The following is a 115,343-nucleotide window of genomic DNA, read 5'->3' on the forward strand; positions in this document are numbered from 1 at the left end:
GCTGACGACCCAGCTCGGATGTGATCGAGCCGAACAGCTCGGGATCACGGTCAGACAGGGACTGGGTGAAAAATCCGTGCGTACGGTGAGGGGCGTTCAATTTGTAATCTCCTGAAGTTGTCAACCGGTCCAGCCAAGGCCGGCGGAAATGGCGTTCATGGATTGCAGCAGAGCGACCGGAACCGTTCCGGCCTGCTGTTCACTGCGGGTCTGGCGTAGTAGGTCGACTTGCAGAGTGTGAATGCGGGCAAGTTCATCTCGCTTGCGTTCGACGCGCTCACACAGTCGTGGGAAACGCTGTCCAATGCTTTGCCCGCCGTTCAAAAACTTCACAGCGTCGCAAGCCTTGCAGTATTCCGAGGTGATTGCCCGAAGAATGCGTTGGCGTGTGTTGGCGTCGCAGACCAGTTCGCTGTATTTCGCCGCGATTGTCATATCGGTCTGGTACAGAGACTTTTCCATTTCATCGACCGCAAGGCGGAACAACCGGGACTGCCGAAACATATCTCGAAGTACCTCATCACCCCGTGCGCCGCGGAACTTCCTAAAATTGACCATGGCGGCGCCGAACCCGTACCAGCCAGTAATCAGGTGGCGGTTTTGCGACCACGCAAACACCCATGGAATGGCACGCAGATCATCAAGGCTGGCTGCGCCGAACCGACGGGCGGGGCGCGATCCGATTTTAAGGCGGGCTAGTTCTTCAACCGGGCTGGCCTGTTGGAAATACTCAAGAAACCCCGGCGTTTGCAGCAGCGAAACATAAGCCATCTGAGAAAGCTCGGACAATGCATCTTGCGCGTCATCGAATTCCGGGCGGTCCGGCGCTTTGGTGTGACTGGCCGTGTGGCGTAGCGTGCTGGACAAAAGCAATTCCAGATGCGCTGCGGCTGTCCCGCGGTTGGCATATTTGGCAGACACTACTTCGCCCTGTTCCGTTACGCGCAACCGCCTGGCAATTGTGCCACTGGGCTGCGCGGCTATTGCCCGGCCTGTGGGGGCACCACCCCGGCTGACAGAACCACCACGTCCGTGAAAAAACGCGGCACTAAATCCCTGCGACGCAAGTGCTGTAACGATCCGGCGCTGCGCGCGGTCCAGTTCCCAAGTCGAACAGAAATATCCGCCATCTTTACCGCTGTCGGAGTATCCCAACATCACCTCGATCACATTGCCACCTGACTTAAGGCTGCGGCGGGCAAGCGGAACATCCAAAACATCCAGCAGAATTGCTGAGGCGTTGCGCAGATCACCGATCGTCTCGAACAGCGGCACCACAGAAATATCCAGTGTCTCTGATCCGAACCCGGCATAGCGGGCGAGAAGATAGACACCCAGAATATCGTCTGCCGAGCGTGTCATCGACAAGATGAATGGTCCGACAGCTTTGGGATCCGGCCCTGTTCGAACAGCGTGCATAAGGGCTAGTAAGGCTAGTAATTCCTGCGCCTGATCACTCAACCCGTCACGCTGAGGATACTGCAGGTTCTGGTCTGCCAACTCGGTGCGCAGACGGGTCGACCATTCGGGTGTTCCGTATTTGGGCGCAGGTTCGAATGCAGACCAGATTTCTGCCAGAACGCTAGTCGTCACAGTCGAATTCTGCCGTATGTCCAAGGTTGTGGTACGCAACCCGAATACGGTTGCCGCCCGGCGAAGAGGTCGGATATGCCGCCTTGACAGAATTTCGGCGTTTACTGCACAAAGCGCCTCATCAAGCGCGTCGAGATCACACTCGAACTGCGAGATATGCTGATAACCGGCACTTGTCAGTCTTTGGCGGACGGCATTCAGGGCCTGCCGAAATGGTTCGTTCGGGTTGCGGTCATTCTTGGGTGCGCAGTTGATGATTGCCTGCAACCGTTCACCGTGAGGTTCGGGCAGTGGTAGGATAAGGGCGCTTATGCTCAGTTTTTGCGCGGCTTTATCCAGAGCCTGACAGTAAAGATCAATCGCTGTCTCGCGCCCACGTTGCAGAGCCAGTTTGGTCATCTCAGAGGTTACATTCGGGTTGCCATCCCGGTCTCCGCCAATCCAGCTATGAAATCGGACATTGGGCGTCGCATTCAAAGTCTGACCCAAAACCTGCAAACAGGCGTGATCGAACCGATCGATGACCTGTGGCACAGCATCGAAGATTGCGTCGCGGAAAAACTGCAAACCCCATTCGATCTCGTCACGTAAACTGGGACGTGACAAGCGTAATTCTCCGGTCATCCATAGTAGGTCGATCTCGCCTTCCAGATCATTCAACAATGTTGAACGTTCAATTGGCGTCCAGCGCTGAGCTTCGAGGCTGACCAGGATACGATAAATCCGGCGGTGAATTTCAAGAACGGTGACGCGTTTGGCTTCGGTCGGATGCGCAGTTAGCGTTGGGCCAGTCACTAAACTACCTGCCAACTCTTCGGTTTCCCCAACACTCAGATTAAGGTCCGACAACACTTCGGCAAATCCACCTTCAACCGCTTGGGCACCTTTTTGGGTTTCGATTTGTCGACGATCCCGCACATCTGCGTTTTCGTCGATGATGCGCACAAGCTGAAACCAGATCGACAGGGCCTGCAAATACGGGATTGCGGCCTGGCCAGTTGGAATGGGGGGCAGCGGCTTGGCTTCGGCCCAAGAAGCGACATGTGGCGCCCTTTTCAAAAGGATGTTTCGCCATAGCGCGCGCAATTCAGTCCGAAGACCGTCCGCGTACGCGGACGGTGGAAGGGGCGGCTGGGTATCCTGAGCCAACGCTTGCATCAGATCACTTTGTCTCTTGGATTTTTGCCATTGAAGAAATCATTGAGGTTTTCAATGACGCGGAACCCCATAGCTTCGCGTGCTTCTTTAGTCGCGCTTCCGAGATGTGGCAGCATGACGAGGTTGTCACATTGCAGCAGGTCCGAGCTAATGCGGGGCTCGCCGTCAAATACATCCAGCGCCGCGCCGCCGATGGTGTCGAACATCAGGGCTTGGATCAGGGCGTGCTCGTCGATGACCTCGCCGCGCGCGGTGTTGATCAGGAAGGCGTCGGGTTTCATCAAGTCGAGTCTTCGGCCGTTGATCAGGTGCCGGTTTGCGGCCCCTCCGGGGCAGTGCAGCGAGACGAAGTCGCATTGCGGCAACAGCTCATCGACAGTATCCACCTGAGTGGCATTGCACTTGGCTAAAACGTCGGGCGCCACCTGGCTGCGATTGTAAATAACGACATCCATACCAAAGCCATGATGGGCGCGGCGGGCCATTTCCTGCCCGATGCGGCCATAGCCGATGATGCCCAGGGTCTTACCGCTGACCTTGGTGCCGACCAGATGCGTGGGCCGCCAACCGGTCCAGTTTCCGGCGCGCAGCTCGCGTTCGCCTTCGCCGGCGCGGCGCGCTACCATCAGCAATAATGTCATCGCGATATCGGCGGTACATTCAGACAGAACGTCAGGCGTGTTTGTCACGGTCATGCCAAGTTCGCGGGCTGAGGGCTCGCAAATGTGGCTGTACCCGACCCCGTAATTGGCCAGAATTTTGGTCTGTGCTGCGGGGATGTCTAGCGCCTCGGCGCTGAGCGTATCGGTAACGGTGGGCAGCACCGCATCATAGTGTTTCAGGGCGTCGCGGATTTCAGCCGGGGACATCGGAGTATCCCCGGTATTGAGTACAGTGTTGTAGTCTTCGGCCAGTCGCGCCTCGACGGCGGCGGGCCAGCGACGGGTGACAAGGACTGAAGGTTTGGTCATCACGCGGCCTTTCCCATGACGCGGGCAATGGTTTCGCCAATCACCGCCGGGTTTTCAGCAACGGTCACCCCCGCCGCCGACAAGATTTCGACCTTCTCCGAGGCACTTTCGCCAAAGGCCGAGATGATCGCACCAGCATGACCCATAGTCCGACCTTTGGGCGCGGTCAGACCTGCAACATAGGCGACGACGGGCTTGGTTATGTTGTCGCGGATGTATTCTGCGGCCTCGGCTTCCTGCGGGCCGCCGATCTCGCCGATCATGGCAATGACTTCGGTATCCTTGTCCTGTTCGAACCGCTCAAGGATATCGCGGAACGAAGACCCGTTGATCGGGTCGCCACCGATCCCGACACTAGTTGAGACTCCGATGCCGTGTTCTTTCAGTTGGGCTGCGGCCTCATAGCCGAGCGTGCCGGATCGACCGATGATGCCGACATTGCCGGGCAGGTAGATGTGGCCTGGCATGATCCCCAGCAGAGCCTTGCCGGGGCTGATGGTGCCCGCGCAGTTGGGCCCGGTCAGCACCATGCGCTTGTCTTTGGGATAGCGGTACATGTAGCGCTTGACCCGGATCATGTCCTGCGCCGGGATACCGTCGGTGATACAGACGCAATAGCGGATACCCGCATCTGCGGCCTCCATGATGGAATCGGCGGCAAATGGTGGCGGCACGAAAACAAGGCTGGCATCGGCACCGGTCGCCTCAACGGCCTGTTTGACGGTGTCAAAGACCGGCACGCCCTCGACGGTCTCGCCGCCCTTGCCGGGGACAACGCCGCCGACGACATTAGTGCCGTAGTCCAGCATGTCCTTGGTATGGAACCGTGCCATTCGTCCGGTAATGCCCTGAACGATAACACGGCTGTCGCGATCCAGAAGAATGCTCATTAGACAGCCCTCATCTTGGTGTTTTGGGTCAGATCGTTTTGCCACGCGCCAACAGCGCGTTCGGCGGCTTCCATCAGGGTGGTGGCGCGGATGATCGGCAATCCGGATTTGGCCAGGATTTTTTGACCTTCCGCGACATTGGTGCCGGCCAGCCGCACGATGACAGGGATTTCAAGCTCAAGTTCGCGTAGCGCCTGAACGACGCCCTCTGCGACCCAGTCACAGCGATTGATCCCGGCGAATATGTTGACCAGCACCGCCTGCACGTTCTTGTCTGACAGGACCAGACGAAAGGCCTTGGCCACACGTTCGGGTGAGGCGCCACCGCCGATGTCCAGAAAGTTCGCAGGTTCGCCCCCCGCCAACTTGATCGTATCCATCGTGGCCATGGCCAGACCGGCGCCGTTCACGATACAGCCGATATTGCCGTCAAGACCGACATAAGACAGGCCGCGATCCGCAGCGCGACTTTCGCGTGGGTCTTCCTGGCTTTTGTCGCGTAACTCTGAGATCTGCGGATGCCGGAACAATGCGTTGTCGTCAAAGCTCATCTTGGCATCCAACGCCAGAACCCGATCGTCACCGGTGATGACCAGCGGGTTGATCTCGACCATGGTGGCGTCCAGATTGCTGAAGGCGGCGTAGCAGCCCTGTAGCGTGCGCACCATTTGCTGAACCAATTTCGCCTCAAAACCCAGTTGAAATGCGATTTCGCGCGCCTGGAATTCCTGCAGGCCCACGGCTGGTTCGACGATCGATCGCACGATGCTGTCGGGGCGTTCGGCCGAGATATCTTCGATCTCCATGCCGCCTTCCGACGAGGCCACGATCATCACCCGCTGGCTGGAGCGATCCAGCACGAAGCCCAGATAGATCTCGCGATCAATCGGCACGGCGGATTCAACGTAGACACGGTAAATGCCCTTTCCTTCGGGACCGGTTTGATGCGTAACCAACCTACGTCCGAACATCTCGTCACAGGCTTCATGGATTTCGTTCTCGGTGTTGCACAGTTTGACACCACCGGCTTTTCCACGGCCTCCGGCATGGACTTGAGCCTTCACGATCCAACGATCGCCCCCCAGCTCGCGCGCCCGATATGCCGCTTGTTCGGGACTGTAGGCCAGCGCACCCGAAGGCACGGCGACACCAAAATTCGAAAGAACCTCTTTCGCCTGATATTCGTGAATATCCATCTGCAATCTTCCTCCCGTTCATGCAGTGCGGTCAGGCCGCGATCGACGTGCCGTAGCGGCTTTCCAGCAGCGCTTCGATGGCTTCAAAATCCACTGTGCCGCCCAGTTCGCGGATCGCCTCGCCAAACAGTTTTACGATGCGGCTGATCGACTGATGGTTCAGTTGGTTCAGGATGCCGATGCGCACCTGTACCGGGGCGCTGAGTGTCGGCCAGATGCCAAAGCCACGCGCGCGGCAGTTCTGTACCAATTCCATTTCGCGGCCAGCCAGTTCTGTGGGCAGGTTCAGCACTACGAGGCTTGGCATGTCCGAAGTGACATCGCAGCCCATCGCGGTGACGGCGTCACGCAGAACGGCCTCATGCGTTTTGTAGGAATGCGCGCGTTTAGCCAGCCCTTCCTGCAAGGTCAGACGCAGAGATTCATGGAACGCGGCGACGGCATAGCCCGAATGGGTCCGGTGATAGGTGCCTTTCTCAACATCCTGGCCGTCGACAATGCCCCAATGGCGGGCCTCGAAAATCGGGTTGTGGACGTAAGAGTAAGCACCGGTTGTCTTCAGCGCCTCGATAAAGGCGTCGGTAAAGCTGACAGGCGCATAGGTCAGGGGCAGGCAGCATAGGCCTTTTTGCGGACACGAAGCCCAGCCTGCGATGCCGGGGAAATCGTCGATACGAAAGTCTGCAACACCCAGCGAAGATACGGCATCAATCAGACCCATGGTGCCATGATTTTCACACGCATCCGAGAATCCCTGTACATCGTTGACACGGCCGGAACCGGTTTCCCAATGCGCCATGAAAGCCCATTTCGGCTTGTGTTCGGCCAATGCGACCTCGACCATCTCACCGGTCACGGGCTGGCCATGCGGAATTTCGATCACGGTGACGCTGGCCGCATTGGGATCAAGTGGATTGGCGGCATGTTCTTCGGGCGTGGCTGCCTTAATCCGAAGGGTCAGCGCGTCAATGCCGGAAAAGGTGCCATTGGTGAACGCAACCACCTTGTCGCCAGGCATAACGGCCGAGAACATAGTGTCCAGCGCGCTCCAACCGGTGCCAGCAACCGCGAAGGTATAGGTATTGTCGGTGCCCCAGATTTTGCGCAGCATGTGCTTGCATTCGATCATGCCGCGCAGGACGTCACCCTGCATGTGATCCGCAACACCCGCATTTGCAAAGGCATGCAGAACGCGGGCATCGGTATTGCTTGGTCCGGGTCCCGCAGCCAGTGTTTCCGGAATTTCGAGCGTCGGGTAGATTTGAAACGTCATTGGCGATCCTCCTCGGCGACGGGGTCCGTAATGCGCCCCGTCTGTCGCGTTACCGAAAAGAAAAGCCGATCCTTGCGTCAGGGCGCAACGTAACTTACTACTGTTTTAGGGTAGCTATTTGGGTGGGGAAGAACCTACCCATTCTGGCAAATATACCGAAGTATACCGGAAACTTTCCTACCCAACATGGTAGTTCTTGGGTAAATTAGGTGGAAAATCAATGCTCGACACAACGCCCCCTCCGATCGACATCATGCTCGCCAACAACAATTCTCTCGTCCTCTCGGCGATGTCCGAAATCTTCGAGAGAGACAAACGATTCTCGTTGGTGGCGACATCTGCAACTGCCGAAGGTTTCCTTGGGGCAGTCATGCGTGTGCCGGTCAAGGTCTGCGTGGTATCCTGGGAGCTGCCAGCTTTGGGTGCAGCCAAACTGATTGAAGTGCTGCGCGAACAGGAAAATGCACCGCGTTTTGTGGTCTATGGTGATGAGGCAGGTGATGTCCCACGGCTGGCCATGCAAGCAGGCGCCGCAGGGTTTGCACCTCGTTCCGGTGAGGTTGAAGGCCTGCTGGAGACATGCGTTGATGTTGCCAAAGGTAAGATGGTTTTCCCATTCATCGATGTACGCACGGTGCAACATAGCCCTCTTCAGACCTTGTCGCGCAAAGAGCGGGCTATCCTTGAGGCACTGTCGAAGGGAATGTCCAACCGGGAACTGTCAAAAGAGTTACAGATTTCCACCAATACCGTGAAATTCCACCTCTCGAATATCTACGAAAAGCTGTCAGTTAGAAACCGGGCGCAAGCCATCGCTTATTACTATTCAGCCAAATCTGCTTCAGATTAGGCTCGTAGGTGTTGTTTCGCAATGAATTGTGAGAATCCGAGTTGGGCTATCGGACTAGCCGTTTGATTCCGGGGTTTGATAGTGGATCATTTTGTTAGTATGAAAAGCATCGCGGTGCCGTTGCAAAGTTTTTGCGGCAACTGTATGTACGTCCTTCGGGCAGTCGACAAAGCTGGAAACACCCCTGATTTCATACTGTCTGAGCGCAGAAACTGCCCAGCAGCAACTGGGTTCCTTGTCAAATCGCTGTCTTCTAATGGAATTCCAGACAAAATTCTTAGTGATAAAAGTGGAGTCAACGCGGCGAGCATTCGAGAAGCAAATTAAATCCTTGTTGGTTTGGCTGCCCAGCCAAAATTCGATTAATCAGATCCGTATATTTGAACAACGTGATTGAACAAGATCATCGGGTCATTCAGCGACGCATCCGATACATTTGCGGGTTCAAATCGTTAAGATCCGCCTCGGTTACCCTGCACAGTATCGAAGTCGCCAACATGATCCGGAAGCGGCAATTCCGCAGCATTACGACGTCTGGCTTCCGGATTTTTGCCGAGATTGCAGGATAGGTGCCGAAAATGAGACAACACATTCACCCACAATCAATCTTGGTCACTCAAGGGGGGGCTGATCAATATCCTTTGTATCAATTTATTAAAGCTCGGGCTGCGCTAACGTCTCTTCGTCGGCTGGTGTTTGCTGATGTGACACGAGCTTCCAATTACCGGCATCGTTTAAGTATGTTGATGCACACACAGCATGAAAAATCGGAGCATTAGGTCGTTCGGCTGACACCCGATAAGCGAGAACAGAAATCTCACCTTTTTGATTAAAATGGCGATCGCTCATTCGAACCGTCCGCCACAATGCCGTGCCTCGCGCACCAGTCGTGCCGCGTTGTATTTTCGCCGGGTACGGGAAGATCATCACAGCATCTTCAGATATTTCTGAATGGGCGGAATCGAAACCGTTCAACCACAGCCGCTCTTCTGTCGCCCAAAGTTGGTCTTCAGTGGTCATTTCACTCTCCTTTATTGCGTACGCCTCAATAGAACATGGCGCTTTTTGAAGTCGGCTTTTGAATCGACCCCATGAATTTGGTAACAAAAATAATTTCTTTCATAGGTTAGGCGTTCTGCACCTAGCCGTCACCTCAATTGGTGTTTTGGGCGCTATAGGGTCAAATTTCTTGGGTCTGCGAACCTTCATCACCCATTCAGCGCATCGATGAGATGAGGCGAATTCGGCTTCGTTTGGACATTGCTGAGTGTTGAAAGCACTCGGTTTCCATTCCCTTGCGCAATCTTGTTCAACCGGCTGGAACGCCAAATACGAAGACCGCTCCGGAAACAATACTTAGCGCTAAAAAGGCGACGGCATTTTTCTCGTCACCCTTACGCTTACGTGCAGCTTCAAATGCGACCAGGCACTGAAGGGCATAAAACAAGGCAAAGGCACGGCTTGCCAAGGCAATCACCTGGTCAACATCAGTTGACCACAGAATGCCAATTCCAACCAGCGCAATTAAACCATAGGCGTGGCTGGGGTTTACGCGGTCATGAGTGATCTCGCCGATCAGGCCGGCATCCCCAATACTGTCTGCAACAGATGCGCTAAATTGGCTGGCTGTTGCAGCTATTGTCAAAGAAATCGGCAGTATACCCGCGACCAAAGCCGAGACAGATATAACAGCGGCAACTCCCTCTCCCTGAGACAGGTCTATCAGCAGCGGCGAAAGGAGTATGAAAAAGACAACGTAAATAACCCCGGAGACCAACTGCGCATTCCACATCGCTTTAATTCTGGTCTGCGCATCAAATTCCTCGCCCATGAACCTTGTTGTTTCAAATCCTTGCACAACAATCAGCAACCCGAGAAGAACGGGAAGTGACTTAAGCTCGAATTTACCAGCAGCTGACAGAAAGTCGCCCGGTCCGACGATCTTACCGAATGCAAAAACCGCAAGAGCCGCAAGAAATCCAGCTATCACGGATAAATTTAAAGCTGTCGCATAGCGTTCAACGCGGGCAACTTTTTGCGCTCCACCGCTCCAACCTAATAGCCCAATCACTACCAAAAGACTTATCGCGATGGGTTTTGCCAACTCTGGCCGGTCAATATTTGCGCCCTGTAGGACAAAGTGCCCGAGAAGGGCAAGGTAATAGGAAACGGAAATGAAGTAGGCAAATGCAAGGACAATATGACTGAGTTGCTCAATCGAATGCAGGACATGATCCTTGTCAGTTGCCAATTGTGGTTCGACAACTCTGATGTTGTAGCGAATTGTCCATCCAATCAGCATTGCCGCCAGAATTAACAGCGCCATCGCAAGCGCTGCAAAGCCCCCGAACTCCCGGGCAAGCAGAGGGGCAGAAACCAGAAACCCACTCCCGATGATTGAGGCGAGTGGGGTAACTGTGGCGCGCCAAATCGCGGTTCGTGAAAACGGAGCGAACAGCAATCCTACAAGAACAACTGCTCCGATGCCCACAAAGGTAATTGTCGGTATCAAATTAACAGACCTATCCGGTTCGGGCGTGTTCTTCGCCTCTTGAGGAATTCTATCCGAGTTAATTATTTCTAACTGTGTTTCGGCCTTTTCCCTATGATTAATCCAAGCACTGATTTTTCGGGCATTGTTGAGAAAATACCCAACAGGCCCTGTTGCGCGTGTTGCCATCTTTAGAAATGCCAATCTCGGACGTGCAACGGGTGGCCGGTTTGGCGAAGCGGCACCGCAGCATTACCGAATTCTATGAAGGACCACTTTGGGTCGCCCTACATCGAAGTTAACTTGTGCTGCAGTCAATCAACAAGCATTTCTAATTTCGTAATGGCGGGCCTCAGGTGAAAACGACATTTAAAAGTAATTTTAGGAGGCTTCTTGGAATACTCTGAGAATGTTGTTCAGAGCTATTTTGTCCGTATCCACCCTGATGAACGTCAAGATAATATGTTCTCGTTATGTACACATTTTTTTGAATACGCAGACGACGATGGTCGCATCGAACTCCGTGTACCTTCGAAGTTGTCCTTTGGTAGTCTTCACAAAGGCTACCGACGATCCGAAGGAAATCCGCTACCTTTTCTGACAAATTTTGGCGAGCCATTTCTTTTCGGGGAACGAGGCGGTGCAGTGGCAATACGACTCGAACTTGCCGAGGTCTAATTTCCGGAGCGCTTGGAACCGAAACCTATGACAAGCAGCGGTTACGGCATGTACAGCAGGGCCCAAGAAACGAATCTAAATGCATCACCCAGGCGCGCGCTCTCCAAAAGGGCGCGTATGAAAATACTGGAAAGAGACAACTTCAGATGCCACGGTTTCGGGCAGAGCCTAAACAACGATTAGAACATCGAGTTGCGTGGGTTCTGTCGCAGTCTTTGGCGTTGGTCAGAGCTAGGGCTCTGATTGGGTGCAATTTTTCCGCGAATTCAGCGAATTGACGGAAACCCTTGTTGAAGATCCGACCTGACCTTTGCAGATCATGTTAGCTGCTTCAATGCTCGCGAGTGTCGCCGCTGCTGAGATGAAGCTTTTGAAATCGAGCATCGGTCTCGTGCGCCGCTTGATGAAACGGTGATCCTGCTGGACGATGTTGTGGAGGTACTTCGATCTGACGGTGTCGATTTTGACAGGTGTCTGCTACCGTCTGAAGATTCCGTTCATTTCCTTGATCCCGGCGGTGTTGCTACGACTTATGTCAATTGTAATCCGCGTTGGGATGCGGTTGCGACACAGCACAATGGCTAAGAATTTACTGGCCGCGGCGGTGTCTTGCTTCGCTGACAACATGAAGTCAAAGGTTTGACATTCACGGTCCACAGCGCAGTACAAACAGACCCATTCACCACGATCCTTCAGATAGGCCTCGTCCATGCGTCAAGATCCAGCAATCTTGATATCCCTTTTTGCGTCATCTGAGAAACCTGAGGCGAGTATTTAAAGACCCATCGGTTCAGCGTCGCGTGATCAACCGTCACCCCACGTTCCGCCATGATCTCTTCTAGGTCGCGGTACGAGACGCCGTAGCGAACCCAGAAAAATACTTCGCAACAAAATCAAAACACTGGGAAACGCGATTTCGTCAACTTTGGCTGACAGTTTGCAAAACAATCAGCGTCAAGGTGGCGAAGATCAGTGCAGGAAAATTCGTTGCATGTGAAACAAAGCGGATATATAGTTTCGTATGCAACTAGATTCCTTCTTTCCCTATCGTCTCGCTGTGGCGTCCGAAGCGTTCTCACGAAAACTCACGGAAGTATACCAGCGCGAATTCGGGCTATCACGGGAGGAATGGCGCCTGCTTTTTCTACTTGCCAATGCCAAAAGCCTGACCTCTCTGGAACTCTGGCAACGCACCACTCTGGATAAGGTTCAAGTCAGCCGGGCCGCGCAGAGGCTTGACGATAAAGGTTTGATAACCAGAGCAATTTCCGAAGAAGATCGCCGGATAAGGGTTTATCATTGTACGCCGGAAGGCCATCGGCGTTTCGAACAGTTGCTGCCACAAGTCGATGCTTGCGCGCAAGGGATGCTGAATTCCATGTCGGCCGAGGACCGTGCAGCACTGGACCGAGGCGTGACTGCGCTGCTTAAGGCCGCGTCGGTGACATAGGTACATAAGCCAATCTGCGCAACTCAAGCCATCTGGAGCGCTGGCTGCCGACCGGCTTAGAGATCCTTGTAATCGGTGAAGCGGAAGGGCATTGCCATCTCGGCCGGGCTGACGCCGTCGACCTGGATGAGAATGAGGTCTGCCAGTGTATTTCTTTCAGGAGGCGTCGGGCTGATTTTCAGGTCGGGCGGCGTCGAAAGCGGGCAGGGCGAATGCGCGTTCTTCGATCTCAAGCAGACGGTCGAATGGAGCCATATCGACGCCCCAGCGATGTGCGTTGTAAAGCTGCGCAACAAGGCCGATATCGGCAAGGTCCGGCTTGTCACCAAAACTGAAGGTGGTGTTAGCTGGCAAAAGCGCTTGATAGGCATGGAAACCTTCGGTCATCCAATGCCGAAACCACTCGATCCCATCCTCGGCCGTAAGCCCATACCGGGACTTCAGATGCGCAGTGACCCTAAGGTTGTTAACCGGATGTATGTCCATCGCGATGGTATGGGCCGCAGCCTGTACCCGCGCACGTTCGAACGGGTCCTCCGGCAGGAGCGGAGGTTCGGGTATGGTGGCGTCGAGATAATCGATGATCGCAAGCGATTGGGTGAGTACACGACCGTCCTCAAGGATCAGCGTAGGGACGCCCTTCCCGGGGTTCAGCGCGACGTAGTCCGGCGCGCCTTGTTCTCCGGCAACAAGGTTGACCGGAACCGTTTCATAGGAAACACCCTTGAGATTCAATGCGATCCGGACCCGGAAAGAGGTCGTCGAGCGCCAATAGCCGTATAGTTTCATGACTTCCTTGTTTTGCGGTCAGCCGTCTTGGATTTTGCCAAAGATAGGTTCCCGCGCCGGAAGCCCATCCGGCACGGGATGCCCGTCAGGCAGACTTGTTGAGTTCTTTGGCATGCAGCCAATCGGCATGTTTCGGAGCTTTCTTGGTCTTCGACCACTCGTCCAACATAAGCCATTTCACTTCGTCCATGCGCTCCAGCAGCGCTTCTTCTTCCGGGTCCGGGCAGGCCAGTTCGATACGATGGCCGGAAGGATCAAAGAAGTAGATAGAGTGAAAAATCGAATGGTCGGTCACGCCGAGCACTTCGACGCCATTGGCTTCCAGATGATCCTTGAACTGAAGCAGCGTTTCGCGATCCTTCACCTTGAAGGCGATATGCTGCACCCAGATCGGGGTATTGGGATCCCGGCCCATTTCCGGCTTCGTGGGCAGCTCGAAGAAGGCCAGAACATTCCCATTCCCGGCGTCCAAAAACAGATGCATGTAGGGGTCCGGCTCATGCGTAGATGGGACATGATCCTCGGCGATGGCCAGGATGAAGTCCATGTTCAGCATTTTTCCATACCATTCGACCGTCTCTTTTGCGTCTTTGCAGCGGTAAGCGACGTGATGGATCTTCTCGATTTTCATCGATTTCTCCTTTCCGAGAGTGCAGTTTTCAAGGCCAAGGCAACGTACGGTCGCCTCAGGCGTTCACATCAACCCCACCAGCCAGAGTGACAGGGAGGGTACAAGGATGAGCAGGGTCAGCCGCAGGATGTCCGCGATCCAGAATGGCAGCACGCCGCGAAAGATCGTTCCGAGTGAGACATCTTGCAACACGCCCTTCAGCACGAAGACATTCATACCGACGGGGGGTGTGATCAGGCTGATTTCAGTGGCCACAACAACGACAATGGCGAACCAGATCAGGGCGTTTTCGGGATCGAGCAGGAGTTCATTGGCAAACTCAAGCTCAAACATCAGTGGGTAAAAGACCGGCACTGTTAGTAAGATCATCGACAGGCTTTCAAGCACACAACCAAGCACCATGTAGGTCAGCATGATGAACACAATGACTGCCCAGACCGGCAATTCATTGTCGACAACAAAGCCTGATAGGGCATCCGGCAGTCCGGCGTAGTTTATGAAGTTGGTGAACAGCTCGGCACCGATGATCACAGCAAAGATCATGGCAGTAGCCCGGATCGAATCCAGTGTAGCTGCGAAAAAGCTGCGCCAGGTCATCGTCCTGAGGGCAATGGCGATCAGGATCGAAGCACCTGCACCCATTCCGGCTGCCTCAGTTGGTGTGAAAAACCCACCATAAATGCCAACCATGATGAAGAGAAAAAGCCCCAGCACACAGATGACGCCTATGACGTCAGCCCGGCTCATCGGTTCGGTGTTTTCCTCCTCCGGAGCCAGAGAGGGGTTCAACCGTACCGCAACCATGACCGCGCCAAGATAAAACAGCACACCAATGATACCTGGCACAATTCCCGCGATAAAAAGCTTGGCAATATTGGTTTCGGTCAACAGGCCGTAGATGATCAGGATCACCGAAGGCGGGATCAAAATGCCCAGTGTCCCTCCCGCGGCGATAGAGCCTGTCGCCAGCCGGTCATCATAGCCAAAACGACGCATTGAAGGCATGGCGACTTTTGACATCGTGGCAGCAGTGGCCAGGGACGAGCCGCACACCGCGGAGAAACCTCCACAAGAAAAGACCGAAGCCATGGCAAGTCCGCCGCGCAGCCTGCCAAAAAGCCGGTCGGCACCGGCGAACAGCCCGTGTGCCACGCCTGAGCCGGCCAACACGTTGCCCATGAAGATGAACAGAGGGATGACCGAAAGGGAGTAAGACAAAGAAGTGTCAAAGGCCACTTGCCCTGTCATAGCCCAGGCAGGCTCCCAACCACGCATATAGGCAAACCCAAAGCCGCCTACAGCCGCCATTGCGAACGCGATAGGCACGCGCAGTAGTATAAGTCCCAGAAGGATCGCAAAGCCGATCAGAGATTCAATCATGGGGCGCCCTCTAGGTGATCTTGATCGGAGTCGTGTTCGATGGGGGGTTGTAATCCGCGCAGGAATGCGATGAACGCCGAAACCATGCAGGAGACCCCAGCTAGATAGCCGAATGGTGCCAGTGGAATCTCAAGCGCGTTGGTCACTGCGCCGTCATGTGCGGCCTTGGCCGCATGGGTGAAAAGCCGCCAAGAAAAGGTGGCTAACAGGGCTGCAGAGAACAGGCCTGCAAACGCAGACAAAAGACGTTGCGTCTTGCGTCCAAGCGCCAGATTCAGCAGGTCGACCTCGACATGTTCACGGCGCTCTGTCGTCAGTGGCAAGGCAAGGAAAACGAGCGCTGCCAGCAGTATTTCTGTGAGTTCGAAGGCGCCGGAAAGCGGTGCGTTGAACAGGTAGCGCCCAACTACATCCACACAGGTGATGAGGACGAGGCTGAACAGGATCAGTGCGGCCCCGACACCCAGAGATCTGTCGAGCAGCAGCCCGATGTCCAGCCCCTCATCAGGGGGCTGGTCGGGGAAACGATGGCGAAGCCGCTCCATGGATCAGAAATCCACGCCAGCTTGTTTGCGCATTTCGTCCAGAGCAGCAGTGCCGTCATAGCCATCCGCCGAGATTGCTTCGGACCATGCTGTTTCGGCATCTGCGGCTTGGGACTTGATCGCATCAACGACTTCGGCTGGCGCTTCGTAGATTTCGATCCCGGCCTTTTCGGCCGCGGCGCTGCCTTTCTCGTCTGCGCCGACCCAAGCTTCGCCAACCAGTGCGGCAAAGGCTTCACCGGAAATCGCCTCGATGGCTGCCTGATCCTCTTCAGAGATCTCGTTCCATTTGTCTTCGTTCATGACCATGAACCAAGTGGTGTTGTAGATGCCGCCGGGGACTTGCATCGTGTACTTGACGTCTTCGGTCAGCTTGAACGCAGCCAGAGCATCGTAGGGGAACGTCACGCCATCGATTACTCCGCGCGAGAGCTTTTCATACACCTCACCCGAAGACATGAAGAGCGTTGTGGAGCCGAGACCGGACATCAGATCCGAGATATAGCCGCCGGGCACGCGGATCTTCAGGCCTGCGAAATCGTCCGTTGTCTCGATCTTGCGGACGTTGTTGTGCAACATACCGGGGCCGTGCACGAATAGCCCCAGAAGCTTGGTGCCCTCATGTTCTTTCTGCGCCTCCAGCGGGCCGGAATAGACATTCCAGAATGCTTTGGAACCAGCAACGGCATCGTCACCAATGAACGAGAACTGACCGATCCGAGAGCGGGTGAAACGGTCATCTGTGGTAAAGGAATGCAAGCCGTACGTGATGTCAGCGATACCTTCGGCAGCCATGTCGTAATGTGCCGGGGGCGGGCCCATGGGCTTTGCAAGCACACGTACAGTCACGCGGCCATCGGTGACTTCCTCCACTTGCTTGGCCCAGGGTTTGATTGCCTCAACGACGATCGGATGGCGCGGCGGCAGCCAGCTCGAAAGCGCAAGCTTGGTCTCTGCCACGGTAGTCGTTGCGATAGACATTGCAGCGGTTGCAATGCCGGCGAGCAGCAGGGTGTTGCCCTTCAGTTTGATATTCATGGTATCCTCCCTTGGATTACGTGATGTCGGCGGCCCTGAGCGCCTGGCTCAGGACGTTCCGGTCGCCGATGTGATTGGCCAGAATAAGAATTAACCTTGCGTTGATTATATCGCTCTCGGCCTTGGTCTTGCCCTCATGCGTTGCCAGTAGGTCGGCGTAGAAATCGTCGGTTCCGTCGATATTCGGTGTCAGGGTCAGATCGCTCATTGGCTTACTTCCTTACCGGCCGCACGGCGCAAGGCGGTGCGCATCAGGGTTTCGTTGTATTCCGCTCGGCGGGCAGCGACATGCTGATCTGGGCGGATCAGGTAGACCGCCGAACTGGCTTCGCCGAGATAGCGTTTCCTGAGCTGACCAGTCGGGTCGTCGCGGGTTGAAAGAGCCAGGCGGCGTGCCGTGATGCCGTCCTCTTCCAGAATTTCAGGTGCTTCTGCATCGATTGTCAAAAGGATGAACTCATCACCCAGCTTCGACAACAGGTATTCATCGCTCAGCGGGGCATCAGGGCAGGGGGCGCCGGGCTGCGTCCGTTCGGGACCGCCTGCCAGTGCGTCAGCGGAATTGAGTCCCGATTCACTGTACACGCATGGAACCGAGAGCCGACCCGAGTTGACCATCGGTCGTGCGAATTCGTACGTTCCGCTCAGGCTGAGCACGGCATCGCGGAAGATCTGGCTGGTTTCTGATTTCGGCGTGATGAAATCGGTGGACCGTGTAGAATTCAGGATGTTTTCGTCCGCGCCGTGAACCCGTTCGGTATCGTAGGTGTCAAGCAGGCTCTCCGGCGCTTTGCCTTGAATAACCAACCCTAGTTTCCAGCCAAGATTGTCCACGTCCTGCATGCCGGAATTGGCACCACGCGCACCAAAGGGCGAGACTTGGTGCGCCGCATCACCAGCAAAAAACACGCGACCAGAGCGGAAGCTGTCCATCCGCTTGCACTGGAAGGTGTAGATAGAGGACCAGACCATTTCATAGTCCACATCCCCCAGCATCGCATCCAATCGGCGACGGATATTCTCTTCTTTAAGTTCTTCTTTACGGTCAACATCCCAGCCGATCTGGAAGTCGATCCGCCAGACATCATCAGGTTGCTTGTGCAACAAAGCTGAGGCGCCAGAGCCGTGGGTCGGTTCAAACCAGAACCAGCGCTCGGTGGGGAAATTCAGATCGCCTTTCAGTTTGATATCGGCAATCAGGAAGCTGTCCTGAAAGACGCGACCGCTGAAATCGAGACCAAGCATCCCGCGCAGTGGTGAATTGGCGCCGTCGCAACCGATAAGCCAGTCCGCTTCAAGGGTGTATGGCCCATCCGGTGTCATCACCTTCAGGGTGACGTGATCGTCGTGTACTTCGACGCTGTCCACACGGTTCTTACCACGCAACTGTATCGGGGCACCGCTGTCCTGTAGCTCACGCAGGCGATCGATCATGTATTGCTCGAAATATGGCTGCTGTAAATTTATGAAGGCAGGGTATTTATGCCCGTCTTCCGGCAACAGGTTAAATTCGAATACCTTGTCATCGCGATGGAATACTTTACCGAGATTCCAGACAACGCCCTTTTCCAGCATCGGTTCGCCGCAGCCATAGCGGTCGGCCACTTCCAGGCAGCGCTTTGCGAAACAAATCGCCCGACTGCCCATACCGATCCCCTCATGATCATCAAGCACAACCACGGGAATACCCTGGCGGCCGAGGTCCAGCGCGGTCGCCACTCCGATCGGCCCGCCACCCATGACCACAACCGGGTGACGCACCGGCGCATCAATATCCTGATCGGGTGATTTCTCGTATGGGTAGCTCTTGTAGGCGAGCATGTAACGGTCATCAAACATTGGAAAATCCCCTCCCTTCAGGCGTTCAGCCTTGCAGTTGTTCCCACATTTCCAGATCCCGCTGCGCCGTCCAGATACGTGGTGTGTCGATGCCGCGGGCTTCGTCATAGGCGCGCGCAACATTGAACGGCAGGCAGTGTTCGTAGATCGCGTAGTCAGCGAATTTCGGGTCGCACGCGTCACGTACAGCGTCCCAGGCATCTTTCAGGCTGCCGCCGCTAGCGGCGACACGAGCGGCCGGGCGATAGGTGCTTTCGACAAAATCCCGGGTGGACTCGATTGCTGCTTCAACCATGTCTTTTCCGAGCAGAGCATCACCGCGGCCGGGCGCGATAGCATCGACGTCAAATGCGGCGATATTGTCCAGAGTGCCACCCCAATCGTTGAAATGGCCGTCGCCGCAATAGCAGGCCGAGTGGTACTCGACGATGTCACCGGTAAACATGACGTTCTGGTCCGGGACGTGAATGACGATGTCGCCGGCAGTATGAGCGCGACCAAGATGCATCAGGTCGACGCGTCGATTTCCAAGGTAGACGCTCATGCGATCCTTGAAGGTTGTGGTGGGCCATGTCAGTCCGGGAATGCTTTCATAGCCTTCGAACAGACGTGGAAAACGCTGAAACTCACTGTCCCAATCTTCCTGACCGCGTTCGACAACCTGCGCTCGGGTTGTTTCGGACATGAGAACCTGATCTGCGCCATACGCTGAAGCGCCTAGAACGCGAACCGCGTGATAGTGAGTTAGCGCCAGATGTGTGATCGGTTTGTCGGTAACTTCTCTGACCTTCTCAATCACCTTGCCAGCTAGACGTGGTGTGGCCTGCGCCTCGACAATCATGACACTATCATCGCCGATGATCACGCCGGAATTGGGATCACCTTCAGCAGTAAATGCCCAAAGCCCTTCACCCACTTCGGTGAAGCTAATCTTCTTTTCACCCAAATCTCCCTGAGATGCGAATGCCTTAGCCATTGTGTTCTCCCGAAGTATGTCGCTCACGTGACTCGTTTTGTTTCATTTGCAACGAATATCGTTACATATGAAACTAAAGTCAATGCCGTTTCGTTTGGAGTTACGTGTTTGAACTATTGTTGCTGAGTGCATTCGAAGATTTTTTGCGAAGTTTCCGGCGTAGGAAAATGTTGTCCATTCCCGCTATTTTTGCAGCCAATCATGCCGACCGCCGTAAAGAACTGCTGTTCAATTAAGCGTCTGATGGACCCAATGTGGTGGTTCAAGGCTTAGCGCTGACGGCGATCATGGTTGAAGAGCTTCTGAAACAGAAACGACACCGGCGACGCTACATTTTTCGCCATGTTAGCCGGAGACTGCCTCAGTGAGTCACAAGTTTCCGCCCACCATCATCCAGTACCCAGCATTTGGTGCCTTCGAACACGGCGGTGGTCAGGGCGTGGCCATAGCCTGCACCTGTATCCAGATTGATACGGTTTCCATGATGTTCAGGTGCGGCCACGTGGCTGTGGCCATGGACTACCAACCATGGATGTGGATCTTTATGGTTCAGGAATTCCTCACGAATCCATATCAGGTCGTCGTGGTCTTGCTGATCCAGTTTCACCCCGGGTCGAATACCTGCGTGCACGAACAACAATGCGCCGTCCTGATGGAACGGCTTTAGCCCGTTCAGAAAATCGATATGAGCCTGAGGGACAGCCTGTTTGGCTTTGGCGTGAACTTGATAGATTCTGTCCACTTTGGTGGCTTTTACCCCATAGGACTGCAGCGTTTCGATCCCGCCGATCCGAGGATGAAGCCAGTGATACCCGACCAGCAGGCGCGCATCATTGCGCGGATAGTCCTCCAGAAACATTGCGCACATCTGGTCATGATTGCCACGCAGAAAGACCCAGTTCTTACCGTCGGCGTTCCCTCGGACCAGCAGATCCAAAACCCCGCAACTTTGCGCACCCCTGTCCGTATAATCGCCAAGAAACACGATCTTGGCGTCTGGCCCTCCATCCCGTTCGATCCGGTCCAGTGCGTCTTCAAGCATCCCCAGTTGGCCATGGATATCGCCAATTACATAAACCGGATCTGACATGAGTGTTCCTTGTCGTCGTCTTCAGGCGGTAGTTGATTTGGGATCAGCCCACCCAGTCAATGCTAATGTCTTCGCGAAAAGCAAACCGTACCAGATGCGCTTCGATGACTTCCTGCCAGCGGGTCAGATCTCCGCGAGGGCCGGTTTCAGCCGTCAGCGAAAGGCTGGATTCACCCGCGACCAAGGTCAGCCGGTTTCCGCCCGGAAATTCCACGCTGCCGTGGTTGTCGTCAAAAGTCACCTGGGCCTTGTGGGACCAGTGCTTGCACAATTGCTGCAGGTACTTGCTGGCCGCTTCCGTTTTGGCAACACCCGAAACGCTTTGGTCAGGTAGCAACGCCAAGGCTTCATCGGCGGCCCGGCGCACCGCCTGCGCGAACAAAGTTACGTCGATGTTTGTGGCCAGGAAGGTCGCCCCCAGATCCAGACATTTACGCTGCATGGCCGGATCAAGTGTCAGTATCCCGGCAAATTTGCCTGCCGCGACGACCCGAGTTATCGCTTCCAAAACGGCTTCTACCACTTCTGTATGACCAGCATCACCGATATGTCCCATGTCAGCGGCCAGATCGGAGGGACCGAGAAAGACCCCATCAACGTCAGAGGCAAGAATATCGTCTAGTGCCTCTAACCCGGCGCGGTTTTCCACCTGAACAAGCAGGCAGATCTGTTCATCAGCCGTTTTCAGATAGTCCGAGATCGCCGCAAAGCGCGAGGCCCTGGCCAACGCTGAACCCACGCCCCGAACTCCGTAGGGCGGGTATCGCACCGCCCGCACCAAATCCCGCGCCTGATCTCCGCTTTCGACCATCGGCACCAGAATATTCTGAACGCCGGCATCGAGGTATTGCTTGATCATCCAGGTTTCACCGATCGGCAAGCGTGCGACCGGTTGGCTGCCGCTTCCTTCGATGACCCGCACCTGTTCCAGGATTGAGCGAAGATCGTTTGGGGCGTGTTCCCCGTCAACGAGCAGCCAGTCGAACTGGGACGTGGCCGCGATTTCAGCGGCATAGGTTTCGGCCATTCCAATCCAGCAGCCGACCTGCGGCAGACCAGCCTGCAGCGCGGCCTTGAAAGCGTTTAGTGGCGCAGGCATCCCGACCTCCTTTAGGCAAAGTTGATATCGACCGAGCCAAATGGTCCGAAATCAGCATGGATTTCGGTGCTCGGCGGGCATTCGACGGGTCGAATAAAGCTACCGGACAAGACCACCTGGCCCGGTTCTATGCTCTGGTCGTACTGCGCCATGCGACGGGCCAGCCAGACGACGCTTTCGACCGGGTCGTTCAGAACACCCGCGCCCAGACCGGTTTCCTCGATCTCACCATTGCGGAAGGTCAGTACCCCGACCCAACGCAAATCAAATGCATCTATCGCGTGACGCTCAGGGCCCAACACGATGCCCGCATTGGCGGCGTTGTCGCTTATTGTGTCATAGACTGTACGTGTTTGTCCGGTCGCGGGGTCGACACGCTGAATACGCGTGTCGAGGATTTCAATTGAAGGCGCGACGTAATCCGTGGCGGCAATGATGTCGTCACGGGTGACGTTTTCTCCGCCTACCGCAGATTTCATGACAAAAGCAATCTCAGCCTCGATCCGGGGCTGGATGAACCGGCCCGCAGGAACGGTTCCGCCGTGATCGAACTTCATATCATCGAACAAAATTCCGCTGTCGGGAATATCGATATTCAGCGCATATTGCATCGCTTTCGAGGTCAACCCGATTTTCCAGCCGATCACCTTGCGCCCTTCGGCCAATTTCTTTCGATAAATGGCGTTCTGCACCTCATAGGCGTCGCTCATTCCCATTTCGGGATGGCGCAGTGTCAAAAGGCCAATCTGTTCGTGCGAGCATTCAGCCTGCAATAAGTCGGCCGCGGCACGGGCATGATCTTCGGGGGTCATACCTGTTCGTCCTCGACTGTGTTGCGCAGCGTTCCAATGCCCTCGACTGAGATTTCCACTACGTCACCCGGTTCTAGGTATTTCGGTGGATCAAACCGCGCGCCCGCACCCGTCGGGGTGCCGGTGACGATGATGTCACCGGGCAGAAGCGTCATGAAGGTCGAAATATATTCGATCTCGCGCCTTATCGGGAACATCATGCGATTCAGTGTATCGTCCTGGCGCAACTCGCCATTCACATGGGTCTGAATTCGGGCATCGTCCAACTGGGCCGCGTCGGTGAATGGCACTAGCCACGGACCGATGGCACCGGAATTGTCCCAGTTCTTTCCCTGTGTGACGTTGAACTTGGCATGGCGGACCCAGTCGCGAATTGTGCCTTCGTTACACAAGGTTAGGGCTGCGATGTGGTCATAGGCATCTTCCTGCGAGATTCGCCGACCGGATTTGCCAATCACGATAACGACCTCGCCCTCATAATCCAGCGTGTGGTTTTCCGGAGGACGGATCAGCGGGCGGTTGTGCCCGGTGAAACCGCTGGCAAAGCGCGGAAACAACGACATGTATTTCGGCTGTTCGCTGCCGTCTTTGTATTCTGCGTTGCGGTCGGGAAAGTTCACTCCGACGCAGAGGATGCGGCGGACATCCGGCATCACCATTTCGTAAGTGAATTCCTTGTGGGTTACTTCCCGGCCTGCTGCGGCCTCGGTCAACTGTTCAAACGTGCCCGCGGCGATCACCTCATAAAGGCTGGCCTGATCGGGAAAGGCGTCGTTTAGCGCAATTGCACCGTCCTTGGTGATCGCGCCGAAAAAAGTTGCTCCGTTTGCGTTGAAAGTTGCAAAGCGCATCAGGCCTCCTCGGCGGCGTCAATGCCACCCATGCACAAGTATTTGAGTTCCATGAAGTCATCCAGCCCATGGCGCGACCCCTCGCGCCCCAGACCTGACATCTTAACGCCTCCAAAGGGCGCTTCGGCAGTTGAGATCAGGCCGGTGTTGATCCCGACCATGCCATATTCCAATGCTTCTGACACGCGCCAAACACGGGCCATGTCGCGGGAATAGAAGTACGAGGCGAGGCCGAATTCGGTATCATTGGCGGCTGCGATAACTTCGCTTTCCCTGTCGAATTTGAACAAGGGCGCGACTGGGCCGAAGGTTTCCTCGGTCGCCACCGCCATGTCTGCGGTCACGCCAATCAGGATGGTCGGCTCGAAGAATGTGCCGCCAAGGGCGTGCGGCTTGCCGCCCAGTGTTACTGTTGCACCCTTGGCGGTTGCGTCTTTGATATGCTCAGACACTTTCGCGACTGCGGCTTGATCGATTAGTGGGCCAAAGACGGTGCCCTCGTCAAAGCCGTTTCCAGTCGGCAGTTTTGCGACCTTAGCGGCCAGTTTTTCGGCGAACGTGTCGTAGACCCCAGACTGGACATAGATGCGGTTGGCGCAGACGCAGGTCTGGCCGTTGTTTCGGAACTTGGCGATCACCGCCCCTTCGACGGCCGCGTCTATATCTGCGTCGTCAAAAACGATAAACGGCGCGTTGCCGCCCAATTCCAAACCTAGCTTCTTGATCGTCGGTGCGCATTGCGCATAAAGCATCGCGCCGATTTCGGTGGACCCGGTAAAGGTCAATTTTTGCACGATTTTGCTCGAGGTCATCTCACCTCCGATGGCGCGCGCTGATCCAGTGATGACCGAGAACAATCCCGCAGGCAACCCGGCTCGCTCGGCCAAAACCGCCAGCGCGATAGCCGAGAACGGCGTCTGGCTGGCAGGTTTGAGCACCATGGAACAGCCTGCCGCCAGAGCCGGTCCCGCCTTTCGCGTGATCATGGCATTGGGGAAATTCCACGGCGTGATCGCGGCAACAACCCCAATCGGCTGTTTGATTGTGATGATCCGCTTATCCGGCGCGTGGCCCGGGGTAACGTCGCCATAGGCGCGGCGGGCCTCTTCAGCGAACCATTCGATGAAGCTGGCACCATAAGCGATTTCACCCTTGGCCTCAGCCAGCGGCTTGCCCTGCTCGGCGGTCAGGATAGCGCCAAGATCATCCTGGTTTTCGATCATCAGGTCATACCAGCGGCGCAGAATTTGGCTGCGGTCCTTCGCTGTGAGCTTGGCCCAGCCCTTCTGTGCACGGTGCGCTTCGGCGATTGCTTCGGCCGTTTCGGCCGCCCCAAGATTGGGGACTCGTCCGATTAGATCACCAGTTGCCGGGTTGGTCACTTCCAGAGTGGTGGATACCTCAGTGGCACCGACCCATTTGGAGCCAACCCGCGCCGCTTCAATAAGCAACGTGGGGTCGTTGAGACGTAAGTCTGTCATTTGCAGGATTCCCGTGTCTCGGCCTCAGACCGAAAAGCTGATATTTGCCTGACCCGTTCCGGAACTACCGAAATACGGGGTGTAGATGTCGATCTCGCCTTTGTAACTGCCCCATCCCAACGCACCGAACAGCAGCGCAGTGTCGTTCATCGCACACTCGCCCGTACATTTCTTGGCGTAGTCAGGCAAAAGGTCCAAGAATTCTTCGAACCGGCCCTGTTCCCACAATTCGAGAACGCGCATATCCATCTGGCGATTGAACTCGCCATTCACTGCGTTCAGACCCTCGACCGAGCGCTCATTCGGCGTGAAGTCATGACTTAGAGACCCGGAGGCCAGAATAGAAACATTGCGGTTCGAACGCCGGATGCCTTCGGCGATGGCTTCACCCCAAACGCGGTTCTCAGCGATGGACGAGAACTGGTTGACCGCAACTGGCAGAACCCGGGCATTCACATCGTCATTGATAAAATGCATCGGCAAAAGGGTACCGTACTCCATTCCCATGTCAGGATGCGAATGACCCAGTGCCCGTTCCCCTCGCTCTCTCAGAACGTCAAGGATAGTTTCACCAAGGTCGGGATCACCGCGATAGTCGAACTCCATATCCGCCAGCATGTGCGGCAGTTCATGGCTAATAAAACGGCCCTTGTGGCGCTCTTTTGTGTTCAGGTGAAAGCCCTGATTGGTGATCCAATGTGTATCGAACACGATGAAGGTGTCGACCTCGCGGTCAATCGCGTCCTGACGCAGACGTGCGTAGCCATCTATCGCAGGTTGCCGGATTCCTTTGTATTTCGGCATCGTGTGGGACATCCAGATGCTGGGCACATGTGTGATCTTAGCAGCCTGTACAATCTTTCCCATGACAGTTCCTCCTCACTTAAGGTGGCGTCTGACCGCTTTGGAAGGGAGAGCGGACGACCAGACGTCGTTTGGTCCGACTCTCAAAGAGTTCATGGACCATAGATGCGCGCGCGTATCTTATCTTCTTACGAGCGGCACCTTGACCAGACGTCGCTCGGAAGGCGTTACTTTCCCAACTGCATAATCTTGTGCTGACCAGTGGCAAAGCCCACGTGTTTCTGCTCCATATAGAAGTCAAAGCTCCAATCACCGCCGTCGCGACCGATACCCGAAGCCTTTACCCCGCCAAAGGGCGTGGGCAGGTGGCGAACATTTTCCGAGTTCACCCAGATCATCCCAGCTTCCAACTTATCGGTAAAGCGCAGGGCGCGTGTAAGGTCGTTGGTCCAGACATAGCCGGTTAACCCATAGGGCGTGTCATTGGCGATCTGCAGCGCTTCTTCTTCGGTTGAGAATGGAATGGAAGTTAGCACGGGGCCAAATATTTCCTCTCGCGCGATGCGCATGTTGTTGTTGGCATTGGTAAACAATGTCGGGCGTACGAAATACCCGTCATCACCAACCTTGACGCCACCAGCCGCGACAGTTGCACCATCCTCTTCGGCGATGTCGAAGTATGAGGTCACCTTGTTGTAATGCTCCTCGGTGACCAGCGGGCCGATCTCGGTTGCAGGGTCCAGGGGGTGTCCGACTTTGATGTTGTTCACACGCTCGACCAGTTTGGCCTCAAACTCTTCCTTGATTGTGTCCTGTACCAGTAACCGCGAGGACGAGGTGCAGCGCTCACCATTGATCGAGTAGATCATGAAAATCACCGCATCCAGAGCCCGGTCCAGATCGGCGTCATCAAACACGATAACGGGGTTCTTACCACCCAGTTCCAAGTGCATCCGCTTTAGCGTATCGGCACCCTGCTTTGTGATGATGCTGCCTGTCCGGCTTTCTCCGACAAAAGCGATGGCTTTGATCAAGGGGTGCTCTGTCAACGCCTTACCGGCATCAGGGCCAAAACCGTTCACGGTATTCAGCACGCCCTTGGGCAGCCCTGCCTCTTCAGCGATTTCAACCAACAGGCGGGCGGACAAAGGCGAGTCTTCGGCTGGTTTGTGGACCACGGTGCAGCCCGCAGCCAGAGCGGGTGCGATTTTCCACGTCGACAGCATGAAGGGCGTGTTCCACGGAGTGATCACACCAACCGGGCCGATAGGTACACGGGTGGTGATATTCATCAACGTCGGCGATTTCAGGTGCTGCCCGTCGCGAGCCTGCACGACTTGATCCGCAAAGTAGCGAAAATTCTCGGCACCGCGCAGCGCGGCCTTGGACATGAACCGTAATGTTTGGCCCGTATCCCAACATTCACACAGCGCAATTTCTTCGGCCCGGGCTTCGATGGCATCGGCAACGTTCAACAGGATCCGGCGGCGTTCGGTGGCGGGCATGTCGCGCCATTCAGTAAAGGCGGCATGGGCCGCTTTGACCGCCGCGTCGATATCGTCGGACGTGCCGTGTGCAACGTCGCAGATCACCGATTTATCCACCGGAGAGGAGGATTGGAAAACGCCCGCTGCGCCATCCCGGTCTTCGCCCGCGATACGGTTCTTGATGCCCGTTTCTTTGAACCGGGCCACAAAGCCTGCCAGTTTCTCGATATTCGTATCCAGTACGCTCATGCGTCAGGTCTCCTGCTTTGTCGCAGCCAAATGATTCCGGATTGTGCCGGTCTTGGGCGAAAGGTCTGGGTCGATGTCACGCATCTCTAGTGAAAGCGCGATAGAGTGTTTCGAGAAGGCCTGTTCCAGATACGCCTCAACCGAGTCAAAGATACGCTGTGTTGCGTCCTTCCTAACGTCGTCAGGACGGCCAGCACGCAGGCGGATTGAGATGTCCACAAAGCCATGCTTGGGATCTCCATCCGCAATGGCAAAATAGTCAACACGCGTGGCGCGTACGCGAATTCCCGGCATTGGAAAGGCCTCAATCCCCGCAGCGGTGTCTCGTATGCATTCGCACAAGCCACCGATGTCGACCCGATCGTCCAGATTGCCGGAGTATTCGACGTGGAAGTGTGGCATGACCTCTCCTTTACTACTTAACATGTTTAGTAAATTGTATCACGACCGTCAAGAACTTGCTTTGTTAATCTTTGCAATTCCTGAAATGGCGTTCTAGAAGGCTGGAATGAACCGACAAAGCCATACCACGAGAACCTCTCGCGCTCTTCCGATCGCCCTGCTGCGCGCACGCGAAACCGTTATGGCCCCAATTCGGGATATGCTGCAGGGGATACAGCTGACCGAGCAAAAGTGGCGTATCCTTCGTGTTCTGGACGAAATGGGCGAAGTGGAACAAAGCACTATTGCAAATGAGGCCTGCCTTTTGCTTCCCAGCCTGACGCGAATTCTACGCACGATGGAGACTGATGGGCAGATATCCCGCCGTCAGGGCAGCACGGATAAGCGCCGCACCATGGTGAAGATCACCGATGAGGGGCGTCAAATTCTTGAAGAGAACCTTGCGACCTCGCTGGCGATTCACAATACAATCGAGGCGCAAATGGGACAGGAAAAAATCGACAACCTACTGGATCTACTTGAGGAATTGCAGGCCGTAAAGGTTTGACCCCGACCTTGAAGACCGGGGCCAGCGTGATCACTAAAGTCTCGCTAGTCCAGTATCCAGGGCTGACAGGATCTTGGCTACGTCATCAGACGTGATGACCAGCGGCGGAGACAATATGATGTTGTTTCCAGACACACGGACCATAACCCCATCTTCATAAGTCGCTTTTTGAATCTGCAGCGGAAGATGTTTGGCAATTGGCGCTTTGGTCGCACGGTCCGAAACCAGCTCGAGCGCGCACATCAGGCCTTCACCCCCTCGCACGTCACCGATTATGTCGTATTTGTCGGCCAGTTTTTTCAACCCGGCAAACAACTCATCCCCCCGTGCAGCTGCGTTTTCCCAAACTCGCAGGCGGTTGATCTCGGCAAGCGTGGCCAAGGCTGCGGCCGCGCCAACCGGGTGCCCGGAATAGGTGTAGCCCTGATCGACAGAAGCTCTGCCGGTAGTGTCGCTTTCGAACACCTCCGCAACCGCGCCTGAGATCATTGCCGCGCCGAATGGGAAATAGCCGTTTGTGATGGCTTTGGCCGTTGTCATGATATCGGGCTGCACCCCCCAATGTCTCGCGCCACTTTCGCTGCCTGTACGCCCAAAGGCAGTAATGATTTCGTCCGAAATTAACAGAATTCCGTGCTTTGAGCAGACCTCACGCACCATGGGCATAAAGCTCTTGTGCGGCGGGATCACTCCGCCTGCGCCCAAGATTGGCTCCATAATAAATGCGGCGACGGTGTTTGCACCCTGGAATGCGATTTCGGCCTCCAGCGCTTTTACGCAAAGCTGCGCAAGACGCTCGGGGTCCGTCTCATCGAACGGATTGCGATAGGTCCAGGGCGCGGGCACGTGGAAACAGCCCGGCATCATCGGCTCATAAGCCGCACGGAACTTCTGATTGCCATTGACCGAGGCAGCCGCGAAGTGGGTGCCGTGATAGCCCTGTTTCAAGCTGATGAACTTGGTACGGCCAGCCTCGCCGCGTACTTTGTGATACTGGCGCGCCAGTTTCAGCGCGATCTCAACCGAATCCGATCCACCCGAAGTAAAGAATGCACGGGTCAATCCGTCAGGCGCAAAGAACTGCGCCAACTCATAAGACAATTCGATCGCCTTGTCGTTGCTGGTGCCGCGAAAGGTTGAATAATAGGGTAGCGCGTTCAGTTGATCGGTGATGGCCTGCTTTACCGGATCACAGGAATAGCCCAGGTTGACGTTCCATAAGCCACCTACTGCATCCAGCGCCTTGTGACCATCTACATCAATGATGCTGACCCCTTCACCTCCGGTCAGAATGGTCGGCGGGTTTTTCTGGCTGTCGGCCGGGTGCGCCATTGGTTGCCAGAAATGTCGGGCGTTGTTTTCCTTCAGAAAGTTGGAGTCTTTCATGTAGCGTGTCTCCGGAGATTTAGTCCGCCCGTCAATCATGGGTGGAATTCGGTTGGAAAAGTTTCGGGCGTCTGGCCGCCAAAGTTTGCGGTCAGTTCTTTCGAAAGAGTGTGGAGTGAGGTCAAAATCAACGGCTGCCGCGCGCTGGTTGCACGAATTTCGGGAACGGCAATCGCAATGGTTCCAATCGCGATCTGATCAATACCGAAGATAGGCGCCGCATATCCGAAGACACCATCTTCAAAGCTGCCATTACTATTGGCCCAGCCCGCCTGACCGATTTGTGCAACCCGGTCACGGATAATCTCTGGGTCCGTCATTGTTGCCTCGGTAAATCGGGTGAGTGTGTCGGATTCCAAGCGTTCCAGAAGGAAAGCGGGACCGAAGCTCAGCATGCACAATCCCGAAGCAGTCGCGTTGACCGGAATAATTTCGCTAGGGTCGAGACTTACGCGAACGCTGTGCTGCGTGGTTTCAACCACCAGCGCAGTTTGCAGAGTGTCTTTCTCAAGCAGGGTAAGGTGCAGGCTCTCGCCAACCTCATGCATCGCGGCCTGCATTTTCTGGCGTGCACCATCAAGGCCGGGCTTGGCAAGTTCGCGCAGGGCGGCCAACCGTAGAGCAGCTGGTCCGATGGCATATGATTTCGTCTGCGGATTCTGCTCGATTAGGCCGAACTCTTCCAGTGCTCGTAAGTGGCGGAGGGCGGTCGCCTTGTTCAAACCAGCCAGGCGCGCAATGTGACTTAGCCCGATTTCCGGCTGAGAGCTTGAAAAGTACTCTAGCATTTTCAAGGCATTAAGTGCGGTGCCCATGTGTTTTGCCTCCTCCCGGTCAGGTTATACTTGACAGAATTAACTTAACAACGCAACATTATTATTGTTAACGTGGTTCATTTATTGAACCACTAACGGGAGGTGTCAATGAAGAAATTTCTAGCAACCGCCGCATTTGTAGCGTCAGCAACCGCTGCACTGGCAGAGTATCCAGAGAAACCAGTAACCTTCGTGGTTCCATGGCCTCCGGGCGACCTTGAGGACGTGCTTACGCGAATGATCGCGGACGAATTTCAAGCCATGTACGACGTCCCGGCCGCGGTCGTGAACAAGCCCGGCGGCGGCGGCGGTCCGTTCCCAGGTGCAGTCGAAGTCGCCACCGCTCCGGCGGACGGATACACTATTGGTTCTTTCGTCATTGGCGTTCCCGTCATTGGACCGGAAATCGGTATCCCTGAACTGAACCCGAACCCGTTTGATCCGATCGGTATTTTTCTGACTTACCCATTCGTAATCGCATCCAGCAAGGATGCGCCGTTCTCGAACTGGGAAGAACTGGCAGAACACGGCAAGGACAACGATTTGGCGCTTGGTCATTTCGGCTCGGTCTTGCCGCCCACGCAGGTCACCTTTGCTGCTGCTGTAAGCAGCGGATTTGATTTTGCAAGTGAAGCAGCCTTTGACGCGTTGGATTGCAACACGCTGGCATCGGGTGACGTGGACGTCATCAACACCACGTTGCAACTTGTTCTACCTTGCCTGGATGACGTGAATATTCTGGCGAGCATTGGCGGCGAGCGGATTTCGCTGATCCCCGATACGCCGACGATCGTCGAGCTCAACCCGGATCTGCCGCTGGCATTGTGGAACGGCCTGTTCGTTCACAAGGATACACCACCCGAGGCACGCGAAAAAATCACTGCAGCAGCACAAAAGGCGGTGCAGTCGGACAAGGCCAAGCAGCTTGCTGAGGAAACCGGTGCTCTGATCTACTGGCAGGACCCAGACGCATCCAACGCTCAGATTGAGCAAGACAAATCCTCTTTCGCTAAGATTGAAGAAATTCTGGGCGAGTAAGATCCAGAATGGGCGTGGGGCACTGCCTCACGCCTCTTTCAGGTTGGGAGGAAACGATGATTGCAAAGACTTTACAGGACATGTTCAAAAGATATCGCCGACCCGGCGATGTCGTTTTCGCCGTACTGTTTCTGGCATTCGCGGTGTTTCTTTTGTCCCAACTGGGTGATCAGACCAAGGTCGTCAAACGAACCAAATGGTTCGCGCAGCCGGGTCTTTGGCCCACAATTGCAATCTGGTGCATGGTGGTGTTCGGGTTTCTGCATTGGCTTAGCTCGGCCTTGTCAGACCGGATCAGCGGCCGCTGGACCGAGGTCGGGTTTTGGGTTCGTTCGTTCGAATATGTTGCCTATTTCCTGATCTATGTGCTGGTGGTTCCGCAGCTAGGATATCTGCCCTCAACCATGTTGTTCGCAGTCTTCCTGACCCTTCGTGTAGGGTTTCGTGGTGCAAATGCTATCGGAATAGCTGCGTTGTTCGGCTTTGTGGTCACCATCGTTTTCCGTGGCTTTCTTCAGGTCAAAATCCCCGCCGGAGCGGTCTATGAATACCTTCCGGATTCCGTGCGCGCCTTTGCGCTGACCTATCTGTAAGGGGCCACTATGGAAACGCTTCTTTCCGGTATTTCAATCCTGCTACAATGGCAGGTAATCGTGGCCCTGCTGATCGGTTCGATCGGCGGCGTCATCATCGGGGCATTGCCCGGCGTGGGTGCGGCGGTGGCCATCGCAATCCTGTTGCCTGCCACCTTTGCGTTCGAGCCCATCGTAGGACTAACCCTGTTATTGGGTATCTACGGCTCGTCCATGTATGGCGGAGCCATTCCCGCGATTCTGATCAACACACCCGGCACAGCGGTGAACGCGCTGACCACCTATGACGGATATCCCATGACCAAACGGGGGCAAGGCCACCGTGCGCTGTCGCTGGCGTATTCGGCCTCGTTCTTCGGGGGCGTGTTTGCGATTATCTGTCTGATGGTGTTGTCACCGGTTCTGGCCCTTGTCGCCCCACATTTCGGCAGCCGCGAGATATTCCTGGCCGCGCTATTGGGCATCATTCTGGTTGTGCTGGCCCATCGGGGGCAGATTTTTGCCGCTGGTATGCTGGCGGCCTTCGGTATTTTCCTGAACTCGGTGGGGCTGGAGCCCGTGAAATACACCCGCCGGTTCACCTTTGATCAAAGCTGGCTGGCTTCGGGCATTGATCTCATTGTGGTCGTGCTGGGTCTGTTTGCGATTAGCCAGGCATTTCTGCTGCTATTGGAAAAGAACCACGCGCCAGGCGACACCCATGTAAGTGGCAATATCTTTGCTGGCCTCAAAGAACTTCTGGGCGTGAAACGCGTTGCTACTGTGTCCTCAAGTATCGGTGTTTTCATGGGCATGGTGCCGGGCACGGGCGAGTTTACATCGCAATTTTTGTCCTACACCTATGCTCAAAAGACGTCAAAGAACCCAGAAAAGTTTGGTGATGGCTCACCCGAGGGACTTGTAGCGTCCGAGGCGGCGAACAATGCTGTCCCAGGCGCTGCGATGATTCCTCTGCTGGCTCTGGGTATTCCCGGCGAGGCGCTGACGGCGATGATGCTGTCGGTGTTTTATGTCCACAACGTGATCCCCGGACCTCAGCTGTTCGAAAATCAGATGGATTTCGTATTGGCCCTGTATATGGCGCTGATCCTGCTTAACGTGATCGTTCTTGTGTTCTTGTTATTTTCGACGAACCTGCTGCTGAAGATTATCCAGATCCCGACCCGGTTCCTTGGTGTCATGATCCTGATTTTGGCATTCGTGGGGGTCTACAGCTTGCGCAATTCGATCACCGACTGCGCCATCGCGGCCGGATTTGGTGTCTTTGGTCTGATCCTAAAACGGCTGGACCTGCCGATTGTTCCAATCATTTTGGGCATGGTTCTTGGCGGCATCATGGAAACCAAGCTGCGCAGCGCAATGGCACGGGTCAAAACGCCGCTCGACTTCATCGACCGGCCCATCGCGGCCATTCTGTTTGGTCTGATCGTTCTGATCCTGATCCTGCACTGCCGAACGCTGTATTTCGAATTCAAAAACAAATTGCGGCCGGAACCTACGATGCAACCCGTGGATTCCGATAATCCGAACCAGCAAGGATAGGCGACCTATGGATCAACTTGCCATCGACGCGCTACGTGGTCAGCCCGTACAGGCCCGGAGCCTTCTGATTGACGGGCGTCACGAGGCCGCAGCGGAAGGTGGGCAACTAGATGTCATTTCTCCAATTGACGGTCAGGTTCTAACTCAAATTGCCGAGGGCACCCCCGCGGATATGGAGCGGGCTATTGCGGCGGCCCGCACGGCGTTTGAAGACGGACGCTGGTCGCGGGCTGCACCTTCTGTACGCAAGAAGGTGTTGTTGAAACTGGCCGATCTGATTGAAGAACACGCTTTGGAACTGGCCGTTCTGGGTGTGCGGGACAACGGCACTGAGATCAACATGGCCATGAAGGCAGAGCCGATGTCGGCTGCGGGCACGTTCCGCTATTATGGCGAGGCCATAGACAAGATCTATGGTCAGATCGCGCCGACGGCTGAAAATGTGCTGGGTCTTGTGCATCATGCGCCTGTCGGCGTTGTGGGGGCGATTGTGCCTTGGAACATGCCGATGATGATTGGCGCGTGGAAGATCGCGCCGGCGCTGGCGGCGGGCAACTCGGTGGTGTTGAAACCTGCGGAATCGGCCTCGCTATCACTTTTGCGATTGGCCGAATTGGCGCTTGAGGCAGGTGTGCCGGACGGTGTCCTGAACGTTGTCACAGGCAAAGGCAGCGTGGTTGGTGAAACACTGGCCCTGTCGATGGATGTCGACATCATGGTTTTTACCGGCTCGGGTGCGACAGGGCGGCGGCTTCTGGAATATTCCGCGCGCTCGAACTTGAAACGCTGCTACTTGGAGCTTGGCGGAAAGTCCCCCAACATCGTGTTCAACGACGCCCCGGATCTCGCGCAGGCGGCCAAGGTCTCCGCCGCAGGTATTTTCCGAAATTCAGGTCAGATTTGCGTCGCGGGATCGCGCCTGCTGGTGCAGGAGGATATTCACGAAGACTTCGTCGCCGAGATCGTTAAACACGCGCGGGCCTTCCGCGTCGGCGACCCGCTGAATTTGAACACACAGATCGGGGCAGTGCACTCATTGCCGGAATTGGAAAGCAATCTGGATTTCGTCGCCCAAGCCGAAGCGGAAGGTGCTGAGCGCCGTGCCGGCGGTGACCGAATTCTGACGGAAACGGGCGGTTATTTTATGGCACCCACTGTAATGAACGGGGTCAAACCCACCGACAATCTGTTCCGCAATGAGGTCTTTGGTCCGGTTTTGGCCGTGACACCGTTCAGAGACGAAGATGAGGCACTGCGCCTGGCAAATGACAGCGTTTATGGATTGGCTTCGGGCGTGTGGACTGCAAATCTGAGCCGTGCACATCGCATGGTGGCGGGCATCCGCTCTGGTGTTGTTCACGTCAACACTTATGGCGGTGCGGACGCCACTGTGCCTTTGGGCGGAGTAAAGCAGTCGGGCAACGGTCACGACAAGTCTTTGCACGCAATGGAAAAGTATTTCGATCTGAAAACAGCCTGGATTCAGCTGTAAGACGATAGCCTGCAAGGAGAAGATTACCATGGGCGAAAAGACTATCTTGCTGATCGGCACCTATGACACCAAAGACCCCGAGATGCGCTACATCGAAGAATGCATCACTGCGCAGGGTGGCAACGTGCTGACCATGGACGTCTCGGTTCTTGGGGATCCCACCACGCCCACAGACATTTCCAAACATGATGTGGCCGCGGCCGGTGGTATGACCATAGAAGAGGTGATCGCGCTGGGTGACGAAAACAAGGCTTTTCGCGTGATGTCGCAGGGCGCAGCAGCGCTTGTGGCGCAGGTCTACGCCGAGGGAAAATTTGATGGGATGCTCGCAACTGGTGGCACGATGGGCACCGATCTGGCGCTGGATTGTGCGCAGGCTTTGCCAATGGGCGTGCCGAAATACATCGTCTCCACCGTCAGTTTTTCACCGCTGATTCCGCCACACCGTTTGGCGCCGGATATTCAAATGATCCTGTGGGCTGGCGGGCTTTATGGTATGAACTCGGTTTGCCGCTCATCGTTAAGCCAGGCCGCAGGCGCTGTTTTAGGCGCAGCCCGCGCCGTCCAGCGCCCCCGGCGAGATCGCCCGATGATCGGAATGACCTCGTTGGGCTCATCCTGCCTGCGTTATATGAAAACCCTGAAACCTGCTTTGGAAGATAGGGGATATGAAGTGGCCGTGTTCCATTCAACGGGCATGGGCGGTATGGCATTTGAGAAACTTGCGGGAGAGGGCGCGTTCTGCTGTGTAATGGATTTCTGCATGCAGGAATTTGCCAACCTGCTCGCAGGTTCGCTGGTGTCCTCGGGGCAGGACCGGCTGACAAATGCCGGGCGCGCGGGCGTGCCGCAAATGGTGGCCCCAGGCGCGCTGGATCTTTTGGATTTTGCCGGTTGGCAGGACATTCCCGACCAATATGCCGACCGCCCGTTCCATGAACATAATCGCCTGATCAAAAGTGCGGTGTTCAATGCAAAAGAGCGACGGGCCGCTATTCGGGAAATGGCCGATCGTCTGAAACAGGCTACCGGCCCAACCCATTTTTTCCTGCCGACCGGCGGTGTTGAGGAATGGGATCGCGAAGGTCAGGAAGCGCATGACCCGGAAGCGCTTGCCGAAATGGTTGACGAGGCCCGCAACGTGATGCCTGCGGTTGCATCAACTACGGAAATTGACGCCCATATCAATGACGACGCCTTCTGCGATGCTGTACTCAAACAGTTCGACAAATGGATGAATGAAGGGGTGGTTAAGGCGACATGACCAGAAAAGCCAAGAACATCCTGTTTATCATGTTCGATCAGCTGCGGTACGACTACCTGAGCTGCACCGGACATCCGAGTTTGAACACCCCCCATCTGGATGCGCTGGCGGCCAAGGGCGTGCGGTTTTCCCATTGCTATGTTCAATCGCCCATCTGCGGTGCTTCAAGGATGAGCTTTTACACAGGGCGTTACGTACACAGCCACGGCGCTGCCTGGAATAATTTTCCGCTCAAGGTCGGAGAGGTCACGCTGGGCGATCATCTGCGCGAACGTGGGATGGATAGTTGGTTGATCGGAAAGACGCATATGAGCGTGGATCAGGCAGGGATGGACCGTCTGGGCATTTCGCGCAACGGAGTGATCGGAGCACGTGTCGCGGAATGTGGTTTTGATGTCTTCCTACGTGATGACGGCTTATGGGGTGAGGGGCCGCAAGGCTTTTATGACAAAAGACGTTCACCCTATAACGAGTATCTGAAAGGGCAGGGGTATGAGGCTGAAAACCCCTGGCAGCACAATGCCAATGCCGGGGTTGATGAAGAAGGTGGTGTCGCTTCGGGTTGGTTTATGCGGCACGCAGATAAGCCTGCAAACATCAAGGAAGAAGATAGCGAAACGCCGTGGCTGACGGGACAGGCGATTGAATTTATTCAAACGCAGGATGCAAATTCGGCTGGGCCATGGATGTGCCACCTTTCCTATATCAAGCCGCACTGGCCTTACATTGTTCCAGCGCCGTATCATGACATGTACGGTGCGGAAGATGTTTTGCCGGTGGTCCGCTCGGATGGTGAATTACAAAATCCACATCCTGTCTATGAACAATTCATGCAGAACGAAATCGGCCAAACCTTTAGCAAGCCGGGTGTGCGTGAAAAGGTGATACCCGCCTATATGGGGCTGATCAAACAGGCTGATGATCAGATGGGTCGCCTGTTCAATTGGCTAGAAGAGAATGGCCACATGGAAGATACTATGATCGTCGTGACCTCCGACCATGGGGACTACCTTGGTGATCATTGGATGGGTGAAAAGGATCTCTTCCATGATCCTTCGGTGCGCGTTCCACTGATCATCTATGATCCGTCACAAGAAGCAGACGCAACACGTGGCACTGTTTGTAGCGCGTTGGTCGAAAGTATTGATCTGGCGGCAACATTTGTTGATCTGGCAGGTAGCGATGTCCCGGATCATGTTATCGAAGGCCGCTCGCTACTGCCGTTTCTGTACGGCCAAACCCCCGAGGCATGGCGCGAGTATGTGGTTAGCGAATATGATTATTCCGCCACGCCCGAAGCCGCGGCTCTGGGCCTTGACCCCAAACAGGCACGCCTGTTCATGTTGGCGGACAAGGATTGGAAATTCATCTTTGCCGATGGTGGGTTTCGCCCGTTATTGTTCAACCTGAAAAACGACCCTAAAGAGTTGAATGATCTCGGTGCCGACCCGGGCCATGCCGAGGTGATCAACATGTTCATGAAGCGCTTGTCAGAATGGGCGCGCCGTCCATCGCAACGTACAACAGTTTCAAATGAAACATTGCTGAAAAAGCGAGAAGGGAGTGCGGCTGATGTCGGTATTTTTATCGGTGTTTATGATGAGCGTGAACTGCCGTACGACCTAATAGAGAAAACGATAAGGCGTCTGTAAGACATGCAGGGGTTTCGTCATGTTGTGGGTCTTTTGCGGATCTGTCGCAAAGTTGTTTAAGCAGTTGCGATGACCCCATTCAATTATCTTCAAGGCAACAACAAAAAATGAGAGTAAACGGCCTGGATCCGGGAATATAGTTAACCAGCATTTGACGCATCAACTTCGTCAAGTAATTGGGTGGTGTGACCTGTCGTTCTGTCAAAAACGAACGACAGGTCATGCCGACGTTTTTTTGGACGGAATTGTCGGGCTATTGAGCGGAAGGTATGTATTCGTTGTTGGTGCATATGCAACATACTTCCAGCGCAAAGCGGGCGTCGAGTTTATTTAAAGGCAAGATGGATACCACTTGGTTGCAAGGGGTCTCACCAGTACCAGTCGTCGGCTTTTGAAAAAGGGGCTTTGTCTCTACCTCAAATCTTAGCGTCGCCAAGCCTCACAGCATGAATTTGCCTGGGAAAAGCCCACCTAAAAACCTTCGAATAAGTTCAGCAGAGCGTCGTCGCGAAAAAATCTGCATATCGGTTAGGTAATTTACCCACATACCTTCCAGTAGGGCCAGCGTTCCGCTGGTGGCATCATTCACCAAGTTCGGATCATGTCCGTTTTGTTGGGCTATCTCCGTGAACGCACGCCGCAAAGTCTCGACAAGTTTGGGATCCTGAGTGCTGCTGTATCGGGCAATACCTGGGTGTGAGCTCGCGATGCCTCGGAATGCATGCCAGATTTTCGTACTTCGTGGATTGAGCAAAGCTTCGGACAGATCCGCCTCGATCACAGCCATCACTCGCTCTTCGGGCGATGCATCCGAGCCCAGATCGGTCAATCTGTCCATCTCGGCATAATACTCAGTACTGAAATGCTGGGCCGCTGCGGTCAGCAAATTGTCCTTCCCCCCGAAATGCAAATGGATCATTCCGCGCGACAGACCTGAGCGCTCGCAGATGCGACTGACCGAGGTATCGGTGACTCCAATATCAGCAATAGTATCCAGTGTCGCCTTGATCAGAAGCTGCCTGTTGGCTTCTGGATCGCGCTTCGAGCCACGCTTTCTTCCTTTAGGCTCTGTCACTCTATTCAATGATTCCATTAGCTTAAAGTCTTCTCATATGGGCAGCTCACAGGGATATTGACACGAAAGGCCTTTCTGGCGCAACATTAAATGGACGATCGTCCATTAGAGACTCGTAAGTACCGAGATGGGAGATAGGGTGATTTTTCATAGCGAAGCGTCCCGGGGTTATACCCTCAGCGCACCAGCCACGGCATATGTGGGCTTTCTGGTGGCGGCGCCTTTGGTGATCCTGATCGCCTATTCATTCTGGACCCAAACCTACGTAACGCTCGACAAGACACCGACGTTGAAAAACTATAGCGACGCGCTTGCTGATCCGCTGGTTCGACACTTAATGCTAAGGTCGATCTGGATTGCCGGAGCAGTTACGGTAGTCGCTGTCGCACTGGCCTATCCCATCGCGTACTTCATCGCGATGAAGGCCCGGAAAAAGACTATCTGGCTTCTGCTCATCACCATTCCGTTCTGGTCCAGCTATCTGCTGCGCGTATTTGCCTGGAAACTCATCCTTGGGTTCAACGGGGTGATGAATTCTGCACTGATGATGCTTGGTCTGATCGACGAACCGCTCGACTTCCTGCTGTACAACGAATTCGCTGTCGTGCTGACGCTTGCTCATGCGTGGGCACCTTTTGCGATCCTGCCGATCTATGTCTCGTTGCAGAAGATCGATCCAAGCCTGTTGGAGGCTGCCACCGACCTCGGCAACAGTCCTTTGCAACGCTTCATGCGGGTGACGCTGCCGCTGACGATCCCGGGGATCATTGCGGCTTGCCTGATCATCTTCATTCCGACTGTCGGCGACTACGTGACCCCAGCGCTGGTCGGCGGATCGGACGGGAAGATGATTGCCAATCTTATTCAGGTGCAGTTCGGGGCCGCCAACAACTGGCCTCTCGGCGCCACACTTTCGCTGATCGCGATGCTGTCGGTCGGCTTCGTCGCCATCGTGTTTGTCATTACCGCCACCCAGCTTGGGAGGAGGATCAGATGAAGCGCCCCTCGACCCTGACAGCCTATGCTTTCCTGTATTTGGTTTTTCTGTACCTGCCGGTTCTTTTCCTACCTTTGTTCTCGTTCAATAGCGGTACAATAGTTGCCTTTCCGATCAAGGGCTGGACGCTGGACTGGTATCGGAAGCTGGGCGAACAGGATACGTTGATCCAGGCCCTTTGGAATTCGCTGGGTGTCGGCACGGTCGTCGCAATTCTATCTACCGCTATGGGGCTTTTTGCTGCTCGTGCCTTTGTTCGCTATCGTTTTCGGGGTCAGCGTGCAGCTGAAGGACTGGTGATGCTGCCGTTGGTTATTCCGGGCATTATCGTAGCTTCGTCAATGCTGGTTCTGTTTCTGTTTCTTGGTCTCAAACCATCTCTGCTCACCGTTGTTCTGGGCCATACGTTCCTCGCCTTGCCATTTTCCGTTTCGATCTTGAAGTCCGCGTTCGATGACTTCGACGCGTCGCTGGAAGAGGCATCTTACGATCTGGGCGTCGGCGTGTTCGAAACTTTCCGCCGCGTGACACTGCCGGTCGTTTCCCCCGGTATCATAGCCAGTATGCTGGTCACTTTTACGGTTAGCTTCGATGAGTTCGTCCTGGCCTTTTTCCTGTCAGGCAACCAGCCAACACTGCCGGTCTATATCTGGAGCCAGATCCGTTTCCCCGCCAAGCTTCCAAACGTTTTGGCCTTGGGTTCTATCCTGCTGCTTACCTCGGTTCTGCTTCTGGTGCTGGCCGAGTATTTCCGCCGCCGCTCATCCGCATCAGAGGTCCGATGACAGACAGAAACATCATAGAACTCAGGGGCGTCGAAAAGCGCTATGGCACATTCCTGGCTGCGAGCGGGATCAACCTCGATCTCAAAGAGGGCGAATTTTTCTCACTCCTCGGCCCCTCGGGATGTGGCAAGACCACGGTATTGCGGATGATCGCGGGCTTCCAGGAACCGACCGAGGGCACCGTGCTGATCGACGGCCAGGATATGGAAGGTGTGCCTGCCAACAACCGTCCAACGAACATGGTCTTTCAGAGCTACGCGATCTTCCCGCACCTGAACGTCGGGAACAACGTGGCCTATGGATTACGGGGCAAGGCGCCCAAGGGTGAGATCGACCAGCGCGTAGCCGAGGCCCTGGAAATGGTCGAGCTGGGCGGTCTTCAGGATCGCGGCGCAAGTGAATTGTCGGGTGGGCAACGGCAAAGGGTGGCGCTCGCCCGCGCGCTGATCATGCGACCCAAAGTGTTGTTGTTGGACGAGCCCTTGTCCGCTCTTGACAAGAAATTGCGCGAACAGATGCAGTTTGAAATGCGCAACCTGCAGCAATCCCTTGGCATCACTTTCGTGATGGTCACACACGACCAATATGAGGCGATGACCATGTCCGACCGCATCGGCGTGATGTTCAATGGACGGCTCAAGCAGGTGGATACACCAACCACGCTTTACGCCCGTCCTTGTGATCAGCAAGTGGCCAGTTTCATCGGTGAGATGAACATACTGCCTGCCCAGTTATTGGGTGAAACCGGCGATATGTTGTCGATCGATGCAGCCGCCTTCGGTCGGATTGAGATTGAGAGAAATCCCAACGTTGCGACCAGCTCTAAAGACATGAACATCGGTATTCGCCCGGAACAATTGGAAATCGCTGCTGAAAAGCCAGAAGACTATCCATCAACGGTTCAAGGCACTGTCAGCAACGTCGCATTCTATGGCGAGAACATTCACTACCACATTCAGGTTGCGGGAGCTGAGAAACCAATCTCGGTCTCAGTTCCAAATTATTTTCACACGGTCGATTTCAAACGCGGCGACGCAGTTTGGCTGGGGCTTCAGGGGGCAAGCGTGATCGATCTAGGTACAGACACAAAGTAAAATAGTGGGAGGATAAAATGAGACTACAGGGAATTGCGGCCTTCGCATGTGCGACGGCAATTGGCACGGGAAGTGCCATAGCAGGTGGCGCTGATCTAACGGTTTTTGACTGGTCGGGATATGAAGACCCCGGGTTCTTTGCCAGCTACATGGAAAAATACGGGAACGAGGCGCCAAGCTATTCCTATTTCGGAAGTCAGGAAGAAGCCTTTACGAAACTGAGTTCGGGTTTCACGGCTGATCTGGCGCATCCTTGTTCTGACGCGGTCCGGAAATGGGTCGCAGCCGACCTGATCCAGCCGCTGGATGAAAGCAAACTGACCAACTGGGCCGATGTACTGCCCGAGATCAAGGAAGTCGACGCCATCGTCCTAGACGGCAAGCTTTACATGTTGCCGTTCGAGTGGGGGAACACGGGCCTCATCTATCGCACCGACAAAATCTCAGGCGACGATATCTCGCTGCAAATGCTGGCGGACCCGGCCTATGCAGGCAAGATCGCCGTCCCGGATGCCGCGTCATCTGCATACGCCTTGGCCGCGCTGGCCACTGGAAACGCCGACGATTATACCAATCTGAGCGACGAGCAGTTCAAGGAAGCATCTGATTTCCTGCGCTCGATCCACCCGAACATGCGCTTTTACTGGTCCGATGCGGGTCAATTTGATCAGGCCATGACCAGCGGTGAGATCGAATTGGGTTGGGCCTGGAACCAGTCAGAACTGAACCTGATCTGGAACGAAGTGCCTGCCGCCATGATGCGTGATGTCGATAAGGGCATCGCGACCTGGGCGTGCGGTTACGTGCATCTGAAGTCTTCCACGACTCCGGTCGATCAGGTCTATGATCTGTTGAACGCTCTCACTGACCCTGCCAGCGGTCAGTACATCATCGACAACTGGGGCTACCCACATTCCAACGCAAAAGCGTTCGAAGTTGCCGATCAGGCCAACATCGAAGCCTATGGTTTTGCTGACCCTAAAAGCTTCTTCGAAGGCAGTTTGTTCTTTGATGCGGTGAATCCCGAGCTTGAGGCGAAAATGCTGGCAGAATTTGAACGGATCAAAGCCGGCTTCTAACACAACCACTTTTCCGGGGCCTTATGGCTCCGGATCCCAGATACAGGAAAACGCGTGAACATGTCGAACGCGAACCCATATGCTCTGCTTTTTGAACCGGTTCAGATTGGACCAGTCACAGCCAGAAATCGCTTTTATCAGGTGCCGCATTGCACCGGGTTGGGGCATGTCCGACCGCGGGCGGATGCCGCCGTTCGTGGGATGAAGGCCGAAGGTGGGTGGGCGGTGGTTTCCAATCAGGAGACCGAGATTCACCCAACCTCAGACCTGTCTCCTTATGCCGAGGGGCGGCTATGGGACGGGCGCGATGTTCCAGCGTTGCGGCTGATGACGGATGCGGTACATGCGCATGGGGCGCTGGCAGCTATCCAGTTGGTGCACAATGGCAACCATGCGCAGAACCTGCTGACCCGGGCTCCGGTTCTTGCACCTTCTGAGATGTCCGTCGATACGACGCACCCCAAGCAGGCGCAGGCCATGGATAAGGCCGATATCCGGGAATTCCGCCGCTGGCACCGCGAGGCCGCCTTGCGCGCGAAAGATGCCGGATTTGACATCATTTACGTCTATGCCGGACACAACATGACTTTGGCGCAACATTTCATGCTGCCGCATATGAACCAGCGCAGTGATGAATATGGCGGGTCGCTTGAAAATCGCGCGCGCCTGACACGCGAACTGCTGGAAGACACCCACGAAGCTGTAGGTGACAGCTGCGCTGTGGCGCTCCGTTTTGCCATTGATGAGATGGTGGGCGCTGCCGGCATGCAGGCTTCAGAAGAAGGCCGTGCTGTGATCGAGCTTTTGGCCGATCTTCCTGACCTATGGGATGTGAACGTAGCCGACTGGTCCAATGACAGTGCCACAACCCGCTTTCAGCCGGAGGATGGCTATCAGAACGCGTTTCTTTCGCACGTCAAACAGATCACACGGAAACCCGTGGTTGGTGTCGGTCGCCTGACGTCTCCCGACATGATGCTGTCGATGGTCAAAAAGGGAATTGTCGACCTCATCGGAGCCGCACGACCTTCCATCGCCGACCCGTTCATTCCCAAAAAGATTGAAGAGGGCCGCATTGACGAAATCCGCGAATGCATCGGCTGCAACATCTGCGTCTCATCCGACAATCTGGGCATCCCGATCCGCTGCACTCAAAACCCCACGATGGGCGAGGAATGGCGACGCGGTTGGCACCCCGAGATCATCGCGCCGAAGAAGAGCAACGCGGACACTTTGGTCATTGGCGGTGGCCCTGCCGGTCTTGAATGCGCTACGCAGTTGGCGAGGCGAGGGTATCAAGTGACCTTGGCCGAGGCGTCAGCCGAATTGGGCGGGCGGGTTGCGAAGGAAAGCAAACTTCCCGGCCTCGCAGCTTGGTCCCGCGTCGTCGACTATCGCCTGAATGATCTAAAACAGCGCAGCAACGTTCAGTTGTTCACTGACAGCAGACTTGATGGCGATCAGGTGGCAGAGCTTGGCGTCGAACACGTCTTTGTGGCCACCGGCAGCCATTGGCGCGCCGACGGCATTGGCCGTAACACACAACGCCATATGCCTCAGATCGCGCAAAGCGCCAAAGTGCTGACGCCTGATGACATCATGAACGGCCTTCTGCCTTCGGATGGGCCGGTGATGATCTATGATGATGACCACATCTATCTGGCAGGGGTGATCGCTGAAAAACTGGCGACCGCCGGATACCAGGTGGTCTTTGTCACGCCAGAGAGTTTAGTTTCAACTTACGCTGTCAATACTTTGGAGCAGCCTCGCATTCAGGCCCGCCTGATCGAGCTTGGCATCGACATTCGCTGCAATCAGGTGCTGACGGCGGTTGAAGGTGACATCGCGCGCATCGGGTGTGCCTTTACCGGTCGCGTAACGGATATTCCGTGTGCCTCGACAATTCTGGTCACCGAGCGCCATCGTGAGACAGCGCTTTATGACAGCTTGCGTGGGATCGGTTTGAAAACCCTCGAACTTATTGGCGATGCCGCATCTCCGGGGTTGATCGTGGACGCAGTCTTCGCAGGCCACCGCGCGGCACGCGATTTTGAACGCCCAAAGGCAGAAGCAGGCAAGGATTGGTTTCGCCGCGAGATTATCGATTTGGAGGAGACGTGATGAACAGCCGACCGTTTGCGTTAGATGCTTTGATGGCCTCGCACCAGCACGGCCACGCGCTGCCGCGTGAATTCTATACCTCGCAAGACATCTATAACTATGACATTGCCCAGGTCTGGAACCGTAACTGGCTTTGGGCAGGGCATGTCAGCCAAATCCCAAACCCCGGAGACTATTTTCTGTTCGACTATGGCCCGGAGAGCATCATTATTGTGCGCGACCGCGAAGGAGAAGTTCGCGCTCATTTGAACGTCTGTCGCCATCGTGGATCTCGCGTCTGCACTGAACAGTCCGGCAACTCCCGTGTTCTTGTTTGTCCGTATCACGCCTGGACATATGAGCTTTCGGGAAAACTTCGTGCAGGCCACAACATGGGGGAAAACTTTGACCCATCCAAATTCGGGCTCTTTCCCGTTCAGGTGAGTGTCTTCAAAGGCCTGATTTTTGTCTGTGCCGATGCAAACACACCATCGCTTGATCCTGTCCTCAGCCAGCTTTCGCCACTCGTCGAACCCTATGGCTTTGATGATCTGAAAGTGGCGCATACGGCGTCATTTCCCGTTCCCGCGAATTGGAAACTGGCGGTTGAGAACTATCTTGAATGCTACCACTGCGGACCTGCGCACAAAGAATACTCTCGCTCTCATAGCCTGAAATCGCCACAAGACATGGCTGGCTTGGTCGAGCCGCTAAATGCAAGGGCTGTAGAAGTCGGGCTGACGCCTGATGAATTGGCGCTTGTTGGCGAGGCTGCGCCCACCCCATTCACCAGCGGGTACTATCGGCGCTACCCGCTTTACCAAGGTTACAAAACCGGCAGCAAATCGGGCGAGGCGCTTGCGCCATTACTTGGAACGCTGAAAGGCTTCGACGGTGGCGCAACTGACTTTGATATTGGCCCATTGAATTGGTTCCTGATCTATTCGGATCACATGGTGGGCTACCGCTTTATTCCACGTGGTCTGCAGGAAACCGACATTCAGGTGGTCTGGCTGGTTCGCGCTGACGCTGAAGAAGGCCAAGATTACAATAAAGAAGACCTGACCTGGCTTTGGCATGTCACATCTTTGGATGACGAACGCATCATTCGACACAACCAGTCCGGCGTGAATTCTCAATACTTCCAACCGGGGCCCTTGGGCGAAATGGAAACCGCGATCCAGGATTTTTACGATTTCTATTTCTCCATGCTCAGCCCGGAACCAGAACAAAGGATGGCCGGTAATGGCTGAGATAAAATCACGCCGTCGTGGTGGCGGCGGGCGCGCCGCGCGCATAAAGGTGCAACAGGCAACCACGGGCAACGAGGCCGTGCGTGGAGGCTTAAGCGGCGGGCGCTATAAGCCGTTGACCCAATCAGATATGGAAAAAATCCACCAAGCAGCCCTGACCGTTCTGGAAAACACCGGCGTCACCGACCATTTCCCGGAACTGCTTGATCTGGTGCTGCCCAAGGGCGCGGTGATGAATGACCTCAATCGGCTATGCTTCCCGCGCGCCCTGATGGACGACATCCTGGCTGGTGCTGCCAAGGAATTTTACGTCTATGCCCGCGGAGAGCGTGAAGGCAAAGACGACATGCATTGCTCGGCAGAAAGCGTTTACTTCGCCAACTCTGGCACTGCCGTCACCACCTTCGATTCTGAGACCAAAACTTATCGCCCTTCGGTCCTGCGCGACGTCTATGACTTCACCCGTCTGGTGGACTGTTTGGACAACATCCATATGCTGGGCGACACGGTTTTGGCCACCGATGTGACCGATGATTTCGCTCACGACATGAACACCATATATGCAATGCTCGCAGGTAGCCAAAAACCTGCCTGTCTGACCTTTCGCGACCGCAGCCATATCCCGCATGCCATCCGCATGTTTGACTTAGCGCAGGGTGGTGAAGGCGCTTTCATGAAAAAGCCAAGCGTCATTTTTGGCGGCTGCCCCATGGTTTCGCCCCTGCGGATCGGCAAGGAAAATATGGAAATCCTGATTGATACGGCCAAGTTGGGCCTGACGGTCGATCTGGCTGTGCCTCCTCAGGCCGGGGCCACAGCCCCCGCGACGCTTGCGGGAACGCTGGTACAAACCGTGGCCGAAACGCTGGCCTGCGTTGCCATTGTAAACCTCATCAACCCGGGCTGTCCGGTCTGCTTTGCCGCCTGGCCCTTCATCACTGACCTGCGCAGCGGGTCGTTCACCGGCGGCAGTGGAGAGCAGGCCCTGATCGGTGCGGCAGCCATTCAGATGGGCAACTTCTATGGCCTTCCCACATCCGTTGGCGCAGGCATGACTGATGCCAAAATACCCGACGCGCAATACGGGTTGGAAAAGGCGCTGACCTTCACGCTTGCCGCCCATGCCGGTGCTAATCGCCTTTGCGAGTTTGGCGGTATGATCGGCAGCCTGATGGGATGCAGTTTTGAAAGCATGGTCATCGATGACGAAGCGGGTGGTATGATCCTGCGATCGTTACGCGGGATAGAGGTCACAGATGAAACCATGGCGGTGGATGTGATCCACCAGTGTGCCATCGACCCAGGTCATTTCCTCGGCAACCCACACACGCTGAACTATATGAACAGCGAATTTGTCTACCCGCGGCTCATGGATCGTGAGCGTACAGATACATGGGAAAACGAAGGCAAAACTGATCTGTTGGACCGCGCCCGTGACAAGGCCAATTCCATTCTCGACAGCCATTTCCCCAACTACTTCGGCGCTTCAGACGCTCAGGTGCGCGAAGAGTTCCCAATAGTGATGAGCGCAGAAAGCATGGCCCGCCGTGGATAACTCTAACGCCAAGCACTGGGACAACGACCACTTCCTACACCCGTGGGAAGGGATGGCAACTTTGGGCGAAAACGACCGGACATTTATTGAAGGTGCCAGCGGCATCCATGTCATGAACGAAAAAGGCGAACGCCTGATCGACGGACCGGGAGGCATGTGGTGCACCCAGATCGGTTATGGGCGAGAGGAGATGGCCGAAGCCATGGCTGACCAGGCTCGGAACCTTGCCTATTTCTCGCCCTTTAACAACTCCAACTCGACTGCCGCGCGGTTCGCACGCGAAATCGCCAAACGTGCGCCGGGCGACTTGAACAATGTCTTTTTTACCACCGGCGGTTCCACTGCGGTTGATACGGCCATCCGGTTTGTCCATTTCCGCAACAACCTCTTGGGACGCCCCGAGAAAAAGAAAATCATTTCACGGCAAAAAGCTTATCATGGAAGCACTTATCTGGCGGCCAGCATCAGTGGAAAAGAGCGTGACAGGCTTTGGCTCGACAAGGCGGATGACCTCGCACATTTCCTGCCAGACGTGAATCCGCTTTATCGTGCGTCAGGTCAAAGCGAAGAGAGCTTTCTGAAAGAGAAAGTTTCGGACCTGGAAAACGCCATTGTGACGCTGGGCCCAGAAAATGTTGCCGCGTTTATCGCCGAACCGGTTCTGGCATCTGGCGGCGTGATCGTGCCGCCAAAAGGATATCACGAAGGCTGCCTAAACATCTGCAGGAAGTATGATGTTCTATATATCTCCGACGAAGTGGTGACGGCTTTCGGGCGATTGGGCCATTGGTTTGCGTCTGAGGCAGTTTTTGGCATTCGACCCGACATAATCACTTGTGCCAAAGGAATGACCTCTGGGTATGCACCGATGGGTGCCGCGATTATCTCGGATAGATTGATCGCCGATGTCACGGGAAAAGATGCAACCTTTTCTAATGGTTATACCTATTCGGGTCACCCGGTCAGCGCGGCCGCTGGTCTGAAAAGTATGGAAATTATTGAACGGGAAAAGCTTCTCGAACACGTTCGAAGGGTCACTCCGATTTTTCAGGATCAGCTACAGCAGTTGGGTCAGATTGACATCGTTACCGATGTGCGCGGCATGGGGTTGATGGGATGCGTTCAATGCTCAGTCGACGGTGATCCCCAGAGCGATCTGGGGTGCGACTACGAAATTGGCGGCCAGATCGATATCGAATGCCAGAAACGTGGGCTATTGGTTCGACCTGTGATCAACATGTGTGTTCTTTCACCGCCGCTTATCATTAGCGAGAGCGAAATTGAGCAAATGTTCGATGTCTTGCGAAAAGGGCTTGAAGCGACAAGTACGTGGCTCGGAGGGGATCGGTGACCAATGAAGAGCGTGCGCTCTTGTTGTATATGTTCGCCGATGGAGATGCCGCTGCAACCTTTGAATTCAGTGCTCAATGTCCGTTTTGGGCTGCCCCTGCCGCGACAGTGGTTCAGATCATTTATGTCCTGCGCCGCATCTGAGGTCGACTATGACCCTGTAGCGCCCGATGCTGAAAATGACACAGAAGTCGGCTTTCAAGCTGCCTCATGCGATTCGTCTCACGGGTCGTGGTGATCGGATCAAGCGTCCTCAATTCAGCCGTCCATAAATGTCATTCGGGCCGCCTCAGAAAGCTCGATGTCTGGCTCTGCATAATAGGCCAGCACGGCCAGAATGCGCGTCCGGTCCCCTTCGTTCGGTGCCACCCGATGTATCGAGTTGAGGTCGCGGAAAAACACCAATGTCCCGGCTTCAACAGCGGCGGTTTCGACCGGTAATTTTCCGCCCAGGATTTCGTCAAACTTCTCAAATCCCATCTCGCCCGCGTCGGCATCGTGAACTGCTTCGACGTACTCTAATTTTCCACCCTTTTCTGGTGCCTGCACCATCAACGTGATCGCAAATGAAGAATTGTCGAAGTGCCCGCCAAGCGCCTCTCCCTTCTCTGCAAAGTGAAGGTTGGTGGAGGACAGCGGGTCAGCATATTCGTGCATTGCCTCTTCGCCTAGGCCGTCGCACAAGAAGCTGCGAAAAACCGGGGCATTGTAGAGCGTGCGAAGGGCCGAATTCTGAGGCATCAGGTCGTCGTTGATGCATCCCCTGAATGAGGTCACAAACCGGTTGCGCGCGTGATCATCAGGAAACCTTTATCCTTGGTAGTTAGATAGACATTATGCCGTTTCGTGGACTTGAAAACTTTCTATTTGTTGGCAAGGCCTTCAACACGGATTGCATCAATTGCATCCTTCTGAATAAAGCCAGGCATCAGGAAAACGCCCCCATAGTCGAACTCTTTCTTACAAGCTACCCGAAGTTCAGCGTCATCAATTGGAAAGGTATTCAAGTCGATAATGTCTCGCAGTTCCATGTATCTCTCCTGAGTCCCGTTCCTTAAGAAAAGGGATACCTAAGACCAAATAACAAATAAAACTGTTTTTCATTGCCATTGGAATAGAAAAAACCTATTCAGAACCCATGTGCATATTCTCGGAGAGTTTCCAGTTCCAGTAGGCGTGGCACGCAAACGCATGAGCACCCGCAAGCGCCAAATTGGAAGACCAGACCAGCCATGTGCTGTTTCGACGTTTGCACGTGCGTGGTATGGAACTGACAGCGCAAGGCATTGAATTTCTGCGTTATGCCGAACAGATGTTGAACTACGTGGATCATATGGAAATCGCCGTGGCGGATATCGCGCAGCACCGGGCGAGAACTTTGCGTGTGGGTGCTTTCATTCGATTGCTCCATTCTATCTGGCGCGTATTGTCAGCGGCTGTTCTAAAAAAGGCAAGGCGTAGTCCTCGGTATTGACGAACACCTGCAGGAAGAACTGATCATTGCCTTTGGTCGGAATAAAATCGATTTGGCGATCTTTTACGATCTGGGCGTTGATGACACTCGGTTCCAAATTTGGTCCCTAGACCCAGCGCACCTTATCTATTTGTTCCACCGAGTCACTGGCTAGCAACAAGAGAACCAGTCTCCATCCAAGAGATTGACGGTGAAGACTTTGCATTCCTTGATGTCCCTCAAATCTGGGACTTCTTTCAGCGTATTTGCAAAGTTCGAAATTGCCCCCAAAATCGCATTCTGATCTTCGTCGATTGAGTCTATGCGATGTAAGGTTGCGCACGGGCTTGGGGTTTAACTTCTTTCGGTGAAACCTACCGAAAATAGAACCTATGACGGCGGCCAGGTCGTGTCGGTTAGGCTCGTTGAGAGGATGCCCCCAACACGTATCGTGCTTGCATCAAATGTGCACAAACTGATAAAGCGCGTTGGCGGAACCGTTCAATAGCATTTGTCAGGACCTGTTTGGGTACAAACAAAGCCTTTAGCATGTTCCGGAAAAGCTGTTTTAGCTAAGGCCCAACCTTCTAGCGTCCTCAAAGGCGCGTAGCGAATTAAAGGGCGGTAAATTCCTTGGCATGATTGTGATTTATTGGAACAATGAACGGCAAGAAACGGCGCTTGTCAGACTTCTGATTAGTTTAAATCTTAGGTGCATATCCAAAAAAGAAGAGATCCATGAAATATGTAGATCTTCGTGACTTCGTATCAAATCGTTAAGTCCCAGATTCAAGTGTTAAAAGTTGGTTCATCTTGCGTGGAAAAATCAAAGAGTCACGCCCTTCGCTGCTAACAATGCAAAATGATCCTACGACAATGAGCAAGGTTGACATAGCAAATGCATTTTGTTCCTTGCGTTCATCTTATCGATGCATTGTTCTCAATCAACGGTTAGGTTTCGCATCTCATTAATGGGCCTTACACCCGGTTTCGCAATATCAGTAATACTGCATATTTAGATCATAGGAGCGAAACGCATCAGCCAGTTGAATGGGCTTCTTATCGGCCTCAGAGGTGATTGTCCTTGAGCGAGGCGGGCCGTTTCCAAGCGGCCCAAAACGGACATTGAGCTTTGCCAACCGATGCTGCGACACGGCCCGTCGAACCTGCCGTTCGCTGCAAGTGAAAAATCAATGGTTGGCAAAGCTCACGCATCGCGGACATTGCTGCCGCTCACGTAGTGTTTTCTAATGTCCGATTTGAACTTTTGCATTCAATTCGAGACGTCGCTTCTTTCCCTTGCACACGTCGTCAAAAATCGTCTCTACTTTTTTCTACGACCTCAACAAAAGCGACCGCCGCAGGGGATGGCGTTGCGTGCGGATGCATCGCGAGACCAATTTTTCGTGTCCTGACTGAATTCAGCGGTTTGCTGACCCAGCCCTCTTTACCATTCGTTGGCGGCAAGGCCATCTCGGCCACGACCGAGACGCCTTGGTTGCGTGCCACCATGGTCAAAGTACTTAGCATCTGCGATGTCCGATACCGAACATTTGGACTAAGACGGGACTGCGTGAACAAACGGCGAATGATCCGGGAAGAACCAGATTCCGGCATGATGAAAGGCATTTCGCAAAGCTCTTCCAATCGGATTGAAGATTGCCTGGCCAAAGTACTGTCAGCGGCAACCAAAGCGACAAACTGGTCCTGTGCCACAGGCCAGGTCCGGAAGCGTTCATCTGGTAACACGACAAAACCAAGATCAATGCGCCGGTCTTCGATCCAACGGATAATCTCATCGTCAGCGGCTTCTTCAATCAGTACTTCGATACCGGGATGGGCAGCATGAAATGCTTCGAGAAGGCGCGGCAATATCTGCAATGATGACGTTGCACCAAAAGACCCAATGCGCAGTCTGCCGGTCTGCACTCCACGATATTCCGAGGCCTCCTGATGCATAGCGTCGGCTAGCCCAAGAATTTCGCGTGCGCGGGATAGAAGTCGTTCGCCCAACGGGGTCAGTTCGATTGGGGATACGGTGCGATTAAAAAGCGTGATGCCAAGCTCATCCTCAAGACTCTTGAGGGCATGAGACACCGCGGGCTGACTTATCCCAAGTCGCAATGCAGCAGCCGTAAACCCGCGCGTTTCGGCAAGAGTGACAAAAATATCAAGCTGACCAAAAGTCATAAGTAAATACTCATTTGACTATAATATGGTATAACTGAAATTCGGCATGGGCAATCCGATGTTTTAGGTGTTTCCATGTCCCAAGCCCTGTCATATCCCTTAGCGTCGCAGAACGCTTTGCTTTACGTCCGGCTCTCAATGGTGGCCTTCCTGTGGGGCGGCACATTTGTTGCCGGCCGCGTCGTTTCGGGTGAAATGCCCCCTCTGGTCGCGGCAACCGCTCGGTTTGGCCTGGCGTCTCTGGTATTGCTTTATCTTGTCTGGAAAGCGGAAGGTGGCTTGCCCCGCCTCACCTGGCGGCAGAGCGTGTTGATGGGGCTTCTCGGACTGTCAGGCGTCTGCCTTTACAACCTGTTCTTCTTTGCCGCTCTGGCTGAGATGCCAGCTTCGCGAACGGCACTGTTTGTTGCCTTCAATCCGATAGCCGTGGCTCTAGCCGGGGGGCTGATTACGCGACGGCTCCTACCGATTGCGCAAGTTGCCGGGATTTGTGTGGCACTAGCCGGGGCCGTGATCGTGATTAGCGGAGGGGACGTTGCCGGACTGATGACTGACGTCCGGCAGAGTTTTGGGCAGGGAGAACTGTTCATGCTGGCAGCGGTGGGTAGTTGGGTGGGCTATACGCTTCTTGGACGCAAAGCCTTAGGAAGCCTCTCGCCACTGGCGGCAACTACCTGGGCTGCACTAATTGGGTTTGTGTTTCTGGTATTGGGGTTGCCGCTCGCCGGTCCCGTGCAACTGTCGCATTTGCCCACGTTCACCTGCACTTTGGCCATCATCTATCTGGCCATTGGTGGAACAGTCGTGCCATTTGTTTGGTACTATCGGGGGGTACACTCGCTTGGACCTGAGCGTACGGCAGTATTCACCAATCTCGTCCCCGTCTTCGGGGTAGCCCTTGGGGCGGCTATCTTGCGCGAACCGGTTGAGGTTTCCATGCTGGTGGGCGGTGCGCTGGTGATAGCCGGAGTTTCACTCACCAACCGAGGATGATGTCAAATGCCAAAGAACAGGCGGTCAGACAGGTTTTTGTAGATTGATCGCGGGCTTTCACAGCGGACCTCAAAGTGTTCAAAAATCCGGGGCCATGAAGGCAGGCCGGTACTCTGCCGACCTTGGATGCTGTGCACCAACTCGCGTCCACTGATACAGTGCCCAAGCAAGGCCGGCTCCAGACCAGCCGTTCACTCACCGCGCTGATGTCGCACTGCGGCCCGTCATCCCTGACATTCGCTGCAACGGCACAGACTGGATGAGCGAAAGTTCACACATTAATTCAACGTGGACGATCCGGCTTTAAGAGTGGATTCCACTTACTCGAGTTCTCAGGTAATACGTAACTATGGATATCGTCGTCATTACGACCATCATCACTTCTCTTTTTGTTGTCATCGGCGTGGCGGAACCGCTGGCCGCGCGAATGCGCCTGCCTTACAGCGTTATCCTCGCCGTTTTGGGGATAGTGATCGGGCTTGGCGCGACGTTCTTTCTCGACACAGACCTGACGGATGCATTGAACCCGGGGGCGCAGGCGATCATAGATCTGCCGATCCGGTCAGACGTCTTCCTCTATGTTTTCCTGCCCACGCTGCTCTTTCAGGCGACACTCGGCATGAACCTGCGCAGGATGCTGGATGACTGGATGCCCATCCTGATGATGGCCGTTGTGGCAGTAATTGTGGCGACACTTTCCATTGGCTATGCGCTCAGCTGGGCAAGTACACTGCCGCTGGCCGCCTGTCTGTTGATCGGTGCTATTGTATCGACAACTGATCCCTCAGCGGTTGTCAGCATTTTCCGGTCGATTTCGGCACCGCGCAGGCTGTCGCGAATAATCGAGGGCGAAAGTCTTCTTAACGATGCTGCTGCGATTGCTCTTTTCGGGCTATTCATAAGCTTTGTTATGCTCGGGAGACCCAATCCACTGCTAAGTGAAGCCGTGGGGCAATTTCCGCTGTTGATCGCAGGTGGAGTTCTCACCGGTTGGCTCATGGCGCGCACGGCGGTTTGGCTGATGGCTTTCGTAGGCCGCTGGGAAATGGCGCAGATTTCAATATCCGTGTCTCTGCCGTATCTCGCCTATATCGTTGCAGAACAAAGCGTCGGAGCTTCGGGTGTCATCGCGGTGGTGGCTGCAGGTCTTACGCTCAACCTCACAGGCCCCGGTCGTTTGTCACCGGCCACCTGGACAAATCTGCAAGAAGTTTGGGACCTACTGGCACATTGGGCAGGCGCGCTGATCTTTATTCTTGCAGCCTTGCTGATACCTCGATTGCTGGAAGAGGTGCGGCCGTCCGACTTTGGCCTGCTGGTCGTGGTGGTTCTGGCCGCCATGTTCGCACGGGCGGCAATTCTGTTCGGGTTGCTGCCATTGCTTACGGCAATCGGTTTGTCACCTGCTGTCGAACGCCCCTATCGCACCGCAATACTGTGGGGTGGGCTGCGTGGTGCCGTGACGCTGGCTCTGGCTCTGGCAGTCACCGAAAGCACGCACATCCCGCTTGAGACGAAGCGCCTGGTCGGCATTCTGGCCACTGGCTTTACGCTGTTTACACTAATTGTTCAGGGTACAACCTTGCGCATGGTGATCACAAAACTGGGGCTCGACAGGCTTTCTCCGCTTGATACCGCCCTGTCGCGTCAGGTGGTCGCCGTAGCATTGCAATCCGTTCGCGAGGACGTATCCCGCACAGCAGAAAACTATAACCTGACGCACGATATCGTCAGGAACGAAGCCAAACAGTTTAGTGAACGCCTGGACGAGGCCGTAAAGGCCGCCGAAGACAGTGCGCAGATCCTGGATCGTGACCGGGTCACGCTTGGTCTTATTGCGCTGGCCGGTGCAGAGCGGGACTCTGTTTTGGCCAGGATGCGGGAACGCACCATGTCATCGGTTCTGAGTGAGAAGATTTTGTCCGATGCGGATCGGCTCATTGAAGGCGCACGGACTGGCGGACGGATCGGCTATCAGCGCGCATCAAATCGGTCGGTCGTTTACGGCAGATCTTTTCGGATCGCCGTGTTTCTACACAACCGGCTTCGAATTTCGTTCCCACTCACGCGTATCACAACGGATAGGTTCGAAAGATTGCTCATGCAACGTCTGATCCTGCAAGACCTCGATGGGTTCGTCCGCGGCCGCATCCGCCGGATCCACGGCCGCCGGGTTGCGGAATTGCTGGATGAAGTGTTGGCGCGTCGATCCGAGGCGGTTGAGACGGCGCTTGAAGGCCTGCGGCTGCAATTTCCCGGCTACGCCGAAAAGTTAGAGCGACGATTCATCCAGCGAACCGCGCTACGCCTTGAAGAACGTGAATACGCGATCATGCGCGAAGACGGCCTTGTGGGCGAAGAACTTTATTCTGTGTTGATGCAGGAAGTGGCGACGCGACGTACGTTATCTGAAGGACGTCCAAAGTTGGACATCACTCTTAAAGGACGGGATCTGGTCCGGCAGTTCCCACTGTTTTCCGATCTCGACAAGTCTTCGCTTAGGAAACTCAGCCGGGCGCTGCGTACTCGATATGCCAACGCGGGTGATACCATCATTTCCAAAGACGAATTAGCCCAGAGTGTATTCTTCATTGCTTCCGGAGCTGTTGAAGTGGAACTCGGCCGGCACACCTCGCGGCTGGGTCGTGGCGAAATGTTCGGGCAATTGGCCATGTTATTGAAACGGCCCCGTCGCGTAAACGTGCGGGCATTGGCACCGTCGACGCTGCTTATGCTCGACGAGGCAAGTTTCCGGCGCTTGCTGCGGCGAAGCAAGGCCATGCGAAACTCAGTCAAGATGAGCGCTGACAAGCGCATGATCGACCCCGCGGTGTTGGATCTGGATGAGGCCGAGGTATCCCCTGAAAAAGGGACTAAATCTTGAGAGGCTCTCAATTGGAAAGGAGCCGCGAAATCAAAAGTGCTGGTTCACGGACACCAATCGGGTTCTGTTTCGTTGAGTGTCTACACTTGTCAGAGACTTGTTCACTCGAAAAAAATCACTACCTTCGACATCTCAGACAATAGCCCCAGTTTCCGACCTCGAATTTTATAGCGACAGTCAAGACGTGCAGCTGTATGAGACGGCGGGGTAAGCGATCTGCGACATATCACGGTCCAAATTGGGCAATCGCTACAACTTCAATCGCTGCGATGCAGCAATCTCTAATGAAAGCCGACATTGATCACGAGCAATGTGCCGCTGCACTGTGTGGAAGTGAATGAGCGCCTTAATAGGGATATTCTTTCGACAGAAACACATTTGACGCGAAGAAAGTGGATTTTGACGTGACAAACACTGTTTTGTTTTCCGACACTCCTTCCCGTAGACGTGGTGATGCATTCAGCAGGAAGTGAGCCGACCAATGCATAACATCATTGCACGAAGAAACTTTGCCGTCGCGGTAGCCGAAGAGGCGGGCGCGCTTGCACTAGAGTATTTTGCTGCCAGAGACACCTTGGTCATTGATCAAAAGGGCGCGCAGGACTGGGTTAGCGAGGCGGATCGCAACGTCGAAACCTTCATTCGTCAAAAGATTATGAACTCTTTTCCCGATGATGGGATTTATGGCGAAGAACACGCCGAAAAAGCTGGCTCTAGCGGTTTTGACTGGGTGATTGATCCGATTGATGGAACAACAAACTTCGTCAACGGCATTCCGGCCTGGACGATTGTCTTAGCGGGCGTTTCAGACAGTCAGACGCAGGTCGGTGTGATTTTCGAGCCAAATGTTGGTGAAACTTACGTGGCGATCCGAGGCGAAGGTGCCACTTTGAATGGACACGCCATGCAGGTTGCCTCAAGCGTGGAACTTGCAAGTGGAACCGTCTCAATTGGTTATTCGAACCGGGTCGAAGCATCAAAGGTCATTCCGGTGATTGCGGCCCTTATCGAACGTGGCGCTCTCTATCATCGCAATGCAAGCGGTGCGCTTTCGCTGGCCTATGTCGCGGCGGGACGTCTTTTGGGGTACATTGAAGAGCACATGAACGCCTGGGATTGCCTAGCCGGTCAGTTGATGATTGCCGAAGCAGGTGGCGAGATCGAGGATCAAGACGCCGACGGGATGATCCGGGACGGTGGTCGCGTGATCGCGGGTACACCGGCCGTGTTTGAGACCTTGAAAATGATCTGCGACGACGCTTGGAACGAATGACGTCTTTCAGGCAATCGGGCGCCACCCGAATTCAGGTTGAAGGGATTTAATATCCGCGCGCCAGAAGTGGCCCTGCCCAGGTTGATCAAACCGCCGGTCGATTTCTTTCCCTGCCAGATGGCACCAAAGCAGTGTCCCGACCGCGCCGTGGGTTACAATGGCCAGGTCTCTTCCGTCGTGGTTTTTGACGATTGACAGGACTGTTCGAACGACACGCAATTGAGCAGCATGGGCTGTTTCCCAGCCGCGGAAGCTGGAAATGGGTGCCCCGAAGAAGGTGTCAGCGGCGGACTCGAATATCGAGGGAGGAAGGAATCCGGTAGTGCTTCGGTCGTTCTCTCCCAGTTCAGGATCGGATTTCGCGACCAGCCCCAAAGGCTTTGCAAGGATAGCCGCTGTCTCGGACGCTTTTCGCTCGGTACTGGACCATATATCTGTGACGCACGACATGGTCTGACTTTGTGCAAACGTGTCGGCTCGGGCGCGGCCAATTTCACTCAAACCCCATTCGGTGACCGGTGTCTCAGGTTCGACGACGACCTCCGGGTGTGAGATGACTAAAAGCTTACCCACATCACCCTTCCGGCAACAGTACGGGGCCGCGTCCGGCAAAAGACATTTTGACTTCCGAGCCGATTTCCAGCGGTTCGTCCACGTCGTCCTGCACAGCAAATACCTGCCCGAAGGCACCGGCCAGAGTGTACTCCATCCGCACGCCAACATAGGTCGCCTTGGCAACTTTGGCCGGGATTCCCATGTCAGATCCAATCAATATCCGTGACGGGCGCACGGCCAGCGTTGCTGGTCCCGGCGTTAGACCACGAGAGGGGAGCGTGTGTTGAAAGCCCTCGATTTCGATCGTGGCTAAATCGCCTTCAACAGAAAGGATTGTGCAATTGATCAGATTGGCCTCACCAATGAAGTCGGCCACGAACCGGTCAACCGGCGCATCATAGAGTTTACGCGGCGTGCCGATCTGAGCGATGGCAGCGTTGCGCATGACGACAATCTCGTCCGAAACGGCAAGGGCTTCTTCCTGATCGTGTGTCACATAAACGACGGTCAAACCGAGATCTTGCTGAATGGCGCGGATATCTTCGCGAACCTGGCGACGCAGTTTCGCATCGAGATTTGAGAGAGGTTCGTCAAAGAGCAAAACCTGCGGTTCCAAAACCAATGCACGAGCGACGGCAACGCGCTGCTGCTGCCCGCCGGAAAGCTCGCTTGGCAAACGATTGTCGAAGCCCTTCAGGCCAACCAAGTCTAACCCGTGCAGCGCGCGCGATCGGGACTCGCGCTTGTCGAAGCCGGAAAAGGTCAACCCATACATGACGTTCTCAAGCACGCTCATATGCGGAAAAAGCGCGTAGGATTGGAATACCATCGACACGTCACGATCGGTAGCGGGTAATTTGGTCACGTCTCGGTCGCCGATCAGAATTTGGCCCGAAGTCGCCATTTCCAGACCTGCGATCATGCGCAATGTCGTCGTTTTACCGCAGCCTGAGGGACCCAAAAGCGTCACCAGTTTGCCCGCTTGGACGTGCAGATCGATGCCATCAACGGCCACCACATCCTTGCCGAACACTTTCGAAACACCGTCGAAACGAACAGGCGCGGCCTTACTTGCTATAGTCGTTTCGGTCATGTAGTTTTCTCTGCTCCGAGTTGTGTACGTCGCCCGATCTGAACACGTCCTACGAGGATTTGTAACATCCCGACGGCCGCCAACATCACGAAAATCAGCGTTGTGGAGTATGCGATTGCAAGACCGTAATCGTTGTTCTCGACCCGACCAATAATGTAGCTGGTAGCCATGTCATACTCGGCGGAAACAAGGAATATCACCGCCGAAATCGCGGTCATTGCCCGGACAAAGCTGTAGACTAACGCAGCTAGGATGGCCGGCCGCAAAAGCGGGAGGATCACACGCCTGAATGTCTGCCACGAGTTCGCACCAAGCGTTAGCGAGGACTCGTCGAGGGATTTGTCCAACTGCGACATCGACGCGATACCCGCGCGAACCCCAACTGGCATATTGCGGAAGATAAAGCTGACGACAAGGATAACGCCCGTGCCAGTGATTTCAATCGGGGGCACGTTGAATGCCAGAATATAACTGACGCCAATAACCGTGCCGGGAATAGCGAAAGAGAGCATCGTGCCAAACTCAAACGCATTCTTTCCCGCAAAACTTTGCCGCGTTAGCAGATAGGCGGTGACCAACCCCACGGCGGCCGTCAGAGGCGCGGCAATGCCGGCGATGGTGATTGTGGTCCAGAAACTGTCCCAAGCGGCTCCGGTCCAGCGAATACCCTCTTCCTCGAAGCGGACCGAAAAGGCAGTGACGTAGTGCTTGAACGTCAGCGAGTTATCGACGCCCCACAGTTCGACAATACTTCCGTAGATGATCATCCCGTAAACCACAGCAGTGAAAACCGCCCAGGCAACTGCAATGCCCAGAACCGGTATTGCAAGGCCCCTAGGCATCAAGGGATGTACACCCGCGTCGCCCTTGCCGGAAACGGTGGTATAGCTCTTTTTCCCCAACCACGCGCGCTGCGCGTAGAAGGCAGAAAGTGTGAAGAACAAGAGCACCATGGCTAGAACAGCAGCCCGGCCCTGATCGTACTGCGCACCAACGATGGCAAAAAATATCTCAGTCGAAAGCACATCGAAGTTTCCGCCTAAGACAAGTGGGTTGCCAAAATCGGCCATGGATTCGATGAACCCCAGCAGAAAAGCATTAGCCAGGCCCGGGCGCATCAGAGGCAGGGACACGGTTTTGAAGGTTTGCCAACGATTGGCTCGAAGGGTTTGGGCGGCCTCCTCCATCGAAGGTGACACCCCTTCTACCACCCCGATCAAGACCAGAAAGGCGATTGGCGTAAATGCCAGCGTCTGAGCGATCAACACCCCGGGCATGCCGTACAGCCAGCGCGTCGGCTGCACACCAAAGAGCTCGGCAACAAATCTGGTGACCGACCCGGAAAGCCCAAACAGTAGGATCAGTGCCAGACCAATCACGAAAGGCGGTGTGATAATCGGCAAGACCGTCAGCGCGCGCATCCCGCGTTTAAAGCGGAATCCCGACCGTGTGACGACAAGCGCGAAACAAAGGCCAAGCACGGTCGTGATGAAACCCACAAGAATTGCAAGAAACAGAGAGTTCCACGCGGCACCGCATTTGGCACCGGCAAAACAACCCAAGCCCCAAAGTCGGTCATCAAAGAACTTCGAGGCAAAAACCGAAACTGAATAGGCACCATCTTCAGTAACGAAGGCGGCAAACAACATCTTCGCAATTGGAAAGAAGACGAAAACTGTAACAATGGTGATTACGCCACCAATAGCGCTGACGACGAAAACGTCGCCATTTATGGCGCCGCGGGCCGCAATACCCTGAGTTAAAAGGAACAGGAACGCTGTGGCGCAGATCATCGCGCCGTATCCCATGCCGAACTGGCGGATCTTCGGTTCTCCGAACAGCACCTTCATCCAATCGAAATTGAACCCGCGAATGCCAATTGAGAACCCTTGCGCAATCAGCCAGCCAAAACCCAAGGCACCAGCCAAAATCAGGATGCGTGCGTAATGTGGGTCGGACTTCGGTTTACCGAGTACCAACAAAGGCAAAGCAAGCGGGACCAAAAGCGGCGTAAGCCAAAGCTTTTCGCCTTGTCCGATCAGAAAAGCAGCGGGCGCATAGTCTTCGTCGAACGGATATCCATCGACCAGCCATACGAATGACCAAATGCCATCCTCTACCATGAACCATGGCAGCAGGCAGAAACCGATCCACCCGGCAACAATCCAAAAGATCAGAACCGGGTGGTTCGTTTTTGACGTGGTTTCAGTCACTTACTGAGGCAGCACAGAGACCTCTTCGTCCCATTTCTGCAAAAGACGCTTGCGTTCATCTGACGAGCCATACTTTTTGAAGTCATAGTCGATCAGCTTGATCTGGCTCATGTCAGGTGCGCTTTCAGAGGTTTCCGCATTTTTGTTGGACGGAACCTGGAAGGCGTTAACCTCAAGCGCAAGGTTCTGGGCCTCGGGGCTGAGCGCCCAGTCATAGAACTTTTTGGCTTCTTCTTCATTTCGAGCGCCATCAATGATCGACATCGAGCCGATCTCATAGCCTGTGCCTTCGCATGGGGCCACGACCTTGACCGGAAAACCTGATACGGCCTGCTTGACCGCATCATGCATGAAGACGATACCGATGGTGTTCTCACCCCGACCGGCGGCCTTGATTGGGGCCGAACCCGACTTGGTGTATTGGTTGATGTTCGAGTGCAGGCCCTTCATGAACTCAAAGCCGTCGTCTTCGCCAAATATCTGAACCATCGAGGCAAGCGTCGTATAAGCGGTGCCCGAGGAATTCGGGTTCGCCATTTGCACGTGCCCTTTATATTCGGGCTTCAGCAAGTCTTTCCAACATGCGGGCTCAGGCAAGCTGTTCGCGGCCAAGAGGTCGGAGTTGTAGCCGTAGCCAAGTGCGCCTGAATAAATTCCGATGGTTTTGTTACCTGCACTTTCAGCCTGCGAGATCGCCCAGTCGTGAAGCTGGTCACGCATCGGCGACACGTATTCCATCGTCAGGCCTTCTTCGGCAGCTTGCAAATGGGGATCACCGGTACCGCCCCACCATACATCGCCTTTAGGGTTAGAACTTTCCGCACGAATTTGTGCAAACGTCTCGCCCGACGACTTGCGGGTCATATTGACGTCTATGCCGGTGGCATCCTCGAAACTGCGCGCCATGAGTTGACACCAATCTTCCTGTGCCGAGCAATAAAATGTCAACTTCTCAGCTTGGGCCGCACTAAGCGAAGCCGCAAATGCTATCAGCGATCCCGCCAGCGTTGTCGTCAGATTTTTCAATTTCTTTCCTCCCCTATGTTTCGTGCCGAAATTCCCAGCGCGATACTCGTCAATTCGTCGTTAGAGGCGGTCGCTCAAAGTCGCTATTGGAGCTAATTGCGTTGGCCAAATCAATATCCGACCAGCCTCCCAATGACAGAAACAATCTCAACACCGTACTGTTAGTTCTGCAAGGAAATTCCACGAATACAATTTCTCTTGCACCGGCGAGTTTTGAATCAGCAAACCAGTTTACAGCACCAAGTTGGAGTATTGGGAGTGTTATTAGCTGCCGCATTGATTAGACTGTCTTTTGCTGTAGACGCCTCTCTCGCTCCAGCGCTTCCAGCAGCTGTACAGGGTTTTGTGCGACCCGTAGCCTTTTGAGACGTCTAGCCAGCGCAACCCATAGCGGTTGATGAAGATAATCCCGCTCAACACCCGTTTGTCGTCAATACGCGGCTTGCCGTGCGGTTTCGGGAAAAGGAGCGAGCTTGGACATATGTTCGTCGGTCAACCAATAAAGGTCGCTCATGTCACCGCTCATTTTCCGAACCGAAGATCACGCAGCGCAGCTGAAATAAAAAACTCTAGGTCGGGAAAGTCCTGCATCATGTGAATCCGACCAACCCCAAATTTTGCATGTGCAGCGAATGTCCGAACTTAAGGGCCGCACCGCAGCATCCTGAGAGGAGGTTCCATGGCCACTATGGGCCACATATCCTCCTAAAATTATTGGGACTGACCTCAGTACTCTTTCAGTTCGTTCGTAGATCTTTGCAAACCAGGAATGTCATTTGATGTGGAAAAGGTGATCATTCGGACCGGCCAACTGAGGTCCGAAGCTAAAGGCACGGCGGAAACATCGTCTGCTTGTGATGTACCCAAAATGTCTTTGCCGACGATTGTGCGGCCCGCTCCCTGGGCGACCATGCGTACCAAAGCGGATTGCGTCTGAACTTCAGCTCTGACCTGAAACGAAAAGTAATAACTGTCGAACATGTTCAAAGCGAACAGCAGTCCTGTTCAAAATAACCTTGAGTCTACGCTGATTGTTCTCGCCGGCAGTTTTTCTGTTTGTTGCGGATTGATTTCGAATGCTCGGTGAGCAAGTCAGCCAACTCTGGCCGGCAAGACCCACAATTCGTTCCAGCCTGAAGGGCATCTCCGATATCGTCCACACTGACCATATGCTGGTCATGAATGGCACGAATGATGGTTTTTAGCCCGACTTCGAAACAGGAACAGACAATTGGTCCGCAATCTTCTGAAGACGCAGAGGAACGGCCAGACAAAATCTGCTGAGGCGCCACCTTGGGAAAGCTTGCCAAATAGTCTCGCATCAGTGTGATGGGTTGGCGGGAGACGAAGAGCGCTGCCAATATGCTCTGTCCGTCTGACAGCGCAATTCTGTACGAGCCGCGCTTGGGATCTTCTACCACGGTGGCCTGGGCATCAGGTAGCCCAAACCAATCGCGGGCAGCGCTTTCCCAATCGTCTATCATCTGTTTGCCTGCCAACTCCATCCTGTAGCCATTGGTTGTTTTGGCAGTTGCCCAATATTCTGCGCCAGGGGACCCTACTGCAACTGAAACGGCAAAGCCGTACCACGCGGCATGCATACGCCGTACAGATACCGCAGTTGACTTACTTTCCGGCTGTCCTGAGATCGGATCAGTGACACTTGGAACAAGTACATCCACAGAGGCTGATGGCGCCGTTTCACCAGTCCAGTGAATTGGCGCAAACACTTGGCCTGGTGCCACAGATTCTGTGATGCGAAGTCGAAATATACCGCTTCCAACTGAGCTGTTGAGTTCAACCAAATCTGCGGCATTAAGGCCCAATCGATCTACGTCGTTGGGGTTAACGTCAACATAAGGCTCGGCAAGATGGGCTGACAGGCGCGGCGACAACCCGGACCTTGTCATGGTGTGCCACTGGTCCCTGTTTCGCCCCGTGTTCAAAAGAAACGGAAATTGTTCAGAAATCGCCGCCTTAGGTGGACAATGGGTAACAGGCACAAAACGTGCTTTACCATCAGGATGAAAAAACTTCCCATCGCCGAAAAAACGGCCATCTGACTTACGAGATGTCGTCGGCCACCGTGTTGCGCTCAGCGCTTCATAGTCTTCGTCATCAAGGTCCGAAAAATTTGTAATATCCAGATCCTTGCCAAATGATACAGCGAGCGAAGTCATCTTAGCGTATTCTCGAAAAACCTGTGCTGGGGTTTTATAGCTGAATGCTTCTGTCCAGCCCATGCGGCGGCCCACTTCGGCCAAAATATCCCAATCCGCGCGCGCTTGTCCCGGAGGCGCCAAAACGGCGCGTTGTCTGCTGATCGTGCGGTCTGAATTGGTCACTGTACCGCTTTTTTCGCCCCAACCCGCTGCTGGCAGCAATATGTCTGTGACACGCGCGGTATCTGTTCTGGCGGTCAGGTCGCTGACAACGGTGAATGGACAGCTTTCGATGGCCGCCTTCACTCGGTCTGCATCTGGCATAGTGGCCGCCGGATTGGTGTGGATGACCCACAGTGCTTTGATCTGGCCGCTTTCGACAGCGCGAAACAAGTCAACCGCTTTGAGCCCCTGCTTCTGTGGCATGTTGGGTGCTTTCCAGAACTTCCGGACGGCTGAATTGTGGGCTTTGTTTTCGATATCCAAATGACAGGCGAGCATGTTGGCCAAGCCGCCCACCTCTCGACCACCCATGGCGTTTGGCTGACCGGTGACTGAAAACGGACCCATCCCCGGGCGACCGATCCGTCCGGTGGCCAAATGGCAGTTCAGTATCGCGTTGACCTTGTCGGTTCCGCTAGAAGACTGGTTCACACCCTGACTAAAGATCGTCACAACGCGCTCGGTACCGATCCATAGATCGCAGAAAGCTTCAATCTCACCAGGGCGCAGCCCCGTCTCATCAGGATCGTCAAGCTGTGCCAGCTCGACGGCCTCATTGAACCCAACGCTGCGATCCAGAAATTCCGCAGACACATGCCCGGTTTGGTGAATTCTGGCCAACAATCGGTTGAACAATGCGACGTCGCTGCCCGGTTGAAGCGCCAGATGGAGATCGGCTTGATCGCAGCTTGCTGTTCGACGTGGATCAATAACCACAATCTTCGTTCCGCGCGCCTGACGCGCAGCTATGACCCGTTGATAGAGCACAGGATGGCACCAAGCGAGGTTCGAGCCGACCAGCACAACCAGGTCAGCCTGATCCAGATCCTCATAGGTTCCAGGCACCGTATCTGTGCCGAAAGCGCGTTTGTGCCCTGCCACTGTAGATGCCATACAAAGCCGAGAGTTGGTGTCGATATTCGCCGAGCCCATAAAGCCTTTCATCAGTTTGTTGGCGACATAGTAGTCCTCGGTCAGCAACTGCCCCGAGACGTAAAAAGCGACGCTGTCCGGCCCGTGTTCAGTTATCGCGGCAGAGAACCGGTCTGCAATCAGTTGCAACGCGTTATCCCAGCTGGTGTCCTGACCAAAGGCGCGAGGAGCCAGCAACCGGTGTTCCAACCCCACGGTTTCACCCAAAGCCAACCCTTTCGAGCACAAACGACCATGGTTCGCTGGATGATCCGGGTCGCCCCGGACAGTCAGCCCTCCAACTCCATCTGGTCGCAGAAGCACGCCGCAGCCAACGCCGCAATACGCGCAGGTCGAGCGAACTTCGGGCAGACCACTTCCGTCCATCAGGCCGCGCTCCGCCGGGAAACCGCGCTGTCGTCCAATAGGATACGACCGTCTTCAAGACGCACCGGATAGGTGGTGATGCTGCCATCATCCGCGCCTTTAGCTTCGCCCGTGTTCAGGTCAAAGACCCAGTTGTGTAGCGGACAGGTGACTGACTGGCCGTGGACGATGCCCTCGGACAATGGGCCGCCCTTATGCGGACAGTTGTTGGTCGCGGCGAATACTTCCGCCTCGGCAGTGCGGAAGACGGCGATACAGCCGATATGGGTTTTCACCAGACGCGCTCCGCGCACCGGCACCTCATCAATATGTCCGATGTCGATCCAGCTCATTCCGCGGCCTCCAATGTAAAATCTGCAATCGGCGCGTAGGTCTGCGCTTTTTCTTTGACGTGTTCGGCCCACGGGTCTTTGCGGTAGATGCTTTGCGACAGTTCGAACCGGGCGACCAAAGCAGCGCGGTTTTCAAGATCGTCCACGACCTGAGCTTTGACCCAGTCCATGCCAACCTTGCCCAACCATTTGTACAAGCGGTCCAGATACTTGCCGCCTTCGCGATAGGCTTGGGTGACGGCCATCACGACCTCGATTGCTTCGTCCTCGGTGGAGACTTGGCAGAGCAACTCGGTCTCTTTTACGTCCATGCCTGCGGCACCGCCGATGCTGATCTGATAGCCCGAATCCACGCAGACCACGCCGATATCCTTGCACGTCGCCTCGGCGCAGTTGCGCGGGCAGCCTGACACGGCAAGCTTCAGCTTGTGCGGCGTCCACGCCCCCCACAGGTTCTTCTCCAGCTTGATCCCCAGGCCTGTACTGTCCTGCGTGCCAAACCGGCAATGATCCGTGCCGACGCAGGTTTTGACCGTGCGCAGACCCTTGGAATAGGCATGGCCCGAGACCAGACCAGCCTTGTTCAGATCCGACCAGATCGCAGGCAGGTCCACACCCTTTACGCCCAGCAGGTCGATGCGCTGACCGCCCGTGACTTTGACGGTTGGCACGTCGTACTTATCGGCAGCATTGGCAATGGCGCGCAGCTCTTCCGGTGTCGTGATCCCTCCCCACATTCGGGGCACGACACTGAATGTGCCGTCTTTCTGAATGTTGGCGTGTTTGCGTTCATTGACGAAGCGGCTTTGCGGGTCGTCTTGGTATTCCAGCGGCCAATCCGCCAGTAGATAATAGTTAATCGCCGGGCGGCAAACATGGCAGCCGTTGGGCGTGGTCCAGCTGAGTTCCTGCCAGACAGCGGCCTGGCTTTTCAGTTCCTGCCCCTTGATCAGACGACGTACATCCTCATGCGTCAGGTCGGTGCAACCGCAGATCGGTTGCGCGGTTGGCATTTGGAAGTCGTCACCCAGCGTCACCTGCAACACCTGTTCCACCAGTCCAGTACAGGTGCCGCAGGAAGCACTCGCCTTGGTGCCTGCACGTACCGCGCCCAGATCGTCGGCACCTGCGTTGATCGCCTCGACAATCTCGCCTTTGCATACGCCGTTGCAGCCGCAAATCTCCGCCTCAGGCGGCAATGCTGCAACGGCTGAGAGAGGGTCCGCGGTGTCGCCCCCCTGATAGGCCGGGCCGAAGATCAGCGTCTCACGCATCTCGTCGATGCTGGTGCCGTCCTTGATCAACCCGAAGAACCAGCTACCATCGGCGGTGTCGCCATACATGACAGCACCAACCAGCCGATCCTCTTCGATAACGAGGCGCTTGTAGACGCCGCGCGAAGGGTCGCGAAACACGATGTCTTCACGCCCCGGCCCGTCAGCGAAATCGCCGGCACTGAACAGATCGCAGCCCGTGACCTTCAGCTTGGTCGAGAGGGTTTTCTGCGCGAATGCGGCGTCTTCTTCCAACAGAGCACGCGCCGCCACTTTCGCTTGATCGTAGAGCGGAGCGACAAGGCCAAAGATCTCTCCGCCATGTTCGACGCATTCACCCACGGCATAGACATCCGGGTCCGAGGTCAGCATTTGATCATCCACATGGATGCCGCGACCGGCGGCCAGCCCGGCCTCGTGCGCCAGCGCCGTGTTGGGACGGATACCCACCGCCATAACCAGCAGGTCACAGGGCAGTTCGGTCCCGTCGTCCAGAAGCAGCGCGCGAACCTTTCCGTCCTGCCCCAGAATTTCCTTGGAGTTCGCCTGCAGGCAGATCTTGATGCCTTTGTCTTCCAGCGACTTCTTCAGCAGGTAGCCTGCGGCTTCGTCCAGTTGACGCTCCATCAGGTGGCCCATTATATGGACAATGGTGACGTCAACACCATGCGCGACCATCCCTGCAGCGGCCTCGAGCCCCAGCAAACCACCGCCAATTACGACGACCTTGTTTTCCGGACTCATGCCCATCATCTGCTGCGTGTCTTCCAAATCGCGATAGGCGATCACACCATCCAGATCATGCCCCGGCAAAGGGATGATGAACGGGTTCGACCCGGTCGCGACGACTAGCTTGTCGTATGGAACATGTCCGTTCTCGCCCTCGACCACCTTCATCTCACGGTCGATCTTGGCCACCTTCTCTCCAAAGCGGCAGGAGATGCCCCGCTCGGCATACCAAGTGTCGTCATGGGTGACGATCTCTTCATAGGTCTTCTCACCCGACAGAACCGGGCTGAGCATGATGCGGTTGTAGTTCCCGCGCGGCTCAGCGTTGAACAGGGTGATTTCGAACGCATCCGGTGCGGCGTCGGTCAGGTGTTCCAGCACCCGACCCGAGGCCATGCCTGCGCCTATAACAACTAGTCTTTGCTTCATGATTTCACTCCGCTGCAATCGCCTTAGGGGCGGGCGATTTCGGCTTGGCGCCGTGTTCGTATTCTTCAAGGAAATCGAGAACTTCCTGCCGGTAGGCGTAATAATCCGGGTGCTCCAACAGGGCCTTGCGGGTTCTTGGGCGCGGCAGGTCGACCTTGGTGATTTTACCGATGGTCGCCTGCGGACCGTTGGTCATCATCACTACGCGGTCGGCCAGCAGGATCGCCTCGTCCACATCATGGGTGACGCAGATCGCAGTCACCTTTGTGCGGGACCAGACCTCCATCAGAACTTCCTGCAATTCCCAGCGTGTGAGGCTGTCGAGCATCCCGAAAGGCTCATCCAACAGCAATAGTTTGGGCGACAGAGCAAAGGCGCGGGCGATACCGACACGCTGCTTCATCCCGTTCGACAGGTCAGAGGCAGATTTGTCCATCGCATCGGCCAGTCCGACGCGTTCCAGATAGTACTCCACCACGTCCTGCCGCTCGGCCAGGCTTGCATTGGGGTAGACCTTGTCGACACCAATCGCGACGTTTTCCTTGGCGGACAGCCAGGGGAACAGGTTTGGCGATTGGAACACTACAGCGCGTTCCGGGTCGGCGCCTTCGACGTGACGGCCATCTAACTTGATCGCGCCATTGGAGATGTCATTAAGACCTGCGGCCATGGTCAGAACTGTGGACTTGCCGCAGCCGGAATGGCCGATCAGAGAGATGAACTCACCCTTGTCGATCTTCAGGTCAAAATCCTCGACCACGGTCAGAGGGCCTTTTGGCGTCGGATACACCTTGTGCAGCTGCGAGAAATCGAGGAAGCGGTTCTCAATCATCCCCTTTTGCGCCTCGGCCACCGCCGTTGGAACCCCGTGGATTGGGGTGACATCCGGCAGGGTACGAGTGCCTTCGACCTTGGCCTCGATCCCTACGTCCATCAGATATTTGGTGACGTCCGCCCGCAAGCGTTTGAACGTCTCATCGTTGTTCATGGCACCGCGTTCGCGCGGTCGCGGGATCGACACGTGGAACTCCTGCCCCAGCGTGCCATCTGGGTTCAGTGCAATGATCCGGTCGGCAAGAATGATTGCTTCATCGACGTCGTTGGTAATCAGCACGCAAGTCTTCTTGTCGGCTTCCCAGATGTGTTCGATCTCGTCCGCCAGATTGGCACGGGTCAAAGCGTCGAGCGCCGACAGAGGCTCATCCAGCAGCAATACCTCAGGGTTCATCGACAGCGCCCTCGCCACGTTGACCCGCTGGCGCATCCCGCCGGACAGTTCCGCCGGGCGGCGCGTCGCGGCATGGCTGAGGCCCACCATCTGCACGTATTGCGCAACCTTCTCGGCTTTCTCGACCTTGCTGAGACCGGGGAAAACCGTATCAACTGCCAGCCCGACGTTACCGCTGACTGTCAGCCAAGGCATCAGCGAGTAATTTTGAAAGATCACCCCGCGTTCCGGGCCGGGGCCCTTGATTGGAGCGCCTTTGAACGTGACCTCTCCGCTGGTCGGGCGATCCAGCCCGGCCATCAGGTTGATCAGGGTCGTCTTACCAGTGCCTGAGAAACCAAGGATCACCAGAAACTCGCCCTCTTGCACGTCCAGATCGATGCCTTTCAGCACATCGGCGCGCGCAGTGCCTTCACCGAAGGATTTAGAGGCGTCCTTGAAGCGTAAAATGCTCATCGCGTTCACCGGTTATTCGTGAAGGTGAAAAGGGATTGCAGGGCAAACATCACACGGTCCAGCAGGAAGCCGATGATACCGATAGTGAAGACCGCAACCATGATTTTGGCCAAAGAGCTGGAGGAACCGTTCTGGAACTCATCCCAGACAAACTTGCCCAGACCAGGGTTCTGCGCCAGCATTTCCGCGGCGATCAGAACCATCCAGCCAACACCAAGCGACAGGCGCAGACCAGTGAAGATCAGTGGCAAGGCAGAGGGCAGCACCAGCTTGGTGATCTTGGTATAGGTGTTCATTTTCAGAACCTTGGAGACGTTCACCAGATCCTTGTCGATAGATGCCACACCAAGCGCGGTGTTGATCAGGGTCGGCCACAAGGAACACAAAGTTACAGTGATGGCCGAGATCAGGAAGGATTTCGCGAACCAGCCATCATTGGTGACGTAAACGGCCGAGACGATCATGGTCACAATCGGCAGCCACGCCAGTGGCGAAACCGGTTTGAAGATTTGTATCAGCGGGTTCAGCGCCGCATTTGCCGTTGGCGACAGACCTGCCGCGATGCCCAGAGGGACTGCGAGGGCAGTAGCGATCAGAAAGCCGAAAAACACAGTTTTGATCGAGGTCCAGATCTGTTGGTAGTAGGTCGGAGCCCCGGTGAAAGCCACGTCTTTCACCTTCTCCGGCTGGCCAGCATCAATAAACTTTTGATTGCGCGTGTCGACCATGGCTTCGAACTTGGCGCGTTTTGCCGCTTTAGCTTTGGCGTCCTCATTCAGGCTGACCATCTCCGCCCAAACCTGCGCTGGCCCGGGGACCGCGCCCAGCGAGGTCTGTACCTTGGGCGCCAGCGTGCCCCACAGAAGCAAAAAGGCGAAGATCGACAGCAACGGCACGATCAGCAAGCGCCAAATCTCGGCCATCTGAGCGCGGGGATTGTCTCCGGCAGCGGCCTTCAGAACAGGCGTGGCCCAGCTGAGGCCCAACACTTGGAACCATTTGTCGGCTGCATTGATGCGGGTGAAAAGGCGGGCGCGACGCTCCTGGCGTGCGGCGTCTGCGTTGAATTCGGGATCGACGGTCGTCATCTGATGTGTCCTTGCGATGGCGGGGCACTTGTGAAGCCCACGTCCGACCGTGGCCGGACGTGGAGCTGAGGAATTAGCCCTGAACGTCCGAGCCGACGATCTTCTGCTCGCCCTTCAGGCCAATGGACATGCTTTCGAGGTAGGCGTTGGGTGTGCGGCCGTCATAGGCGATACCGTCAATGATATCCTCGGCAGGCGTTGGTGCCTTGTAACCGTCACTGTCCCAGGGAAAGTCAGCCTCATCCGCCAGACCTTCGTCGACCAGCAGGCGCGCGGCCTCCAGGTAGATTTCGGGCTTATAAACCGACTTGGCCACTTCGTCATACCAACTGTCCGGCTTCGCATCGGGGATTTGACCCCAACGACGCATCTGGGTCAGGTACCAAACAGCGTCCGAATAGAACGGATAGGTCGCATTGTAGCGAAAGAACACGTTGAAATCGGGAACCTCGCGCTTGTCGCCTTTCTCGTATTCAAACGTGCCGGTCATCGAGTTGGCGATGACGTCATAATCCGCGCCCACATATTCCGCTCGGCTTAGGATTTCGACCGCTTCGGGTCGGTTGGCGTTTTCATTTTCATCCAACCACTGTGCCGCGCGGATCAGTGCTTTGGTCACTGCCAGAGTGGTATTCGGATACTCATCGGCAAACTCGGCTGTGATGCCAAAGACCTTCTCGGGGTTGTTCTTCCACAGTTCGTAATCGGTAATTACTGGAACGCCGATGCCCTTGAACACCGCTTGCTGGTTCCACGGCTCACCTACGCAGTAGCCATAGATCGTTCCGGCCTCCAACGTGGCTGGCATTTGCGGCGGAGGTGTCACCGAGAGGAACACATCCGCACCGATTTGACCGGTCACGTTGTCTGGGCTGTAGAACCCCGGATGCAGCCCACCAGCGGCCAGCCAATAGCGCAGTTCGTAATTGTGGGTCGAGACTGGGAAGACCATGCCCATGTTAAAGGGCTTGCCTTCAGATTTGTATTTCTCAACGACCGGAGCAAGCGCCTCTGCGCTGATAGGGTGTTGGGGACGACCATCCTCCATCACCGGGATGTTCGGCTTCATCTCTTCCCAAATCTCGTTGGACACGGTGATGCCGTTGCCGTTCAGGTCCATTGAGAAGGGCGTTACGATGTGCGCTTCGGTTCCGTATCCGATGGTGGCGGCCAAAGGCTGTCCGGCCAGCATGTGTGCGCCGTCAAGCTGCCCGTCGATCACGCCATCCAATAGGACCTTCCAATTGGCTTGTGCTTCCAGCGTCACGAACAGGCCTTCGTCCAGAAAGTACCCATTCTCGTAAGCGACAGCCAGCGGCGCCATATCGGTCAGTTTGATAAAGCCAAAAGTCAGCTCGTCTTTTTCCAGTTCCAGCTCGGCCAGTGCCGGAGACACAAGCGCCGTCGTTGCGACGAGGCCTAAAAGAAGCTTTTTCATCTCGATCCCTTTCGGTTCAGCCCAACCTCTTGGGCAAACAAAAAAGCCGCCGACACAGTCCGCCGGGAGGAGGTGGCGGATGGTCGAGCGGCTTTGCTCTTGTAAGGTGCCCTGGATAGTGGGCGAATTCCGTCGGTGGGCGTCGTTGCCTTCCGATGTCCCGATTAAGACATCCTTGATCTGGGCCGTCATCCGGTTTTGAGCGTCAAAGTGTGATTTTTCTGCGATGCAGCGTGATTTGATGCTGCGCTGCAAAAATTTTGGGCACTCTTACCCTGTTGGCTCGAAAATGCGACGGTCAAAGAAGACGTTCGGCGCCAGAATCAAGCTTCCGTTTGTCGAGGCTACGGTGGTCGACTCAGGAAGCGCCCCTTCCAGCTTTTCTGACGCTCCGGGGGTTTCGACACCCAGCCCGAACAACTCGCACCGATAGAGATCGCTGCGAAAGACACGGGCGGCCTGACGTTCGGCTGTGCTGACATCGATCCCGTTCCGTTGCGCTAGCTGATGCGCGATCCACTTGGCCTGACTGCGCCATGGGAAGGTGGCAGCGCCATCAAAGAACTCGACAAACCCATCCACATGGCGTTGCTCGCCGCGCGCCGAGATTGTGAATTCGCCCATCAATGCACGGTCGATTAGTTCGGGTGAGACATTGAGGTAGGTTTTGCGCGATAGCATCTCGGACGCGGTTGTTCGGCTGTCCGTGTTTGAAAGCCAACGTCCCGCGCGCCAAACGGCCCGCATGAGGCTACCCAGCAAATGCGGCTCAGTTTCGGCCCAGTTGTTTCTAACCGCCAACACCTTTTCAGGTGCGCAGGTCCAGATTGCCTTACCGGGCAGCAGCAAGGCACCAACATTGTCATCCACGGCGAATGAGCCCCAAGGCTCGCCCACGCAGAAGGCATCGATCTCGCCACCTGCAAGCGCCTGCGCCATGAGAGGGGGCGGGACAGTGCGGATTTCGACCTGCTTCGAAGCCAGTTCGGTTCCCGCAACCCAATAGCGCAGCAGTTCAACATGCATCGAAAACGGAAAAGGCACTCCGAACACCAAAACCTCACCGGCAGCCTTTGCCAGTGCAGCCCCAGCCGCAACGGCATCAGTGAAATCGAAGTCATAGCCCTGATCGGTCAGGCGCCCTGCCAATTGGGTTCCAACGCCTATGACGTTGCCATTCAGGGATAGGACAGACACTGCGGACAGCGGCGTCGAGATACCGCCCAAACCCAAGGCCATCGCAACGGGTACAGGTGACAGCAGATGCGCTGCGTCCACATGCCCAAAAGCCAGCATATCGCGCAGAGATGACCATGACGGGGCCGGTCGCAGATCCAGAGACACGCCTTCGGCATGGTCAAATCCCATCTCGCGCGCGACAATCAACGGGGCCGCGTCGACCAAAGGCATATAGGCGACAGGCAAGGTCACGGTTCTCATGACAACAAACCCGAGGCCGTGACCAGGGCTTCGGCCACTTCTGCAACCCGGCGGTTCTGGTTCATCGCTGTTTTGCGCAGCAGGGCGTAGGCCTCGTCTTCAGACACACCCTTGGCTTTCATCAACAACCCTTTGGCGCGATCAATCACTTTGCGTTCTTCCAACGCACGGCGGGTCTCGGCCAGTTCGGTCCTCATCTGGCGTAGTACCTGAAACCGGGCGATGGCGGTATCGATCACAGGTTTGATGCGCTCGGCTTGCAGGCCATCGACTACATAGGCTGATACCCCTGCCTCAACGGCGGCTTTCGCCAATCCACCCGCAGCGCCCGAGACGAACATGGCCACCGGACGCTCCATCGGACCGGAGGCGACGGTCAACTCTTCCAGCATATCCCGCGATGGATTGTCTATGTCGATCAGAACGATGTCTGGGCTATGCATTGCAATTCTACGTGCCAGCCCGGAGACATTGCCGATTACAGAAACGTCTAAGTCTCCGAACTCTTTTAAGGCGTCCACAATTGCAAAAGCACGTTCTTGATTCTGCTCGACGACAACGACGGTAAGGTGTTGTTTCATAGGCACCCAAGTGAACCCTAGCTTCATCGATCGCAATTCCAAGGCCACTAAGCGTTTCATCGGGCTGCCCGATTGCCTATTTTATCGGCATATTTTTACATGCAGCGGAATGTCCGCACAGTTTTTCTACATGTTATCAAAGAAATCTGGCATTATCGCTGGCGCGGCGCATTTGATCAACTCTTTGGAGTTTCATTTGAGTCACTCTCTGGACCGGGGAGGTCGAAATGCACTTCCATCGATGATCCGATGTCGAAGGTCCGCTTTGACAGCCAGAACCACGTGATTCCGCAATCGCAGGGAATGACCGCTTCCCGCCCTTCGCGGCGGTATTTTCAATTGCAACAAGGTTCGGCCTGAGGTGGACTACAACGTTCACTTTCGAACCCACTATCATCGGCATAGCCGCTATTACGCTTATGCGGACGCCAGTCGTTCCATAGCACTTTTGAGGGGCATTGCCCGTACTTCCCCCTGCCCCGGCACATTTTTTTCGTCTGCATAGACAAGTATGCGTTCTGAGACGCCCAATTCTTCTGTTGCGATGTGAAACCCGCGCGTCACCTTGGCAGATGTCGTCCGTTTGATCTCTATGGCCCAGAGGGCGCCTCGGGGAAGCTTCAACATCAAATCCACCTCGGCCCCTGCTGAAGAGCGATAGAAGCTTGCTTCAGTTCCGCGTGGCGCTGCGGCGATCAGGTTCTCGATACAGAATCCTTCCCAACTGCCGCCGACAACCGGGTGCCCAAGCAGGTCTTCCTGTGTCTCGATCCCAAGAAGCGCATGGGCCAGCCCGGAATCGCGAATATAAACCTTGGGAGATTTGACCAGACGCTTTCCGGCATTGGAATGCCAGGGCGGCAAGCGACGAACCAGCATCAGGTCGACCAGCAAATCAAGATAGCGCGCAACACTCTGGCCCGATACACCAAGGTTTCCCGCAAGTTTTGCTGCGTTGAGCAACCCGCCTTGGTCATGGGCAAGCATCGTCCAAAACCGGCGCAGTGTTTCTGCTGGAATGCGCAATCCAAAAGCCGGAACATCGCGTTCCAAATAGGTGCGGATGAAATCCTCGCGCCATGTCAGGCTGGTCTTGCCGTTCTTCGCAAGGAAGCTATCCGGAAACCCACCCCGCAACCACAACGCGGATATCGAGTCCGCTCCGGTTTCCGACAAGATGAAAGGCGTCAACTCGTGATAGCTTACCCGGCCGGCCAGAGATTCTGCGCTTTGGTGCAGAAGCGTGTTCGAGGCCGACCCTAGCAGCAGGAATTGCCCAATCCGATGCCCTTGTCTTCGTCGCCGGTCAATTTGACCGCGTAATGCCTTAAACAGGCCAGGCATAAGCTGAACCTCATCGATCACCACCAGGCGTCCAACCTGCTCGTCGAGATAGAGGTCTGGCTCTTCGAGCACCTGGCGATCCGCAGCTCTCTCCATATCAAGATAGACAGCGTCACGACTTTCAGCGATGTCCTGCGCCAGTGTTGTCTTCCCAACTTGCCGCGGCCCAAGCAGGACGACGCCCGGCTGGTTCTCAAGTGAGTCTTCAACTGATTTTCTATCACCGCGCTTGATCATACCATGTATTTATTCCATTTAGAGGAAGATTTGCAAGGGTTAAGTATCCACGATACTTCCTTGCCGGTGATGCCGCAAAATATTGTGAAAACCAGAGTCAGCGTCATGCCGGACACTGTTACACTGCGATCTCAGAAAACACCCAAAAACCCGAGGTCGTAGCGCTTGTGAAATGCTGTTTCCAGATCATATTGGCGACATTAATGCCATCCAGTGCGTCCGAAGCGGATCTGAACGACTTGAATCCACACATGCGCCGGGCACGCCGCTTTAGGAACCGATGATGTTGTTCGATCATGCTATTTTGGAACTTCGACCCGACGGCCTGCAATTTAGCCAGGCAACAAAAACGCACAAAAATTTTGTCCACTTCTCGAATATGGTCCGCTGGAGACCTTCCCGATGGATTGCATTCGTCGCCAGTTCGACACCAACGTGATTGGCCTGATTGAAACCACTAGGGCCGTGCTTTCCCACCTGTGCCAGCAGGGCTCGGGCACCATCGCCAACATTTCGTCCATCGGGGGCAGATGACGTTCCCGCTGGGCGCGCTCTATCATGGCACCAAATTCGGCGTCGAAGGCATTTCAGAGGCGATACACTACGAACTGGAGGCGGCAGGTTTTAAGACCAAGATTGTCGAGCCGGGCATGATCAGCACCGATTTCAGCGGCCGTTCCTTCGATGTGGTCAATGACGAGAACATGCCGGAATACCAACCTGTGGTTCAGGCCCTCTTCGGAGCCTGAAGCGGTCAGCAGACCGGCTCGGAACCCATTGTCGTGGCCGAGGTGATCTGGGTCGCTGTAACCGACGTTACCGAAACGCTGCGGTATCGTGCTAGCGCTGATGCGGTCGATTAACGGCTCGTCGGCGTTTTTGACCGGGCCTTACGAAGGAACTTCAACATGTTCACAATCGGCACGTCCAAACCCGTTATGGTAATCGGCGCAACCGGTTTTGTTGCAGGCTGGATCGTCAAAGACCTGCTGGAGGCGGGCGCCATAGTCCATGCCCGGGTCCGCAATCCCGACAACACCGACAAGGTCGAACACCTGCTGGACATCGCCCGCGCGGCACCGGCCCAGCTCAGGCTATTCAAGGCTGACTTGTTGACATTAGCCTCTTACGCCGAGGCGATGGAGGGATGCGGCGTGACGTTCCACACGGCTTCGCCTTTCACCATATATGTCAAAGACCCGCAGAATGAGCTGATTGACCCGGCAGTAAATGGCACCCGCAACGTGTTGGGGCAGGCAAACAAGACTGAAAGCGTCTGGAACGTCTCGTCCTCGATCGACCACAATGCCTACAGCTATTCCAAGACGCTGGCCGAAAAAAAAGCCTAGGCAATCGCCAATAATCAGGACCGATGGAAACCGGCGGTTGTAAATCTCAGCTTGGTGATCGAACTTGCGCTTCAGGACAAGCTGACCTCGGAAAGCTTCATTCTTGTGCGACAGATGGGCGACGGTACAGTGAAAGCAGGCGCACCCCGTCTTGGGTTTGGTGTCATCGACGTAGGTGATCTGGCAGCAGGCTTTCTTCCGGAAGCGAACGGGCGTCACATCGTCTCGGCCCACGAAAGCGATGTGTTTTCTATGTCCCAGGAATTGACCGAGAATTTTGGCGGCTATCCATTTCCGAATTTTGCGTTTCCCAAGTGGTTGGTCTGGCTCGTCGGCCCACTCGCAAATTTGTATCCCGGAACGTCAATGTCCTGTTCAGGGCAGACAATTCCAAGGACAAGCGCGAACGCGGCATGAGCTATCGCCCGTTGCGGAGTTCGATGGAGGACATATTTCAGTAGATGATCGACGCCGGGCAATTCAAGAAAGCCCGAGTATAGTACCGGCGCGCCAACTGACGGTGGCGCGCCTCTCCGAACTTTCGCAACCCCTGATTCTGTTGATAGATAGACAGCGGATGCGTACCCGCTAAAGACTCCCCAAAGTAGTCGTTCGCGATGTTCGGCTTGAATGGCAACTTTGGGCCCTATGGGCCAGTTCGAACAAATTAGCTGGACGAGGGCTTGGTCCGTCCTACCGTGACAATATCCGGGCCAGAACTTTCATGCGGTAGCATAGGTATCGTTCTAAATATGTCGAAAGAGTCGAATGAAGACACTGACCGACATCCCAAGAAAATACAGAAACCCTGGGCTTGGACCGTAGAAAGTTGGACTGCAGAGCACAGATCGAAGTACCTTGCCGCGTTTTCAGACGGCAAAGCTCCGCCGTATTAGGCCTGCTGCGTACAACCAATTAACTAACATCGCCAGGTTAAGCTACCTTAGGTTGTATTGAGGCGAGTCGCATATCGACCCGCCATCCATTCACCAGATCAAAAAGCGAGGCTCACATGGTTACTACATTGGCTGCGGGTGATATTGCGTTTACTGGGTTCAATTCCGACAACCCCGACGAGTTCACATTTGTTGCTTTGACCGACATCGAGGCAGGAACCGAGATCAAATTCACTGATAACGGTTGGTTTGCAGCCGGCGGATTCCGCAGCAGTGAGGGTATATTCGTCTGGACGGCACCTGCGAACATCGCTACGGGTACAGTGATAAACCCCGCATTTACCGGGCCAAACTTTTCGGCCAGCGGCGATCAGATCCACGCGTATCAGGGTGATGACGACACGCCCAGTTTTGTCGCATCGGTTCATTTCAATGAAGACGGATATGAGGCTGACGCAACATCGTCGAATACGTCTGCACTGCCCTCGGGGCTGACAGTCGGCACCAGCGCAATCGCCCTTACCGAAACCGATAACGGTGTTTATTCCGGCCCGCTTACCGGTACCAAAGCTGAATTGCAGGCCGCCATTAACGATCCCGCCAACTGGACGACCGACAATTCCAGAATTGAAGATGTTGAGCCTGCAGGCTTTAAGGTCACGGATGCCGCGCCTTCACCATCGGTCATCATAAATGATCTGGACCTGGCGGCCGATGAAGGGGGCATGGCGGATAGTTATGAAGTCACGTTGTCTGTCGCGCCCGAGCAACCCGTCACGATCACCATAGCCGCAGGAGCTGATCTTGACGTTGCACCAACCGAATTGGTTTTTGGCGCGACCAATTTTGATCAGCCACAACAGGTCATAGTCACCGCCGTTGACGACGATCTGCCCGAAGCAGCCGAGGTCGCGGACATTCAGCACACGGTAACCTCGGGCGATCCCGCCTTTGACGGTATTCTGGCCCCTGTTGTCGAGGTATCCATCTCGGCCAGCGACATCGAAATAGTGTCAATCTATGAAATCCAGGGCTCAGGCCATGTGTCTGAATTTGTTCTGGCAGATGGACAAACGGTTGCCGAATTCTTCGAGGACTTGCCTGCCGGCCCATCAAACGTTCTGGGCGATATGGTTTCAACCAGTGGCATCGTCACTGCGGTAGATTCCAACGGATTCTATCTTCAGGATCCGGAAGGCGACGGAAACGATGCGACCTCGGACGCGATTTTCGTGTTCACCGGATCAAGCCCTATAGTGTCAGTAGGTGACGCCATTTCCGTGGGCGGAACCGTTGCCGAATTCTTTCCTGGCGGCACTGGCAGTGGCAACCTGCCGACCACCCAACTGACCAATGTTTTTGACCTCGAGGTGCAGTCATCGGGCAATGCGCTGCCCGAAGCGGTTCTGATTGGCAATGATCCGGGTGAGCGAGCGGTGCCCAACCAAAGCATCGACGATGATGCGTTTGCCTCATTCGATCCAACCCAGGATGGCATCGACTTCTTCGAAAGCCTGGAAGGGATGCGCGTGACTGCAACGGATTTGCAAGCCGTCAGCGGAACCAGCCGGTTCGGTGAAATCTTTGCGGTTGCCGATCAGGGCAGTGGCGCAACCGGTCTTTCTGAGCGTGGCACGCTCAATATCTCACCAGATGACTTCAACCCGGAAAAAATCCAGATCGACGAAGACAGCGGCATTTTCGACTTTGATTTTCCGACCGTGAATGTCGGTGATCACCTTGGCGACGTCACGGGTGTGGTGGGCTATAGTTTCGGAAACTACGAAATCCTGCCGACCGAGGATTTTACACCGAATATCCAGTCAGCAGGGTTGGAACAGGAAGCGACCACCCTCGCCAGTTCAAGCAACGAGCTGACGATTGCCACATACAATGTTCTTAACCTCGACCCCAATGATGGCGACGGCGACCAAGATGTGGCCGACGGTCGGTTTTCCGCCATTGCCGAGCAGATCACCAATAACCTCAACAGCCCGGACATCATTGGTCTGCAAGAGGTGCAGGACAATTCGGGCTCGGACGATGACGGAACCGTTTCGGCGTCGGAAACCCTGGCGGAACTGGCCGCGGCTATCCTGGCGGCGGGTGGTCCGGCTTATGAGGTGATCGACAACCCCTTTATCGGGGACGGAACATCCGGGGGTCAGCCCGGCGGCAACATCCGAACCGCCTTTCTCTACAATCCTGATCGTGTCTCGTTAGTGGAAGGATCCGTGCAGACCATCAGTGGGCAAGGTGAAGGCGAGGCCTTTGAGGGCGCACGTTTGCCGTTGGTCGCAGATTTTGTTTTCAACGGTGAAACCATCACGGTGGTCAACAATCACTTTTCATCCAAAGGTGGTTCAGCGCCTATTTTGGGAACCGAACAGGACTTTGCCGCTCGCCAAGAAGACGTTGATGTGAACGGCAGTCTGGATGAGCGTCAGGCCCAGAGCCAGGCTGTTCAGGATTTCGTCAACGGACTGGGTGATGGCGCCAATGCAGTTGTGTTGGGCGACTTCAACGAATTTGAATTTGTCTCACCCGTAGCTGACCTTGAGGCCAATACCGACCTCGTCAACCTGACAAACGATATCCCGGAAGACGAACGCTATAGCTTTGAGTTTCAGGGCAACAGCCAGTCGTTGGATCATATTCTGGTGTCCGAGGATCTGCATTCCGGCGCACAGGTTGACATCGTTCACGTCAATTCAGAGTTCGCCGCAACCAGCGGGCGCGCCTCGGATCACGATCCCATGGTGGCAAGCCTGTTCATTCCAGAAACCCAGAGTTTGGCGGTTGGGTTCGAGGCCGGTCGCTGGTTCAAAACCAAAGCCTTTGAGAGCATCGATGGCGAAGTCGTGGATGTCGACAAGCTCGGTTCGGTTCGGAACAGCCTGACGTTTTCGGATGTGGGTATCAAGGTAGATGCGGTCGATCCGACCGATTTTGAACTGGTCGCGATCAAGCATGGGGCGATTGGCGTGTTCTCATTCGACGACTCGTTGTTTAGCCGCGATGCTGCATCGGTTGACGGTGACGAAAGCCTCAGAATTGCGTTGGAGGACACGGACCTAGAAGCGGTGGAATTCATCTTCAGCTTTGGCGACAGTCACGGCAGCGGTGAAGTCGAGGTTGCCTTCTATGATGACGGTGTTCTTGTCGGCACCATGGTGGCGGATGCCGACGACGGTGATTTCTCGGGCTCACTCGGGCGCACAACCTTTGATGCGGTAGAGCTGTCAGCGATCGACGACACTATGTTTACAGTCGACGAATTCTCGTTCGAGGTGATCGACCAAAACCTGATTGCGTAAGACAATGCCACACGGGGTCACCCCAGTACCACCGTGTGGCATACTGTAAGAAAATTTTTTCGCATCACGAACACTCCAGACCTTGAATAGAGTGTTTTGGCCAGCATGATCTAGTGAATGCTATGCGTAAAAAAGCACGTTGCACCTCAATCGAACAAGTTTGATCCGGTCTAACGTCCCAAAAGGTATCCATCCGCAACTTTGTTATGGCTGCCAGCCACTCATGCCTCGCACGGCTTTGACCGAAATGGGCTCAGAGCCGTACATCGCCGCGATCTGCACCGACGGCGGGTACCTTAGTTGGAGAACATCTGTTCCATCAAAAAGTGTTCAGTTGCAACGACGCGCGAAGCGTCAGTTTGAGCCGCCGGTGATTTCCGCATGCTGCGCTTGCCTGCAATGGGGGCCGCGAACGCAGAATCCTAACGCGGGTCGAAGGTCCTGAAAGGACCGGCCCATCATGCTGAGTCTAACCGCTGAACCAAAGCGGTGTGTCGCTTTCTGCCCACGGCGAGTGCTTGTCCATTACATGCGCGAAGGCTTCGCTTGCCAGGAAAAGATCCAGCCACGCAATCAAATTCGGCCATTCTTGCGTATCGAACCACTCCTTGTCTATGTGGGCGAACTGGCGGACAAAGGGCAATAGTGCGAAATCGGCAAGGGTTGGGCGATTTCCAAAAAGCCAAGTTCGCCCGGTCAGCCGTGCGTCAAGTTTAACCAAATATCTCTCAGCTTTCCTGCGCTCGGCCACATGGTTAACTTCTGGATATCGCGAGGCATACTTTGTGTGATCCAATGCTCTTTTGAATGGACCATCATTTTCGGCGATCAGGTTCCACCCTTCCGGAGGCATGTCCAGAAGACGCTGTGGATCATTTTGATTAAGAGCCCAAATCATGATATTCAGGCTTTCGTCTAAAACCCTATCCGGAAGGCGAAGCGCTGGAACCGTACCGGATGCAGATGATTTCAAGAAAGCTTGCGGCTTGTCCCTTAGCCGGATCTCACGCAATTCGACTTTAATACCTGAACTCGCCAATGCGAGGCGAGCCCTGATTGCATATGGGCAGCGGCGGAACGTCCATAAGATAGGATGATGAGCCATATGGGGATCTATCTGCAATCTGCCAGTACGGTCAAACCTTTCCTTGGCCGTCAAGTTGGAGCTTCTGCTTCTATGCCGCTAGGCCTGGTCAAGAAAGCCGCCGAATCGCTGACATTTGCCACCGCGGAGGTCGGTTCAGGGGCAAATCAGGTCTTGCCACCGTTAGGGAGTTTTCCGGTGCGCACCAGATACGCGTCTGCTAGGCCTGAAGCTAGTGCACCATCAATCTTGCTTTCAGCATCATCGCGGATTGCTCAGGTTAGATACCTGCAAAGGCAACCGCGGCTCTGAAAAACCGGGATCCGGTTTGCCCAACAACTGAGCTTGGAGACCGGGGGTGTGTTCCAGCGCTTTAACAAAGCAGCCGGCATCGAGGCTCAGTTGTCTATTCTCATCCAAGGAAATGCGGTTGCTAGCCAGAGCGAGCAAGGGCGCTCCCTTCTGCATCAATCTGTATGCTTGGCTCATGATGCGGTGCATTGGCTGTCGGGTGCTGTTGGTGAGGAATCTCAATTGCCGGCTGTTGGAACGCGACCGGGTAAGTGCCTCCACTGCTCTTGGGATTGCTTGGGCTCCCTGGTAGAGAACTCCGGAGACATCAAGCAGAACGGTTTGGATCATTGCCAAATTATGCCCGAGCCTTAGTTAGGCGCCAACTTCGGCACATGGCGCGCCTCTCGAAACCGGCGACACTCGAAACAGTTTTCCGTCTACAAAGATGTAGCAATAGTCGGTTCTGCTGTTCAGTTAAAACTCTTCTTTTCGTCTGGGAGATCCGCCTTCGTCTCTCAGATAACGCGTGAGCGCGCGCGCTGCGGTGGATATCAGAAATAAGGAATGATGTACCGGGTACGAATCGTTGCTTTAGGTAAGCTGTAGTGCAGAAGGTTAGGGGAGGTCTGGGCGGCTGCTTTGGTCACAATTTGTCGAATGCTTCGCTGAGTCCAAATGGCAGAATTGCGTAATAAGCCAACGCACGGCAGCAAATGTAATCGCGCGAATTCTTGCATGAATCGGGAGGCACCATTGGATGCCTCCCGACTATTACATTTCTACTGTGACATCCCGCCTTCGGTCGAGATTTGTTCTTCCACGTGAGTTTGATTGGTTATGTCCGATCCGCGCGGAGGATAGTCCTTGAACGTAGACAGGTGGTTCTGAACGATCTTAGCTGCAGGACCGAAGGCCCACATCTTGTTGCCCATCCACCGGGTATACATCCCTGATTCCTCGGCCGCCTTTTCATAAGGATCACGCCGCAGATTGAATAGAAGCGGAGCATTCAGTTCCTCTTTGGGGCCAGCCCACCCTTCGGTTTGAATTGTGAAATGCGCTTTCCAGTCACCGTGACGTACGGCCTGCAGGTCCGGCCCCTCGTAGTAGACGATTTCTTCGCGGCTGCTGTCGCTTGCGCCGGTCAAGAACGACAACTGATTGTAACCATCAAGATGCACCTGATAGCCTTCGTGACCCTCTAACAAAGCATCCGGCAAGTCATCCGGCCCACCTGCAGCCGCGACCAGGGTTGGCATCCAGTCGAGCCCGGCAAAGATGCCATTACTCACGGTTCCTGCGGGAACTTTCCCGGGCCAGCGAATAATGGCGGGTACGCGGAAACCGCCTTCCCAGGTCGTGCCCTTTTCACCGTGGAACGGCGTTGTTCCCCCGTCGGGCCAAGTCATTGTTTCGGGGCCGTTGTCGGACGTGAATACAACAATCGTATTGTCGGAAACGCCCAGTTCTTCTAGCCGGGCCATGACTTTTCCTACGTTGTCGTCAAGTTCCTTCATCACCACATCTTGCAACCCACGCCCATCGCCGAGCATGGCTTCGTATTCAGGGCTCAGATGTGTCCAGACATGCGCCCGCGCCGGTGCCATCCAGACAAAGAACGGAGTGTCGCTTTCTACTGCGCGGTTGATGAAACCCAGCGTATGGGCCGTCACTTCGTCGTCCAGCGTCTTTTGCCGCTCAGGCGGCGCGGGGCCATCGTCGATGATGCGTTGCTTGCCGACCAGACCCCAGCGCGGGTCTACCGTTTCATCAACCGTATCTGTCGCATAGGCGTGGATGATATTCCGAGGACCAAAAGTGTCGTTGAATTTCTGATCTTTGGGCCAGTCCGGGTCGGACGTGTATTCCATCGCGTTCAAGTGATAGAGCCAACCCCAGTATTCATCAAAGCCTTTCACCGTTGGCAGAAACTTGTTCATATCGCCCAAATGGTTCTTGCCGAATTGACCGGTCGTGTAGCCCAAGGATTTCAGCATGTTGGCCAAGGTGGGATCATCATCACTCAGACCCTTTTCGGGGTCTCCGGGTAGGCCGACAGTATGCATCCCGGTACGAACCGGCAACTGCCCGGTGATAAAGGCAGAACGCCCCGCCGTGCAGCTTGGCTGAGCATAGTAATCCGTCAGGCGCATGCCATCCGCGGCCAGTTGATCGAGATTGGGGGTTTTGATGCTTTTAACCCCCTGATGATAGCTGCCAAGACTGGCCCACCCCACATCGTCGGCCATGATGACAAGGATATTGGGTTGGTCGGTTTCGGCCAAGACAGGCGTAGCACAGACCGAAGCTGTGGCCACCGTGGCTGAAACCGCAATGGATCGAAGGTTGAACATTTTGACCTCTGCGGAAGTAGAAGGCGATACCGATGATGGGATATCGGAAGGTTCATCAGGGATAACGGTCGAAACTTTAATGCCGCAACAGAGCTTTACTAGGATTTCACATTATGAAAGTTAAAAACCGATAACTGAGATGATATTGACCGCACGATGAATGAAAACGCATTAACTGCCTTTCTTACTTTGGCTGAAACTGGCAGCTTCCAACACGCGGCCCGCGTGATGGGTGTCTCCAACGCGTCGTTTTCCCGCTATATCGGGCAAGCCGAGGACCATGCAGGGTTCGTGCTGTTTCATCGAAGGCGCAACAGCAGTACGCTGACGCGGGCGGGGCAGGAGTTTTTGCCTATCGCTAAGGCTCTGCGGCATGACCTGGATCGCTATGCGACGCGTGTCGCCAGTTTGCGTGACGCCGGACCTGGCACTTTTCTGATCGGTTGCGGGCCTCTGACCACAAGATCTCTGATCGTGCCCGTCCTGCGATCTGTGCGGCAGGTAATGCCCGACCTGCGATTCAGAATACTGGTGAGCGCCTACGCGCGTCCGCTCGACTTGTTGCAGGCCGGGCAGTTCGATGTGTTTCTGGGCGATCTGACCTACACACCGGATGCCGACAAAGTCGAAATCATGGTGATGGAAAAACGGCAAATTCAGTTTGTTGCGCACCCCGATCATGAAATTCACCAACGCGGCCCACAAACAATGGCAGGTGTTTTCGACTTTCCCTTTGCATCACCGCATCTTCATAAACACTGGAGAGCGACCCTGATAAAGTCACTTGGCGGCGACACCGAGGCGGTCAAAAAAGTCAATGCCCAGCCGAATGTTGAATGCGACGACTACAACTTTCTGACCGGATTATTGGCAGAGCCAGACTATATCGTAGGAGGGATGCCAGACACTTTTTCAGAACTGATCAGCACAAAGAAAGTCAAACCTGTTTCGATGAAGCAGAGCCTTTCATGGAACATCTGCGCGGCGCGCAAGTCCCAAAACACGTCGACTGCTCTTGAATTGTGTTGGGGCGAGCTTGCCAAATATCGGACGTGAGCGGTGGTGTGAGGCAAAAAAAATTCCGACTGAGACGTATCATAACTCAAATTAGGTCGTTCCCGTGAGTACAGTCAACTTGCGGAAGTTACGCTTTTCTACAAGAGCGGCTTTTGATGCAAATTTCCAATTGCGGCAAAGTCCACGAACTGTGAGTTCGACTGAAAGCGGATTTTGCGCTCGCAGCGAATGGCAAGTTTGACGGGCTGCATAGCAGCATCTGGACGTCGGTTCAAATTCCGGAATGGGCTGTTTCTTGTACGGGCTATGTGTTGAAGGCACGATAAAAAATTTCGAGCCCCTAAAACTGAGGGGCGTTATGCAGTGCGGGATTTTCGGCCACAGTTAGATCCATTCGTAGATACGCTAGTCTCTTTTGCAAGACCATTCTGTGTTAAACTAGTTCCGAGTATATTCTAGCAAGAGTTTTGCCGTTGCTACCGAATTCACTCCGCCTAGTAATCATTGTCATGTTCACCGTCGCCTCATCGGGTTCACTTGCGACCCGCGCAGATGCGCGGTCCGCGGATTTTCCCGCATGGCTGCAAAAGCACATTGCCACAAGTGATGGGCAAATTGCACCGGTCGTTCTGAAGAGGGCGCGCGCACTCTATCGAAGTAAGATAAGTCAGGGCGTAGTCAGAAACGCCTGCCACTTTGCGAAAGACGCAATACGTCCAAGCACGGCCTCCAGCGGGACCCTAGGGCGCAGATTTTACATCATATGTGAGATATTGAAGTCATTCCGCGCTGTTTCATCTGGCTACGGCAATGGTCGAAGACTACAATACGGAGACTTCTCGAATGTCCGCCAATGCGCGAAGAACTTCAGCAACGCGGAAGGTTCGAAATTGACTGCCGGTGGATCCTATGTGACAGCCGAAACTCGGACGTCATTCAAAGGCTATTTTAACCAATCAGAAAAAACGACACCTTTCTATCGCACCTTTCTTCTGTTCGATGGCGAAGGTGAAACAAGCAATGCTTGAGAGCGTGTCATCGGCGGCCACCCAGCTGTATTTCTTGAGTGGCAATGTCGCTTCAAAAATTCGCAAAGTCCACACGCGTATAAAGAAGGATATACTTCATACGGGAAGCTGGTGAATTAAACTGGCGGTCGCAGCAACGGCTGCACGACTTGGTTGCCATCCGAAGTAGTTCAGTCCACTAAGCTAAATGCGAGATGTTCTGGAAGCTACTGAACCAGTCTGGTCAAAATACACTACATTTTGGTTTGTGAAATTTTCCGCCAATAGAAAAAGTAATACGCTAACAAGAAACAACACCGTGACAGCTTCGATAGCAGTAAGAATGCTAACCTTTTTTCACATCGATCCTCCGAAAGGCGTGGATAAGCAGCAACCAACTGCATCTCTGTGTTTTCTTGGCGTTAATAAAGCGGGAAGATGCACCATAATATACTAATTAATAATCGAAAAAATTAAACATTAGGCTAATCCTAATGTTTAGTGAGGAAGTCAGTTATTAGGAGGAACGCGCTGCCCGTATATACCTGAGTGAAATTTCGCGATGCTCGGGGAGGCGCAATTGTCTGACAAGGAAAATATCGCGATCGACGTGCGGGATGCAGTAAAACGCTACGGCGATTTTACGGCGCTCAAGACGATCTCGCTGTCGATCATGGACAATGAGTTCTTTACACTCCTTGGCCCGTCTGGGTGCGGCAAGACAACTCTGCTGCGGATGATCGCCGGTTTCGAGGCCGTCACCGAGGGTGCAATCTACCTCTACGGTGATGAGATCGAGAACCTGCCGCCCAACAAGCGCCCCGTGAATACGGTTTTCCAGAACTATGCGCTGTTTCCGCATATGACCATTCTGGACAACGTGGCGTTCGGGTTGGAAATGCGGGGTAAGTCGAAATCCGAGGCTCGAAAGAAATCGGGTGAGATGCTGGAGCTGGTGCAGCTTTCCCAATTCTCGGCACGTAAGCCCAGCCAGTTGTCGGGTGGTCAGCAGCAGCGTGTCGCGCTTGCCCGGGCCCTGGCACCGCAGCCCAAGGTTCTGTTACTGGACGAACCACTATCCGCGCTGGACCTAAAGCTGCGCAAGGCGATGCAATTGGAGCTAAAGCACCTGCAGCGCGAAACCGGGATCACCTTTATCTTTGTCACCCACGATCAGGAAGAGGCCCTGACCATGTCTGACAGGATCGCGGTCATGTCGGCAGGCGAGTTGCAGCAGCTGGGTGCACCAACCGATATCTATGAGCGTCCGCACAACATGTTCGTGGCGGATTTTATCGGCGAAACGAACCTTTTGGAGGTCTCTGTCGATGGTATTGATAACGGCCGCGCAACCTGCCATCTGGGCGGTGGGCATGAGTTGACTTGCAACGCCGTCGAAGGGGTTGGCGTTGGGTCCAAGGTCCACATGTCGATCCGCCCCGAACGTCTGTATATGTCCGCCGAGCCGGTTGAGACCGAAGGCCTGCACGGGCGCGTGAAAGACAATATCTTTGTCGGCACCGACATCACCACAATAGTGCATCTGGACGAGGGTCCTGATTTTGTCGTGCGCACTTCGAATTCAGATCGCGGCAACAAGCGTATTTTCGAGCCGGGTGCCGAAATGTTCGTCAACATGGAGCTGGGGGCCGCGCGCCTCCTGGTGGACTGATGGCGGCGGGTGCAGCAAGCGGCGGCAGCGCAACGACAGACACCTACAAAGAGGCCCGTACGTGGCTGTTGTTGCCTGCATGGGTGACACTGTCCATTTTGGTGCTCGCTCCGGTGCTCATGATGCTGATCTACTCTTTCCTGACGAAAGAGTTCCGCGGGGGAGTGATCTGGGAATTCTCTCTGGCTGCCTACGATCAATTCTTCTTTGATCGCGGCTTGTTCGGGGATGAGCCCCCCAAAATTGAGTGGACCTATATCACTATTTTTTGGCGCTCGATCTGGCAGGCGGCGGCGGCAACGCTGCTGAGCCTCGCGATCGGGTTTCCAACCGCCTATTTCATTGCGACCCGGTCCGAGAACATGCGTCCGGTCTGGGTATTCCTGATCACCATCCCGTATTGGGTGAACCTGCTGATCCGGACCGTGTCGATGAAATTCCTGCTGCGGGATCAGGGGCCGCTCAATGATTTTCTGATGAATACCGGCCTGATCGACAGCCCCCTGCACATTGTGAATACGAACTTCGCGGTCCAGCTGGGCCTGTTCTATTCGTACCTGCCTTTCATGGTGTTGCCGATTTATGCGGCGGTCGAACGCTACAACTTTGCCCTGTCAGAGGCAGCGGCAGACCTTTACGCGTCGAAATGGACGACGCTGCGGCGGATCTTGCTTCCTGCGGTCAAACCTGGCGTGTTTGCGGGCTGTATTCTGGTCTTTGTCCCCTCGATGGGATCGTTCCTTGCACCTGACCTGCTGGGTGGCGCCAAGAACTTCATGATCGGTTCGCTGATCGAAGAACAGTTCAAGGGCAATGCTGGCAACTGGCCGTTCGGAGCGGCGGCATCGATGGTCTTGCTGACAATGGTGCTGATCATTCTGATGTTCTCGGCCCGGCAACAAGCCAAAGCCGACAGGGCGGGGGGCTGACCAATGGTAAGCAAGCAATTCGACATCAAGTCATATCCCGGGTTCAAAGGTATTACACTGCTGTGTCTGGTCATCCTTTATGCGCCGCTGGTCGTGGTCACGATCTACAGCTTCAATGCTTCACAATCGCTGACCAACTGGGAAGGAGTATCGCTGCGCTGGTATGCAGATGTGTTTACCGGCCCAGAAAGCAGCAAGTTCAAGACGGCAGCGAAGAACAGCTTTATAATCGCCATCATCGCGGCAACTACGGCGACGACCATCGCGACCCTGGCGGCGACGGGGATGGTGCGCGGGGGTAAGTTCCGTTTTCGCACTGTGTCTTTCGGGTTAATCAGCCTGCCGCTGATGGTGCCGGAAATCGTGCTGGCGGTTGCGACCCTGATCTTCTTCAATTCGATCGGTTTCGAACGCGGGCTTCTGACGATCCTGCTGGCCCATATCGCGTTCTGCATTCCCTTTGCCTACCTGCCGATCTCGGCCCGCATGCAGGGGATCGAAGACAGCTATGAACAGGCGGCACTGGATCTCTATGCCACGAAACGGCAGGCATTCACCAAGATACTTTTGCCGTTAATGATGCCCGGCATCATCTCGGGCTTCCTGCTGGCGTTCATCGTCAGCCTGGATGATTTCATCATCACCAATTTCGTGAAGGGTGCGGGCGTCGAAACGCTTCCTACCGCGATCTTTGGCTCGGTCAAGCAGGGGATCAAACCGAATATCATGGCGATTTCGACCATGTTGCTGAGTGTGTCCATCGTCATGGTCACGATCAGCTATTTCGTCAGCAAGTCTGACAACACAAAATAACCAACAGATGGAGAGTCACATGAAACATATGATGAAAAGCGGCGTCGCTGCTCTTGCCTTGGCCATTGGCGCAAATGCCGCAGCAGCCGAGGGCGAACTGGTTCTGTACCACTGGTTCGAATACATCCCGCAAGAGCTGCTGGACAAGTTCACCGAAGAAACCGGCATCACTGTCACTATGGACACATACGACTCGAACGAGTCCATGTTGGCTTCGCTCAAGGCTGGTGGCATCGGCACTTATGACGTTTCTGTGCCTGGTGATTACATGGTCTCGATCATGGCGGGTGAAGGCATGCTGGACACGATCGCCGATGGTGAGCTGAAGAACAAAGGCAACATCGCCCCCGATTGGGCCGATCCCAGCTTTGACCCCGGCCGTCAATCTTCGATTCCGTATCAGTGGGGCTCGACAAGCTTTGCAGTTAACCGCGATGCTTATGACGGTGACATTCAGACCACCGACATCTTGTTCAACCCGCCGGCTGAATTGCAGGGTCGCATCAACATGCTGGACAGTCAGGGCGAAGTGATGGCCATGGCCGCGTTGCACATGGGCATTCCGCAGTGCTCCACAGATCGTGAACAGCTGAAGGCGCTGAACGCCATGCTGCAAGAAGCCAAACAGCATTGGGCCTCGTTCAACTCAGACACCGCGAAAGAGGTACTGGTTTCGGGCGATGCGGCTGTAGGTCAGATCTATGACGGTTTCTCTGCCAAGGCGCGCGAAGAAGGTGCCAACGTGGAATACGCCTATCCGACACAAGGTTACATTGCGTGGATGGATAACGTGGTTCTGCTGAAAGATGCGCCCAACCGCGGCAACGCGCTGATCTTCATGGATTTCCTGCTGGAACCTGAGAACATCGCTGCCGTGACCAACTTCGCGCAATACAACGCGGGCGTGAACGGGGTGGAAAGCTTTCTGGACCCAGCACTGGCAGCGCAGCCTGAAAAGAATCCACATGCCAATGCCGGACCGGGTGTCTTTATCGAAGTTTGCGATGAGGAAACTCAGGCGGTGTACGACCAAATCTGGACCAATCTGAAGAAGTAATTCAGGTCACATACTTATCTTGAATGCCCCTGGTTTCCGCCGGGGGCATTTTGGTTTGTGGCAAACCCTTTGTTGTTCACCGCCTGATATCTTCGAGGATGTGATCCATCATTGCGTCGCAAGCGTTCAGTTGACTGATCTCCAGGTACTCATCCGGTTTGTGGCCCTGACGTTCCATTGATCCGGGCCCGCAAACTACAGTCGGCACGCCCAGTTCGCTAAAGAACCCGGCCTCTGTACCGAAGGCCACCTTTGTTGTGACGTTGCTTTGCGCCAATTTCTGCGCATAGGCAATGACGCCTTCGGTCAGGGCGACCTCCAGTCCGGGATATGCGTTATACTGTTCAACCTCGATACGCGCCTCGGGACACAGGTCCTGATACTGTGCACCGACGCTGATGGCCGCCTCCTGAATTTGTGACAAGATGTCTTTGCCGTGATCCGAGGCGAGATGACGGTATTCAAATGTCAGTTCAGCGCGATCCGGCATGATATTCAGCGACTTGCCGCCAGACATCATGCCCACATGGAACGTGGTGTAGGGCACCGAATAGGCCGGGTCGCTGTTGCCGCTTTTGGCATAGGTTTCTTGCAACGCGCGCAGTTCACCTACAAAATCAGTTGCCAGGTGCAGCGCGTTGACGAATTTCGGGGCCAGCGCTGAATGCCCGCTTTGGCCGTGGCAGACGGCACGTAGCGCGGCTTTTCCTTTGTGGCCTACGGCCACCTGCATCTCGGTCGGTTCACCCACAAAACAGGCGCGTGGCTGGCCCAGCATAGGGGCGAGCCGGTCCAGCATGTGCTGGATGCCAACACAGCCGACCTCTTCATCATAAGAAAGCGCGATCTTGAGAGGTTCGCGCAGATCAGCCCCGGCGGCTCGATCCGCCAGCGCCATGACAGAAGCCACGTACCCCTTCATATCCGTGGTGCCACGCCCATAGACGCGATTGCCTTCACGGGTCAGGCGGAATGGGTCCTTGGTCCAACTTTGGCCTTCGACCGGGACAACATCAGTATGCGCGGATAGTAGTACGCCATCACCCGCAGGTCCTTTCTCGGCGTAAAGCCCGGTCTTGTCGCCACCAGGGTCGGTGATGCGATGAACGGTGAATCCGCGCGCCTCCAAAAACTCTTCGACATAAGCGGCAAGCTCAAGGTTCGAGTTTTTGCTGACCGTATCGAAGCCAACAAGCCTGTCGAGAATATCCAGGGTAGAGGTCATAGGATTGAACCTGTTTTTGGTTTGACAGCCGCTTTGGTCTTGGCTGTGAGAGGGTCATTCTCTCCAAGCCTATACGACGGGCAAAATACTTAAATCTGGGAATGGCGAAGCAGAGGTTAGGAGATCTCTAAGTCCCGCAATCACCCTTCGTCCTGAGCAAAAAGACCAGGAAGCGATCCTGAATCTACGGCATGAGCACAATGATCAATGAATGCTCTTGATGTGTTTGTTTCATTCTCGGCCCGCGCGCGCAGCAAGCCAAGACGCATTGGGCGCATTTCCCCGGCCAAGGGCACAAAGATCAGCTTTTTGCCATCCGGCGACAAAACGTTGAGGGGGCGGATATTGGCAATCGAAAAACCGAACCCGTTCGCCACCAAAGATCGCATGACCGACATATCTGCGGTGCGCTCCGCGATATTCGGTTTGATATTGGCTTCGCGGAAAAAGGACAGAAAATACTCACCACTGAATGGCAGGTCCAGCAAGACCATTGGGCTGTCCTGCAGGTCGGGGATCGTCAGCTCGCTGCGATTTGCCAGCGGATGACCTTCGCTCAGAACGACATAAGGTGGCAGTTCATGGAGTGGCCGGAATTCGAGATCGGCGGGAATGTCCAGATCGTAAGTCAGGGCGATGTCCAGTTCAGCCCGGCGCAACTGGCTGAAAATAACGGCCTGATTCAGTTCACGCTGTTCGATACGTACATCGGGATAGGTGTCCTCAAAGTCGCGTCGCAACCCCGGCAGAACGATCTGAGCAAATGTTACCAGACACCCCACGGACAGGATGCCCTGTACCTTTCCGGTGATTTCCCCGGCCAGTGTGGCCAGCAACTCGGCCTCGCGCAGAACGAACTCGGTACGTTCCATGATTTTGTGCCCGGCCTTGGTCAGCGACAGACCACGCGCGTGTTCGCGCACAAAAAGGGCGACGCCGAATTCCACTTCCAACTGGGTGATCGCCGCCGAGATCGACGGCGACGAGACGTTCAGCTTGTCGCTGGCGGCTGCGATGCTGCCTGCCTTTCCGACGGCCACAAAATACTCAAGCTGTCGCAGCGTGTATCTGAAAGGCAAAGGCGCATCTCCGCGGTCTTGCGGATCAAGCCTTATACTTGATCCAAGTCGTTTTCAAAGCAGTATACTTTTCAAGCGAGTGCAATGACAAATCGCGCCCAAAGCCTGACTGCTTCATGCCTCCAAACGGCGTCATTGCAGACAGCGCGTCTACCGTATTCACCGAAACGGTCCCTGCCATCAGTTTGTCTGACACCCGGCAAGCGCGGGACAGGTTATCGGTCCAGACTGACGCTGCCAGCCCATAGACCGAGTCATTAGCCATCGTCACGGCCTGGTCTTCGGTGTCGAAGGGAATGACCGACAGGACGGGGCCGAAGATCTCATCGCGCGCCAGCGGGTTGTCATGGTCTACGTCGTCGAAGATGGTCGGTTGGACAAAGCAGCCCTTGCCATCCAATGTGATCCGTTCGCCCCCAGTCACAAGGTTGGCGGTTTTCTTGCCTTCCTCGACAAAGCGCATGATGCCCTGCGTCTGCTTTTCATCAACGATGGCGCCCATTTTTGACGCCGGGTCCAGCGGGTCGCCGGGTTGCGTCGCCTGCGCACGAGCGATCAGCTTTTCGACAAACGCATCCTTGACCGACCGTTCGACGTATAGTCGCGAATTGGCCGAGCATACTTCGCCCTGATTGAAGAAGATGCCAAAGGCGGCCATGTCAGCGGCCGAGTCCAGATCCTCGCAATCGGCAAAGATCAGATTGGGGCTTTTGCCACCGGTTTCCGGCCAGACCTGTTTCAGGTTCGACAGGCCCGAATACTGCATGAACATCTTGCCGATTGCGGTCGACCCGGTGAAAGCAAGGCAGTCAACATCCATATGCAGACCCAGCGCTTTGCCTGCAGTCACGCCAAAGCCAGGCACGACGTTGAAGACACCATCCGGAATGCCAGCCTCAGCCGCCAGTTCCGCCAGTCTCAGCGCTGACAGGGGCGATTGTTCGGCGGGTTTCAATACCACCGAGTTGCCGGCCGCAAGCGCCGCGGCGGCTTTCCATGTGGCCATGTCCAACGGGAAGTTCCACGGCGTCACCGCTCCGACCACGCCCAGAGGCACACGTTTGACCAGAGCCAAATCGCCAGGCCCGGTTGGGGCGACTTCGTCATAGACCTTGTCGATAGTCTCGGCATACCACTGGAAGAAATGCGCCGAACCGGGGGCATCGATAGTGGCAGCATCCGTCACTAATTTGCCCATGTCGAGACTGTCCAGTAGCGCCATCTCTTCCAGATTGTCGCGGATCAGGTCGACCAGTTTCAACATCACCGCCTTGCGGTCACCGGGGGCCATGCGCGACCAGCGGCCATCCTCGAATGCGGCGCGGCCTGCGGCGACGGCACGGTTGATGTCTTCCTCATCGCATTCGGCAACCTGAGTCAGCACTGCGCCTGTGGCGGGATTTATGCTATCAAAGGTCTTGCCCGATGTGGCATCGACAAACTTGCCGTCAATGAAAGCCTGCCCACGAAATGACAGACCGGCGGCGCGACTTTTCCAATCTTCGTGCGTATAATCCAACATGATGTCTCTCTCGCTGATTATTCGTCGCCGGGTACGCCATAAGAAGGCGCTTCTCTCGGGTCGAGCGCGCGCTGAATATAGGCGTCCAGCTGCGGTTTATAGATGTCCCAGGCGGTTGCGATGGCCTCAATCGGGCAACCCTCGGTCCAGTCGCATCGTAGATCGGCTACCGGCCAGCTGACCTTGTCGACGATCTTCATGCCTGCTGAATGTACCGGACCGGCCTCGCCCCCCGCGTCCAGACCGGCGCGCATGGCTGCGATCAGGCGGTCTCCGATATGACCCGAGGCCGACAGAAACCCGTCGACGATGGCCTGCGGGACGCCGTCGTTGTCCAGAAGATTGCCACCCGAGGCGACGTTTTCGGCCTGCGCTTGTGTCCAGATGCCAAGGCTGTTGGGACCGGAATGGATCGCCGTGCGTCCAGCGGTGTCCACGGCCAGAACCTGACGGTACTCAATGAATTTCATGCGGGCCGTCATCTCGGCGATGGCCTCAGGCGCGGTTTTACCTTGTTCCATCAGATCCAGCGTCAGCGGGCCAAGGCTGGGGTCGGTTACGTTCTGCGATGCGACAGCACCGACACTGGCGCGGGCAAACGAACAGCGGGCGGCCACGGCGGGTGAAGACGACGAAATCGCCAACCCGAACATGCCGGTATCGGCACAACGGGCGACCAGTGAAAAAGTCATATAGACCTCCTTAACGACAAAGACCGGGCTGCGCGGGGTGAGAGCGTAAGTGCGCAGCCCGGTATCCTCAAATGATCGGCAAGATCAGTCGGGAATGACTGCGGTGCCGTCAATCTCAACCAACCAGTCCGGGCGTGCGAGTGCCTGAACCACCAGCCCCGTCGAGCAAGGGTAGACCCCTTTGATATACTCGCCCATGGTGCGATAGACGGCCTCGCGGTGGCGGACATCAGTGATGTAGACGACGACCTTGACCAGATGTTCCATTGAACCGCCGGCCTCTTCGATCAGCTGCTTGATGTTCTGCATGACCTTGTGGGTCTGCTCGACCGGATCGTGGCTGTCGATATTGACCGCATCATCCAGGTTCTGCGGGCACTGGCCACGCAGGTAGACGGTTTTTCCACCTTGCGTGACGACGGCCTGACACAGGTCGTTATCGAGGTTCTGCTCGGGGTAGGTTTCTTTGGTGTTGAATTTGCGAATGCGAATGTGCGCCATTTCGGTGTCCTGTTGTCTTATTCTGCGGCTGCTGGGGCGATGATTGCCGCCTGACCATCGTAATCGGCATAGGCGCGCTGGATCGCAATCTGATCGGCTATGTATTTCGCATCGTGCCAAACGCCCCAAATGAAGGTGGAGCCACGACGTGACTGCCAAGGCAGGCCAAGGAAGTATATGTCAGGTTCGACCGAAACGCCGCGCTGGTGGATCGGCGCGCCTTTGGCGTCAAATGCGTCCGCCTTGATCCAACTGAAATCCTGACGGAAGCCCGTGGCCCAGATGATCGTGGAAATACCTTTTTTGGCAAAATCGACTGACCCAAGCGGATTGGTCAAACAGTCCGGGTCTTCAAAGGGTTCGCGCGCCTCAGACTCTTCCGGCAGATCAATTCCGGTGCGTTCCACATAGGCGTCAGCAAGATCAAGCATCTCTAGATAATTGGCGTCGCCTGCGGCTACGTTGCGCTGTAGATCATCCGCGAAGCTGAGAACGCCGTTCTCGAAGTTTTTGGTCATACCAGTAAGGGTGACCCCCTCATTTCCAAGCCGGCGGAAATCCATCGTATGCCCACCATGGGCCCCGCTAACTGAGATGGTGACATGCTCGGTTCCGGGTTTTTGCGCAGCGATATCCCAAAGTCCCAGCACACCCAGCCACCAGACATTGTCGCGACCGCGGTATCGGCGAGGCGGGCGGTCATGCGGACCAACCGACAAAAAGACCTTGCGGCCTGCGCGGTTCAACTCGTCCGCGATCTGCGCGCCGGACGACCCGGCACCGACCACCATCACGGCACCTTCTGGCAGTTGGTCGGGGTTCTTGTAGTAGAAGGAGTGGATTTGCTCGACACCAGCCGTTGCCGGCACGATCGGCGGAATGACCGGTTGCTGGAACGCGCCTGTGGCGGCCACAATGCGTTTGGCATGAATCTCGCCGGCAGAGGTTTCAACCTTGAAGCCTCCTTCACCCGGCAGACGTTCTGCTTTCAGCGCCTCTACACCTTCGCGAATGGGGGCTTTGACCATTTCGGCGTATTCGACAAGATATTTGGCAACCCGGTCCTTAGGCACGAACGCATCGGGGTCGTCGCCGTTGAACTGCAGGCTGGGAAAACGGTCATGCCAGGCCGGGCCATTGGCAACCAATGCGTCCCAACGACCGGTACGCCATGCTTCTGCAGTGCGGTTCTTTTCCAGAATGATGTGGGGCACATAGTTGTTTGCCAAGTGCTCGCTCAGCGCGATACCAGCCTGTCCGCCGCCAACAACCAGCGTATCCGTTTTCTCAATGGACATGTGTCGGTTCCCTATAACTGCATCTCGAATTGACCCTGAGAGGTCATTGCCATCGCTCATTACATGCCGGTCTTGGAGGACGAGCGATCACAATGGACCGAACGCCTTGCACTTTCAGAATTCGGACATCAGCACCTAACCGGTGAGCTAGCCGATACCTGGGTAACGGCCGCTTTGGATTGCCGCATTCTGTGCCACTCCAGCACGCTATGCACGTTTCCAGGTTAAGGTTTCACAAGTTCGAAACAGGTGAAATAACTGTCTAACTTACTCTTAATTAGGCTTTGGCTAACTTGTCGGGTTTTATGTTGAGCTCCCAGGCAGTTGCCTATTCTCCGACAGATAAGGCGCGATCAGGTAATACAGTTCCCCCTGCGAAGAGATCTGGCATTTCCGGTAAAGTTGCTTGCGCAAGACCTTTACGGTCTGGGGGCTAATGCCAAGTGTCAGGCCAATAGAAATCGACGAATGTCCTTGCAGGATCAACAGCGCCACCTGGGCCTGTCTTGGGCTTAGGCTGATGTCCTGCTCGGCGGACATGCGCCGGCGCAGTTGTTCAACGGTATCGTCCGGCTCACCTTCAATCGGGGGCTTGATGTCTGGCCAGTTCATTCTGACCAGCGCACTAACCACTGGCGCGATGTGTTTAGCCGCGCTGTAGCCTCTGGACGAGAACCGCGATGCGGTGGTTGCGTCCCTGCCGATACAGACTGTGATTGAACTGATCGGGGTAAGGCAGGCGAAAAAAGCAAGCTCATCTGTCAGCGTTGTGTTGGCGTAGTAGGATTTGAAGTACTCGTTGCGCTGAAACTGATCAGGGGCGACATCGGTTAAACGATAAAGACCGTCTGCAGCGCGGCTTTGATGTAGGCCAAAGAACGGATCCAGCAGATAGGCTCCTTTGACATAGTGGCTGTCGATGCGCTCGAAAACGCGACTGTCGCGAGCGTGGGTCATCAGAACCTGGGGCGCACGATCCTTAAAAAAGGCGATGATCGCGAAGTTATCGAATGAGCATGTCGTATCCAGCCAACGGTGCAATGCATCACCGAAGCGTTCTGATCCGATTGCCATAATTGCGGTCGACAAGGCGTCTGGTGCCGAAATTTGTGACATATTCGGGTACCCCCCTGGGGGTATATACCCCCTGAAATCGCCAAAGTAACGTAAATACTCAATTTAGGTGGTATGTATCCGCCGGCGCGATCATGGCCCGAACAAGGGACGCGCCGGATCAGCAGAACTGCTACAGGAAAACAAAGGGGTTGATCATGGCTAAAGATACGCTCGACATTCTTTCGCAGGATAAGCACCTGATTCAGTCTTTCGCCGATCTGGACGCGCTAAAGAAGCAGGGCGCTCGCACCGTCATATCGCGGGCAAAGGGCGCCTACGTTTATGACAGCGACGGAACAGAGCTGATCGACGGAATTGGCGGTTTATGGTGCGTCAATATCGGCCATGGCAATGACGAGATGATTGCCGCGATCTCGGATCAGTTGAAAACACTGGACTATTACTCGACCTTCTACAACTTTACACACCCGGCAGCGGCGGCGCTGGCCGAGAAGATCGCTCAGCTTGCGCCGGGTCATCTGAATTCGGTCTATTTCAGCAATTCCGGTTCGGTCGCAAATGACAGCGCCATTCGGATGCTGCACCATTATAATATCCGCAAGGGAAAGCCAGAAAAGAAGCTGGTTCTATCGCGGCACGGCGCCTATCACGGATCGACTCATCTGGCGATGGCGATGACCACACCTGGCTATTCCGAAGGTTGGCACGCGGCCAGCGAACTCGTGCATCACCTGCGCTCACCCCACTACTGGCGCGAATGCGGTGAGATGACCGAGGGTGAGTTCCTTAACGATCTGATCGACGATCTGACCGCCAGTATTGAGCGGATTGGCGCAGAAAACATTTGTGCGTTCATCGCCGAGCCGATCCAGGGCGCAGGCGGTGTTGTGACCGCACCTAAAGGTTATCACAAGCGCGCGTGGGAGGTCTGTAAGGCCAACGATATCAAATACGTCGCCGATGAGGTCGTCACCGCCTTTGGCCGTCTTGGGCACTTTTTTGCCTCGGAAGATGTGTTCGACATGGTGCCAGACATCATCACCACGGCCAAGGGCTTGACCTCAGGCTATCAACCGCTTTCGGCCACGATCGTCTCGGATGATATTCACGAAGTGATCTCGGGGCCCGACGGTATGTTCCTGCATGGCATGACCTATTCGGGCCACCCTGCGGCTGCGGCGGCAGGTCTGACCAACATCGCGATTATGGAGCGCGAGCAGATCCCGCAGCGGGTGCAAACAACCGGTGCACGGTTCGAATCCAACCTGCGCGGTCTGACCGACATCGAAATGGTCGGCGAAGTGCGTGGCAGCCATTTCATGATGGGGATCGAATTCGCCAAGGACCGCGCCAGCAAGGAAAGTTATCCGGATGAGACGCAAGTGGGGCTGAAAGTAGCCCAAGCCTGCCAGAAACGCGGCCTGATCGCACGCCCCTTGGGTAACGTGCTGATCTTGTCCCCGACATTGATCATGGACGAGCCAATGATTGATCGCATCGAAGCCATCCTGCGCGACGCCATCACAGAAGTTGCCGCCGGTCTTTAGATCTTGATTTACTGGGGGATGACGGCCCTCCGTGAACCCTATCAGCCAGCCTTAAGGAGCCAGCCATGCGCGATCCACGCTATGATATTCTGTTCGAGCGGATGCAGATCGGCCCTCTGACCGCCAAGAACCGGTTCTATCAAGTTCCCCATTGTAACGGCGGCGGATATCGTGATCCCTCGGCGGCGGCTGCGATGCGTGGGATCAAGGCTGAAGGCGGTTGGGGTGTGATCTTCACCGAGCAGTGCGAGATGCATCACACGTCTGAGATCACACCCTTTATCGAGCTACGTCTGTGGGAGGACAAGGACATCCCGCAACTGCGCAAGATGTCGGAACGGATGAAAACACATGGCGCTTTGGCGGGCATTCAGCTGGCATATTCCGGCATCAACGGGCCGAACCTCTATACCAAAGAAGTGCCGCTGGCCCCTTCGGCCCTTCCCATTCGGACTTTCACAAACGACCCGGTTCAAGCGCGCGCGCTGGACAAGCAGGACATCAAAGACCTGCGCCGTTGGTTTGTGAACGCTGCCAAACGGTCAAAGGACGCAGGATTTGACTTGATCTGTCTTTATGGTGCGCACGGGTTTGGTATCTTCCAACATTTCCTCAGCCGTGCCACCAACCAGCGCAACGACGAATATGGCGGCAGTCTGGAAAACCGCGCCCGGTTCAGTCAGGAGGTCATCGCCGATATGCGCGACGCGGTGGGTGATACGATGGCGATCACGTTGCGGGTTAGCCTGGATGAAACCATCGGTGAGCTTGGCTTTTCGAATGCCGAGGTGCGCGACTATATTGAGATGAACAAGGACCTGCCGGATCTTTGGGACTTGGCGCAAGGAACCTGGGAAGACTGTTCTGGCCCTTCACGTTTCAAGGAAGAGGCCGCGCAGGAAGAACTGGTGCGTGGTATTCACGATCTGACCGACAAGCCTATTGTCGGCGTGGGCCGTTTCACTTCACCAGACGTTATGGCGAAGATGGTCAAGTCCGGCACGCTGGATTTCATCGGTTGCGCCCGTCCATCCATCGCCGATCCGTTCCTGCCCAAAAAGATCGAAGAAGGCCGGATTGAGGACATCCGCGAATGCATCGGCTGCAACATCTGCATCACGGGCGACATGACCATGTCGATCAGTCGTTGCACCCAGAACCCGACCTTCATGGAGGAATGGCGCAAGGGCTGGCACCCCGAGAAAATGAACGAAAAAGGTGATAGCTCGAACGTGCTGATCGTGGGTTCGGGCCCTGCGGGGCTTGAGGCTGCTTGGGCGCTGTGTCGCCGCGGCTACGACGTTGCCGTGGCCGAGGCCCGCGACGTTATCGGAGGCCGTGTGGCGCGCGAACGTCTGTTGCCGGGCTTGTCGGCCTGGGGTCGGGTAGTGGACTATCGTGACTATCAACTCAGCCAACGCCCAAACGTGGAAATCTATCGCGAAAGCGAGTTGGATGCTGAAAGCATTCTGGAGTTCGGCTTCGAAAACATCTGTATCGCCACAGGTGCAACGTGGCGCAACGATGGTGTTTCGCGTCAGCACATTGTGCCGATGCCAATTGCCGAAGGCGCCAAGGTCTATACCCCGGACGATCTGATGGATGGCACAATCCCATCCGGCCGCGTGGTGGTGTATGACGACGACCACTATTACATGGGTGGTGTTCTGGCCGAACTGTTGGCCAAGAATGGCGCGCAAGTGACGCTGGTCACTCCATCGGCTTACGTTAGTGACTGGACCAACAACACTTTGGAACAGATTGCCATCCATCCAAGGCTGGTCGACGCGGGGGTCGAGATCGTGCTCAACCAAGGCGTCACCGAAATCCACCCGGACCATGTGGTCTCAAACTGCGTCTACACAGACCGCTCCTGGAAGATTGAGGCCGACGCTGTTGTGATGGTCGCATCCCGGCTGGAAAACAGCAGTGTCTTCAACGACCTGAAAGTATGCGAGAACGAATGGGCGGACGCAGGTATCAAGTCGGTCAGACTGATCGGCGACGCCAATGCACCAGGCCCGATCGCTTGGGCAACCTATGCCGGTCACCGCTACGCGCGGGAACTTGATGGCAAGGATATCGGTGACGCTCTGCCCTTCCGCCGTGAAATCACAGAACTTGCGATACACTAAAGGCGTTGTGGGGCTTTTGGCGGCAAAGTGCGAACTCTGCTGCCTTATGCGCTTGAACGTCAATTGACATCTGCGAAGCATCAATAGACGCAACCAAGCCCGTCAAAACGAAAAACACGTTTTCTCAACGCGACGGCGAATTGCTCTCGATTGTCTACGAACTCAAATAGGTGTAAACACCCGCATTAAGTTCGAAATTGAAAGTACTTTGCAAGCACAGCGAAGGTCAGCTTCTACCTCTATTGATTTCATCCACTATCAATGGATTGTCCACTAATGGTGACGGTGTAAATTGCCCAACCGCTCTTGTTACTAGGCCAGCGGGATTTGGACGAGACAAACGCCCCTGGCTGTAAGGAGTAGGGAGCTGACTCCTCTTTGGGCAACCCTAGTAGACAATACCGTGTCTTTGGATGCGCCTGCGGGCTGCACCACAATTGTCGAATAGCTTCGCTTCGTCCAGGTCAGCGTTCGCCACGTGGCAGATTAGCAGGAAAAGGCGCCTTCGCGTTTGATCTGCAAATCACCCCTGATTTTCCCGAAAAGGAAGACAGGATCAATCAAATTGGTTTGGATGCTGGATGAACGGAGTAAGGCGAAACTTGAAAGGTTGTGTCGCTGGTTGCAGAACCATGTGTTGCCCCACAAGAGGTGTGGGCAACACATAATTTTGCCATTCGGCGAACTTAAGACATTGATTTGTTAACAAATACTCTTTTGGTGGCCCAAGTGTTTTTCCATTTACGTCTGAAAGGAATTCCTTCGGATCAGAGTAACCAAATACCAACCATATTCTTCTGCCAAACAAGTTTCCGGGTGAACCCTAGTCTATTGGATGCTCCGAGCCGCACAATTCCGACTAGGCTAGCGAACGTGTTTGACTCCTGGAGCCCAAATTTTGTTTTTTGAGTGCAACCATCTACCTGAAGGTTTTTTGGACATTGGCGGCCGTTTCCAGAAGCGCTCTTTCGATGGTGGCTTTTTGTCTTGAAAACCGTGTCGTGGGTACAGGAATTGAGATCGCGTGCAAATCCCCGCCCCAGTCGACGAAGGAAAATCCAATTGCTGACACGCCAGCTGAGTGTTCGTCCAGGTCATAAGCTAGCCCTTGTTTTTGGATCATGTCCAACTCAGTAAAGAAATCTTCGAGATTTCCTTTAACGCCGTTTCGGTCCCACTCGTTTTGGATGAGCTTAATGGCATCCTCGGCATTGAGTTTTGCCAAGCATGCTTTTCCGTTCGCCGTGGTAGTCAATGGAAAAACCTCACCGACTTGGGAGACCGTAGTTAACCGGTAAACTCCCGGAACCTGATCCAGAAAAACCATACCAATACCGCGCATAACCGCTAGGTCAGTTGTTTCTCCGGTCTTTTGCGTCAGTTCAGTCAAGAGAAGCCGGCAGTGCTCGACAATGCTGTATTGGGCCGCCCCGGCAAGGGCGTTCAGTTCAGGGCCGAGCCGCAGACCGCCTCCGTTCGCATCGGAAATAACAAACTTCTCTTCCGCAAGGGCACTAGTGATTCTCTGTACCGTAGAGCGGGGCAGGTCAACGCGTTCGGCAATTTTCCCCAGGCTCATTCCGGACTGGCTTTCCTTCAGTACACGCAGAATCGAAGCTGCTCTCGAAATGACCTGAATGCCACCTTTGTCATTTTTATCAGGCATTTACACCTCCTCTTCGTTTCTTGGTTCTGCCGCTGCGGGTGTCAGGCGCACTGGCAAGCTGTACCACTATGCGGTGCAAGTCAACCGTAATGTGAGTTTTAAGTTGACCGCATTGCGGTGCGTATGCATCATGATACGGGACAGGTGGGGAGGCCACCCATTCAATTCAAATCGACCAACGCCGCTTCGCCGGCGAACAGAGGAGATATGCCCAATGGTTGAAATCCGCGGCATTGAGTTTCAGGCAAACACCGACAATGATATGGGGTTGGAGTTCTATAACCTGAGTCACAGATACGGGTTTCAATGCCCTAACTGGCCCTATTTCAAAGACGTCCAGATCGACCGAAAACACTACATGGCCAAGTCGGGCGTATTGTCGCAAACGATTACCACGACCATGCACGTGACCACGCATATCGATGCGCCGGCACATGTTGTTCAGGGAACGCCGTTCATCGACGAGGTACCGCTGCCGCATTTCTTCGGTTCGGGCCTGGTGGTTTCTGTCCCCAAGAAAAAGTGGGAGCAAATCACAGGCGATGATCTGGAAAAGGCTTGCGGGCATGCGATCCGCAAGGGCGACGTACTGATCATCAATACCGGTTGGCACAAGCAGTACGAAGATGGTGACTACTTCGCCTATTGCCCGGGTCTTGTTCCTTCAGCCGCCGAGTGGATGATCGAAAAAGGTGTGAAAGTGGTCGGGCATGACACCCAGGCAAACGACCACCCGTTGGCAACGGCCATTGGCCCGCAGCGAAACGGTCCGATCATGCCGCATCTTGAGAAGGAATATCTTGAGTGGTCAGGCGGAACTCCGTGGGAAGTTGACTTCCCTGAATGGGAACCGGTGCACAATATGCTGTTCTCCAGAGGTATTCTTGGAATTGAAAATGTTGGCGGTGACCTTGATGCGGTGACCGGCAAGCGATGCACCTTCGCATTCTTCCCTTGGAACTGGGACCGTGGTGATGGCTGCATCATCCGCCTGGTGGCGATGATCGACAAGAACCAGTCCTATCGCATCGAAGCTGGCGAAGAATTCTGAACACTCACGGACCGGTCGCCGGTTCGCCGGCGGCCACCAATACTATAACCCTGAGCGGAGACGAACATGCATCTGAAGCGGTTTAAAGACGCCCAACCCTACGAAGCACCGAACCACTTTGGATGCCACGGGCTTCGGTTGCAGGGGTTCGAGGAAGGCGGGCCGACAAATCAATGGATCGGCTTCAGTCAGTTCCTGCCGGGTGGAGGTGCTGGGCCGGACTCTACGCCGTTCGAGAAGGTCTACTTGGTTTTGGACGGCGAAATGACCGTCATCGTTGATGGAGTGGAAACCACCCTGGGTCCTATGGACAGCTGCACGATCGCGCCGGGCGAAGTTCGTAAAATTGAAAACCGTTCGAACCACACCTGCAAGATGCTTGTCGTCATTCCGTACCCGCCAGAAAGCTGAGGACGAATAGTATGTCTAATCCACTCAAGATGTTTGATGTTAAGGACAATGTCGCACTGATCACGGGGGCCTCTGGGGCTTTTGGCATGGTGGCCGCACGTGTTCTTGCCGGGGCCGGTTGCAACTTGGTTTTGGCAGCAGGCAACCAACAAGCGCTCGATGAGATTGCCAAAGAGTGCGAGGAGCTCGGAGCTGCTGTTGTAACAGTGAACACACGCCCAAACGATGAGGCGTCATGCGACGCACTAGTCGATGAAGCGGTCAGCACCTTTGGCAAGCTGGACATTCTAGTCGTCGCGTCCGGCATGAATAAAGTCGCTCCAATCAACGAAATGGCTCCCGAAACCTTCGATGCGGTGATGGATGCCAACGTCAATCAAAGCTGGTTGCTCGCGCGTTCGGCGGCGAAACAGATGAAGGTCAGCGAATATGGCAAGATCATCTTCGTCAGTTCCGCCCGTAGTATTCTTGGCCATCCGGCTGGTTATACTGCGTATTGCGCATCAAAGGCTGCAGTAAACGGGATCACCAAAGCCTTGGGGTGTGAGCTCGGACCGACTGGAATTACCGTCAACGCGATTGCTCCGACAGTGTTCCGGTCTCCTTTGACAGCTTGGATGTTCGAAGAAACCGACGAGGCCAAAGCGGTGCGCGATGGCTTCCTTACCCGTGTTCCAAAGGGGCGACTGGGTGAGCCAGAAGACCTTGCCGGTCCTCTGCTGTTCCTCGCGTCGAGGGCATCTGATTTCTACACCGGGCATATCCTTCATGCCGACGGTGGGTATACGGCGGGCTAAATTATGGTGCGAAAAAAACAGCAGATGGCAGTGATTGGCGCGGGTCTGATGGGTCATGGCATTGCGCTGGCTTTGGCAAAAGCAGGCCAGTACGTCGCCGTCACAGACCCTGTGGAAGAGGCTCGGAACACAGTGTCAGAGCGCATTCGTACCAGTATGGCGGCGATGGGGGATGGCGAAGCGACCATCACAAAGACCCTCGAGATGATTGAGGTCTTTGCGACAACGGCAGGTGCGGTCCGAAATGCGGACGCGGTTTTCGAAGCGGCGCCGGAAAAATTGGAACTTAAGCAAGCGATATTTGCTGAAATCGAGGCGCACGCACCAGAGACTTGCATTCTCGCATCCAATACTTCGGTCATGCCGATCACTCAGATCATGTCTGGTTTGCGGCTGAAAAACCGGGCCATCGGAACGCATTGGTGGAACCCGCCGCATATGATCCCGTTGGTCGAGGTCATCAAGACTGAGTGGACAGACCCAGAGACTGCACAGACAATGTACGATCTATTGAAGGATGCCGGAAAAACTCCGGTGATGGTCGAAAAGGATGTGCCCGGCTTTATCGGTAATCGCCTTCAACACGCGTTGTGGCGGGAAGCGGTCAGTCTGGTGGAAAACGGTATCTGCGACGCAGAGGCGGTTGATACCGTGATCAAGTCCAGCTTTGGCCGCCGGCTGGCAGTGCTTGGGCCGTTAGAGAACGCTGACCTTGTTGGCACCGATCTGACGCTCGATATCCACGAAAACGTGCTGCACGATCTTGAGGCGCACAAGGGCCCCTCAACCTATCTCAAGGCGCTCGTCGATGAGGGCAAGTTGGGCATGAAATCCGGCGAAGGTTTCAGAAAGTGGGCCGAAGGCGAGGCAGATGAAGTTCGCCAGCGTGTCGCAACACATCTGAAGAATCTCGAGAAGACTTTGTAAGATCAATCAAACACTGGCGGGAGGCCGGTGAAGGGAGGACGCAATGACAAGGACTTTCAAAACGGCCACAAGGCGTGGTTTCATAGCCGGTGCCACAGCGGCAATTGCTGCTCCGGCCATCCTTCGGGCAACGCGGGCCTATGCCGCGAACCCGACGCTGCGGATTGGTAATGTCAGCCCGCGCACCGGACCACTGGCCGGTTTTGCCGAGGCCGATGAATATGTGCTGCAGGCCATCCAGCAGGTCTTTTCGGCCGGGTTGGACAACAATGGCAAGACCTGGAATGTCGAGATCATTTCAAAAGACAGCCAGTCCAATCCAAACCGCGCAGCTGAGGTCGCCGCTGACCTAATCTTGGGCGATGAAGTCGATATCATTGTTGCGGCTTCAACGCCGGACACGGTGAACCCTGTCGCCGATCAGGCAGAGATCAATGAAGTTCCTTGCATCACAACCGACTGCCCGTGGCAGCCATACTTCTTTGGCCGCAACGGCGTTCCGGGCGAAGGGTTTGAGAACACCTATCACTTCTTCTGGGGTCTTGAAGACGTTATCGCCGCGTTCCTCGACATGTGGGACAAGACAGGCGTGGCCAAGACCGTGGGCGGTCTTTTCCCCAATGATGCCGATGGCAATGCCTGGGGTGATGCGGAACTGGGCCTGCCCAAACCGCTTGCTGCTGCAGGATACACGCTGACCGATCCCGGCCGCTATCAGCCGTTGTCTGACGACTTCTCAAACCAGATCGCAGCGTTTAAGGCGGCTGGATGTGAAATCGTTACCGGCAACATGATCCCGCCGGATTTCGCAACGTTCTGGAGCCAGGCCGCACAGCAGGGGTTCAACCCCAAGGTTGTCACGATCGGCAAGGCGCTGTTGTTCCCGTCTGTAATTGAATCGCTCGGCGATCGTGGCGATGGATTGTCGACCGAGGTCTGGTGGTCTCCACATCACCCGTTCTCGTCCTCGCTGACCGGCATTTCGTCGAAACAACTGGCAGAAGGGTACACAGCAGAGTCGGGACGTCCATGGACGCAACCGCTTGGCTTCAAACACGCTCTGTTCGAGGTCGTCGCGGACGTGATCAAACGGGCTGATGATCTGGAAGACCCCACTTCGATTATCTCGGCGATAACATCCACCAACCTGAACACCATCGTCGGGCCGGTGAACTGGGGTGATGGGCCAATGAACAATGTCACTAAAACACCACTGGTCGGTGGTCAGTGGCAAAAGTCCGGGGACGCGTATGAGTTGCAGATCGTTGCAAACAGCACCGCGCCCGAGGTTCCGGTGACGGCAGACATGAAGCTGCTGGGCTGACAAATTGTTCGGCGCCGATCTTGGCGCCGAACCCTTCATCCGAGAGAAGCATGACAACAATCCTGAATCTCCAAGACCTGAGCAAAGCATTTGGCGCAGTCACTGTCGCCGATGCGCTGAACTATCAGGTCCAACAAGGTGAGGCACTTGGGGTGATTGGCCCCAATGGCGCCGGTAAAACCTCGATGTTCAATCTGATTACAGGGACGCTGAAACCGAATTCCGGACGTATCGACTTTGATGGTCAGAACGTCACCAAATGGAGCGCGGCAAGACGCAGCCATGCAGGGATCGCCCGTTCGTTTCAGGTCCCGCAGCCGTTTTCGGGCATGACCGTTTTCGAAAACGCCATGATCGCTGCCACGCAATCGGCTGGGCTGCGTGGGCCCCAAGCTGAACGGTTTTGTCTGGAAGTACTGGATCAAACGGAGCTGCTGCCGAAGGCAAACGTTCTTGCAGGCAGCCTGACATTGCTGGAGCGAAAACGTCTGGAACTGACACGCGCGCTTTGCGCCAAGCCAAGATTGCTGCTGCTGGATGAAATCGCCGGTGGGCTGACCGAAGCCGAGTGCAAATCACTGGTTCAAACCATCAAGGACATTCATGCCTCCGGCGTCACCATCATCTGGATCGAACACGTTGTGCACGCCCTGTTGGCCGTTGTGGACCGCCTGATCGTTATCGATTTCGGAAAGAAGATCGCCGAGGGCGAGCCGCAGGCAATCATGGAAAGCACTGAGGTCAAAGAGATATATCTGGGGATCGAAGCCGATGCCTGATCCAATTCTCCAGACACGCGGGTTAAACTCTTTCTACGGCGACTTCCAAGCGCTCTACGACGTCGAACTGGACGTGGGCGAGGGCGAAGTCCTTGCCATTATTGGTGCAAATGGTGCGGGAAAAACCACCTTGATGCGGTCCATCACAGGGTTGCTGACGAACGGACCGGGTCAGATCCACTACCGGGGGCAGGATGTCAGCCGACTTCGAGCGGACGAGGTTGCCGAACTTGGCCTCGCCATGGTTCCAGAAGGTCGTCAATTGTTCCCCTCTTTGTCAGTCAAAGAAAACCTGATGATAGGTGCGCAAGTTGGCCGCAAAGGCCCCTGGGATCTGAAAGCCGTCTATGATCTATTTCCAATTCTTGAAGAGAGAAAAGATCAGGCCTCTACTTCGCTCTCTGGCGGTCAACAGCAGATGGTTGCTATCGGGCGCGCTCTCATGGCCAATCCCGATTTGATCCTCTTTGACGAAGTTAGCCTCGGGCTGGCGCCGATAATCATCAAAGACATCTACGAAGCGCTGCCCGGCATCATCGGCGAGGGTATGAGCGCGATCATCGTTGAACAGGACATCACCAAGGCACTGTCGGTCTCGAGCCGGGTCTACTGCCTGCAAGAGGGACGCGTTTCGCTGGAGAGCGCGTCTGACACCGTTTCGCGCGAAGACATCTCGCGCGCTTATTTCGGGATCGAATAACATGGAATGGCTGAACGCTATCGTGCAGGGAACTCTACTCGGCGGGCTTTACGCCCTGTTCGCGGCAGGGTTGTCATTGATCTTTGGAGTCATGCGGCTGGTCAATATTGCCCATGGTGACCTGATTGTGCTGGCCGCGTATCTCGGGCTGACGGTTACGACCGCGACGGGAATGCATCCGATGGCTGCTTTGGTGATCGTTGTTCCCGCAATGGCATTGATCGGATATGCCCTTCAGCGCGGCCTACTGAACCAAACTTTAGGCGACGATATTCTTCCGCCCTTGCTTGTCACCTTCGGCTTGAGCGTGATCATCCAGAACGGGTTGCTGGAGGTCTACACCGCAGACCCCCAAACATTGAATGCCGGTGCGCTGGAAACAGCAAGCGTTGCTGTGGGCGGTGTGGCACTCGGAATCTTACCGCTTCTCACTTTCGGTATCGCCATCGCAGTGATCTGGGGGCTGCAATGGACCTTCTATCATACCGCTCTGGGGCGCGCATTCCGTGCCGTTTCGGACAATCAGGACATCGCCCAGCTCATGGGCCTTAATCGTCGGCACATCTTTGGTCTGGCCATGGCTCTGGCCCTGGGTGTGACTGCGATTGCCGGTATCCTGCTTGGGATTCGGACCAGCTTTGATCCCTCAATCGGCGGCGGTCGTCTGATCTTTGGCTTTGAGGCCGTCATTATCGGGGGGCTCGGTAACCTTTGGGGTACACTGGTCGGCGGCGTGATCCTTGGTGTTGCGCAGACCATCGGTGCCAAGATCGATCCGGGTTGGCAGGTGCTTGCTGGCCATATCGCCTTTCTTGTCATTCTTGCCGTTCGTCCGAACGGTCTCTTCCCGAGGATTTCAGGATGAATCTGCAGGACTATTCCGTATCTCGATCGTCAAAAGCAGCCCGGGTTGCTGCGATCCTTGCGGCGGTCACTCTACTCGTTCTGATAGCAGCGCCCTGGTGGGCGGGCCGCGCTGACATGCGTCTGATGGGCGAGTTGTTCCTCTACCTATCCCTCGCCACCCTTTGGAACCTCATGGCGGGTTACGCCGGTCTCGTCTCGGTTGGTCAGCAGGCCTATGTGGGCTTCGGTGGTTATATGCTCTTTGCGTTGACGATGTTGGGCGGGCTGCACCCGTTGGCCGCCATCGCAGCGGCGGGAGTGCTGGGGGCTTTGATCTCAATCCCGGTTGCTGTTCTGATCTTCAGGCTAAGGGGCGCCTATTTCGCCATAGGCACCTGGGTCATCGCCGAAGTCTTTCGACTTAGCTTCGCGCAAATCTCAGCGCTTGGCGGAGGATCGGGGTCTTCGCTCCCCGTTGCCATCGTGAAATCGCTGGCGTCGGGTCGTGCGATGCGAGAAGCGCTTAGCTATTGGCTGGCGCTCGGGGCCGCTGTTCTGGTGGTGACAGCCGTGTATCTCTTCCTACGCTCGCGGCAAGGGTTGGCGCTGACGGCAATTCGCGACAACGAACTAGCTGCCGGTAGTCTTGGCATTGATATCTGGCGCACAAAGTTCATCGTATATGTCGTCACATCGGCATTCACAGCGATGATCGGCGCGCTCATCTTTTTGCAAAAGCTGCGCATTTCGCCGGATGCGGCGTTCAGCGTCAATGACTGGACTGCCTTCGTCATCTTCATCGTCGTAATAGGCGGCATCGGCACAATCGAAGGACCGATTATCGGTACGCTCGTCTTCTTCGCTCTGCGCGAAACTCTGGCCGACCTCGGAACAACTTACCTGATCGTACTCGGCGTCGTCGCGATTGTCGTCATGCTCAAGGCACCGAAAGGAATCTGGGGCGTGATCCGTAGCCGTTATGACCTGCAACTTTTCCCGCTGGGCTATCGCGTAAAGCACATCGGACAATCCAAGGAAAACTGAACCCATGGCCCGTCAGAAAAAAACGATCATCACATGCGCCGTAACCGGGGCTATCCACACGCCAACCATGTCAGATGCACTTCCGTACACCTATGATGACATCGCGCGTCAGGCGATTGACGCTGCGGAGGCCGGCGCGTCGATCCTGCACCTGCACGCGCGTAACCCCGAGAACGGGTCACCATCGGTCGACCCGAATGACTTCGCGCCTTTCCTGCCGCGCATCAAACAAGCGACGGATGCTGTCGTGAACCTGTCGACCGGAGGGTCGCTGACTTTGTCTATTCAGGACCGGATCAATCCCGCCAAGACCTTCAGCCCCGAAATGTGCTCGATGAACATGGGTTCAATGAACTTCTCGTTTCACCCACTGGCCAACAGGTATGGCGATGACGATTGGAAGTTTGATTGGGAGAAGGACTATGTCGCGAACTCCGATCAGAACATCTTTCGCAATACTTTCCGCGACATTCGCGAAGCAGCGGAAACTCTGGCCCCACATGACATCAAATTCGAACACGAGTGTTACGATGTCGGCCACTTGTACAACCTGAAATTCTGCATGGATATCGGGCTGTTCACGGCACCCATTTTTATTCAGTTCATCTTTGGCATCCTCGGCGGTATCGGACCCGAGGTCGACAACCTGATCTTCATGAAACGTACGGCCGACCGGCTTTTCGGTGACGATTATCGGTGGTCAGTCTTGGGGGCTGGCGGGGCACAGATGTCGCTTGCCACGACGGCAAGCCAGATGGGTGGCAATATTCGTGTAGGACTGGAGGACAGCCTATTCATTTCTCGAGGCGAACTAGCCGAAAGCAATGCTCAACAGGTGTCCAAAATTCGCCGCATCGTAGAGGATTTGGGCAGTCAGGTAGCTTCGCCCGACGAAGCCAGGGAAATTCTGGATTTGAAGGGTGGCGATCGGGTAGCGTTTTAGAACGGTTGTATCTGATATCAGAAAATGGGAACATTCGATTGGGGAAAACCAAAGTCCAGTTCATACCAATTGAAAAGTACTCAGACATAGCTAACACAATTCACATTTTGATAAGTGGTTTTGCAGTTGTGCTGGCCACGATTTCAGCAACTATGACTGCCCCGTGTCGGCGAGTGGTGATCAGGAGCCGATTGACGGCGCCGTAAAGGGCTTGTCAATATACGATGCCCACATTCACTACAAGAAGCCGACTTAGGGTATCTACCCCGTTGAACGTGTCATCGAGTTAATGGATCGAAACAGTTTTGTCATGGGGCTCACTTTCTCGACACCAGACGGAGGCGCAATAACGCAGTGGGAGTGGGCACAAAATTGCGTTGTGCGTGACCCATAACAATATGTTGACAAGTT

At 55.2% G+C, this 115,343-nt stretch carries 100 protein-coding genes and 3 pseudogenes; 46 read left to right on the top strand and 57 right to left on the bottom strand.

Features of this window, described 5'->3' with window-relative positions; all coding sequences use genetic code 11:
* Positions 1–120: 120 nt before the first annotated feature.
* The 5 genes from QMP16_RS16230 to QMP16_RS16250 form a co-directional block, all read right to left on the bottom strand.
* The gene (locus QMP16_RS16230; RefSeq protein WP_282153208.1) at positions 121–2,652 is read right to left on the bottom strand and encodes a phosphoenolpyruvate carboxylase; all 2,532 of its coding nucleotides are present in this window, start codon (positions 2,650–2,652) and stop codon (positions 121–123) included.
* A gap of 98 nt (positions 2,653–2,750) precedes the next feature.
* A complete protein-coding gene (locus QMP16_RS16235) occupies positions 2,751–3,722 on the bottom strand; it encodes a 2-hydroxyacid dehydrogenase (RefSeq protein WP_282153209.1) in 972 nt (323 codons plus the stop codon).
* The gene (sucD, locus tag QMP16_RS16240) at positions 3,722–4,612 is read right to left on the bottom strand and encodes a succinate--CoA ligase subunit alpha (protein ID WP_058273746.1); all 891 of its coding nucleotides are present in this window, start codon (positions 4,610–4,612) and stop codon (positions 3,722–3,724) included. The genes QMP16_RS16235 and sucD overlap by 1 nt, the downstream gene beginning before the upstream one ends.
* Positions 4,612–5,808, bottom strand: a complete 1,197-nt coding sequence (locus QMP16_RS16245; RefSeq protein ID WP_058273745.1) for a malate--CoA ligase subunit beta — start codon at positions 5,806–5,808, stop codon at positions 4,612–4,614. Before QMP16_RS16245 ends, sucD begins: the two co-directional genes overlap by 1 nt.
* Positions 5,809–5,839: 31 nt before the next feature.
* Positions 5,840–7,081, bottom strand: a complete 1,242-nt coding sequence (locus tag QMP16_RS16250) for an aminotransferase (RefSeq protein WP_282153210.1) — start codon at positions 7,079–7,081, stop codon at positions 5,840–5,842.
* 220 nt (positions 7,082–7,301) lie between these two features.
* On the opposite strand from QMP16_RS16250, the gene QMP16_RS16255 reads away from it, so the two are divergent.
* From QMP16_RS16255 to QMP16_RS23655, 3 genes are all read left to right on the top strand, one after another.
* Positions 7,302–7,931, top strand: coding sequence for a response regulator transcription factor (locus tag QMP16_RS16255; RefSeq protein WP_282153211.1), 630 nt, complete (start codon positions 7,302–7,304; stop codon positions 7,929–7,931).
* Between the two features lie 144 nt (positions 7,932–8,075).
* Entirely contained in the window at positions 8,076–8,258 is a 183-nt protein-coding gene (locus QMP16_RS23650) for a DDE-type integrase/transposase/recombinase (protein ID WP_432653410.1), read from the top strand.
* A 38-nt stretch (positions 8,259–8,296) separates the two neighbouring features.
* Positions 8,297–8,500 carry a DDE-type integrase/transposase/recombinase gene (locus QMP16_RS23655; RefSeq protein WP_432653411.1) on the top strand — a complete coding sequence of 68 codons (204 nt, stop codon included), beginning with the start codon at positions 8,297–8,299 and terminating at the stop codon, positions 8,498–8,500.
* 85 nt (positions 8,501–8,585) lie between these two features.
* On the opposite strand, the gene QMP16_RS16260 is transcribed toward QMP16_RS23655, so the two are convergent.
* The 3 genes and pseudogenes from QMP16_RS16260 to QMP16_RS16270 form a co-directional block, all read right to left on the bottom strand.
* On the bottom strand, positions 8,586–8,951 hold the full coding sequence (locus tag QMP16_RS16260) for a hypothetical protein (protein WP_282153212.1): 366 nt from the start codon (positions 8,949–8,951) through the stop codon (positions 8,586–8,588).
* Between the two features lie 289 nt (positions 8,952–9,240).
* Positions 9,241–10,611: a hypothetical protein gene (locus QMP16_RS16265; RefSeq protein ID WP_282153213.1), complete on the bottom strand. Its 1,371-nt coding sequence runs from the start codon at positions 10,609–10,611 to the stop codon at positions 9,241–9,243.
* Between the two features lie 720 nt (positions 10,612–11,331).
* Positions 11,332–11,981: pseudogene (locus tag QMP16_RS16270) on the bottom strand (IS6 family transposase); the annotation flags it as partial.
* Positions 11,982–12,121: 140 nt separating this feature from the next.
* On the opposite strand from QMP16_RS16270, the gene QMP16_RS16275 reads away from it, so the two are divergent.
* On the top strand, positions 12,122–12,550 hold the full coding sequence (locus QMP16_RS16275) for a MarR family winged helix-turn-helix transcriptional regulator (RefSeq protein ID WP_282153214.1): 429 nt from the start codon (positions 12,122–12,124) through the stop codon (positions 12,548–12,550).
* Positions 12,551–12,706: 156 nt separating this feature from the next.
* On the opposite strand, the gene maiA is transcribed toward QMP16_RS16275, so the two are convergent.
* From maiA to QMP16_RS16360, 16 genes are all read right to left on the bottom strand, one after another.
* On the bottom strand, positions 12,707–13,339 hold the full coding sequence (gene maiA / locus QMP16_RS16280; RefSeq protein WP_282153215.1) for a maleylacetoacetate isomerase: 633 nt from the start codon (positions 13,337–13,339) through the stop codon (positions 12,707–12,709).
* A gap of 85 nt (positions 13,340–13,424) precedes the next feature.
* Positions 13,425–13,970, bottom strand: a complete 546-nt coding sequence (locus tag QMP16_RS16285) for a VOC family protein (RefSeq protein ID WP_058274548.1) — start codon at positions 13,968–13,970, stop codon at positions 13,425–13,427.
* 63 nt (positions 13,971–14,033) lie between these two features.
* Complete coding sequence (locus tag QMP16_RS16290) at positions 14,034–15,350, bottom strand: TRAP transporter large permease (protein WP_058278629.1); 1,317 nt, start codon at positions 15,348–15,350, stop codon at positions 14,034–14,036.
* Positions 15,347–15,895, bottom strand: coding sequence for a TRAP transporter small permease (locus tag QMP16_RS16295; protein ID WP_282153216.1), 549 nt, complete (start codon positions 15,893–15,895; stop codon positions 15,347–15,349). The genes QMP16_RS16290 and QMP16_RS16295 overlap by 4 nt, the downstream gene beginning before the upstream one ends.
* 3 nt (positions 15,896–15,898) lie before the next feature.
* On the bottom strand, positions 15,899–16,933 hold the full coding sequence (locus QMP16_RS16300) for a TRAP transporter substrate-binding protein (RefSeq protein ID WP_282153217.1): 1,035 nt from the start codon (positions 16,931–16,933) through the stop codon (positions 15,899–15,901).
* Positions 16,934–16,949: 16 nt separating this feature from the next.
* Positions 16,950–17,141, bottom strand: a complete 192-nt coding sequence (locus QMP16_RS16305) for a DUF2783 domain-containing protein (RefSeq protein WP_282153218.1) — start codon at positions 17,139–17,141, stop codon at positions 16,950–16,952.
* Positions 17,138–18,772 carry an FAD-dependent oxidoreductase gene (locus QMP16_RS16310; protein WP_282153219.1) on the bottom strand — a complete coding sequence of 545 codons (1,635 nt, stop codon included), beginning with the start codon at positions 18,770–18,772 and terminating at the stop codon, positions 17,138–17,140. The genes QMP16_RS16305 and QMP16_RS16310 overlap by 4 nt, the downstream gene beginning before the upstream one ends.
* Before the next feature lie 25 nt (positions 18,773–18,797).
* Positions 18,798–19,748: an MBL fold metallo-hydrolase gene (locus QMP16_RS16315; RefSeq protein ID WP_282153220.1), complete on the bottom strand. Its 951-nt coding sequence runs from the start codon at positions 19,746–19,748 to the stop codon at positions 18,798–18,800.
* Positions 19,749–20,109: 361 nt separating this feature from the next.
* Positions 20,110–20,838, bottom strand: coding sequence for a metallophosphoesterase family protein (locus QMP16_RS16320; RefSeq protein ID WP_282153221.1), 729 nt, complete (start codon positions 20,836–20,838; stop codon positions 20,110–20,112).
* A gap of 43 nt (positions 20,839–20,881) precedes the next feature.
* Positions 20,882–21,937, bottom strand: coding sequence for an aldolase/citrate lyase family protein (locus QMP16_RS16330; protein ID WP_348774607.1), 1,056 nt, complete (start codon positions 21,935–21,937; stop codon positions 20,882–20,884).
* An 11-nt stretch (positions 21,938–21,948) separates the two neighbouring features.
* Positions 21,949–22,749: a 2-oxo-hept-4-ene-1,7-dioate hydratase gene (gene hpaH / locus QMP16_RS16335; RefSeq protein WP_282153222.1), complete on the bottom strand. Its 801-nt coding sequence runs from the start codon at positions 22,747–22,749 to the stop codon at positions 21,949–21,951.
* Positions 22,746–23,600, bottom strand: a complete 855-nt coding sequence (locus QMP16_RS16340) for a fumarylacetoacetate hydrolase family protein (RefSeq protein WP_282153223.1) — start codon at positions 23,598–23,600, stop codon at positions 22,746–22,748. The genes hpaH and QMP16_RS16340 overlap by 4 nt, the downstream gene beginning before the upstream one ends.
* Positions 23,600–25,081 carry an NAD-dependent succinate-semialdehyde dehydrogenase gene (locus QMP16_RS16345; protein ID WP_282153224.1) on the bottom strand — a complete coding sequence of 494 codons (1,482 nt, stop codon included), beginning with the start codon at positions 25,079–25,081 and terminating at the stop codon, positions 23,600–23,602. Before QMP16_RS16345 ends, QMP16_RS16340 begins: the two co-directional genes overlap by 1 nt.
* A gap of 24 nt (positions 25,082–25,105) precedes the next feature.
* Positions 25,106–25,948, bottom strand: coding sequence for a 3,4-dihydroxyphenylacetate 2,3-dioxygenase (gene hpaD, locus QMP16_RS16350; RefSeq protein WP_282153225.1), 843 nt, complete (start codon positions 25,946–25,948; stop codon positions 25,106–25,108).
* Between the two features lie 164 nt (positions 25,949–26,112).
* Positions 26,113–27,621, bottom strand: coding sequence for a 5-carboxymethyl-2-hydroxymuconate semialdehyde dehydrogenase (hpaE, locus tag QMP16_RS16355; protein WP_282153226.1), 1,509 nt, complete (start codon positions 27,619–27,621; stop codon positions 26,113–26,115).
* A 3-nt stretch (positions 27,622–27,624) separates the two neighbouring features.
* On the bottom strand, positions 27,625–28,023 hold the full coding sequence (locus QMP16_RS16360; protein ID WP_282153227.1) for a 5-carboxymethyl-2-hydroxymuconate isomerase: 399 nt from the start codon (positions 28,021–28,023) through the stop codon (positions 27,625–27,627).
* Between the two features lie 106 nt (positions 28,024–28,129).
* Here QMP16_RS16360 and hpaR point away from each other — a divergent pair, with 106 nt between their 5' ends.
* The gene (hpaR, locus tag QMP16_RS16365) at positions 28,130–28,570 is read left to right on the top strand and encodes a homoprotocatechuate degradation operon regulator HpaR (RefSeq protein ID WP_058281156.1); all 441 of its coding nucleotides are present in this window, start codon (positions 28,130–28,132) and stop codon (positions 28,568–28,570) included.
* A 33-nt stretch (positions 28,571–28,603) separates the two neighbouring features.
* Here hpaR and QMP16_RS16370 read toward each other — a convergent pair whose 3' ends face one another.
* Positions 28,604–29,956 (bottom strand): aminotransferase class III-fold pyridoxal phosphate-dependent enzyme, encoded by a 1,353-nt coding sequence (locus QMP16_RS16370; protein ID WP_282153228.1) that lies wholly within the window; start codon positions 29,954–29,956, stop codon positions 28,604–28,606.
* Between the two features lie 35 nt (positions 29,957–29,991).
* A complete protein-coding gene (locus QMP16_RS16375) occupies positions 29,992–30,771 on the bottom strand; it encodes an IclR family transcriptional regulator (RefSeq protein WP_282153229.1) in 780 nt (259 codons plus the stop codon).
* 108 nt (positions 30,772–30,879) lie between these two features.
* On the opposite strand from QMP16_RS16375, the gene QMP16_RS16380 reads away from it, so the two are divergent.
* Genes QMP16_RS16380 through QMP16_RS16405 form a run of 6 tightly spaced genes read left to right on the top strand, consistent with a single transcriptional unit; the run spans position 30,880 to position 38,352 of the window.
* Positions 30,880–31,809: a tripartite tricarboxylate transporter substrate binding protein gene (locus QMP16_RS16380; protein WP_058274540.1), complete on the top strand. Its 930-nt coding sequence runs from the start codon at positions 30,880–30,882 to the stop codon at positions 31,807–31,809.
* A 56-nt stretch (positions 31,810–31,865) separates the two neighbouring features.
* Entirely contained in the window at positions 31,866–32,402 is a 537-nt protein-coding gene (locus QMP16_RS16385) for a tripartite tricarboxylate transporter TctB family protein (protein WP_108859824.1), read from the top strand.
* A gap of 9 nt (positions 32,403–32,411) precedes the next feature.
* On the top strand, positions 32,412–33,944 hold the full coding sequence (locus QMP16_RS16390; RefSeq protein ID WP_058278613.1) for a tripartite tricarboxylate transporter permease: 1,533 nt from the start codon (positions 32,412–32,414) through the stop codon (positions 33,942–33,944).
* Positions 33,945–33,951: 7 nt separating this feature from the next.
* Positions 33,952–35,436, top strand: a complete 1,485-nt coding sequence (locus tag QMP16_RS16395; protein ID WP_282153230.1) for an aldehyde dehydrogenase — start codon at positions 33,952–33,954, stop codon at positions 35,434–35,436.
* Positions 35,437–35,464: 28 nt separating this feature from the next.
* Positions 35,465–36,700: a Tm-1-like ATP-binding domain-containing protein gene (locus QMP16_RS16400; protein WP_282153231.1), complete on the top strand. Its 1,236-nt coding sequence runs from the start codon at positions 35,465–35,467 to the stop codon at positions 36,698–36,700.
* Positions 36,697–38,352 (top strand): alkaline phosphatase family protein, encoded by a 1,656-nt coding sequence (locus QMP16_RS16405; protein WP_282153232.1) that lies wholly within the window; start codon positions 36,697–36,699, stop codon positions 38,350–38,352. Before QMP16_RS16400 ends, QMP16_RS16405 begins: the two co-directional genes overlap by 4 nt.
* Positions 38,353–38,791: 439 nt before the next feature.
* Here the strand turns inward: QMP16_RS16405 and QMP16_RS16410 are convergent, their stop codons facing one another.
* Positions 38,792–39,445: a TetR family transcriptional regulator C-terminal domain-containing protein gene (locus tag QMP16_RS16410; RefSeq protein ID WP_282153233.1), complete on the bottom strand. Its 654-nt coding sequence runs from the start codon at positions 39,443–39,445 to the stop codon at positions 38,792–38,794.
* A gap of 109 nt (positions 39,446–39,554) precedes the next feature.
* Between QMP16_RS16410 and QMP16_RS16415 the strand changes: the two genes are divergently transcribed.
* The 9 genes from QMP16_RS16415 to QMP16_RS16455 are packed head-to-tail and all read left to right on the top strand — an operon-like array spanning position 39,555 to position 49,784.
* Positions 39,555–40,424, top strand: coding sequence for an ABC transporter permease (locus QMP16_RS16415; protein WP_282153234.1), 870 nt, complete (start codon positions 39,555–39,557; stop codon positions 40,422–40,424).
* A complete protein-coding gene (locus QMP16_RS16420; protein WP_058278608.1) occupies positions 40,421–41,209 on the top strand; it encodes an ABC transporter permease in 789 nt (262 codons plus the stop codon). Before QMP16_RS16415 ends, QMP16_RS16420 begins: the two co-directional genes overlap by 4 nt.
* Entirely contained in the window at positions 41,206–42,303 is a 1,098-nt protein-coding gene (locus QMP16_RS16425) for an ABC transporter ATP-binding protein (protein ID WP_282153235.1), read from the top strand. Before QMP16_RS16420 ends, QMP16_RS16425 begins: the two co-directional genes overlap by 4 nt.
* A 17-nt stretch (positions 42,304–42,320) precedes the next feature.
* Positions 42,321–43,382 carry an ABC transporter substrate-binding protein gene (locus QMP16_RS16430; protein WP_282153236.1) on the top strand — a complete coding sequence of 354 codons (1,062 nt, stop codon included), beginning with the start codon at positions 42,321–42,323 and terminating at the stop codon, positions 43,380–43,382.
* A gap of 60 nt (positions 43,383–43,442) precedes the next feature.
* Positions 43,443–45,503 (top strand): FAD-dependent oxidoreductase, encoded by a 2,061-nt coding sequence (locus QMP16_RS16435; RefSeq protein ID WP_282153237.1) that lies wholly within the window; start codon positions 43,443–43,445, stop codon positions 45,501–45,503.
* Entirely contained in the window at positions 45,503–46,735 is a 1,233-nt protein-coding gene (locus tag QMP16_RS16440) for an aromatic ring-hydroxylating oxygenase subunit alpha (RefSeq protein ID WP_282153238.1), read from the top strand. Before QMP16_RS16435 ends, QMP16_RS16440 begins: the two co-directional genes overlap by 1 nt.
* Positions 46,728–48,290 (top strand): trimethylamine methyltransferase family protein, encoded by a 1,563-nt coding sequence (locus tag QMP16_RS16445; protein ID WP_282153239.1) that lies wholly within the window; start codon positions 46,728–46,730, stop codon positions 48,288–48,290. The genes QMP16_RS16440 and QMP16_RS16445 overlap by 8 nt, the downstream gene beginning before the upstream one ends.
* Positions 48,283–49,641: an aminotransferase gene (locus tag QMP16_RS16450; RefSeq protein ID WP_282153240.1), complete on the top strand. Its 1,359-nt coding sequence runs from the start codon at positions 48,283–48,285 to the stop codon at positions 49,639–49,641. Before QMP16_RS16445 ends, QMP16_RS16450 begins: the two co-directional genes overlap by 8 nt.
* Complete coding sequence (locus QMP16_RS16455; RefSeq protein ID WP_282153241.1) at positions 49,638–49,784, top strand: hypothetical protein; 147 nt, start codon at positions 49,638–49,640, stop codon at positions 49,782–49,784. The genes QMP16_RS16450 and QMP16_RS16455 overlap by 4 nt, the downstream gene beginning before the upstream one ends.
* A gap of 114 nt (positions 49,785–49,898) precedes the next feature.
* Here QMP16_RS16455 and QMP16_RS16460 read toward each other — a convergent pair whose 3' ends face one another.
* Together QMP16_RS16460 and QMP16_RS16465 are read right to left on the bottom strand one after the other, a co-directional pair.
* Positions 49,899–50,381, bottom strand: a complete 483-nt coding sequence (locus QMP16_RS16460; RefSeq protein ID WP_282153242.1) for a HalD/BesD family halogenase — start codon at positions 50,379–50,381, stop codon at positions 49,899–49,901.
* A 122-nt stretch (positions 50,382–50,503) separates the two neighbouring features.
* Positions 50,504–50,671, bottom strand: coding sequence for a hypothetical protein (locus QMP16_RS16465; protein ID WP_282153243.1), 168 nt, complete (start codon positions 50,669–50,671; stop codon positions 50,504–50,506).
* A gap of 182 nt (positions 50,672–50,853) precedes the next feature.
* Here QMP16_RS16465 and QMP16_RS16470 point away from each other — a divergent pair, with 182 nt between their 5' ends.
* Entirely contained in the window at positions 50,854–51,114 is a 261-nt protein-coding gene (locus QMP16_RS16470) for a hypothetical protein (RefSeq protein WP_282153244.1), read from the top strand.
* 1,290 nt (positions 51,115–52,404) lie between these two features.
* Here the strand turns inward: QMP16_RS16470 and QMP16_RS16475 are convergent.
* Positions 52,405–53,283 (bottom strand): LysR family transcriptional regulator, encoded by an 879-nt coding sequence (locus tag QMP16_RS16475; RefSeq protein WP_282153245.1) that lies wholly within the window; start codon positions 53,281–53,283, stop codon positions 52,405–52,407.
* Between the two features lie 75 nt (positions 53,284–53,358).
* Here QMP16_RS16475 and QMP16_RS16480 point away from each other — a divergent pair, with 75 nt between their 5' ends.
* The 3 genes from QMP16_RS16480 to QMP16_RS16490 all read left to right on the top strand — a co-directional run bounded on the left by QMP16_RS16480 (position 53,359) and on the right by QMP16_RS16490 (position 58,433).
* Positions 53,359–54,276, top strand: coding sequence for a DMT family transporter (locus tag QMP16_RS16480; RefSeq protein ID WP_282153246.1), 918 nt, complete (start codon positions 53,359–53,361; stop codon positions 54,274–54,276).
* Positions 54,277–54,625: 349 nt separating this feature from the next.
* Positions 54,626–57,160: a cation:proton antiporter gene (locus QMP16_RS16485; protein ID WP_282153247.1), complete on the top strand. Its 2,535-nt coding sequence runs from the start codon at positions 54,626–54,628 to the stop codon at positions 57,158–57,160.
* A 481-nt stretch (positions 57,161–57,641) separates the two neighbouring features.
* Complete coding sequence (locus tag QMP16_RS16490; protein ID WP_282153248.1) at positions 57,642–58,433, top strand: inositol monophosphatase family protein; 792 nt, start codon at positions 57,642–57,644, stop codon at positions 58,431–58,433.
* A 6-nt stretch (positions 58,434–58,439) separates the two neighbouring features.
* Here the strand turns inward: QMP16_RS16490 and QMP16_RS16495 are convergent, their stop codons facing one another.
* The 16 genes and pseudogenes from QMP16_RS16495 to QMP16_RS16570 form a co-directional block, all read right to left on the bottom strand.
* Positions 58,440–59,006 carry a histidine phosphatase family protein gene (locus tag QMP16_RS16495; protein ID WP_282153249.1) on the bottom strand — a complete coding sequence of 189 codons (567 nt, stop codon included), beginning with the start codon at positions 59,004–59,006 and terminating at the stop codon, positions 58,440–58,442.
* Position 59,007: 1 nt separating this feature from the next.
* Entirely contained in the window at positions 59,008–60,081 is a 1,074-nt protein-coding gene (locus tag QMP16_RS16500) for an ABC transporter ATP-binding protein (protein ID WP_282153250.1), read from the bottom strand.
* Positions 60,078–62,294: an ABC transporter permease gene (locus QMP16_RS16505; RefSeq protein WP_282153251.1), complete on the bottom strand. Its 2,217-nt coding sequence runs from the start codon at positions 62,292–62,294 to the stop codon at positions 60,078–60,080. The genes QMP16_RS16500 and QMP16_RS16505 overlap by 4 nt, the downstream gene beginning before the upstream one ends.
* Positions 62,295–63,320: an ABC transporter substrate-binding protein gene (locus tag QMP16_RS16510; RefSeq protein ID WP_282153252.1), complete on the bottom strand. Its 1,026-nt coding sequence runs from the start codon at positions 63,318–63,320 to the stop codon at positions 62,295–62,297.
* Between the two features lie 291 nt (positions 63,321–63,611).
* Positions 63,612–63,834, bottom strand: a pseudogene (locus tag QMP16_RS16515) (transposase); the annotation flags it as partial.
* A gap of 212 nt (positions 63,835–64,046) precedes the next feature.
* Entirely contained in the window at positions 64,047–64,301 is a 255-nt protein-coding gene (locus tag QMP16_RS16520; RefSeq protein WP_282153253.1) for a hypothetical protein, read from the bottom strand.
* A gap of 41 nt (positions 64,302–64,342) precedes the next feature.
* The gene (locus QMP16_RS16525; RefSeq protein ID WP_282153254.1) at positions 64,343–67,003 is read right to left on the bottom strand and encodes a molybdopterin-dependent oxidoreductase; all 2,661 of its coding nucleotides are present in this window, start codon (positions 67,001–67,003) and stop codon (positions 64,343–64,345) included.
* Positions 67,003–67,335, bottom strand: a complete 333-nt coding sequence (gene nirD / locus QMP16_RS16530; protein WP_282120617.1) for a nitrite reductase small subunit NirD — start codon at positions 67,333–67,335, stop codon at positions 67,003–67,005. The genes QMP16_RS16525 and nirD overlap by 1 nt, the downstream gene beginning before the upstream one ends.
* Positions 67,332–69,767 (bottom strand): nitrite reductase large subunit NirB, encoded by a 2,436-nt coding sequence (gene nirB / locus QMP16_RS16535; RefSeq protein ID WP_282153255.1) that lies wholly within the window; start codon positions 69,765–69,767, stop codon positions 67,332–67,334. The genes nirD and nirB overlap by 4 nt, the downstream gene beginning before the upstream one ends.
* 4 nt (positions 69,768–69,771) lie before the next feature.
* Positions 69,772–71,451, bottom strand: coding sequence for an ABC transporter ATP-binding protein (locus QMP16_RS16540; protein ID WP_282153256.1), 1,680 nt, complete (start codon positions 71,449–71,451; stop codon positions 69,772–69,774).
* Positions 71,452–71,456: 5 nt separating this feature from the next.
* Positions 71,457–72,539 (bottom strand): ABC transporter permease, encoded by a 1,083-nt coding sequence (locus QMP16_RS16545; protein ID WP_282153257.1) that lies wholly within the window; start codon positions 72,537–72,539, stop codon positions 71,457–71,459.
* 73 nt (positions 72,540–72,612) lie between these two features.
* The gene (locus QMP16_RS16550) at positions 72,613–73,977 is read right to left on the bottom strand and encodes a CmpA/NrtA family ABC transporter substrate-binding protein (RefSeq protein ID WP_282153258.1); all 1,365 of its coding nucleotides are present in this window, start codon (positions 73,975–73,977) and stop codon (positions 72,613–72,615) included.
* A gap of 270 nt (positions 73,978–74,247) precedes the next feature.
* Positions 74,248–75,417, bottom strand: a complete 1,170-nt coding sequence (locus QMP16_RS16555) for an ABC transporter substrate-binding protein (protein WP_282153259.1) — start codon at positions 75,415–75,417, stop codon at positions 74,248–74,250.
* A complete protein-coding gene (locus tag QMP16_RS16560) occupies positions 75,414–75,998 on the bottom strand; it encodes an ANTAR domain-containing response regulator (protein ID WP_282153260.1) in 585 nt (194 codons plus the stop codon). The genes QMP16_RS16555 and QMP16_RS16560 overlap by 4 nt, the downstream gene beginning before the upstream one ends.
* Before the next feature lie 417 nt (positions 75,999–76,415).
* On the bottom strand, positions 76,416–77,579 hold the full coding sequence (locus QMP16_RS16565) for an ATP-binding protein (protein WP_282153261.1): 1,164 nt from the start codon (positions 77,577–77,579) through the stop codon (positions 76,416–76,418).
* Positions 77,580–77,697: 118 nt separating this feature from the next.
* Complete coding sequence (locus QMP16_RS16570) at positions 77,698–77,949, bottom strand: DDE-type integrase/transposase/recombinase (protein WP_348774608.1); 252 nt, start codon at positions 77,947–77,949, stop codon at positions 77,698–77,700.
* A gap of 32 nt (positions 77,950–77,981) precedes the next feature.
* Here QMP16_RS16570 and QMP16_RS16575 point away from each other — a divergent pair.
* The 4 genes and pseudogenes from QMP16_RS16575 to QMP16_RS16590 all read left to right on the top strand — a co-directional run bounded on the left by QMP16_RS16575 (position 77,982) and on the right by QMP16_RS16590 (position 83,141).
* Positions 77,982–78,328: pseudogene (locus QMP16_RS16575) on the top strand (SDR family oxidoreductase).
* 159 nt (positions 78,329–78,487) lie between these two features.
* Positions 78,488–78,928 carry an NAD-dependent epimerase/dehydratase family protein gene (locus QMP16_RS16580; RefSeq protein ID WP_282153263.1) on the top strand — a complete coding sequence of 147 codons (441 nt, stop codon included), beginning with the start codon at positions 78,488–78,490 and terminating at the stop codon, positions 78,926–78,928.
* A gap of 54 nt (positions 78,929–78,982) precedes the next feature.
* Positions 78,983–79,345, top strand: coding sequence for a hypothetical protein (locus tag QMP16_RS16585; protein WP_282153264.1), 363 nt, complete (start codon positions 78,983–78,985; stop codon positions 79,343–79,345).
* A 595-nt stretch (positions 79,346–79,940) separates the two neighbouring features.
* Complete coding sequence (locus QMP16_RS16590; protein WP_282153265.1) at positions 79,941–83,141, top strand: endonuclease/exonuclease/phosphatase family protein; 3,201 nt, start codon at positions 79,941–79,943, stop codon at positions 83,139–83,141.
* Between the two features lie 469 nt (positions 83,142–83,610).
* Here QMP16_RS16590 and QMP16_RS16595 read toward each other — a convergent pair whose 3' ends face one another.
* From QMP16_RS16595 to QMP16_RS16605, 3 genes are all read right to left on the bottom strand, one after another.
* Positions 83,611–84,246: a glutathione S-transferase gene (locus tag QMP16_RS16595; RefSeq protein WP_282153266.1), complete on the bottom strand. Its 636-nt coding sequence runs from the start codon at positions 84,244–84,246 to the stop codon at positions 83,611–83,613.
* A gap of 240 nt (positions 84,247–84,486) precedes the next feature.
* The gene (locus QMP16_RS16600) at positions 84,487–84,867 is read right to left on the bottom strand and encodes a hypothetical protein (RefSeq protein ID WP_282153267.1); all 381 of its coding nucleotides are present in this window, start codon (positions 84,865–84,867) and stop codon (positions 84,487–84,489) included.
* 431 nt (positions 84,868–85,298) lie between these two features.
* Positions 85,299–86,873 (bottom strand): arylsulfatase, encoded by a 1,575-nt coding sequence (locus tag QMP16_RS16605; RefSeq protein WP_282153268.1) that lies wholly within the window; start codon positions 86,871–86,873, stop codon positions 85,299–85,301.
* A gap of 156 nt (positions 86,874–87,029) precedes the next feature.
* Here QMP16_RS16605 and QMP16_RS16610 point away from each other — a divergent pair, with 156 nt between their 5' ends.
* The 6 genes from QMP16_RS16610 to QMP16_RS16635 all read left to right on the top strand — a co-directional run bounded on the left by QMP16_RS16610 (position 87,030) and on the right by QMP16_RS16635 (position 93,368).
* A complete protein-coding gene (locus tag QMP16_RS16610) occupies positions 87,030–87,929 on the top strand; it encodes a LysR family transcriptional regulator (protein ID WP_282153269.1) in 900 nt (299 codons plus the stop codon).
* Positions 87,930–88,399: 470 nt separating this feature from the next.
* Entirely contained in the window at positions 88,400–88,918 is a 519-nt protein-coding gene (locus tag QMP16_RS16615) for a hypothetical protein (RefSeq protein WP_282153270.1), read from the top strand.
* 541 nt (positions 88,919–89,459) lie between these two features.
* Positions 89,460–90,569 (top strand): ABC transporter ATP-binding protein, encoded by a 1,110-nt coding sequence (locus QMP16_RS16620; RefSeq protein ID WP_282153271.1) that lies wholly within the window; start codon positions 89,460–89,462, stop codon positions 90,567–90,569.
* Positions 90,569–91,498, top strand: a complete 930-nt coding sequence (locus QMP16_RS16625) for an ABC transporter permease (protein ID WP_282153272.1) — start codon at positions 90,569–90,571, stop codon at positions 91,496–91,498. Before QMP16_RS16620 ends, QMP16_RS16625 begins: the two co-directional genes overlap by 1 nt.
* 3 nt (positions 91,499–91,501) lie before the next feature.
* The gene (locus QMP16_RS16630) at positions 91,502–92,311 is read left to right on the top strand and encodes an ABC transporter permease (protein ID WP_282153273.1); all 810 of its coding nucleotides are present in this window, start codon (positions 91,502–91,504) and stop codon (positions 92,309–92,311) included.
* 19 nt (positions 92,312–92,330) lie between these two features.
* A complete protein-coding gene (locus QMP16_RS16635; RefSeq protein WP_282153274.1) occupies positions 92,331–93,368 on the top strand; it encodes an extracellular solute-binding protein in 1,038 nt (345 codons plus the stop codon).
* 76 nt (positions 93,369–93,444) lie between these two features.
* Here QMP16_RS16635 and argE read toward each other — a convergent pair whose 3' ends face one another.
* The 7 genes from argE to QMP16_RS16670 form a co-directional block, all read right to left on the bottom strand.
* A complete protein-coding gene (gene argE, locus QMP16_RS16640; protein ID WP_282153275.1) occupies positions 93,445–94,593 on the bottom strand; it encodes an acetylornithine deacetylase in 1,149 nt (382 codons plus the stop codon).
* Between the two features lie 140 nt (positions 94,594–94,733).
* A complete protein-coding gene (locus QMP16_RS16645; protein WP_108862429.1) occupies positions 94,734–95,672 on the bottom strand; it encodes a LysR substrate-binding domain-containing protein in 939 nt (312 codons plus the stop codon).
* A gap of 25 nt (positions 95,673–95,697) precedes the next feature.
* Positions 95,698–97,194 carry an aldehyde dehydrogenase gene (locus tag QMP16_RS16650; RefSeq protein WP_282153276.1) on the bottom strand — a complete coding sequence of 499 codons (1,497 nt, stop codon included), beginning with the start codon at positions 97,192–97,194 and terminating at the stop codon, positions 95,698–95,700.
* A 17-nt stretch (positions 97,195–97,211) separates the two neighbouring features.
* A complete protein-coding gene (locus tag QMP16_RS16655; RefSeq protein WP_282153277.1) occupies positions 97,212–97,886 on the bottom strand; it encodes a DUF1028 domain-containing protein in 675 nt (224 codons plus the stop codon).
* A gap of 84 nt (positions 97,887–97,970) precedes the next feature.
* Positions 97,971–98,387, bottom strand: coding sequence for a RidA family protein (locus tag QMP16_RS16660; protein WP_108862432.1), 417 nt, complete (start codon positions 98,385–98,387; stop codon positions 97,971–97,973).
* Positions 98,388–98,404: 17 nt separating this feature from the next.
* Positions 98,405–99,685 (bottom strand): flavin-containing monooxygenase, encoded by a 1,281-nt coding sequence (locus QMP16_RS16665; protein ID WP_282153278.1) that lies wholly within the window; start codon positions 99,683–99,685, stop codon positions 98,405–98,407.
* A gap of 303 nt (positions 99,686–99,988) precedes the next feature.
* Positions 99,989–100,801 (bottom strand): helix-turn-helix transcriptional regulator, encoded by an 813-nt coding sequence (locus QMP16_RS16670; RefSeq protein ID WP_282153279.1) that lies wholly within the window; start codon positions 100,799–100,801, stop codon positions 99,989–99,991.
* Between the two features lie 155 nt (positions 100,802–100,956).
* On the opposite strand from QMP16_RS16670, the gene QMP16_RS16675 reads away from it, so the two are divergent.
* Both QMP16_RS16675 and QMP16_RS16680 read left to right on the top strand, forming a co-directional pair.
* Positions 100,957–102,309 carry an aminotransferase class III-fold pyridoxal phosphate-dependent enzyme gene (locus QMP16_RS16675; protein WP_282153280.1) on the top strand — a complete coding sequence of 451 codons (1,353 nt, stop codon included), beginning with the start codon at positions 100,957–100,959 and terminating at the stop codon, positions 102,307–102,309.
* Between the two features lie 65 nt (positions 102,310–102,374).
* A complete protein-coding gene (locus tag QMP16_RS16680; protein WP_282153281.1) occupies positions 102,375–104,444 on the top strand; it encodes an FAD-dependent oxidoreductase in 2,070 nt (689 codons plus the stop codon).
* Between the two features lie 919 nt (positions 104,445–105,363).
* On the opposite strand, the gene QMP16_RS16685 is transcribed toward QMP16_RS16680, so the two are convergent.
* Complete coding sequence (locus QMP16_RS16685) at positions 105,364–106,110, bottom strand: IclR family transcriptional regulator (protein ID WP_282153282.1); 747 nt, start codon at positions 106,108–106,110, stop codon at positions 105,364–105,366.
* A 214-nt stretch (positions 106,111–106,324) separates the two neighbouring features.
* Here QMP16_RS16685 and QMP16_RS16690 point away from each other — a divergent pair, with 214 nt between their 5' ends.
* The 10 genes from QMP16_RS16690 (at position 106,325) to QMP16_RS16735 (ending at position 114,932) form a co-directional block, all read left to right on the top strand.
* On the top strand, positions 106,325–107,161 hold the full coding sequence (locus QMP16_RS16690; protein WP_085823200.1) for a cyclase family protein: 837 nt from the start codon (positions 106,325–106,327) through the stop codon (positions 107,159–107,161).
* Positions 107,162–107,227: 66 nt separating this feature from the next.
* Positions 107,228–107,572, top strand: coding sequence for a cupin domain-containing protein (locus QMP16_RS16695; protein ID WP_282153283.1), 345 nt, complete (start codon positions 107,228–107,230; stop codon positions 107,570–107,572).
* 11 nt (positions 107,573–107,583) lie between these two features.
* Positions 107,584–108,369 (top strand): SDR family NAD(P)-dependent oxidoreductase, encoded by a 786-nt coding sequence (locus QMP16_RS16700; RefSeq protein ID WP_282153284.1) that lies wholly within the window; start codon positions 107,584–107,586, stop codon positions 108,367–108,369.
* A 6-nt stretch (positions 108,370–108,375) separates the two neighbouring features.
* The gene (locus tag QMP16_RS16705; RefSeq protein WP_282153285.1) at positions 108,376–109,296 is read left to right on the top strand and encodes a 3-hydroxyacyl-CoA dehydrogenase family protein; all 921 of its coding nucleotides are present in this window, start codon (positions 108,376–108,378) and stop codon (positions 109,294–109,296) included.
* A gap of 43 nt (positions 109,297–109,339) precedes the next feature.
* A complete protein-coding gene (locus QMP16_RS16710) occupies positions 109,340–110,620 on the top strand; it encodes an ABC transporter substrate-binding protein (protein ID WP_282153286.1) in 1,281 nt (426 codons plus the stop codon).
* A 50-nt stretch (positions 110,621–110,670) separates the two neighbouring features.
* A complete protein-coding gene (locus QMP16_RS16715) occupies positions 110,671–111,399 on the top strand; it encodes an ABC transporter ATP-binding protein (protein WP_282153287.1) in 729 nt (242 codons plus the stop codon).
* Positions 111,392–112,099 carry an ABC transporter ATP-binding protein gene (locus QMP16_RS16720; RefSeq protein WP_108862216.1) on the top strand — a complete coding sequence of 236 codons (708 nt, stop codon included), beginning with the start codon at positions 111,392–111,394 and terminating at the stop codon, positions 112,097–112,099. The genes QMP16_RS16715 and QMP16_RS16720 overlap by 8 nt, the downstream gene beginning before the upstream one ends.
* Before the next feature lies 1 nt (position 112,100).
* Entirely contained in the window at positions 112,101–112,964 is an 864-nt protein-coding gene (locus QMP16_RS16725; protein WP_108862215.1) for a branched-chain amino acid ABC transporter permease, read from the top strand.
* Entirely contained in the window at positions 112,961–113,989 is a 1,029-nt protein-coding gene (locus QMP16_RS16730; protein WP_108862214.1) for a branched-chain amino acid ABC transporter permease, read from the top strand. Before QMP16_RS16725 ends, QMP16_RS16730 begins: the two co-directional genes overlap by 4 nt.
* A 4-nt stretch (positions 113,990–113,993) precedes the next feature.
* Entirely contained in the window at positions 113,994–114,932 is a 939-nt protein-coding gene (locus tag QMP16_RS16735; RefSeq protein WP_282153288.1) for a 3-keto-5-aminohexanoate cleavage protein, read from the top strand.
* The last annotated feature ends 411 nt before the right edge of the window (positions 114,933–115,343 follow it).

It is taken from the genome of Ruegeria atlantica, assembly GCF_947495585.1.
Lineage (GTDB): Bacteria > Pseudomonadota > Alphaproteobacteria > Rhodobacterales > Rhodobacteraceae > Ruegeria > Ruegeria atlantica_G.

Bases quoted from the DNA above. Each gene is read 5' to 3' on its own strand.
- QMP16_RS16710 (WP_282153286.1), top strand. From the start codon at position 109,340: ATGACAAGGACTTTCAAAACGGCCACAAGGCGTGGTTTCATAGCCGGT.
- QMP16_RS16430 (WP_282153236.1), top strand. From the start codon at position 42,321: ATGAGACTACAGGGAATTGCGGCCTTCGCATGTGCGACGGCAATTGGC.
- QMP16_RS16660 (WP_108862432.1), bottom strand. From the start codon at position 98,387: ATGGCGCACATTCGCATTCGCAAATTCAACACCAAAGAAACCTACCCC.
- QMP16_RS16465 (WP_282153243.1), bottom strand. From the start codon at position 50,671: ATGGAACTGCGAGACATTATCGACTTGAATACCTTTCCAATTGATGAC.
- QMP16_RS16265 (WP_282153213.1), bottom strand. From the start codon at position 10,611: ATGGCAACACGCGCAACAGGGCCTGTTGGGTATTTTCTCAACAATGCC.
- QMP16_RS16345 (WP_282153224.1), bottom strand. From the start codon at position 25,081: ATGACAGACTTACGTCTCAACGACCCCACGTTGCTTATTGAAGCGGCG.
- QMP16_RS16560 (WP_282153260.1), bottom strand. From the start codon at position 75,998: ATGAAACAACACCTTACCGTCGTTGTCGTCGAGCAGAATCAAGAACGT.
- QMP16_RS16540 (WP_282153256.1), bottom strand. From the start codon at position 71,451: ATGAGCATTTTACGCTTCAAGGACGCCTCTAAATCCTTCGGTGAAGGC.
- QMP16_RS16675 (WP_282153280.1), top strand. From the start codon at position 100,957: ATGGCTAAAGATACGCTCGACATTCTTTCGCAGGATAAGCACCTGATT.
- QMP16_RS16525 (WP_282153254.1), bottom strand. From the start codon at position 67,003: ATGGACGGAAGTGGTCTGCCCGAAGTTCGCTCGACCTGCGCGTATTGC.
- QMP16_RS16655 (WP_282153277.1), bottom strand. From the start codon at position 97,886: ATGACTTTTTCACTGGTCGCCCGTTGTGCCGATACCGGCATGTTCGGG.
- QMP16_RS16235 (WP_282153209.1), bottom strand. From the start codon at position 3,722: ATGACCAAACCTTCAGTCCTTGTCACCCGTCGCTGGCCCGCCGCCGTC.
- QMP16_RS16565 (WP_282153261.1), bottom strand. From the start codon at position 77,579: ATGATCAAGCGCGGTGATAGAAAATCAGTTGAAGACTCACTTGAGAAC.
- QMP16_RS16330 (WP_348774607.1), bottom strand. From the start codon at position 21,937: ATGCCTGCGCCACTAAACGCTTTCAAGGCCGCGCTGCAGGCTGGTCTG.
- QMP16_RS16290 (WP_058278629.1), bottom strand. From the start codon at position 15,350: ATGATTGAATCTCTGATCGGCTTTGCGATCCTTCTGGGACTTATACTA.
- QMP16_RS16340 (WP_282153223.1), bottom strand. From the start codon at position 23,600: ATGCGCTTTGCAACTTTCAACGCAAACGGAGCAACTTTTTTCGGCGCG.
- QMP16_RS16245 (WP_058273745.1), bottom strand. From the start codon at position 5,808: ATGGATATTCACGAATATCAGGCGAAAGAGGTTCTTTCGAATTTTGGT.
- QMP16_RS16460 (WP_282153242.1), bottom strand. From the start codon at position 50,381: ATGCCTCAGAATTCGGCCCTTCGCACGCTCTACAATGCCCCGGTTTTT.
- QMP16_RS16295 (WP_282153216.1), bottom strand. From the start codon at position 15,895: ATGGAGCGGCTTCGCCATCGTTTCCCCGACCAGCCCCCTGATGAGGGG.
- QMP16_RS16320 (WP_282153221.1), bottom strand. From the start codon at position 20,838: ATGTCAGATCCGGTTTATGTAATTGGCGATATCCATGGCCAACTGGGG.
- QMP16_RS16360 (WP_282153227.1), bottom strand. From the start codon at position 28,023: ATGCCACACTTCCACGTCGAATACTCCGGCAATCTGGACGATCGGGTC.
- QMP16_RS16255 (WP_282153211.1), top strand. From the start codon at position 7,302: ATGCTCGACACAACGCCCCCTCCGATCGACATCATGCTCGCCAACAAC.
- QMP16_RS16445 (WP_282153239.1), top strand. From the start codon at position 46,728: ATGGCTGAGATAAAATCACGCCGTCGTGGTGGCGGCGGGCGCGCCGCG.
- QMP16_RS16580 (WP_282153263.1), top strand. From the start codon at position 78,488: ATGTTCACAATCGGCACGTCCAAACCCGTTATGGTAATCGGCGCAACC.
- hpaR (WP_058281156.1), top strand. From the start codon at position 28,130: ATGAACCGACAAAGCCATACCACGAGAACCTCTCGCGCTCTTCCGATC.
- QMP16_RS16300 (WP_282153217.1), bottom strand. From the start codon at position 16,933: ATGAATATCAAACTGAAGGGCAACACCCTGCTGCTCGCCGGCATTGCA.
- QMP16_RS16410 (WP_282153233.1), bottom strand. From the start codon at position 39,445: ATGGAATCATTGAATAGAGTGACAGAGCCTAAAGGAAGAAAGCGTGGC.
- QMP16_RS16370 (WP_282153228.1), bottom strand. From the start codon at position 29,956: ATGAAAGACTCCAACTTTCTGAAGGAAAACAACGCCCGACATTTCTGG.
- QMP16_RS16690 (WP_085823200.1), top strand. From the start codon at position 106,325: ATGGTTGAAATCCGCGGCATTGAGTTTCAGGCAAACACCGACAATGAT.
- sucD (WP_058273746.1), bottom strand. From the start codon at position 4,612: ATGAGCATTCTTCTGGATCGCGACAGCCGTGTTATCGTTCAGGGCATT.
- hpaD (WP_282153225.1), bottom strand. From the start codon at position 25,948: ATGGGAAAGATTGTACAGGCTGCTAAGATCACACATGTGCCCAGCATC.
- QMP16_RS16695 (WP_282153283.1), top strand. From the start codon at position 107,228: ATGCATCTGAAGCGGTTTAAAGACGCCCAACCCTACGAAGCACCGAAC.
- QMP16_RS16500 (WP_282153250.1), bottom strand. From the start codon at position 60,081: ATGACCGAAACGACTATAGCAAGTAAGGCCGCGCCTGTTCGTTTCGAC.
- QMP16_RS16480 (WP_282153246.1), top strand. From the start codon at position 53,359: ATGTCCCAAGCCCTGTCATATCCCTTAGCGTCGCAGAACGCTTTGCTT.
- QMP16_RS16550 (WP_282153258.1), bottom strand. From the start codon at position 73,977: ATGAAAAAGCTTCTTTTAGGCCTCGTCGCAACGACGGCGCTTGTGTCT.
- QMP16_RS16700 (WP_282153284.1), top strand. From the start codon at position 107,584: ATGTCTAATCCACTCAAGATGTTTGATGTTAAGGACAATGTCGCACTG.
- QMP16_RS16595 (WP_282153266.1), bottom strand. From the start codon at position 84,246: ATGGCTCATCATCCTATCTTATGGACGTTCCGCCGCTGCCCATATGCA.
- QMP16_RS16275 (WP_282153214.1), top strand. From the start codon at position 12,122: ATGCAACTAGATTCCTTCTTTCCCTATCGTCTCGCTGTGGCGTCCGAA.
- QMP16_RS16555 (WP_282153259.1), bottom strand. From the start codon at position 75,417: ATGAGAACCGTGACCTTGCCTGTCGCCTATATGCCTTTGGTCGACGCG.
- QMP16_RS16285 (WP_058274548.1), bottom strand. From the start codon at position 13,970: ATGAAAATCGAGAAGATCCATCACGTCGCTTACCGCTGCAAAGACGCA.
- QMP16_RS16685 (WP_282153282.1), bottom strand. From the start codon at position 106,110: ATGCCTGATAAAAATGACAAAGGTGGCATTCAGGTCATTTCGAGAGCA.
- QMP16_RS16305 (WP_282153218.1), bottom strand. From the start codon at position 17,141: ATGAGCGATCTGACCCTGACACCGAATATCGACGGAACCGACGATTTC.
- QMP16_RS16725 (WP_108862215.1), top strand. From the start codon at position 112,101: ATGGAATGGCTGAACGCTATCGTGCAGGGAACTCTACTCGGCGGGCTT.
- hpaE (WP_282153226.1), bottom strand. From the start codon at position 27,621: ATGAGCGTACTGGATACGAATATCGAGAAACTGGCAGGCTTTGTGGCC.
- QMP16_RS16490 (WP_282153248.1), top strand. From the start codon at position 57,642: ATGCATAACATCATTGCACGAAGAAACTTTGCCGTCGCGGTAGCCGAA.
- QMP16_RS16605 (WP_282153268.1), bottom strand. From the start codon at position 86,873: ATGTTCAACCTTCGATCCATTGCGGTTTCAGCCACGGTGGCCACAGCT.
- QMP16_RS16665 (WP_282153278.1), bottom strand. From the start codon at position 99,685: ATGTCCATTGAGAAAACGGATACGCTGGTTGTTGGCGGCGGACAGGCT.
- QMP16_RS16610 (WP_282153269.1), top strand. From the start codon at position 87,030: ATGAATGAAAACGCATTAACTGCCTTTCTTACTTTGGCTGAAACTGGC.
- nirB (WP_282153255.1), bottom strand. From the start codon at position 69,767: ATGAAGCAAAGACTAGTTGTTATAGGCGCAGGCATGGCCTCGGGTCGG.
- QMP16_RS16435 (WP_282153237.1), top strand. From the start codon at position 43,443: ATGTCGAACGCGAACCCATATGCTCTGCTTTTTGAACCGGTTCAGATT.
- QMP16_RS16600 (WP_282153267.1), bottom strand. From the start codon at position 84,867: ATGATCCAAACCGTTCTGCTTGATGTCTCCGGAGTTCTCTACCAGGGA.
- argE (WP_282153275.1), bottom strand. From the start codon at position 94,593: ATGACCTCTACCCTGGATATTCTCGACAGGCTTGTTGGCTTCGATACG.
- QMP16_RS16630 (WP_282153273.1), top strand. From the start codon at position 91,502: ATGGTAAGCAAGCAATTCGACATCAAGTCATATCCCGGGTTCAAAGGT.
- nirD (WP_282120617.1), bottom strand. From the start codon at position 67,335: ATGAGCTGGATCGACATCGGACATATTGATGAGGTGCCGGTGCGCGGA.
- QMP16_RS16670 (WP_282153279.1), bottom strand. From the start codon at position 100,801: ATGTCACAAATTTCGGCACCAGACGCCTTGTCGACCGCAATTATGGCA.
- QMP16_RS16545 (WP_282153257.1), bottom strand. From the start codon at position 72,539: ATGACGACCGTCGATCCCGAATTCAACGCAGACGCCGCACGCCAGGAG.
- QMP16_RS16315 (WP_282153220.1), bottom strand. From the start codon at position 19,748: ATGGCTAAGGCATTCGCATCTCAGGGAGATTTGGGTGAAAAGAAGATT.
- QMP16_RS16680 (WP_282153281.1), top strand. From the start codon at position 102,375: ATGCGCGATCCACGCTATGATATTCTGTTCGAGCGGATGCAGATCGGC.
- QMP16_RS16380 (WP_058274540.1), top strand. From the start codon at position 30,880: ATGAAGAAATTTCTAGCAACCGCCGCATTTGTAGCGTCAGCAACCGCT.
- QMP16_RS16475 (WP_282153245.1), bottom strand. From the start codon at position 53,283: ATGACTTTTGGTCAGCTTGATATTTTTGTCACTCTTGCCGAAACGCGC.
- QMP16_RS16390 (WP_058278613.1), top strand. From the start codon at position 32,412: ATGGAAACGCTTCTTTCCGGTATTTCAATCCTGCTACAATGGCAGGTA.
- QMP16_RS16730 (WP_108862214.1), top strand. From the start codon at position 112,961: ATGAATCTGCAGGACTATTCCGTATCTCGATCGTCAAAAGCAGCCCGG.
- QMP16_RS16400 (WP_282153231.1), top strand. From the start codon at position 35,465: ATGGGCGAAAAGACTATCTTGCTGATCGGCACCTATGACACCAAAGAC.
- QMP16_RS16635 (WP_282153274.1), top strand. From the start codon at position 92,331: ATGAAACATATGATGAAAAGCGGCGTCGCTGCTCTTGCCTTGGCCATT.
- QMP16_RS16405 (WP_282153232.1), top strand. From the start codon at position 36,697: ATGACCAGAAAAGCCAAGAACATCCTGTTTATCATGTTCGATCAGCTG.
- QMP16_RS16440 (WP_282153238.1), top strand. From the start codon at position 45,503: ATGAACAGCCGACCGTTTGCGTTAGATGCTTTGATGGCCTCGCACCAG.
- QMP16_RS23650 (WP_432653410.1), top strand. From the start codon at position 8,076: ATGTACGTCCTTCGGGCAGTCGACAAAGCTGGAAACACCCCTGATTTC.
- QMP16_RS16425 (WP_282153235.1), top strand. From the start codon at position 41,206: ATGACAGACAGAAACATCATAGAACTCAGGGGCGTCGAAAAGCGCTAT.
- QMP16_RS16650 (WP_282153276.1), bottom strand. From the start codon at position 97,194: ATGTTGGATTATACGCACGAAGATTGGAAAAGTCGCGCCGCCGGTCTG.
- QMP16_RS16375 (WP_282153229.1), bottom strand. From the start codon at position 30,771: ATGGGCACCGCACTTAATGCCTTGAAAATGCTAGAGTACTTTTCAAGC.
- QMP16_RS16735 (WP_282153288.1), top strand. From the start codon at position 113,994: ATGGCCCGTCAGAAAAAAACGATCATCACATGCGCCGTAACCGGGGCT.
- QMP16_RS16620 (WP_282153271.1), top strand. From the start codon at position 89,460: ATGCTCGGGGAGGCGCAATTGTCTGACAAGGAAAATATCGCGATCGAC.
- QMP16_RS16260 (WP_282153212.1), bottom strand. From the start codon at position 8,951: ATGACCACTGAAGACCAACTTTGGGCGACAGAAGAGCGGCTGTGGTTG.
- QMP16_RS16715 (WP_282153287.1), top strand. From the start codon at position 110,671: ATGACAACAATCCTGAATCTCCAAGACCTGAGCAAAGCATTTGGCGCA.
- hpaH (WP_282153222.1), bottom strand. From the start codon at position 22,749: ATGACCCCCGAAGATCATGCCCGTGCCGCGGCCGACTTATTGCAGGCT.
- QMP16_RS16720 (WP_108862216.1), top strand. From the start codon at position 111,392: ATGCCTGATCCAATTCTCCAGACACGCGGGTTAAACTCTTTCTACGGC.
- QMP16_RS16415 (WP_282153234.1), top strand. From the start codon at position 39,555: ATGGGAGATAGGGTGATTTTTCATAGCGAAGCGTCCCGGGGTTATACC.
- QMP16_RS16615 (WP_282153270.1), top strand. From the start codon at position 88,400: ATGTTCACCGTCGCCTCATCGGGTTCACTTGCGACCCGCGCAGATGCG.
- QMP16_RS16520 (WP_282153253.1), bottom strand. From the start codon at position 64,301: ATGTTCGACAGTTATTACTTTTCGTTTCAGGTCAGAGCTGAAGTTCAG.
- QMP16_RS16590 (WP_282153265.1), top strand. From the start codon at position 79,941: ATGGTTACTACATTGGCTGCGGGTGATATTGCGTTTACTGGGTTCAAT.
- QMP16_RS16420 (WP_058278608.1), top strand. From the start codon at position 40,421: ATGAAGCGCCCCTCGACCCTGACAGCCTATGCTTTCCTGTATTTGGTT.
- QMP16_RS16250 (WP_282153210.1), bottom strand. From the start codon at position 7,081: ATGACGTTTCAAATCTACCCGACGCTCGAAATTCCGGAAACACTGGCT.
- maiA (WP_282153215.1), bottom strand. From the start codon at position 13,339: ATGAAACTATACGGCTATTGGCGCTCGACGACCTCTTTCCGGGTCCGG.
- QMP16_RS16310 (WP_282153219.1), bottom strand. From the start codon at position 18,772: ATGTTTGATGACCGTTACATGCTCGCCTACAAGAGCTACCCATACGAG.
- QMP16_RS16395 (WP_282153230.1), top strand. From the start codon at position 33,952: ATGGATCAACTTGCCATCGACGCGCTACGTGGTCAGCCCGTACAGGCC.
- QMP16_RS16385 (WP_108859824.1), top strand. From the start codon at position 31,866: ATGATTGCAAAGACTTTACAGGACATGTTCAAAAGATATCGCCGACCC.
- QMP16_RS16485 (WP_282153247.1), top strand. From the start codon at position 54,626: ATGGATATCGTCGTCATTACGACCATCATCACTTCTCTTTTTGTTGTC.
- QMP16_RS16625 (WP_282153272.1), top strand. From the start codon at position 90,569: ATGGCGGCGGGTGCAGCAAGCGGCGGCAGCGCAACGACAGACACCTAC.